Annotated in this window: 108 protein-coding genes and 1 pseudogene (2 of these 109 running past the window's edge); 29 read left to right on the top strand and 80 right to left on the bottom strand. The window is 55.5% G+C overall.

Annotation, left to right across the window (positions count from 1 at the left end; genetic code table 11):
• The 5 genes from KW840_RS22580 to KW840_RS22560 form a co-directional block, all read right to left on the bottom strand.
• On the bottom strand, nt 1-15 hold the 5' portion of the coding sequence (locus KW840_RS22580) for a PaaI family thioesterase (RefSeq protein WP_056723243.1). 456 nt of this gene lie to the left of the window's left edge; 15 of the gene's 471 nt are visible here — the first part of the coding sequence; the start codon lies at nt 13-15; its stop codon lies off the left edge, out of view.
• Nucleotides 16-26: 11 nt separating this feature from the next.
• Nucleotides 27-1,016, bottom strand: coding sequence for a fumarylacetoacetate hydrolase family protein (locus KW840_RS22575; RefSeq protein ID WP_056723245.1), 990 nt, complete (start codon nt 1,014-1,016; stop codon nt 27-29).
• A 13-nt stretch (nt 1,017-1,029) separates the two neighbouring features.
• Nucleotides 1,030-1,875: an ABC transporter substrate-binding protein gene (locus KW840_RS22570; protein WP_056723247.1), complete on the bottom strand. Its 846-nt coding sequence runs from the start codon at nt 1,873-1,875 to the stop codon at nt 1,030-1,032.
• A 97-nt stretch (nt 1,876-1,972) separates the two neighbouring features.
• Nucleotides 1,973-2,932 (bottom strand): PDR/VanB family oxidoreductase, encoded by a 960-nt coding sequence (locus KW840_RS22565; RefSeq protein ID WP_056723249.1) that lies wholly within the window; start codon nt 2,930-2,932, stop codon nt 1,973-1,975.
• Between the two features lie 77 nt (nt 2,933-3,009).
• Nucleotides 3,010-4,257, bottom strand: a complete 1,248-nt coding sequence (locus tag KW840_RS22560) for a Rieske 2Fe-2S domain-containing protein (protein ID WP_090454420.1) — start codon at nt 4,255-4,257, stop codon at nt 3,010-3,012.
• A gap of 281 nt (nt 4,258-4,538) precedes the next feature.
• Between KW840_RS22560 and KW840_RS22555 the strand changes: the two genes are divergently transcribed.
• Nucleotides 4,539-5,102, top strand: coding sequence for a MarR family winged helix-turn-helix transcriptional regulator (locus tag KW840_RS22555; RefSeq protein ID WP_056723253.1), 564 nt, complete (start codon nt 4,539-4,541; stop codon nt 5,100-5,102).
• 59 nt (nt 5,103-5,161) lie between these two features.
• Here the strand turns inward: KW840_RS22555 and hpaR (KW840_RS22550) are convergent, their stop codons facing one another.
• Complete coding sequence (hpaR, locus tag KW840_RS22550) at nt 5,162-5,584, bottom strand: homoprotocatechuate degradation operon regulator HpaR (RefSeq protein ID WP_056723258.1); 423 nt, start codon at nt 5,582-5,584, stop codon at nt 5,162-5,164.
• Nucleotides 5,585-5,709: 125 nt separating this feature from the next.
• A complete protein-coding gene (gene hpaA / locus KW840_RS22545; protein ID WP_056723260.1) occupies nt 5,710-6,612 on the bottom strand; it encodes a 4-hydroxyphenylacetate catabolism regulatory protein HpaA in 903 nt (300 codons plus the stop codon).
• A gap of 177 nt (nt 6,613-6,789) precedes the next feature.
• Between hpaA and KW840_RS22540 the strand changes: the two genes are divergently transcribed.
• The 8 genes from KW840_RS22540 to hpaI all read left to right on the top strand — a co-directional run bounded on the left by KW840_RS22540 (nt 6,790) and on the right by hpaI (nt 14,101).
• Nucleotides 6,790-7,464 (top strand): fumarylacetoacetate hydrolase family protein, encoded by a 675-nt coding sequence (locus tag KW840_RS22540; protein ID WP_218497880.1) that lies wholly within the window; start codon nt 6,790-6,792, stop codon nt 7,462-7,464.
• A complete protein-coding gene (locus tag KW840_RS22535; RefSeq protein WP_056723264.1) occupies nt 7,461-8,231 on the top strand; it encodes a fumarylacetoacetate hydrolase family protein in 771 nt (256 codons plus the stop codon). Before KW840_RS22540 ends, KW840_RS22535 begins: the two co-directional genes overlap by 4 nt.
• Nucleotides 8,232-8,236: 5 nt before the next feature.
• On the top strand, nt 8,237-9,697 hold the full coding sequence (hpaE, locus tag KW840_RS22530) for a 5-carboxymethyl-2-hydroxymuconate semialdehyde dehydrogenase (RefSeq protein WP_056723266.1): 1,461 nt from the start codon (nt 8,237-8,239) through the stop codon (nt 9,695-9,697).
• Nucleotides 9,698-9,804: 107 nt separating this feature from the next.
• The gene (gene hpaD, locus KW840_RS22525; RefSeq protein WP_056723268.1) at nt 9,805-10,662 is read left to right on the top strand and encodes a 3,4-dihydroxyphenylacetate 2,3-dioxygenase; all 858 of its coding nucleotides are present in this window, start codon (nt 9,805-9,807) and stop codon (nt 10,660-10,662) included.
• 62 nt (nt 10,663-10,724) lie between these two features.
• Complete coding sequence (locus tag KW840_RS22520) at nt 10,725-11,117, top strand: 5-carboxymethyl-2-hydroxymuconate Delta-isomerase (protein WP_218497879.1); 393 nt, start codon at nt 10,725-10,727, stop codon at nt 11,115-11,117.
• 44 nt (nt 11,118-11,161) lie between these two features.
• The gene (locus KW840_RS22515; protein WP_056723273.1) at nt 11,162-12,466 is read left to right on the top strand and encodes an MFS transporter; all 1,305 of its coding nucleotides are present in this window, start codon (nt 11,162-11,164) and stop codon (nt 12,464-12,466) included.
• A gap of 12 nt (nt 12,467-12,478) precedes the next feature.
• Complete coding sequence (gene hpaH, locus KW840_RS22510; protein ID WP_056723274.1) at nt 12,479-13,282, top strand: 2-oxo-hept-4-ene-1,7-dioate hydratase; 804 nt, start codon at nt 12,479-12,481, stop codon at nt 13,280-13,282.
• An 18-nt stretch (nt 13,283-13,300) separates the two neighbouring features.
• The gene (hpaI, locus tag KW840_RS22505) at nt 13,301-14,101 is read left to right on the top strand and encodes a 4-hydroxy-2-oxoheptanedioate aldolase (protein WP_218497878.1); all 801 of its coding nucleotides are present in this window, start codon (nt 13,301-13,303) and stop codon (nt 14,099-14,101) included.
• 63 nt (nt 14,102-14,164) lie between these two features.
• Here hpaI and hpaR (KW840_RS22500) read toward each other — a convergent pair whose 3' ends face one another.
• The 3 genes from hpaR (KW840_RS22500) to KW840_RS22490 form a co-directional block, all read right to left on the bottom strand.
• Nucleotides 14,165-14,587 (bottom strand): homoprotocatechuate degradation operon regulator HpaR, encoded by a 423-nt coding sequence (hpaR, locus tag KW840_RS22500; RefSeq protein WP_056723279.1) that lies wholly within the window; start codon nt 14,585-14,587, stop codon nt 14,165-14,167.
• A gap of 129 nt (nt 14,588-14,716) precedes the next feature.
• On the bottom strand, nt 14,717-15,667 hold the full coding sequence (locus KW840_RS22495; protein WP_090454399.1) for a p-hydroxyphenylacetate 3-hydroxylase reductase component: 951 nt from the start codon (nt 15,665-15,667) through the stop codon (nt 14,717-14,719).
• Nucleotides 15,668-15,744: 77 nt separating this feature from the next.
• Nucleotides 15,745-16,914: a p-hydroxyphenylacetate 3-hydroxylase oxygenase component gene (locus KW840_RS22490; protein WP_056723282.1), complete on the bottom strand. Its 1,170-nt coding sequence runs from the start codon at nt 16,912-16,914 to the stop codon at nt 15,745-15,747.
• Nucleotides 16,915-17,517: 603 nt separating this feature from the next.
• Here KW840_RS22490 and KW840_RS29055 point away from each other — a divergent pair.
• Complete coding sequence (locus KW840_RS29055) at nt 17,518-18,141, top strand: TetR/AcrR family transcriptional regulator (RefSeq protein ID WP_056723284.1); 624 nt, start codon at nt 17,518-17,520, stop codon at nt 18,139-18,141.
• Between the two features lie 122 nt (nt 18,142-18,263).
• On the opposite strand, the gene KW840_RS22480 is transcribed toward KW840_RS29055, so the two are convergent.
• The 7 genes from KW840_RS22480 to KW840_RS22450 all read right to left on the bottom strand — a co-directional run bounded on the left by KW840_RS22480 (nt 18,264) and on the right by KW840_RS22450 (nt 24,336).
• Nucleotides 18,264-19,562, bottom strand: a complete 1,299-nt coding sequence (locus KW840_RS22480; protein WP_218497877.1) for an NADH:flavin oxidoreductase — start codon at nt 19,560-19,562, stop codon at nt 18,264-18,266.
• A gap of 66 nt (nt 19,563-19,628) precedes the next feature.
• Entirely contained in the window at nt 19,629-20,402 is a 774-nt protein-coding gene (locus KW840_RS22475; RefSeq protein WP_056723287.1) for an SDR family NAD(P)-dependent oxidoreductase, read from the bottom strand.
• A gap of 43 nt (nt 20,403-20,445) precedes the next feature.
• Nucleotides 20,446-21,618, bottom strand: coding sequence for an MFS transporter (locus KW840_RS22470; protein WP_056723289.1), 1,173 nt, complete (start codon nt 21,616-21,618; stop codon nt 20,446-20,448).
• Nucleotides 21,615-21,959: a cytochrome c gene (locus tag KW840_RS22465; RefSeq protein WP_082562920.1), complete on the bottom strand. Its 345-nt coding sequence runs from the start codon at nt 21,957-21,959 to the stop codon at nt 21,615-21,617. Before KW840_RS22465 ends, KW840_RS22470 begins: the two co-directional genes overlap by 4 nt.
• The gene (locus KW840_RS22460) at nt 21,956-23,632 is read right to left on the bottom strand and encodes an FAD-binding oxidoreductase (protein ID WP_218497876.1); all 1,677 of its coding nucleotides are present in this window, start codon (nt 23,630-23,632) and stop codon (nt 21,956-21,958) included. The genes KW840_RS22465 and KW840_RS22460 overlap by 4 nt, the downstream gene beginning before the upstream one ends.
• Before the next feature lie 3 nt (nt 23,633-23,635).
• Nucleotides 23,636-24,091, bottom strand: coding sequence for a hypothetical protein (locus KW840_RS22455; RefSeq protein WP_218497875.1), 456 nt, complete (start codon nt 24,089-24,091; stop codon nt 23,636-23,638).
• A 2-nt stretch (nt 24,092-24,093) separates the two neighbouring features.
• On the bottom strand, nt 24,094-24,336 hold the full coding sequence (locus KW840_RS22450; RefSeq protein ID WP_218497874.1) for a hypothetical protein: 243 nt from the start codon (nt 24,334-24,336) through the stop codon (nt 24,094-24,096).
• Between the two features lie 333 nt (nt 24,337-24,669).
• Here KW840_RS22450 and KW840_RS22445 point away from each other — a divergent pair, with 333 nt between their 5' ends.
• Nucleotides 24,670-25,263 carry a TetR/AcrR family transcriptional regulator gene (locus KW840_RS22445; protein ID WP_056723297.1) on the top strand — a complete coding sequence of 198 codons (594 nt, stop codon included), beginning with the start codon at nt 24,670-24,672 and terminating at the stop codon, nt 25,261-25,263.
• 107 nt (nt 25,264-25,370) lie between these two features.
• Here the strand turns inward: KW840_RS22445 and KW840_RS22440 are convergent, their stop codons facing one another.
• The gene (locus KW840_RS22440; RefSeq protein WP_056723300.1) at nt 25,371-26,483 is read right to left on the bottom strand and encodes an FAD-dependent oxidoreductase; all 1,113 of its coding nucleotides are present in this window, start codon (nt 26,481-26,483) and stop codon (nt 25,371-25,373) included.
• Between the two features lie 500 nt (nt 26,484-26,983).
• Between KW840_RS22440 and KW840_RS22435 the strand changes: the two genes are divergently transcribed.
• From KW840_RS22435 to KW840_RS22425, 3 genes are read left to right on the top strand one after another with little or no spacing between them, the layout of a single operon-like run.
• Complete coding sequence (locus tag KW840_RS22435; RefSeq protein WP_056723302.1) at nt 26,984-27,988, top strand: ornithine cyclodeaminase family protein; 1,005 nt, start codon at nt 26,984-26,986, stop codon at nt 27,986-27,988.
• A 46-nt stretch (nt 27,989-28,034) separates the two neighbouring features.
• Nucleotides 28,035-29,045 carry a dihydrodipicolinate synthase family protein gene (locus KW840_RS22430; protein WP_056723304.1) on the top strand — a complete coding sequence of 337 codons (1,011 nt, stop codon included), beginning with the start codon at nt 28,035-28,037 and terminating at the stop codon, nt 29,043-29,045.
• Between the two features lie 28 nt (nt 29,046-29,073).
• Nucleotides 29,074-30,525, top strand: a complete 1,452-nt coding sequence (locus KW840_RS22425; protein WP_201783882.1) for an NAD-dependent succinate-semialdehyde dehydrogenase — start codon at nt 29,074-29,076, stop codon at nt 30,523-30,525.
• A gap of 235 nt (nt 30,526-30,760) precedes the next feature.
• On the opposite strand, the gene KW840_RS22420 is transcribed toward KW840_RS22425, so the two are convergent.
• Nucleotides 30,761-31,675, bottom strand: a complete 915-nt coding sequence (locus KW840_RS22420; protein WP_218497873.1) for a LysR substrate-binding domain-containing protein — start codon at nt 31,673-31,675, stop codon at nt 30,761-30,763.
• 207 nt (nt 31,676-31,882) lie between these two features.
• Here KW840_RS22420 and KW840_RS22415 point away from each other — a divergent pair, with 207 nt between their 5' ends.
• From KW840_RS22415 to KW840_RS22400, 4 genes are all read left to right on the top strand, one after another.
• Nucleotides 31,883-32,632 (top strand): SDR family NAD(P)-dependent oxidoreductase, encoded by a 750-nt coding sequence (locus tag KW840_RS22415; RefSeq protein WP_218497872.1) that lies wholly within the window; start codon nt 31,883-31,885, stop codon nt 32,630-32,632.
• A gap of 100 nt (nt 32,633-32,732) precedes the next feature.
• On the top strand, nt 32,733-34,031 hold the full coding sequence (locus tag KW840_RS22410; RefSeq protein ID WP_218497871.1) for an MFS transporter: 1,299 nt from the start codon (nt 32,733-32,735) through the stop codon (nt 34,029-34,031).
• 17 nt (nt 34,032-34,048) lie between these two features.
• On the top strand, nt 34,049-34,897 hold the full coding sequence (locus KW840_RS22405; RefSeq protein WP_056723310.1) for a transketolase: 849 nt from the start codon (nt 34,049-34,051) through the stop codon (nt 34,895-34,897).
• On the top strand, nt 34,894-35,916 hold the full coding sequence (locus KW840_RS22400; RefSeq protein WP_056723312.1) for a transketolase family protein: 1,023 nt from the start codon (nt 34,894-34,896) through the stop codon (nt 35,914-35,916). Before KW840_RS22405 ends, KW840_RS22400 begins: the two co-directional genes overlap by 4 nt.
• Nucleotides 35,917-36,040: 124 nt before the next feature.
• On the opposite strand, the gene KW840_RS22395 is transcribed toward KW840_RS22400, so the two are convergent.
• The 3 genes from KW840_RS22395 to KW840_RS22385 form a co-directional block, all read right to left on the bottom strand.
• Complete coding sequence (locus tag KW840_RS22395) at nt 36,041-36,784, bottom strand: alpha/beta hydrolase (protein WP_218497870.1); 744 nt, start codon at nt 36,782-36,784, stop codon at nt 36,041-36,043.
• A gap of 202 nt (nt 36,785-36,986) precedes the next feature.
• Nucleotides 36,987-37,943, bottom strand: a complete 957-nt coding sequence (locus tag KW840_RS22390) for a PDR/VanB family oxidoreductase (protein WP_056723315.1) — start codon at nt 37,941-37,943, stop codon at nt 36,987-36,989.
• Nucleotide 37,944: 1 nt separating this feature from the next.
• The gene (locus KW840_RS22385) at nt 37,945-38,997 is read right to left on the bottom strand and encodes an aromatic ring-hydroxylating dioxygenase subunit alpha (protein ID WP_218497869.1); all 1,053 of its coding nucleotides are present in this window, start codon (nt 38,995-38,997) and stop codon (nt 37,945-37,947) included.
• 102 nt (nt 38,998-39,099) lie between these two features.
• On the opposite strand from KW840_RS22385, the gene KW840_RS22380 reads away from it, so the two are divergent.
• Nucleotides 39,100-40,014 carry a LysR family transcriptional regulator gene (locus KW840_RS22380; RefSeq protein ID WP_218497868.1) on the top strand — a complete coding sequence of 305 codons (915 nt, stop codon included), beginning with the start codon at nt 39,100-39,102 and terminating at the stop codon, nt 40,012-40,014.
• A gap of 543 nt (nt 40,015-40,557) precedes the next feature.
• On the opposite strand, the gene KW840_RS22375 is transcribed toward KW840_RS22380, so the two are convergent.
• The 9 genes from KW840_RS22375 to KW840_RS22335 all read right to left on the bottom strand — a co-directional run bounded on the left by KW840_RS22375 (nt 40,558) and on the right by KW840_RS22335 (nt 49,539).
• Complete coding sequence (locus KW840_RS22375) at nt 40,558-41,763, bottom strand: CaiB/BaiF CoA-transferase family protein (RefSeq protein WP_218497867.1); 1,206 nt, start codon at nt 41,761-41,763, stop codon at nt 40,558-40,560.
• 142 nt (nt 41,764-41,905) lie between these two features.
• Nucleotides 41,906-42,703: an enoyl-CoA hydratase gene (locus KW840_RS22370; protein ID WP_218497866.1), complete on the bottom strand. Its 798-nt coding sequence runs from the start codon at nt 42,701-42,703 to the stop codon at nt 41,906-41,908.
• A gap of 65 nt (nt 42,704-42,768) precedes the next feature.
• Nucleotides 42,769-43,848: an ABC transporter ATP-binding protein gene (locus KW840_RS22365; protein WP_218497865.1), complete on the bottom strand. Its 1,080-nt coding sequence runs from the start codon at nt 43,846-43,848 to the stop codon at nt 42,769-42,771.
• Entirely contained in the window at nt 43,845-45,602 is a 1,758-nt protein-coding gene (locus KW840_RS22360; RefSeq protein WP_056723326.1) for an iron ABC transporter permease, read from the bottom strand. The genes KW840_RS22365 and KW840_RS22360 overlap by 4 nt, the downstream gene beginning before the upstream one ends.
• Before the next feature lie 58 nt (nt 45,603-45,660).
• A complete protein-coding gene (locus KW840_RS22355) occupies nt 45,661-46,698 on the bottom strand; it encodes an extracellular solute-binding protein (RefSeq protein WP_218497864.1) in 1,038 nt (345 codons plus the stop codon).
• Nucleotides 46,699-46,760: 62 nt separating this feature from the next.
• Entirely contained in the window at nt 46,761-47,510 is a 750-nt protein-coding gene (locus KW840_RS22350) for an SDR family oxidoreductase (protein ID WP_201783879.1), read from the bottom strand.
• The gene (locus KW840_RS22345) at nt 47,507-47,962 is read right to left on the bottom strand and encodes a MaoC/PaaZ C-terminal domain-containing protein (RefSeq protein WP_056723330.1); all 456 of its coding nucleotides are present in this window, start codon (nt 47,960-47,962) and stop codon (nt 47,507-47,509) included. Before KW840_RS22345 ends, KW840_RS22350 begins: the two co-directional genes overlap by 4 nt.
• On the bottom strand, nt 47,959-48,360 hold the full coding sequence (locus KW840_RS22340) for a Zn-ribbon domain-containing OB-fold protein (RefSeq protein WP_056723331.1): 402 nt from the start codon (nt 48,358-48,360) through the stop codon (nt 47,959-47,961). The genes KW840_RS22345 and KW840_RS22340 overlap by 4 nt, the downstream gene beginning before the upstream one ends.
• Nucleotides 48,361-48,372: 12 nt before the next feature.
• A complete protein-coding gene (locus tag KW840_RS22335) occupies nt 48,373-49,539 on the bottom strand; it encodes a hypothetical protein (RefSeq protein ID WP_056723426.1) in 1,167 nt (388 codons plus the stop codon).
• Between the two features lie 159 nt (nt 49,540-49,698).
• Here KW840_RS22335 and KW840_RS22330 point away from each other — a divergent pair, with 159 nt between their 5' ends.
• Together KW840_RS22330 and KW840_RS22325 are read left to right on the top strand one after the other, a co-directional pair.
• On the top strand, nt 49,699-50,640 hold the full coding sequence (locus tag KW840_RS22330; RefSeq protein WP_082562923.1) for a LysR family transcriptional regulator: 942 nt from the start codon (nt 49,699-49,701) through the stop codon (nt 50,638-50,640).
• A 30-nt stretch (nt 50,641-50,670) separates the two neighbouring features.
• Nucleotides 50,671-51,147 carry a thioesterase family protein gene (locus KW840_RS22325; protein ID WP_056723333.1) on the top strand — a complete coding sequence of 159 codons (477 nt, stop codon included), beginning with the start codon at nt 50,671-50,673 and terminating at the stop codon, nt 51,145-51,147.
• A gap of 558 nt (nt 51,148-51,705) precedes the next feature.
• On the opposite strand, the gene KW840_RS22315 is transcribed toward KW840_RS22325, so the two are convergent.
• The 3 genes from KW840_RS22315 to KW840_RS22305 all read right to left on the bottom strand — a co-directional run bounded on the left by KW840_RS22315 (nt 51,706) and on the right by KW840_RS22305 (nt 55,317).
• Entirely contained in the window at nt 51,706-52,191 is a 486-nt protein-coding gene (locus tag KW840_RS22315) for an ester cyclase (protein ID WP_056723429.1), read from the bottom strand.
• 66 nt (nt 52,192-52,257) lie between these two features.
• A complete protein-coding gene (locus KW840_RS22310; protein ID WP_056723338.1) occupies nt 52,258-53,736 on the bottom strand; it encodes an APC family permease in 1,479 nt (492 codons plus the stop codon).
• An 87-nt stretch (nt 53,737-53,823) separates the two neighbouring features.
• Nucleotides 53,824-55,317: an aldehyde dehydrogenase gene (locus tag KW840_RS22305; protein ID WP_056723341.1), complete on the bottom strand. Its 1,494-nt coding sequence runs from the start codon at nt 55,315-55,317 to the stop codon at nt 53,824-53,826.
• Between the two features lie 279 nt (nt 55,318-55,596).
• Here KW840_RS22305 and KW840_RS22300 point away from each other — a divergent pair, with 279 nt between their 5' ends.
• Together KW840_RS22300 and KW840_RS22295 are read left to right on the top strand one after the other, a co-directional pair.
• On the top strand, nt 55,597-56,328 hold the full coding sequence (locus tag KW840_RS22300; RefSeq protein WP_056723343.1) for a FadR/GntR family transcriptional regulator: 732 nt from the start codon (nt 55,597-55,599) through the stop codon (nt 56,326-56,328).
• Nucleotides 56,329-56,436: 108 nt separating this feature from the next.
• The gene (locus KW840_RS22295) at nt 56,437-57,180 is read left to right on the top strand and encodes a histidine kinase (protein ID WP_056723344.1); all 744 of its coding nucleotides are present in this window, start codon (nt 56,437-56,439) and stop codon (nt 57,178-57,180) included.
• Between the two features lie 725 nt (nt 57,181-57,905).
• Here the strand turns inward: KW840_RS22295 and KW840_RS22290 are convergent.
• The 4 genes from KW840_RS22290 to glaH all read right to left on the bottom strand — a co-directional run bounded on the left by KW840_RS22290 (nt 57,906) and on the right by glaH (nt 63,231).
• The gene (locus KW840_RS22290; RefSeq protein ID WP_056723346.1) at nt 57,906-59,327 is read right to left on the bottom strand and encodes an aspartate aminotransferase family protein; all 1,422 of its coding nucleotides are present in this window, start codon (nt 59,325-59,327) and stop codon (nt 57,906-57,908) included.
• A 100-nt stretch (nt 59,328-59,427) separates the two neighbouring features.
• Nucleotides 59,428-60,876, bottom strand: a complete 1,449-nt coding sequence (gabD, locus tag KW840_RS22285) for an NADP-dependent succinate-semialdehyde dehydrogenase (RefSeq protein WP_056723348.1) — start codon at nt 60,874-60,876, stop codon at nt 59,428-59,430.
• Between the two features lie 13 nt (nt 60,877-60,889).
• Entirely contained in the window at nt 60,890-62,158 is a 1,269-nt protein-coding gene (gene lhgO / locus KW840_RS22280; protein ID WP_218497927.1) for an L-2-hydroxyglutarate oxidase, read from the bottom strand.
• Between the two features lie 95 nt (nt 62,159-62,253).
• The gene (glaH, locus tag KW840_RS22275; RefSeq protein ID WP_056723351.1) at nt 62,254-63,231 is read right to left on the bottom strand and encodes a glutarate dioxygenase GlaH; all 978 of its coding nucleotides are present in this window, start codon (nt 63,229-63,231) and stop codon (nt 62,254-62,256) included.
• Between the two features lie 195 nt (nt 63,232-63,426).
• On the opposite strand from glaH, the gene csiR reads away from it, so the two are divergent.
• A complete protein-coding gene (gene csiR, locus KW840_RS22270; RefSeq protein ID WP_223531903.1) occupies nt 63,427-64,125 on the top strand; it encodes a DNA-binding transcriptional regulator CsiR in 699 nt (232 codons plus the stop codon).
• 379 nt (nt 64,126-64,504) lie between these two features.
• Here the strand turns inward: csiR and KW840_RS22265 are convergent, their stop codons facing one another.
• The 15 genes from KW840_RS22265 to KW840_RS22195 form a co-directional block, all read right to left on the bottom strand.
• Nucleotides 64,505-65,461 (bottom strand): cyclase family protein, encoded by a 957-nt coding sequence (locus KW840_RS22265; protein ID WP_218497862.1) that lies wholly within the window; start codon nt 65,459-65,461, stop codon nt 64,505-64,507.
• A gap of 173 nt (nt 65,462-65,634) precedes the next feature.
• A complete protein-coding gene (locus KW840_RS22260) occupies nt 65,635-66,879 on the bottom strand; it encodes an OprD family porin (protein WP_218497861.1) in 1,245 nt (414 codons plus the stop codon).
• Between the two features lie 184 nt (nt 66,880-67,063).
• Complete coding sequence (locus tag KW840_RS22255) at nt 67,064-68,218, bottom strand: iron-containing alcohol dehydrogenase (RefSeq protein ID WP_218497860.1); 1,155 nt, start codon at nt 68,216-68,218, stop codon at nt 67,064-67,066.
• 17 nt (nt 68,219-68,235) lie between these two features.
• A complete protein-coding gene (locus KW840_RS22250) occupies nt 68,236-69,390 on the bottom strand; it encodes an iron-containing alcohol dehydrogenase (RefSeq protein ID WP_218497859.1) in 1,155 nt (384 codons plus the stop codon).
• A gap of 9 nt (nt 69,391-69,399) precedes the next feature.
• On the bottom strand, nt 69,400-70,047 hold the full coding sequence (locus KW840_RS22245; protein WP_056723361.1) for an ATP-binding cassette domain-containing protein: 648 nt from the start codon (nt 70,045-70,047) through the stop codon (nt 69,400-69,402).
• Complete coding sequence (locus KW840_RS22240) at nt 70,044-70,826, bottom strand: ABC transporter ATP-binding protein (RefSeq protein WP_218497858.1); 783 nt, start codon at nt 70,824-70,826, stop codon at nt 70,044-70,046. The genes KW840_RS22245 and KW840_RS22240 overlap by 4 nt, the downstream gene beginning before the upstream one ends.
• Complete coding sequence (locus tag KW840_RS22235; protein WP_056723368.1) at nt 70,823-71,767, bottom strand: branched-chain amino acid ABC transporter permease; 945 nt, start codon at nt 71,765-71,767, stop codon at nt 70,823-70,825. The genes KW840_RS22240 and KW840_RS22235 overlap by 4 nt, the downstream gene beginning before the upstream one ends.
• Nucleotides 71,767-72,666, bottom strand: a complete 900-nt coding sequence (locus KW840_RS22230; RefSeq protein ID WP_123722561.1) for a branched-chain amino acid ABC transporter permease — start codon at nt 72,664-72,666, stop codon at nt 71,767-71,769. The genes KW840_RS22235 and KW840_RS22230 overlap by 1 nt, the downstream gene beginning before the upstream one ends.
• A 72-nt stretch (nt 72,667-72,738) precedes the next feature.
• Complete coding sequence (locus tag KW840_RS22225) at nt 72,739-74,058, bottom strand: ABC transporter substrate-binding protein (RefSeq protein ID WP_218497857.1); 1,320 nt, start codon at nt 74,056-74,058, stop codon at nt 72,739-72,741.
• 30 nt (nt 74,059-74,088) lie between these two features.
• Nucleotides 74,089-75,420, bottom strand: coding sequence for an ABC transporter substrate-binding protein (locus tag KW840_RS22220; RefSeq protein WP_218497856.1), 1,332 nt, complete (start codon nt 75,418-75,420; stop codon nt 74,089-74,091).
• A 286-nt stretch (nt 75,421-75,706) separates the two neighbouring features.
• A complete protein-coding gene (locus tag KW840_RS22215; protein ID WP_218497855.1) occupies nt 75,707-77,056 on the bottom strand; it encodes a sigma-54 dependent transcriptional regulator in 1,350 nt (449 codons plus the stop codon).
• Nucleotides 77,057-77,063: 7 nt separating this feature from the next.
• Nucleotides 77,064-78,779, bottom strand: a complete 1,716-nt coding sequence (locus tag KW840_RS22210; protein WP_218497854.1) for a PAS domain-containing sensor histidine kinase — start codon at nt 78,777-78,779, stop codon at nt 77,064-77,066.
• 361 nt (nt 78,780-79,140) lie between these two features.
• Nucleotides 79,141-80,583 carry a hypothetical protein gene (locus tag KW840_RS22205; RefSeq protein WP_218497853.1) on the bottom strand — a complete coding sequence of 481 codons (1,443 nt, stop codon included), beginning with the start codon at nt 80,581-80,583 and terminating at the stop codon, nt 79,141-79,143.
• Between the two features lie 76 nt (nt 80,584-80,659).
• Complete coding sequence (locus KW840_RS22200; protein ID WP_218497852.1) at nt 80,660-81,808, bottom strand: iron-containing alcohol dehydrogenase; 1,149 nt, start codon at nt 81,806-81,808, stop codon at nt 80,660-80,662.
• A gap of 182 nt (nt 81,809-81,990) precedes the next feature.
• A complete protein-coding gene (locus KW840_RS22195; protein ID WP_218497851.1) occupies nt 81,991-83,364 on the bottom strand; it encodes a sigma-54-dependent Fis family transcriptional regulator in 1,374 nt (457 codons plus the stop codon).
• Nucleotides 83,365-83,804: 440 nt separating this feature from the next.
• Between KW840_RS22195 and alr the strand changes: the two genes are divergently transcribed.
• Complete coding sequence (alr, locus tag KW840_RS22190) at nt 83,805-85,034, top strand: alanine racemase (protein ID WP_218497850.1); 1,230 nt, start codon at nt 83,805-83,807, stop codon at nt 85,032-85,034.
• Between the two features lie 168 nt (nt 85,035-85,202).
• Here alr and KW840_RS22185 read toward each other — a convergent pair whose 3' ends face one another.
• Complete coding sequence (locus KW840_RS22185) at nt 85,203-85,625, bottom strand: DoxX family protein (protein ID WP_024777155.1); 423 nt, start codon at nt 85,623-85,625, stop codon at nt 85,203-85,205.
• Nucleotides 85,626-85,735: 110 nt separating this feature from the next.
• Between KW840_RS22185 and KW840_RS22180 the strand changes: the two genes are divergently transcribed.
• Nucleotides 85,736-86,629 carry a LysR family transcriptional regulator gene (locus KW840_RS22180; protein WP_218497849.1) on the top strand — a complete coding sequence of 298 codons (894 nt, stop codon included), beginning with the start codon at nt 85,736-85,738 and terminating at the stop codon, nt 86,627-86,629.
• A 224-nt stretch (nt 86,630-86,853) separates the two neighbouring features.
• On the opposite strand, the gene KW840_RS22175 is transcribed toward KW840_RS22180, so the two are convergent.
• The 15 genes from KW840_RS22175 to KW840_RS22105 form a co-directional block, all read right to left on the bottom strand.
• Nucleotides 86,854-88,032 carry a M20 aminoacylase family protein gene (locus tag KW840_RS22175; protein WP_218497848.1) on the bottom strand — a complete coding sequence of 393 codons (1,179 nt, stop codon included), beginning with the start codon at nt 88,030-88,032 and terminating at the stop codon, nt 86,854-86,856.
• Between the two features lie 113 nt (nt 88,033-88,145).
• On the bottom strand, nt 88,146-88,289 hold the full coding sequence (locus tag KW840_RS29050) for a hypothetical protein (protein ID WP_371318483.1): 144 nt from the start codon (nt 88,287-88,289) through the stop codon (nt 88,146-88,148).
• Between the two features lie 413 nt (nt 88,290-88,702).
• Nucleotides 88,703-90,592 carry a methyl-accepting chemotaxis protein gene (locus tag KW840_RS22165; protein WP_218497846.1) on the bottom strand — a complete coding sequence of 630 codons (1,890 nt, stop codon included), beginning with the start codon at nt 90,590-90,592 and terminating at the stop codon, nt 88,703-88,705.
• Nucleotides 90,593-90,707: 115 nt separating this feature from the next.
• Nucleotides 90,708-91,205, bottom strand: a complete 498-nt coding sequence (locus KW840_RS22160; RefSeq protein WP_218497845.1) for an Lrp/AsnC family transcriptional regulator — start codon at nt 91,203-91,205, stop codon at nt 90,708-90,710.
• Nucleotides 91,206-91,217: 12 nt separating this feature from the next.
• Complete coding sequence (locus KW840_RS22155) at nt 91,218-91,979, bottom strand: ABC transporter ATP-binding protein (RefSeq protein WP_024777150.1); 762 nt, start codon at nt 91,977-91,979, stop codon at nt 91,218-91,220.
• Nucleotides 91,980-92,082: 103 nt separating this feature from the next.
• Nucleotides 92,083-92,793 carry an ABC transporter permease gene (locus tag KW840_RS22150; protein WP_218497844.1) on the bottom strand — a complete coding sequence of 237 codons (711 nt, stop codon included), beginning with the start codon at nt 92,791-92,793 and terminating at the stop codon, nt 92,083-92,085.
• Nucleotides 92,790-93,518: an ABC transporter permease gene (locus tag KW840_RS22145; protein ID WP_218497843.1), complete on the bottom strand. Its 729-nt coding sequence runs from the start codon at nt 93,516-93,518 to the stop codon at nt 92,790-92,792. Before KW840_RS22145 ends, KW840_RS22150 begins: the two co-directional genes overlap by 4 nt.
• Nucleotides 93,519-93,575: 57 nt before the next feature.
• Complete coding sequence (locus tag KW840_RS22140; protein WP_218497842.1) at nt 93,576-94,358, bottom strand: transporter substrate-binding domain-containing protein; 783 nt, start codon at nt 94,356-94,358, stop codon at nt 93,576-93,578.
• 444 nt (nt 94,359-94,802) lie between these two features.
• Complete coding sequence (locus KW840_RS22135) at nt 94,803-95,120, bottom strand: multidrug efflux SMR transporter (protein WP_218497841.1); 318 nt, start codon at nt 95,118-95,120, stop codon at nt 94,803-94,805.
• A gap of 209 nt (nt 95,121-95,329) precedes the next feature.
• Complete coding sequence (locus KW840_RS22130; protein ID WP_024777145.1) at nt 95,330-96,532, bottom strand: PLP-dependent aspartate aminotransferase family protein; 1,203 nt, start codon at nt 96,530-96,532, stop codon at nt 95,330-95,332.
• Between the two features lie 34 nt (nt 96,533-96,566).
• Nucleotides 96,567-98,105, bottom strand: coding sequence for an amino acid permease (locus tag KW840_RS22125; RefSeq protein WP_218497840.1), 1,539 nt, complete (start codon nt 98,103-98,105; stop codon nt 96,567-96,569).
• A 99-nt stretch (nt 98,106-98,204) separates the two neighbouring features.
• Complete coding sequence (locus tag KW840_RS22120) at nt 98,205-99,623, bottom strand: aldehyde dehydrogenase family protein (RefSeq protein WP_218497839.1); 1,419 nt, start codon at nt 99,621-99,623, stop codon at nt 98,205-98,207.
• Between the two features lie 2 nt (nt 99,624-99,625).
• On the bottom strand, nt 99,626-100,675 hold the full coding sequence (locus tag KW840_RS22115) for a homoserine dehydrogenase (protein WP_123722605.1): 1,050 nt from the start codon (nt 100,673-100,675) through the stop codon (nt 99,626-99,628).
• 131 nt (nt 100,676-100,806) lie between these two features.
• Nucleotides 100,807-101,244 (bottom strand): Lrp/AsnC family transcriptional regulator, encoded by a 438-nt coding sequence (locus KW840_RS22110; protein WP_218497838.1) that lies wholly within the window; start codon nt 101,242-101,244, stop codon nt 100,807-100,809.
• Nucleotides 101,245-101,258: 14 nt separating this feature from the next.
• Entirely contained in the window at nt 101,259-102,662 is a 1,404-nt protein-coding gene (locus tag KW840_RS22105; protein WP_218497837.1) for a pyridoxal-phosphate dependent enzyme, read from the bottom strand.
• 382 nt (nt 102,663-103,044) lie between these two features.
• Here KW840_RS22105 and KW840_RS22100 point away from each other — a divergent pair, with 382 nt between their 5' ends.
• Nucleotides 103,045-103,527: a DinB family protein gene (locus KW840_RS22100; RefSeq protein WP_024777140.1), complete on the top strand. Its 483-nt coding sequence runs from the start codon at nt 103,045-103,047 to the stop codon at nt 103,525-103,527.
• Nucleotides 103,528-103,885: 358 nt separating this feature from the next.
• Here the strand turns inward: KW840_RS22100 and KW840_RS22095 are convergent, their stop codons facing one another.
• The 3 genes from KW840_RS22095 to KW840_RS22085 all read right to left on the bottom strand — a co-directional run bounded on the left by KW840_RS22095 (nt 103,886) and on the right by KW840_RS22085 (nt 106,507).
• The gene (locus KW840_RS22095; RefSeq protein ID WP_090454472.1) at nt 103,886-104,524 is read right to left on the bottom strand and encodes an FMN-binding negative transcriptional regulator; all 639 of its coding nucleotides are present in this window, start codon (nt 104,522-104,524) and stop codon (nt 103,886-103,888) included.
• A 151-nt stretch (nt 104,525-104,675) separates the two neighbouring features.
• Nucleotides 104,676-105,569 carry a dihydrodipicolinate synthase family protein gene (locus tag KW840_RS22090; protein WP_095153003.1) on the bottom strand — a complete coding sequence of 298 codons (894 nt, stop codon included), beginning with the start codon at nt 105,567-105,569 and terminating at the stop codon, nt 104,676-104,678.
• Between the two features lie 242 nt (nt 105,570-105,811).
• Entirely contained in the window at nt 105,812-106,507 is a 696-nt protein-coding gene (locus KW840_RS22085; RefSeq protein ID WP_218497836.1) for a B3/4 domain-containing protein, read from the bottom strand.
• A gap of 45 nt (nt 106,508-106,552) precedes the next feature.
• On the opposite strand from KW840_RS22085, the gene KW840_RS22080 reads away from it, so the two are divergent.
• Both KW840_RS22080 and KW840_RS22075 read left to right on the top strand, forming a co-directional pair.
• Nucleotides 106,553-107,170 (top strand): helix-turn-helix domain-containing protein, encoded by a 618-nt coding sequence (locus KW840_RS22080; RefSeq protein ID WP_090454468.1) that lies wholly within the window; start codon nt 106,553-106,555, stop codon nt 107,168-107,170.
• Nucleotides 107,171-107,306: 136 nt separating this feature from the next.
• Complete coding sequence (locus tag KW840_RS22075) at nt 107,307-107,942, top strand: LysE family translocator (RefSeq protein ID WP_218497835.1); 636 nt, start codon at nt 107,307-107,309, stop codon at nt 107,940-107,942.
• 53 nt (nt 107,943-107,995) lie between these two features.
• Here the strand turns inward: KW840_RS22075 and KW840_RS22070 are convergent.
• The 8 genes and pseudogenes from KW840_RS22070 to KW840_RS22035 form a co-directional block, all read right to left on the bottom strand.
• Nucleotides 107,996-108,103: pseudogene (locus tag KW840_RS22070) on the bottom strand (LysR family transcriptional regulator); the annotation flags it as partial.
• 232 nt (nt 108,104-108,335) lie between these two features.
• Entirely contained in the window at nt 108,336-109,517 is a 1,182-nt protein-coding gene (locus tag KW840_RS22065) for a hypothetical protein (protein WP_095152368.1), read from the bottom strand.
• A 247-nt stretch (nt 109,518-109,764) separates the two neighbouring features.
• Complete coding sequence (locus KW840_RS22060) at nt 109,765-111,003, bottom strand: serine hydrolase (protein ID WP_218497834.1); 1,239 nt, start codon at nt 111,001-111,003, stop codon at nt 109,765-109,767.
• Nucleotides 111,004-111,009: 6 nt separating this feature from the next.
• Entirely contained in the window at nt 111,010-111,966 is a 957-nt protein-coding gene (locus tag KW840_RS22055) for an ABC transporter ATP-binding protein (RefSeq protein ID WP_218497833.1), read from the bottom strand.
• Nucleotides 111,967-111,990: 24 nt separating this feature from the next.
• On the bottom strand, nt 111,991-113,022 hold the full coding sequence (locus KW840_RS22050) for an ABC transporter ATP-binding protein (protein ID WP_218497832.1): 1,032 nt from the start codon (nt 113,020-113,022) through the stop codon (nt 111,991-111,993).
• Nucleotides 113,022-113,906, bottom strand: coding sequence for an ABC transporter permease (locus KW840_RS22045; protein WP_218497831.1), 885 nt, complete (start codon nt 113,904-113,906; stop codon nt 113,022-113,024). Before KW840_RS22045 ends, KW840_RS22050 begins: the two co-directional genes overlap by 1 nt.
• Nucleotides 113,903-114,919: an ABC transporter permease gene (locus tag KW840_RS22040; protein ID WP_095152373.1), complete on the bottom strand. Its 1,017-nt coding sequence runs from the start codon at nt 114,917-114,919 to the stop codon at nt 113,903-113,905. The genes KW840_RS22045 and KW840_RS22040 overlap by 4 nt, the downstream gene beginning before the upstream one ends.
• Nucleotides 114,920-115,096: 177 nt before the next feature.
• Nucleotides 115,097-115,343 carry the 3' portion of an ABC transporter substrate-binding protein gene (locus KW840_RS22035; protein ID WP_218497830.1) on the bottom strand. 1,298 nt of this gene lie beyond the right edge of the window, so only the last 247 of its 1,545 coding nucleotides appear in the window; the start codon falls outside the window, past its right edge; it ends in the stop codon at nt 115,097-115,099.

Raw genomic sequence — 115,343 nt, 5'->3', positions numbered from 1 at the left:
AATGATTTTTTGCACAAGACGTTACCTCAACCTGAATGACTGATGCAGTTCTGCCGTTGCGCACCCAGTCCGGCAATTGTGCCAACCATAATGTCGCCGTCGCGCAAGAAACGATTGTAATGAGTTCCATTACCTGCAGGGGAGCCTGTACAAATCACATCGCCGGGCAATAGCTTTGCGTACTTCGAGATGTATGCGATTTGTTGTTCAATCCCAAAAAGCATATCTGCCGTCGTCTCATCCTGCATTGTTTTGCCGGACACTGTCAGTTGCATCGAGAGGTTGTGGGGATCTTCAACGAACTGCTTGGGAACCAGATACGGACCAAGCGGAAGAAAGCCTGGCTGCCCTTTCGATCTGAGCCAGTCAGTACCGAGCATCTTGTAATCAGTGCGTGGAATGAGGTCGCGAGCCGAAATGTCATTGACGATTGTGTAACCGGCTACATAATCCATGGCATCTTCCACACGGATATTGTACCCCTCCTTGCCTATCACTACGGCCAACTCAAGCTCCCAGTCAGGCTTGCTGGTAGTGGGAGGAAGAACCAAGTCGTCATAGGCTCCCGAAATGGCAGAGACGGGCTTGGTGAATACATAGGGTTCTCCATTAGCGACCCTGTCATCCATCATGTCTTCAGCCCAAGTCCTCAATTCTTCCTTGCTTAGCCCTTCTGGACCGACATTTGAATCGACGGTCAAATCCACTACATGCTTTCGATAGTTTGCGCCTGTGCAGAACACTTGACGCGGCAGATCAACTGCAGGGCGAAACGTGAGTTGATTTTCATCATACCAGGACGACGTAATGACTTTATTGACAATCGATTCGAGCGCGGCGTAACTGGCATCCCAGTTTTCAAGTAGCGACAGCACACTTTTTTCTCGGAGAATATCAACTCCGAACTCCTCAGCCACGCGACTGACTGGGATAACCTTTGCGTCAATAACCAGGCCAGCAAAGCGTTGCTGTGGATTGGCTTTTAAAGAAAATGTACCGAGCGAGAACTTCTTCAAGTGTACCTCCGAATTATTGTAAGAATGAGCCGTCGACAATTTGCTCATAGGTAAAATCCGCGCCGGGCAACCCTAGCAAAGCCCTCTGCCCAATAAGAAGCTCAAGACCCTCGCGAGAAGGCATCAGCGTTTCAGGAAATGTATTCACCATTGCTTTTACTGCTTCGACAGGCATGCCAAGCAGCTCCAAAGCCTCTGTCAGCTTTACCGTGTCGCCAGGCATGGTCGTAAGTGTTGCGCTGAGGATGCGTACCCACGCTTTCAGTGCGTCATTCGCCTGACTCGCCGACTTCCTCACGACCAGTCCTTGACCAGGAAAATTGGTAAATACACCCTGAATCGTTGCAATAGTCTTGAGTCCCCGCTGAACCGCCATGGTGTCGAACGGAGGCCCGAGCAAGGTCGCATCACCCTCCCCCGCAACAAGAGCCGCAAACCGCTCACGCACCCCGCCAACGGGTGTCAGGCGATAATCGTCGGCGCGGAGCCCTGCTTCCTTGAGTAGCGCTCGAAGGGCAATGACAAAACCGTTCTCGGGGGCGTCCACCAGAATGTTGGCACCGCGCAAATCTGCAGGAGCGGATAGGGCCGAGGAACCGACCAGTTGTAACGGCGTGGTGGTTTCAATCTGAGCAATCACCACGAAGTCTTGTGGACCTTGCCGGCGGTTCCAGTGCAAAACGTTGTCGATTGACGTTACGACCGCGTCGACCTCTCCTGCACAGAGTGACGAGTACTGCTCATCAGACGATTGAGTCATCGAAGACTCGATACGCAAATCCGCCGGCGTTTGCCACGAGGCTGATACCGCAATAGCAGGAGGGACAAACCACATCACTCGAAGAGAGTCGTTGGACATTTTTTATTCTCGTTGAAATTACCCCATATATAAAACTATACGTACCGTATTGTCAACGAGGCGACCATCGCTTGATTAAGCCGTCAGAAGGGGGGTATTACAGGTCTAACACCATACGAGGTGTCTTGCTTCCCGAGCAGCAGACAAAGAGCGTCTTGCCTGCCTGCTTTTCCGCCTCGCTCAGAATTGAATCGCGATGGTCTGGCGTGCCCTCCAGCACCCGCACTTCACAAGCACCACAGATGCCTTCGCGACAGGAATGCATCATCTCAACACCGTTTTCAATCAGCGCATCGAGTATGCTTTTGCCCTGCTCCATCCTGAGAGTCTTCCCGGTCCTCGCCAGTACGATCTCATACCCACCCGACGTCGCGGCTTCCTGCAGCGGTATAAAGCTCTCGAAGTGAACCCTGCCATCAGAGATGGACAGCGCCTTTGCTTGCTCGGAATAGACCTGAATCATCCCAGCCGGCCCACAACAATAGTAATGTCGGGTTCCATCATCACCACGGAAAACCTCCTGAATGTGAGCGACGGTAGCCTCCACGTCGTACCCCAACAGCAACTGGACCTTGTCCTGGGTGATGTGGCCTTGCATCGCGTCGATCAACGCGGCGTGGTTAACACTACGAGCGAAGTAATGCAGCTCCCAGTCCATTTTTTTGCTATTCAAGTACTGCGCCATACACCAAAGCGGCGTAACCCCTATCCCACCCGCGATCAGCACAGAACGGTGCTCGCCTTCAGCAAGGGGGAACAGGTTTCTTGGCTCACTGACCTGCAACCTGTCCCCAGGACGCAAGCGTTCGTGAATCATGATCGATCCACCACGACTTTTAGGGTCTTTGGCTACCGCTATGACGTAACGATTTCTCTCGGAAGGATCGTTCAGCAAGGAGTAACTACGCAGAGGAATACCCTCTGCAATGACGTCAATGTGCGCCCCTGGAGTAAATGCAGGAAGCGTCACACCCTCCAGCCCTTTTAACTCATACGCCAGTACCCCATCTGCCTCATGGGTGACTGATTTGATGTACACCTGGAATGTGTTTGGCATTTCGCAACCTAGCCCGAACCATGGATTGTTAGTGGAGCGTTCGGCCGCCAGCTCATCGAGCTGACGGCCTGACGGGCTCAGAGATAAGTCATTCTGCGTTCTTGACGCTTCTGCTCCGTGTAGTCCTGAATGACGGTCCCAACAGGAATCATGTCAGCCAACGCTCTCAATGAACGGTAGTCGCTCGCCTGCGCCTGGACGCTGTCTTCATTGGCTTCCGATTGACGAATCCGCTCCATCAATTCACGCCGTAAACGGACAATTGCGAGATCCCCGCTACCCAGGAACTCTCGCGTCCGATCGACAATGGGAATGCTCTCGGCAACGGCGTAATCCTCAAAAATAACGCCCGGAACGCCTGTCCAGCTCCGACCGGCACGCATTGCTTCGCGATCTTGCCCATAGTTGAGAAGACCTTGGCGGGACGCTGCGAAGTTGTCGTCGGATTCATCAGTACCATCCAGCGCGAAATCCGGGAGGTTTTCATCGATAGGTTGGCGCGAATCCCAATAGACATACCACTGAAGACTGCGCGTATTGTTAACCGGCACTACGATGATCAGAAATCCCGCTTCTTGTTCGGTGGTACCAATGAACGCGCTCGCCGGTGCTACAAACTCGGTCACCCGAAGGTAGTCCTGCTCCTGACCCGTGGTGCGCAACGAATACGACCGTAAGCCATACGGCTTGCTCTCGAGCGTGTACTTGGGGGTGTCGTTGCCAGTGACGAGCTGGAGCCCGGCCTGGGGAAGCTCCGGGTTCGCCGTGGTGTCATGGTGCAGCAGTCCGATATGGGCCGAGTCCATTAACGTTTCGACGTTTTGCAACCAGTTCGCTTCGTTATAGGAAGCCCGCGGTCTGGCGTGCTTACGATCAAAATAGGTGAATGCATAATCAGTGAAGGCCGGCGCTTCGCCCTCACCCAAGTACACCCAGACAATACCGCCACCCTCTCGCACCTCGAACCCTTGCCCCTTTACCTTTTTGCAAAAAGCCTGGTCCTTCTCGGTTGGCATTTTGGTGCAGTTGCCCTGCGTGTCAAAACTCCAGCCGTGGAAGATGCAAGTCAGGCGGTTTCCTTCATTTCTACCGAGCGCGAGCGAAACGCCGCGATGGGGGCATGCCTCATGGAGGAATCCGACATGACCATCATCCGCGCGAAAGGCGACATATTTTTCGCATAGCAATTCGACACGTTGTGGCGTTCCTCCCGGCTCAAGCGCCTCACTGCGCAGCGCAGGAATCCATTGTCTTTTCCAATACCTGTGCAGAGGTGTGCCAGGGGAAACGTCCGTCAGCAGGCGGTTCTGTTCAGCGGTCAGCATAGCGAGCCCCGTTCTTGTTTTTTAGAAGAGCCGCAGCTAGGCGGCCAAAACTATCTTAATAACAAAGTATCTCAGTCTTTAAGATAGTTTTAGGCTATTCTCGCTTTTAGAGCTCGTCAAGAAAATTCGTTAGCATGTTAACGCTTTGCCGTGAGCGCTCCGTCGACTCCCGTGCACTGAGGTTCATCGCCTCAATGACAGCCCTGGCAGCGCCATAGCTGCAGGGCACACCCGGTTCACACTGAGGTATGATCACCTCAAAGCCACCTGATGGATTTTGCATGAGCGATTTATTGTTTCCTGCCGCCAGCCCTGAGGCCGTTGCGCAAGCATGGCGTAACGAACGTCCGGATCTGGATCACCATGGATTGGCGATTACACTCCGAATCCGAAGCCTCGCCATGTTGATCGATCACCACATAGAGGTAATCGCGGACGACCTTGAACTGGGGATGAAGGATCTCATGCTGCTGTTCGCTTTACGGCGAAGCGGCCCGCCTTACTGCATGCGCCCTACCGATGTCTTTCGTCTGCTGAAGGTGACGTCGGGCGCCGCCACCTATCGAGCGGACAAATTGGTAGAACGCGGCGTCGCCAACCGTATTCCCGATCCACGTGATCGCCGAGGCCAATTGATTCAATTGAGTGAGGAAGGAATGCGTTTGGTAGATGTCGCTATCACCCGTCTGGCGGAATCGAGTTCAAAATGCCTCGATTCGCTCGATAGCAAAGAAGGTGAGCTTGATCAGATTGGCCATCTGTTGCATTCGTTGGAGGCCGGGTGGATGGAGATTACCCCCCTTAGTGAAAACCCGCTCGCACGCTCTGACGATTCTGGTCTGTGATGAGCAGTCCAAAACGGTGGATGAGTGGATGTCGCCGATTGGAAAAGCAGACACCCCTTTCAGGGCTTGATCTTTTTAAGATCTTCGAGTAATTCGAGCAGTTTCTGCAATTTTTTCTCACCAAACTGCCGCTGGATCTCGAGGTAATTGCGCTCCATCCCTTCGCTCATCGACAAAAAGCATTCATACCCTTGCTCGGTCAGATTGAGGAAAATGCGGCGCTGATCTTCAGCCGATTTCCTGCGAATGACCAGTCCATCGCGCTCCAGGCGCTTGAGCACACCACTCATGCTGGGCTTTAGAATACAAGCCTGATGTGCCAACTGATGACTTTCCAGTTCGCCCTGTTGGCGAAGAATTCGAATGACTCGCCACTGCTGCTCGGTCAAGTCATGATCGTTCAGGCCAGGACGGAAAAACGTCATAACCGCTTCGCGAGCCTGGAGCAAAGTGAGTGTCAGGGAAGGTCTGGGATTGGGCATATTGAGTGGACTATGTGAACCAGCCAACAGCTTACGGTTGGTGCTTCAGTAGCGCAACCGGCTGGAGGTCGCCGCGCACCTGTCCCCAGAAACAACCCCGCTGCAGTCACCCGAAATACAGGTCATTAGCGAAACCCCGAATGTCGCAGGCGATACTCTCCTGGCGTTATTTGTGCGTTGCGTTGGAAAAAACGATTGAAATACGCCGGATCCCTGAAACCCAGCAGGTAGCAGATTTCATTTGCCGAGCTGCCCGTGAACAACAGCAAACGCTTGGCTTCCTGCATGACCCTTTCGAACACCAGGCGTTTGGACGGCAAATCGGCAATACGCCTACAGACATCGTTAAGCCGAGCTTCGGTAACGCCAATGGCCTGCGCATAACGGCCAAGCGCCCAGTGCTCCAGATAATGCTCTTCAATCAGTGCATTGAATCGATGAAAGATCTGCAAGTCTTCACGTCGCGTAGGCGTCGCTTCGAGAGGGTTTGCGCACAGCCTTAATACGCTGACCATGATCAGTCGAGTCAGGCTTAGCACCGCTGCGCTGTGACCGGCGGCCCCACTGTTCATCTCCCCTCGCAGCTCTTCGAATAAAAATGCCAGACGCCGCGATTCGCTTTGCTGCTCAGGCTTGAGGTGATCAAGCGCCACACAGGCTGCGGGAAGTTGCGGCCCCAATGCCAGCCCAGGATCGCTTTCGATCAATTGCCAGATCAACTGCTGGCGAACGGTGAGCACGTGGCCATCGCTGTCCGCCTCCGTCACGAAGGAATGGGGAATCGTCGGTGGGGTGAGAAAAAACATGGGGCCAGACTCGACGTACTGCTGATCATCGAGATAAACCCTCACCGTTCCGCTCTTGACGTAATGCACCTGAAAAAATCGATCGTGGCGGTGCACTGGCATGTTGCGACCAAAGAAACCCGCCAGGTTGCCGAGCTTGTCGTAATGCACTTCGCTATCGCTGTAACGCTGATCGTAGACCTGGCCGATGTTGATGTTAGGAATTGGATACCGATCGTTCATCACACATTTCTCATTTTTCTTGTCCCGACATCCCCCGCCCCCATGGTGCACTCGTTGCGAGTAAATCGCCATGAACGATAAGGCGCTTGACGATCATTAACATATTAATTATAACGATAACATGTTAACAATAATTAGGCCGGACACCTCCCGTCCCGCCACTGCCAGGAGAGAAGCATGAGCCATGCCTTGCATGACATCGCGACCGGCACCTTGCTCGGTGTAGCGCTGAACTACCAGGGATTGCTGCTGAAGCGCCTTTCTGAATTCGAGCAATCGCCGTACCAAAAGCTGCCCGTCAAACCGGTTCTGTTCATCAAGACGCCCAATACGCGCAACGTACATGGCGGCGCCGTGGTGCATCCTGGTGCAGGAATTTCATTGCAGCCTGGGCCGGCTCTGGGGGTGGTGATTGGCAAAGATGCGAGTCGAGTCAGCGCTGACGAGGCTCTGGATCATGTTGCTGGCTATACCATCGTCAACGAATTCAGCCTTCCGGAACAGAGTTACTACCGCCCTGCCGTGAAAGCAAAATGTCGCGATGGTTTCTGTGCCATCGGCCCGGAGTTCGTACCGCGTGAACAGCTTGCCAATCCGCACGACTTGTCCCTGCAACTACGAGTCAATGGCGAGCTTCGACAAGAAGACTCCACCGCAAACTTCGTACGCAAGATTCCTCAGTTAATCGCCGAAATCAGCGAGTTCATGACCTTGTATGCCGGAGATGTGTTGATCACCGGCACACCTTTGGGTCGTGTCGATGTCCTGCCTGGTGACCGCGTAGACGTAGAAATCCAAGGTCTGGGATGCCTGACCAATGTCATCGTTGCCGAGCAGGAGGGCACCGTATGAAACACGCTCGTATCCGATTCGAAAGTCAAATACATTCCGTCACGGTCGATGCAGACAACATCGTGCATCTGAGCGACGGCCGCTCCCTCGGCGAAGACCAGGTCGAGTGGCTGCCACCGGCCAATGGCACCATGTTTGCCCTCGGCCTGAACTATGCCGATCACGCTGCCGAACTCGCCTTCGCGCCGCCAACCGAACCGTTGGTGTTCGTTAAATCTACGGGCACCTATACCGGCCACAATCAGATCACCTGGAGACCTGACAACGTTGCCTACATGCACTACGAGTGCGAACTGGTTGCGGTCATCGGCAAGCCTGCGCGCAACGTCAAGCGTGAAGATGCGCTGAGCTATCTGGCGGGTTACACCGTATGCAACGACTACGCGATCCGCGATTTCCTGGAAAACTACTACCGCCCTAATTTGCGGGTAAAAAACCGTGACGCCACGACCCCGGTCGGTCCATGGATTGTCGATGTTGCAGATGTCCCCGAACCAGGCAATCTGAAACTGCGCACTTGGATCAATGGTGAGCTTCGCCAGGAAGGCTCGACCAAAGACATGATCTTCGATATCCCTTACCTGATCGAATACCTGTCCAGTTTCATGACCCTGCAGCCAGGCGACATGATCGCCACCGGTACGCCCGAAGGCCTTGCAGATGTAGTTCCGGGTGATGAGGTGATCGTGGAAGTCGAAGGCGTTGGACGCCTCGTCAATCGAATTGTCAGCGAAGCGGATTTTTTCTCCGCGCGTAAAGAGGCTTGAACATTATGATCAAACATTGGATCAATGGCCGTGAGGTCGAAAGCAAAGACACCTTCACCAACTATAATCCGGCCACCGGCGAAGCGATTGGTGAAGTGGCCAGTGGCGGTGCCGAAGAAGTCGCACAAGCGGTGGCGGCGGCCAAGGAAGCCTTTCCTAAATGGGCCAATACCCCAGCCAAAGAGCGTGCACGACTCATGCGCAAACTTGGCGAGCTGATTGAGCAAAACGTTCCTCATCTGGCCGAGCTGGAGACCTTGGACACGGGCCTGCCGATCCATCAGACCAAAAACGTGTTGATCCCCCGAGCTTCGCACAACTTCGATTTTTTCGCCGAAGTCTGCACCCGCATGGACGGCCACAGCTACCCGGTCGACGACCAGATGCTCAACTATACCTTGTACCAGCCGGTGGGCGTTTGCGGCCTGGTGTCCCCCTGGAACGTGCCGTTCATGACGGCGACCTGGAAGACCGCGCCGTGCCTGGCACTGGGCAACACTGCCGTGCTTAAAATGTCCGAGCTGTCGCCGCTGACGGCCAACGAGCTGGGTCGTCTGGCTGTCGAAGCCGGTATTCCGAACGGTGTGCTCAACGTCATACAGGGCTATGGTGCGACTGCCGGTGACGCGCTGGTTAGGCACCCGGACGTACGAGCGATCTCCTTCACCGGCGGCACCGCCACCGGCAAGAAAATCATGCAATCCGCCGGCCTGAAAAAGTATTCCATGGAGCTGGGCGGCAAGTCCCCGGTGCTGATCTTCGAAGATGCCGATCTAGAGCGTGCCCTCGACGCGGCGCTGTTCACCATCTTCTCGCTCAATGGCGAGCGCTGCACCGCCGGTAGCCGTATCTTCATTCAGGAAAGTGTTTACCCGCAGTTCGTGGCTGAGTTCGCGGCACGTGCCAAACGCTTGATCGTCGGGGATCCGCAAGACCCGAAAACCCAGGTCGGCTCGATGATCACCCAGGCCCACTACGACAAGGTCACCGGCTACATCAAGATCGGCATCGAAGAAGGCGCCACCCTCCTCGCCGGCGGCCTGGAGCGTCCAGCCAACCTGCCAGCCCACTTGAGCAAAGGTCAGTTTATCCAGCCGACTGTGTTCGCCGACGTGAACAATAAAATGCGAATTGCCCAGGAAGAAATCTTCGGTCCGGTGGTGTGCCTGATTCCGTTCAAGGATGAAGCCGAGGCCCTGCAATTGGCTAACGACACTGAATACGGACTAGCGTCCTACATCTGGACCCAGGACATCGGTAAGGCGCACCGAATAGCCTACGGCATCGAAGCCGGCATGGTATTCATCAACAGCCAGAATGTGCGCGATCTACGTCAGCCGTTCGGTGGAGTGAAAGGTTCCGGTACTGGGCGCGAAGGTGGCCAATACAGCTTCGAAGTGTTCGCCGAAATCAAGAACGTCTGCATTTCCATGGGCAATCATCACATCCCTCGCTGGGGACTCTGAGCAGCCGATAGCCGCTGCTGAAGACCGCGATGAGGCGCGCATCGGCTCATCGCAGTTTTCACTGGCCGCGTAATTGAACCGACAAAAATACTTTCAGGAGAATCATCATGGGCGAAGTCGTCCTGGCAGCAAAAGTCTGCCATGTGCCGTCGATGTACTTGTCCGAACTACCGGGCAAACACCACGGTTGTCGTGCTGCAGCTATCGAAGGCCATAAGGAAATAGGTCGGCGCGCGCGTGAGTTAGGTGCTGATACCGCCGTCGTCTTCGACGTGCACTGGCTGGTGAACAGCGGCTACCACGTGAACAACGGTGAGCATTTCAGCGGCGTTTACACAAGCAATGAACTTCCGCACTTCATCAAGGACATGGTTTACCACTACCCAGGCTGCCCGGAGCTCGGACAACTGATCGCCGAAGAAGCCAACGCGGCCGGTGTGCGCACGCTGTCGCATAACATCCCGAGTCTGGAACTGGAATACGGCACCCTGGTGCCCATGCGCTATATGCACATGGATGTACCTGCAGCCGAAAAACTCAAGGTGATTTCCATCGCGGCCTGGTGTGCCTGGCATCGTCTCGAAGACAGCTTCGCTTTCGGCGCCGCCGTACGCCGCGCAATCGAGAAGAGTGACCGCAAAGTCCTGGTGCTGGCCTCCGGCTCTCTTTCACACCGTTTCTCTGACGATCGCGAAGCGGAAGCCAATATCCACAACTGGACGCGCGAATTCGACAAGCAGGTCGACATGCACGTGGTCAAGCTGTGGCGCGAAGGTCGATTCAGAGAGTTCTGCGCGATGCTTCCTGACTACGCCGAGCACTGCTTCGGCGAGGGCAAAATGCACGACACTGCAATGCTCTTGGGCCTGCTGGGTGGGCCGGATTACAACAAGCCGGTCGAAGTTCTCACGGAGCCCTTTGGCAGCTCCGGGACCGGCCAGATCAACGCCATTTTCCCGCTCTGAATTTCGCTCAAGCGGCAGGGGCTCGCCCGCCGCTCGGCACAACGACCTACCAGGAGGGCACGATGCCGCATTTTATTGCCGAGTACACCGACAACATCGAGCAACAGGCCGACCTGCCGGGCCTTTTTGAAAAAGTCCACACGACACTGGGGGCCAGCGGTGTGTTTCCGCTGGGAGGTATCCGTAGCCGCGGCGTTCGACTGGATACGTGGCGTATGGCCGACGGCAAACACAATTACGCCTTTGTCCACATGACGCTGAAGGTTGGCCACGGCCGCGACCTGGCGACACGTCGACGGGTCGCTGAAAAACTGTTCGAAGTCATCACCGCCCACTTTGCACCGCTGCAGGCAGAACGTTTGCTGGCTCTGTCGTTTGAGATGATCGAGCTCCACCCCGAGCTTAATTTCAAGCTCAACAACGTGCATGCCTTCCTCAATCAGCAGGCGAACTAGAACCTTCCTCTTCCCTCGGCCACTCTCACAAAAAGTACAAAATCATGAGCATAGCCACTTCCGCTGCACAGCCTTTGAGCGATGCCGCAACATCGACCCACCGTACAGTGACCTTGCGGCTGATGCCACTGCTGCTGGTGTGCTACCTGTTTGCCCATCTTGATCGGATAAACATCGGTTTCGCGAAGATGCAGATGGGCGCCGACCTGCAATTCAGCGATACCGTCTACGGTTTCGGTGCAGGCTTGTTCTTTGTTGCCTACGCGATGTTCGGAGTACCCAGCAACATCGCCCTGGATCGCATTGGGCCACGACGCTGGATCGCTTTGTTGATGGTTGTCTGGGGGACTCTGTCGACCAGCATGCTATTGATCGAAAACGCTGAAGGTTTCTACGCGTTGCGCTTCTTGCTCGGCGTCGCCGAGGCCGGATTTTTCCCGGGCATTCTGGTCTATCTGAACCGCTGGTATCCGGCCAGCAGGCGCGCCCAGGTTACCGCGTTGTTTGCCATTGCCGTGCCGCTGGCCGGGGTTGTCGGTGGCCCTCTATCGGGCGGTATCCTGCAAGGCTTTCATGATGTTGGGGGCCTGCGTGGGTGGCAGTGGATGTTCCTGATTGAAGGCGCGCCAGTCGTACTACTCGGTTTGCTGGTACTCAAGGTGTTGCCTGACAACTTCGAGTCAGTCAGTTGGCTGAGCAGTGAGCAGAAAGAGCAACTGCGCAAGCAACTGGCTAGCGAAGAACAACGCAAACCCATCATTTCGTTTGGCGGAATACTGCGAGATCCTCAGGTCTGGCTGCTGGTGGGCATCTATTGCGCAGTCATGCTGGCGGTCAATACGCTTGCTTTCTGGATGCCTACCCTGATTCACAGCTCCGGGATTGGCAGCGATGGCAAGGTCGGCCTGCTCAGTGCCCTGCCCTACCTGGCCGGCTGCGGCTTCATGATCGCCTGCGGACGGTCATCGGATCGTCGCCGTGAACGTCGGTGGCACTTGAGTGTGCCATTGCTCATGTCGGCCCTCGGTATCGCCGTAGCCGGCCTTTTGCCTGACGACCCCTTCATGGTAATCGGCGGATTGGTGATTGCGGGTATGGGCGCGAGCGCCGCACTGCCGATGTTTTGGCAGCTACCACCCGCATTCCTGTCAAACAGCACCCAGGCGGCGGGCATCGCCCTGATCAGTTCTCTGGGAAGCATTGCCTCGTTTCTGACACCCAATCTGATTGGCTGGATGCGTGACACGACCCACAGCGCCAGTCTTGCCCTCTACGTCCTCGCGGCATTGATCGTCGCAGGCGCCTTCCTGGTGCTGCGCACGCCCGCCGCCATCGTCAATCCTCATTAAGAGATCCAAGTCATGCTCGATCAAGAATTCATCCAGCAAGCCGCTGCACAACTGGACAACGCCGAACGCTCCCGTAAGCAAGTCGGGCAGTTCTCCCTCGCGCATCCACAGATCACCATCGAAGATGCCTATGCCATTCAGCGAGCCTGGGTGGCACAGAAAATAAAGAACGGTCGTAAGCTGGTGGGGCACAAGATTGGCCTGACCTCTCGGGCCATGCAGGTCTCATCTAACATTACAGAACCGGATTACGGGGCGTTGCTTGACGACATGCTGTTCGACGAAGGCACCGACATCCCCTTCAACCGTTTTATCGTGCCGCGCGTCGAAGTGGAGTTGGCATTCATCCTCGGCAAGCCGCTCAAAGGCCCGAATGTCACTATTTTCGATGTGCTGGAGGCTACCGAATGGGTGATCCCGGCCCTGGAAATCATTGACGCGCGTATCCAGCAGATCGATCCGGAGACCAAAGCCACGCGCAAGGTCTTCGACACCATTTCCGACAATGCGGCGAACGCAGGGGTGGTAATGGGCGGCCGTGCTGTGCGCCCTCACGAGGTCGACCTGCGCAAGGTGCCCGCTGTCTTGTACCGCAATGGCGTGATCGAGGAATCAGGGGTCTCTGCCGCCGTGCTCAATCACCCGGCGAAAGGTGTCGCCTGGCTGGCGAACAAGCTCGCCCCATACGATGTCACGTTGCAACCGGGGCAAATTATTCTGGGCGGGTCGTTTACCCGTCCGGTGGCTGCGAACCCAGGCGATACCTTCCATGTCGACTACGACATGCTGGGTTCCATCTCCTGCCGCTTCGTCTGATTTCTTGAGGACCGTTTCATGGATATGCCAATCAACACATTCAAACAACGCCTGAAAAGTGGCAAGGCTCAAATCGGCCTTTGGCTCGGTCTGGCCAACCCTTACTGCGCAGAGCTGGCAGCCAATGCCGACTTTGATTGGCTATTGATCGACGGCGAGCATGCGCCCAATGATATACGCAGCATGCTTGGCCAATTGCAGGCGATAGCGCCCTACACCAGTCATCCAGTGATCCGCCCTGTCGCTGGCGACACAACGTTGATCAAACAGATTTTGGACATCGGCACCCAGACCTTACTGGTGCCGATGGTCGAAAGCGCCGAACAAGCGCGAGAGCTGGTGCGTGCCGTGCACTATCCGCCCAGTGGCGTGCGCGGTGTAGGCAGCGCGTTGGCGCGGGCGTCGCGCTGGAACAGCGTGCCCGGCTACCTGGACAAGGCTGACGAGCAAATATGCCTGCTGGTGCAGATTGAAAGCCTGAAAGGCCTGGAGAATCTGGATGCCATCGTCAACGTCGAAGGCGTTGACGGGGTGTTTATCGGCCCTGCCGACCTCAGCGCTGCGATGGGCCATCGCGGTAACCCGGGCCATCCCGAAGTTCAAGCAGTAATTGAAGACACCATCATACGAATCCGCGATGCCGGCAAAGCGCCCGGCATTCTCAGCGCCGACGAAAGATTGGCCAGACGCTACATCGAGCTCGGCGCGGCATTCGTAGCGGTCGGCGTCGACACCTCCGTACTGATGCAAGGCCTGCAAGCACTGACAAGCAAGTTCAGAAATACCCCGGCCACGATCAGTACCGGCGGTGTTTACTGATTTCAGGTTAATTGCAAATGCTCGCCGCTGGCAGACATCAATGCCAGCGGTGACCATTCCGCCTCAACGCTTCAGTGTCTTCAACTCATTGAGCAACACCAACAACGTCTGCAACTTCTCCGCGCCGTAGCGCTCCTGCAAGCGCTCATAGTTCTCTTCCATGCGCCCGCTCATACTTTCAAAGCAACGCTCTCCGGCAGCGGTCAGTTTCACCAGCACTCGGCGCTGGTCGTGTTCTGAGCGCCGTCGTTCGACCAACTCTGCGGTCTCCATCCGCGCCAGTACGCCAGTCATGCTGGGCTTGAGAATACATGCCAAGTCCGCCAAGCGATTGATCTCCAGTTCGCCCTGCTGACTGAGAATCCGCACTACCCGCCATTGTTGCTCAGTGAGGCCTATATCTTTCAGAGAAGGCCGGAAAAAGCTCATGGCCACTTCCCGGGCCTGGAGCAGGTTGAGTGTCAGAGACTGTCGGTGCTTGGGCATTTAGAAACGGCTCAAAAATCAGTTAGCATGTTAATTATCTTATCACGCCGAAATAGCGATGACGTTTCTAGCGTCCATAAAAAAACGGCGCATTTAGGCGCCGTCCATTTAATCGCTAACCAGAGCACGTCAGAGCCTGATAACCGCTTTCAACACAGTCTTGAAGGTTTCCAATTGATCGTCACTGAATTGACTGAAGACTTTTTCCTGCTGTTCTCGGGCTATTGTCCATAATCCTTCTGTTTCATCGATACCTTTAACGGTCAGACGCAAGCGCTTATCTTCTTCACAGACCAGCCCCTTACGAGTGAGATTGGCGACGGCCTCTTCGATTTCCCGCTCGGGCATCGCCACCTCCCGTTGCAGATCCGTGAGGCTCAACCCTGCATCGTTCTCCAGCACCATCAACATACGCGCCTCACTTGTCCGCAAACCTGTCGACAATTGCCGCGGCTGATAGCTTGCCTGATACGCGCGCAATGCTTGGGTCATGAGGTAGTACAAATTGTGGCTCAGCCTTCCTTGGAAGTGGCTGCTAGGCGGCTGACCTTCAGCACTTTTTGTCATGCGCGTGTGGGGCAACACCATGGAGTATGCGCCCTGGTGGTACAGCAACGGCGAACGACCAAAATCATCGAAAGCCACTACCTTACCGATCATGATCCAATGATCACCACCGTCCACCTGCTGATATTTTTCGCACTGAAAACGCGCGGAGCAATCAGCAAGAATGGGCGCCCCTCCGTGACCTGACTCGTATTCGATGCCAGCAAAACGATCGTCTTTCGGACGAGCGAAATTGTTCGACAAATCAATTTGATCTGCAGCAAGCACATTCACGGCAAAGTGGGTAGCGGCAGCAAATACATCATGACTGGTTGATCGCTTATCGATACTCCAGAGAATCAACGGCGGATCGAGCGACACCGAGTTGAAGCTATTGGCCGTCACCCCCACTTTTCGGCCATCGTGATCGGCGGCTGTCACCACTGTCACACCGGTGGCGAAGTTACCTAAGGCGCGGCGAAATGCACGCGAATCGAAGGCAGAAGAAGCTGCAATTTCATTAATATCGGACATGCAAGACTCCCGAGCACGCCCCCTGGGCGCGCTCTGATTATTTTTATGAGGGGCTTGTGGCTTGAGGGCGAACGGCCTTAGGCCATTGAGGGATCGGGCTCAAGACCCATCAGTTCGCGACCAAGTATCTGTGCACAAACGTCATAGTCGGTATAGGCGTGCGCCCCCGTAAGATGTGCGTCGCGGAAAAGGCGTTGCAACTCGTTGGTTTCAAACCAGGCGCCGCCGCCGGCCGCTTCCATCAGACGGTCCACAGCCTGGATACACATTTTCGTGGCATAGCCTTGATTGGTACGCCAGAACGTGAGCGTGGTGCGGCTAGGGTACTCGTGGCGCTCGCTGTATTCGGCAATCTCCTCCCAGCTTTTTTCCAGCAACGCTCGGGCAGCCGCAACTTGATGCGTGGATTCGGCCAGGCGCATCAATGCCGGGGTGGCTGCGCCGACAGCGGCACCGGTGTAGGCACGGACGCGGTTGCGGGTTTTCTCGCGAAAGACATCCAGCATGCGCTCGGCAATACCCAGGCTGACAGTCGAAAAACCGCTGGCGAAATAAGGCCGATAAGGGGCGAAGAAAATCTTGCTGTCCGGATACAAACCAAAGCCCGCCGACTTGCCTTCGATCATGTCCTTGGCTTTCTGGATTCGGTGCTCGGGCACGAAAGCATTCTTGACGATCAGGGTTTTGCTACCGCTGCCACGCATACCAACGGCAAACCAGTCATCACGAATTTCGTAGTCACTGCTTGGCAGCACCGCGAAACAATAATCCCGAGTGCCTTCGGCATTCTCACGAAAGAACCCCATGATGGCCCATTCGGCATGATCACAGCCTGAACTCCATCCCATCTCACCACTGAAAGTGACGCCTCCCTCCACCTCCTCGGTGCGCCCAAAAGGCGCGATGCTGCTACTGGCAGTAGCATCGGGGTCATTTCCCCACATCTCATCCTGCAGCTTGCTGGAAAACATTGCGATTTGATGACTGTGAGTACATAGAAGGCTCATGGCCCAGGCCGTGCTGGCACAGGAACCGGCCAACAATGCGATGCAGTCGGCAAACTGAGGCAGAGAGATCTCCATGCCGCCGTACTTTTTCGGCTGCAACGCATGGTGCATACCAATACCTTTGAGCAAAGCGATATTTTCGGCGGGAACACAACGCGCGCGTTCGGCCTCGAAGGCATTAGCCGCGATAGTAGGCAGAACACCTTTCAGGTCTTCCAGCAGCGGGTTTGGAGTTTTCATGGGCGGTCTCTTTATTATTGGATAGTGGCGCTCCGCTTGGCAGACGCTTGCGAACATCGCCAGAAGGCACCGTACGCTAGATGGCAAGCGGGTAAGCGCGTCAGCACCCGGTCAGTATGAGGTGCTGGGGCACTACGAAAAATGCACGTTACAAATAGAAGATTGCACTTTTCATAGAGTCTTTAAGCAACGAACAAAACGCGAAGAAGAATGGACCTGAAAGTGATGTTCATCGCTGACTGTTTAAAGATGGCCGCTGCCCTTCCCTCCTGACTTGCCCCCCGCGCCGCCGACTTACCGACAACAGATCCGAGCGAAAAACCTCATATAAACGAAACGCAATGACTTGTAGAGTGTCGACCAAGCGAAGCAATTTTCACTGCAACAAAGCCTTCTGCTTGAGCACCCTAGCCCGCGCTAAAAACAACAAAACAAGCTTATTACGAGCGAACATTTTCCTGCTGGATTGAGCACAGCCAAGGTAGAATTTTTCACGCACAGGCAATATACTGAACACTGCGTATACTAATTATTTCCTTGACGAGAGCCATCCTGGGCTTTTGTTTTTTAGAAACAAATGCACCTGGGTAAGGGATCTTGAAAATGTCGACTAACAAACCTGTATCGACCACCAAATCGATAGTGGGTCGCCCACGAAGCGAAGCTACACGCCGTCAGATCCTGGATGCCACCATCAGGCTGCTGCAGGAAAAATCCATTCAAGCCATCTCAATCGAGGCGATAGCACGAGAAGCTGGCGTTAGTAAATCAACCATATACCGGTGGTGGGACTCCAAAGCGTTAGTCGTTATCGACGCGTTCATAGAGAACCAAATGTTGAAGACAGCCTTGCCACGAGAACTGGGTCCGAGAGAGGCAATTGCTCAGCACTTCCGCTCCCTCGTAGACCAATACTCTGGTTGGGCCGGTCGACTGGTCGCACAAATACTCGCGGAAGGTCAGTCAGATCCCTCTACTTTGAGAGATTTTCGAGAGCGGTTTCATTATGGAAGGCGCGCGATAATTCGAGAAACGCTAGAGGAATGGAGGGTGAGCGGCGAGATATCTCCCGATACGGATATCGAGATACTGATGGACTTGATTTACGGGGCCGTTTACATGCGACTCATGATTGGACACGCCCCACTTAACCAAGCGTTTGCCGAGTCGCACATAAACTTTGTGTACCACTTACTGGGTGTCAAGAGCACTGACCCCGAGGCCTAGTCGTTATTGGTCAAGTTCAGTGCGCAGGCGTTGAGTTGATCGGATACCGACGTCGAGCCATTGGAAACGAACACCCCGCTCATCTCGCTATAAGACTGATCGAAATGCTCGCCCCAATTGGGTCATTTCTTTTGCGTAGCGCGGACGAGCTTATCGGCAACGCCCATCAGCACATTGTTACCGGCTACCCAGACGCCCAGGTTCTGAACCGGACTGGAACGTTTGGCTTTCGGATCCTCGCGTCCCATCTCCGGGTTTTTATGACAGGCAACCGGCGCGTTGAGTACCAGCCTGCGTAAACAGGAATTGGCATGGTCGCACCACACGATCTCAGCCTCACGACCTTCGATTACCTTCAACGCATAATCAGGGTCGGCCAGCATCTGTCGTGCCAGCATGCTTGCATCGACATCGCCGTCCCAAATAGCCGCCGCCGCTTGCCGGGGATCTGGAGTACTGGAAAGGAACAGGAGCACCCCGCTACCCAGTGCCTTGCGGAAGGCCTGCGGCTCCCCGTGGTTCAGCATGTTGCCGGAAGTACTCGGCACATTGTCACGCATCGACTCGTAGTTGCCCTCGCTTAGCGAGATGAAGTCTAGGCCGACCTCGGCGATGTGCACTGCGACCTCAGCGTAACCCTCCGGCCCCTGGCCGTCGGGCATATGGTCATTCACACTCATACGCACCCCCACCGGATAATCCGGGCCGACTTCGGCGCGCACTGCTGCAACCACATCGCGCAAGGCTCTAGCGCGATTCGCAACCGAACCACCGTATTCATCGGTGCGTTGATTGGCCAGCGGGGACAAAAAGGACGAGTAGAAGTAGCACATGTGTGCGCCAATCTCGACGCCATCGAAACCACTAGCCTTGGCCCGGCGTGCACCGGCGACGACGCTCGCCTCGATGTCCTTGATCTCCTGGATGCTGGCCTCGTGTGGCACTGGTGTTATTCGGCCACCGGGGATAAAGAGATGGTTGGGCAAGCCGCCAGCCCCCAGGTTCACCGGCTTCGGGCTGGCCGCCAAAATCCACTGACCGTTGCGCGGCACGCCCATGCGGCCGAAGCTCGGAAACAGCTGCGCGAACACTGCTGCACCACATTCATGTACAGCATCGGACACACGCTTGAGGTCATCGACGAAAGCGTCTTTGTCAAAGCGAAGGTTTGGCGAAAACGGCGACTCATTCCAGGCTCGTTCGCTGCATACCGATCCACCAACGATGACCAGGCCCACCCCGCCCTGCGCACGACGCTTGAGGAACGCGATGGTCTGCTCACTTGGGCGGCCGTCCTCGGTCGGGCGAAGTACCGCCATCGGCCCAAGGATAATGCGGTTTTTAATCTGCAATCCATTGATCTGCAGCGGGCTTGCCAGCACCTTGGCTGCATTGCTTGTATTCATCGAAATGTTGGTCATGGTCAAAACTACTCTTGCCTGTATAGGGTCGGCTTGCCGGGTTCAATCAACTGAATCCGAATCGACTTACATGATTGAGCTGGCGCCACCGTCCACGGGAATATTGATCCCAGTGACCCATTTAGACTCATCAGAGGTCAGGTAAAGGCCTGCCCAAGCGACAGCGATCGGCTCGCCCGGCTTACCCGTCAGGGTGCGCTCCACGATCGGGGCCACGGGTGCCTTGTCGCCAAACTCCCGATACATCGCCTGAACCGGCGGGGTGTTCATTACACCAGGGCTGACCGAGTTAACCCGTACACCAACAGCGACGCCTTCTGCGGCCAGTTGGCGCGTCAAGGCAAGGACCGCCCCCTTCGCCGCGGCATGCGCAGCCTGCGGCAACGTTCTCGCTCCCTGCATGCCAGCACCGGAGCCGATGTTGACGATGGCACCTTTGGACTTCACCAGATATGGCCAGGCAAGCTGGCAAGCACGCCAGACGAGATCGAGCTCATTCTGAATAGTGAAGACATAATCGGCGTCGCTCTGCATCGCAAAAGGCGCAAAACGCGGCAGGCTGGCATTATTGTAAAGCGCGTCAATGCGGCCATGCCGAGCAGCAGCACCATCGATCCAACGCGCTACATCGTCGCGGTCGCTGAGGTCAACAGGAGCAACCACATCGATGGAATGACCATCGCTTTCTACCAGTTTTGCGGTTTCTGCGGCCGTCTGCGGATTGATGTCACAGCCGACAACGATTGCGCCTTCACTGGCGAACAGTCGAGCTGTCTCGCGCCCCATCCCACTGCCAATGCCGGTCAGTAAAACCACCTTGTCCTGCAATCGCTTGCTCATACCAACCCTCTCGTAAGGGACTTCATATTTTTGTTGTTTTACATCACGCCTTACGGGTACCTAGACGAAAGCAGAGGGCGGACAAAAGCCCCAACGCCAATGCCGCCCAGCCCAAGCTGCCATAGCCAACATGCAGGGCGAGCACGCCCCCCAGGAGTGGGCCAGTAGCCGAACCCGCCATGACCATCACCGGAGTGGCTGCGACCACGCGACCGGACGGATCCAGTCGCGCAAGTACCCCGAATGCGAACACATGGGTGAATGTGACGACGGCGATGAGAACTGAGGTCGCTACGATGTAAACCCCGTAACCACTAAACTGGGTCACAGCAACTGCTGCAGTGGCTTGTATCAGAGGTCCCGCCATGACTACGCCCGAGGCCGGCAAGCGGCGTTCAAGGAGATTGGAAAGGGCGACAGGTACGAGATTCACGACGCCACTGATGACAAGCACCGTGGTGATCTGCGCCGCGCTGAATCCGTGCCAGCCTCCTACACGCTCGATGAATCCGAAGACCATCGAATGGCTCACCATCAATAGACTCACGCCAGTGATGCCGAACCATACTCGCGTAGGCAACTTGGCGAGCTTGGATCGATCGTGCTGGATCGCACGGGCGACCTTCGGAAAAGCCAGCAGTGCGGCGAGTGCGGCAGCAAACATGATGCCCGACATTGTGTAGAAGAATATGTTCGGGCCGTTCTTGCCCACTAGCGGAGGCAGCGTCGCCATCACCAGGATGGACAGTAGGCTCAGCGAGCTAAATGCCATTGCCGCTGTGCGGTGCGGATTAGCAGTGCCACCCATCGTCCCGTGAACGATCGACAGGCCGCAGCCGACCGCCAGACCTGCCACGACATGCGCCGAAGCCAAAAGGGTATAGCTACCACTTACGCTTGGCATGCTGGCGAAGGCCATACCCGCCACGGCATAAGCCGCCGACGTTATGCGCTTGCGGTTGAGTCGGGATAGTTTTGGTGCAATACACAGGCTGCTGAGCACGACCGACCCGAGGAACAGAGTCAGAAGGAACCCGGCACGCTGCGGATCAAGTGCCAGTTGCCCGATCAGGACGATTCCAACCCAGATCGGCAAAGTGGTGATATCCATCAGGCCAGCGCAATGCCCGATGACGAGCGCCGCGGTACCGTAGCGGGCTTCCTTCCGGTTGCCAGCAGCCTTCGTCAGAGAGTCAGAAACAGAATGTGAGCTCATTGGTCTTTAGCCTTTAGGTAGTCGACAAGCAATTCAAGGTCGGCGTCGGTTATTTCGGTTTTACGAAATGCCGGCATGATCAGTACGCCGTTGCGAACGAAATACTTGATGAAGGCCGGGGGCATGTCAGTGCGCTCTTCCAATGCAGCCGGTAAGCTGCGGCCATACTTGGCCGCCAGCGAAGCTGTGCCAGGCATGCGTGAAGCTGCGGCGTGACAGATCGCACACCACTGATCGAAAACCTGCTTGCCACGCTGACCCGGTTCGACGTCCCTGGCCGGTTCGGAGGCGACTGCCAGACCTGCCAGCATCATCAGCACGATGAAACTGTTCGTTTTCATTTGGTGCCCTTCCTCAAATGCTTGGGCCAGATGCCGTAGCGGCCCGGCGAAAGAGTTCCGTTAGGATCGATGGCGTCCTTGATGACCTCGTTCAAGCGCAGCAGGCTGTTGTTGTTGTACGAATACAGGCCCATGGCCTGGTCCTGGAATTCCGGGTGGCAACGATATTCGCCCCAGCCATGCTGTGCGCCAATATCGAGCAGCGTCCGATACGCCTTGATGGAGGCTTTGTTCATCGCCGTATCATCGGTAATCGGGAAGCCCACGATGAAAAGGAAAGCGCGCTCGAAAAACGGCGCAGGCAACGCAAAAGGCCTGAGGTTCCAGATCGGCACATTCTGCAGCGCAGGCATGGTGCGGTGCGCTTCTTCGAAGACACGGTTGGCTTCGAGGATGCCTTGCGCAGTCTGTGGAATGACTGGAGAGAACCACATATGGCCGCGCATTGGGTGCGGGTTGCCTCCGGCACGCGTGCCCATACCGAAGAAGTCCATGTTTGGTACACCCACATCCTGTGGGTAAACCGTCCACTCAGCGGAAGCCTTGCGCGGATCGGTCTGAATCTGGCCAGCCTGAAAGCGCACTCCCTTGATCGACTTTGCGGCCAGCTCCTGTACCGCCTCCCACTGGGCCTGGATCACCTTCGGTGGTCCGTAGAACTTCAGGTTAAGCACCCAGTAAGGAATGTTGTTGTCCTGTCCATACTTCTGCAACTCTGCCGAAAAGCCGACGCTGGCTTTCGCAACCAGCTCGGCATGCGGCTTCTGCAACTGCGGCGGGCCATCATAAAATGCGTCGACAAGGTGTTTCGTGTAATTGCTGACACCCAGCAGCGGGCTACCCATTTCCGGAGCACCAGGGGCTAACCCAGTGTTCTCGACGTACTTGAGCAATTCCACTACCGCGTGCAGGTCGTCATAACGCGCGGCCATCACCATGCCATGCATGAAGGCTTCTGGTGCCGGCATCAACCAAATGCCCATCTTGGTGACAACGCCGAAATTGGACTGGGAAAAAATGCCATCCAGGATCGGCCCCATGCCCATCTTGAATTGCCCCCACGTCTGGGAACCGGGAAGCGCTCCCATTCCTGTTCGAACCACCTCCCCATTTGCCAGCACCACCTCCATTCCGCAGTGCGAATCGAAATGGTTGCGAAAGCGCGACAGCGTGTGACCTACTCCATGGTCAAGCGCATTGCCAACCACACTGCCCCAGCCGGGGTCGGCGACATCCAACCACACTTTCAGGCCACGTTCCTGGATGTAGTTATACAGATCGAAATAGCTGACGCCGGGCTCCACGATTGCGTAGCCATTGCTTTCGTTGACCTCAATGATGCGGTTCATCCGCTTCAGATCCAGCACAACACTGCCGCCATGATTGGGCGCTGAACCGCCGTAGCCGAGGTTTTTGCCGGTGGAAATCGTATAAAGCGGTATGCGGTGCTTATCGGCAATGCGCACGACCGCCTGCACCTCTTCAACCGAACCGGGCGCCACGGCAGCTGATGCGCTTCGATCCTCGGGCGTGTCGCGCAGCGGGGAATAAGAATCACGGTAGGGAAACAGATCCTCGTCCTCAACGAAGACCCATTCTTTTCCGACTACACCAGCAAACGCCTGTAGCGCGACGGAAAAAACTTCGGGGGAAACATTCGGGGGTGTTCTCATAATTCACGCGATGATCCATGAAACCAAAGGATTGGGTTGGCTCGCCGGTACGTCGTACTGATGCAGCACAACAGTACGGCGCGACTGGCTGCGTGCTTGTTCTGCAAGGCAATGCCAAACCTCGCGCGTGGTGAGTCCGGCGACAGCGCCACCTTGCTCACGCCAAAACGGTACGAGCGATTCCTGCCAAAGCCTCGTGAGTCCATTCGTGACTTCAAGCCGCGCACTGCCTTTTTTGGCATGCTCAATGGCGAAAGCCAGGCTTTGCGGCAATCGGCGGTCCGTCACGACAAAGCGAACGTCAAACTGACTGGGGTCGAATGGTTCTCGAGCGATCTCTCCGGATGGCTTCGCGAGCACCGGTAGCGCCCCCAGCATGGCGAGCGTCGCGGCACTTGCGGTGGACACGAGAAACTGGCGCCGCCCAAATCCGAGATTGGAAATATTGGGGATCGACATGCTCACTCCCCGAAAATGTTGAGGAATGTAGCGGAGCTCTGAACCCCGATTAAGAGACTGAGATCGGCGTCGAGGATCGAGCCGTTGGTATCGCGCGTCGAAGCAGCGTTGACGGGGAAGTTTTGGAAATCAGCGGACGCGAATTGCTTGTCGCGTTCAGCCACCTGTTCACTGGTCGAGTGCCAGATGCGGCCCACAATGGTAACGGTCGCAACATCGCCTTTCAGGCTCGAACCCTGATGCATGTTTGTTTCCTCCGCGCGTTCTTGTTGTTGTGCCCGTGACAGGCTTCATATGCGCGAAACAAAAATATACGATCCGTACCGTTTTGTGCAAGCTTACTTTTTTCGGTTTCGTCAGCTGGCAGCCTTCACCTGCCTACGGAGTCAGCCCTCATGGGCCTTCCACACTCGCCAAGCCAAGCCCAAAGCGTTTTTTTACATTGCTTCTTGAGTGGTCTGTTGGCTACGATCAGAAACGCCTCAGCTTGATTTCAGCAGGCAGCCGCCCACGCCGCAGAGTGAGCACATGCAGCTTTACGCTCCTGTTAAAATTAGTCATTTATTAAGGAATACTTTATGCAGGAGAAGTCTTTAGGACGACCACGCAGCGAAGCTACTCGACTGCAAATACTGAATTCGACCATCAAGTTGCTACACGAGAACTCTATTCAGGCCATCTCGATTGAGGCAATTGCAAAGGAAGCCGGTGTCAGCAAAGCAACGATCTACAGATGGTGGGACTCTAAAGCATTGCTCGTGATTGACGCATTCATTGAAAACCATCTTCTCAAGACCCCACTGCCAATTGAACTCGGTCCCAAAAAGGCCATCGCTGCTCATTTCCGCACACTGGTAGAGCAGTTTTCTGGTTGGCCAGGCCGAATACTTGCTCAAATCATAGCCGAGGGACAATCTGACCCTTCAGTATTACGAGCCTTTCGAGAGAGATTCCACTATGGGCGACGCGCGATAGTTAAAGAAACACTTGAAGAATGGAAACGCAGCGGCGAGATCCCAAGCGACACCGATGTCGAGTCGCTTATGGACATCATCTACTCAGCAGTCTACATGCGCTTGTTGGTTGGCCACGCCCCATTGAACGAGGAGTTTGCCAAGTCGCATATCGACTACATATACCACTTGCTGGGAGTAACGAACTCAGAAAACTGAACAGCACTGTTTGGCTGCTGATCGTTATAAAGTATGAGTTGACTCAGTCCCGATTCACCCTGAGAGGTGAATCGGGACTTTTTGACAGATAACGTCAACCTGGTGCTTTAGATAGGCTGCCCCAAGTATTGATAGGTTTTCAGCAATAGAGCCGCCGACTGCTCTCTATTTTTCAGTGGGTCTTCCTGCTCATAGCGACAAAGTTGTAATGAAGCTTCGCAAATGATTTTGCACCGTTCAAATCGGCGCTCGCTATACATCGCCAATGCCTCGTTAACAGATTGGGTCTTGGATATGCAGTCTGCAAGCACGACGGCATCTTCGATGGCCATGCCACCTCCAGACGTCATATGCGGTGTTGGTGAATGTGCAGCATCGCCGATGAGCACTACGCGGCCGCGGTACCAAGGTGCCGGCACCAGCGTGATATCCAGCGGACGGAAGATAACCTGCCTGGCATCGGTCACCTGCTCAAGAGCTTCCAATACAGCGGGCGCGGTATATTCGGCAAGGCGTTCGCGAATCATCGCGCTCGCTTGATCCTCTGGTACCCGCAGAGGCTCCACACTGTTCTCGAGATAAAACAGGTAGCAGCTGTTCTCCGATGTCGGGAAAGAACCCACCGTTTTCCCTGTCGGGCTGCGGTACAGACAGAACCCATCAATCTGAGCCGGACGCGGCGCGTTGAAACGCCAGACACTCTGACCTGCAAAATGCGGCCTGCACTCAGTACCGAAAACCTGATCGCGGAGCTTGGAGTAGGCTCCATCCGCAGCCACTACCAAGTCATAGGTAGCCTCGCGACCATCCGAGAATTTAACTTCGACGCAGTCCCCACGGTCGTCGAGATGTTCGATCGTCAACCCTTTATCCAGAACCGCCCCAGCCCCTTGCGCTGCCGACTCCAGGATTCGAGCAAGTTCTGGCCGACGGATGCCACAGCTGGGGGGTGCAGGGTCCGATCGCAGGAGTTGACCTGAGGAATCGAATTGCCGAAACGCGTCGAATCGCATACCACTGTCGAGACAAGGCTCCGCCAATCCGATCATGTCCAATGCTCGGACCGTGTTGTGTAACAGGCAAATGCCAGACCCTGCCGAGGGAATCCCCGGCTTGATATCAATACAGTGGACGTCCACTCCCGCCCTGCGCAGTGCATAAGCTGCGGTGGCACCGCCGATTCCGCTGCCTACAATCAAAACGCGTTTAACTTGACTCATTCTTGTCTCCTCTCCGCTTCTATGGCGGGTGGTAGCTGCTACTCAATTACACAGCTTGTTTGCCAATTCCGGTACATCGAAGTACGCCTCGGCAAGAGACATCCGCGACCGGGTATAGCCCTCGTATAGTCATCTGCGGCAAGCCTTCAGGCGTCGCGCAGTACTGCTTCAATTGCAGCGACGAGCAAATCCACTGGGCAGGACTGTCCAAGCCTTCAACTACCCTCGCATCCCGCGCTTCATGCCGCTCACCAGACATCGGCGTTGCTAAGAACAAACCAAATCTATACGTTCCGTTTTGTTTCCGCAACCATGCCGAGTAAAACCTAGATTTACGCAATAGAGCCATTGACAACGCCAATCTCAGACAACAATACTTTGTATACGCATCGTTTTGTTAGTGCTACCTTCAATTAGATAGCTATTCATAGCCGGAGCGCGGCTTACGTAGGCCGCCTCGCGTTTACTTCAACTCTCTCTGCCGTTTCGGAGCTCGACGCATGACCGCTAATTCCCAGTCTCCCGTGTTCGTTTCAAGCGCTGCCGCGCAGGCCGTTTTCCGTTGGAAAGATGCGATTGCCGCGCTTCAGGCCGCTTATGGGCAACATTTGCCAGCCAGGGCTACCCCGCCTCGTACCGTTGCAAGTCTTGAAAAAACCTGGCTTCGCACCTTGCCGGCAATTCCGGCAAGTGGACGCTACTTCGGCGCCAAGCTGATGGGGTCGAACATGGGCGATGCGCCACCGGGGATCGAATACGTCATCGTTCTGTTTGACCGAACGACCAATCGCATTGCCGCTTTCATTGACGCAAATCTGATGACTGGATTCCGGACTGCTGCTACGTCGGCAGCAGCCCTTGACCGCCTCGCCCCACAGAAACCTGTTCGTCTAGCCGTCATTGGAAGTGGGTTGGAAGCCTCGATGCACACCCGTGCCTTCGCAAGTGTCCGCGAACTGACCGAAATAACCGTCTACAGCCCGACGCCTGAACGGCGCGAAGCGTTTGCCACAGCGGCGACGCGAGATCTCGGTGTACCCGCTCGCGGAGTTGGTTCGGCACAAGAGGCCGTGGAAGGCGCCGACATCGTGCTGACTGCCGCACGCTCACGCGATGAAAAGCCGATTTTGTTCGGCGAGTGGTTGAAGCCGGACGCCATTGTCGTTTCGATCGGTTCGACCATCCCGGAGCAGCGTGAAATAGACATTTCCGTCGTAGAGCGCAGTGACTTGATCATCTGCGACACCCTGGAAGAAGTGCTGGAAGAGACAGGAGACATGCTTGCTGCCCATACCGCCGGGATCGAATTTCGACACAAAGCCTTCAGCCTGTCTGACCTGATGAGTGGCGCCTGCAGTGAACAGTTGAAGCAAGCCAAGGCCCCGATGTTTAAGTCAGTCGGCGGTGGTCTTCAAGACATTGTGGTAGCGGAACTCATCCTGACCAAGGCACTTGAAGCAGGGCTCGCAACACCACTGCCAATCGATTTTGAAACAAAGCGCTGAGCGAACAGCGACGACTATCACCAACCCTGACTAACAGGAGCCTTACATGGCCAATTACAATAAGAAAGACGCTCGAGACTGGGCACGCGAAAAACTCGTTGGGGTCGCCAACGTTACGATTCCAACAATGACCTCCGACTTCAAACGCATCAATGAGAAAGCCGTTCGCCACGACGTAGAACTGGCAATCAAGCATGGCTTCGTCGGTTCGCTGTCCTGCTCGGAGGTAGCCATCACCCAAGAGCAGTACGGTGAGTTCTGTCAAATCATGGCCGATCAAGCAGCCGGCCGTCTCGTGATCGTTCACCACGCGGTGTTCAACACGCTGGAAGATAACATTGAGGCCGTGAAGCGAGCCGAAGCTGCCGGCGCCGACCTTGTACTGCTTGGCTATCCTCCGTTCTTCTATCCGAAGTCCTATGACGAAGTATTCGAGTACACCAAGGCGATCTGCGACGCGACGAACCTGGGCGTAATCATCTTCCCGCTGCCCGCCTGGGGTTTCAGCCGCTTGCACCCTGCCGATATTCCGCTGGCGGTGCTGCGTCGCATGGTCGACGAGATCCCCAACGTCGTTGCAATCAAAGCCGAAGGCGGACTGCCTTACATCATGTCGGCGATCGAAGTTCACCGCGAATTCCATGAAGAAGTCGTTATCTCATCTCCGCTTGAGTATGAGTACGTGCCTTTGGCACAAGTGATGGACATCCCATTCTGCGGAACCAACTACTCCTCTTACTACGGCCCATTGCTACCACAGATCCACAAGTTGATCCGTGCGGGCAACTACGATGAGGCAACTCAGCTCTGGTACAAAATGGATCCGGCACGTAAAGCGTTTGCAAGCCTCCCAATGGCGGCAAACGGGCTTCTCAATCGCATGATGTGGAAATACCAAGGCTGGTTGCAGGGTTACAACGGTGGTCCTATGCCGCACCCGACCCAACGTGTGTACCAGCGCGACATGGCTGTGCTACGTAAAGGGCTGGAAGCTGCTGGACTGAACCCGACCACCGACCTCGATGAAGCCTTCTTCATCGGTCGTAACTCCATTTGAGGTCTGCCCGATGAATAGCACCGCAACCTTGAATCTGAAAGACCCCGACCTGCTGCGTCAGGCAATGTTGATCGACGGCGAATGGGTCCAGGCAGACAGTGGCCAGACAATCGAGATCCGCAATCCAGCCACTGGTGAATGGGTAGCGCGCGTACCAAACGGTGGAGAGTCCGAGACTCGCCGCGCAATCGCAGCGGCCGAACGCGCCATGCAGGGATGGCGCAAGACGCTGCCAAAGGAGCGTGCAAAGGTCCTGCGCAAGCTCTATGAGCTAATGCTTGAAAACATCGAGGACCTGGCGGTCATCCTGACGGCCGAACAGGGTAAGCCCTTGGTGGAATCCCGTGGCGAAATCCTTTACGCCGCAAGCTTCATCGAATGGTTCGGGGAAGAGGCGAAGCGCGTGAATGGCGACATCATTCCGCAGAATGTAGACGGTCGGCGCATTCTCGTGCAGAAAGCCCCTATCGGTGTTTTTGCAGCCATCACACCGTGGAACTTCCCCTCCGCGATGATTACACGCAAAGCCGGTCCGGGCTGGGCGGTTGGTTGCGCTGGAGTTATCAAGCCGGCCAGTCAGACCCCCCTTTCGGCACTGGCTTTGGCCGTACTCGCCGAGCGCGCCGGTCTGCCGCCTGGTGTGTGCAACGTCGTCACGGGCTCGGCCCGCGCAATCGGCGGGGAGCTCACCGCAAACCCGGTCGTTCGGAAGTTGTCTTTCACAGGTTCGACCGAAGTTGGATCGCTGCTGCTGGCCCAGTGCGCTCCGACCATCAAAAAGGCGAGTATGGAACTGGGCGGCAACGCGCCGTTCATCGTCTTTGACGATGCTGATATCGATGCCGCAGTGAAAGGTGCAATTGCCGCCAAGTACCGCAACACAGGTCAAGCCTGCGTTGCCGCCAACCGCATGCTCGTTCAATCGGGTGTTTACGATCAGTTTGCGAAGAAGCTCGCGGATGCAGCCGCTGCGCTCAGGGTTGGTAATGGCATGGATGACGGTGTGGTACTGGGTCCGCTCATCAATGGGGATGCAGTGCAAAAGGTCGAAGAGCACATTGCCGATGCGGTGAAAAAAGGTGCACGCATTGCTACCGGAGGCAAGCGTCACCCCTTGGGCGGTAGTTACTTCGAGCCAACAGTGCTCACCGATGTGTCACGCGATGCACTGATCTTCAATGATGAAACCTTCGGCCCTGTCGCTCCCCTCTTCCGTTTCGAGACTGAGGACGAGGCAATTGCGATGGCCAACGACACACCTTTTGGCTTGGCAGCCTATGTGTACGCACGTGACGTCGGTCTGATCTTCCGTGTCGTCGACAATCTTGAGTTCGGCATGGTGGGCGTCAACGAGGGGATGATCTCCACAGAAGTTGCACCCTTCGGCGGCGTGAAGACCTCCGGACTTGGCCGGGAAGGCTCAAAATACGGGATCGACGACTACCTGGAAATCAAGTACGTCGCACTGGGCGGCTTGTAAGCCGGCGATAGTGGGTGAGGTGGTGTATGTCTATAAAACATGCGCCCTCACCTACACGCATTCATCACGGCGCTGTAAATTTTGCTCAATGGCCTCACTGATAAGACGTATCAGTGGGGCTCCAAACCCTCGTCTCGCTCTACGAGATCGACACAAGTTACGCATCTGATACCACGGCCAAAAGCAGACACTCACTAGGCAATCTGATGAGATGCGGCGTGTAATGACATCCAGTTCAATAATTGAAGTCATGCCCCAACTCCGCCTGCATCCACTCCAGAAATCTTCTGACCCTTGGGAAGTTGGAATGCGCTTTCGGGAAAACCAGGTGGTGTGCAGTGATTGCCGCACTCAACTGCGGCACTACCTCGACCAACGTTCCACGCGCTAGATAATCCTGCGCAAGCAGTGTGCTTTCCAGGGCAAATCCAAGCCCGTGGCTGGCTGCCTCCAGCGTCATGTAGGAACGGTCAAAACTCAGTGTGTAAGGCTTTTCAGGGCGCGATAAACCATGTTGTGCAAACAACTGTGGCCACTTGATCAGCGTCGCCTCCGACAGAATCAGGTTGCAGTCCAGCAAATCCGCAATGGCATGAATGGGTCGTTTTTCCAGGAGTTTGGGAGAAGCCATGACCGCGATTTTTTCATTGCGCACCGTGCGCACTTCGAAACTGGGCCAGTTGGGCATTCCGTGGCGGATGTCCACGTCGATCTTGTCCCGGCTGAAGTGCAGTGACTCATAGGAACACGAAAGGTTGAGCTGGATGTCAGGATGACTCTGGCGGAATTGCTCCAGACGCGGCATCAGCCACAGCAGTCCGAAACTGGGCGATGAGTGCAAGCGCAGGCAATCGAGGCTGAAGTCACTGGTCGCGCGCTCGGTCGCCACGGCAAGGCTGTGCAGGATGCCGGACACCTCGGTCAGGTACTGCTCGCCCACCGGCGTCAGGGTCACGCCTCTGGTGGTTCGGAAAAACAGCTGTCGCCCGATCATCGCCTCAAGCTTGGCCAATTGGTGGCTGACCGCCGAAGGCGTTAAGTCCAGCAATTCGGCAGCGCGGGCGACATTGCCAAAGCGCGCTGTCTGCTCAAAGGCCTGAATGGCTTTCAGGGGTGGCAGTGTCGGGGGTACTTCGCCGGTTGAACGCATGGTGATGGTTTTTCCGCTGTAAACAGCCTGAGCCGGGCATCGAGCCATTCAACCATCCAACTGCAAAAATGACGAGTGCTGAATTTTTTTCAGTACCCAGTGAAGTTCGCGTTATTGCTCAGGAACGGGGTGGAGCACAAGCTGAGTCATCGATTCGCTACGGATCGACCCAATAGCACTCTCCAATAAGAACAATGAGGTACTCCCATGCTTCTCCAAGGCAAAGTCGCGATCATCACCGGTGCAGCCTCCGCACGTGGCATTGGCCGCGCGACAGCGACCACCTTCGCGCAACAGGGCGCACAGGTTGTGATCCTCGACTTGGATGAATCCACCGCCCGCGATGCCGCCGCCTCCCTGGGCGAAGGCCATCTGGGTCTGGCCGCCAACGTCGCTGATGAATCACAGGTTCAGCAGGCCGTCGCGAAAATCATCGAGCATTTCGGTCGCATCGACATTCTGGTCAACAATGCTGGCATCACCCAGCCTCTCAAAACCCTGGATATTCGCCCTTCGGACTACGACAAGGTGCTGGACGTAAGCCTGCGCGGCACCCTGCTCATGTCCCAGGCAGTGATTCCGCTGATGCGCCAGCAGTCCGGCGGCAGCATCGTCTGCATGTCGTCGGTCTCCGCTCAACGCGGCGGCGGCATTTTCGGTGGCCCGCATTACAGCGCCGCCAAGGCCGGCGTGCTGGGCCTGGCCAAGGCCATGGCGCGGGAACTGGGGCCGGACAAGGTTCGCGTCAACTCCATCGCCCCCGGTTTGATCCACACCGACATCACCGGTGGCCTGATGCAGGACGAACGCCGTCACGCGATCATCGACGGCATCCCGTTGGGACGCCTGGGCGAGGCGCAGGATGTGGCCAATGCGGCGCTATTTCTGGCCAGCGACCTATCCTCCTACCTGACCGGCATCACCCTGGATGTGAACGGCGGCATGCTGATTCACTGAATACACCTGGGCGGGCCTGCCCGGCCCGTGCGGTTCTGGATCGACGATGCAGCCGGGCCTCGGGCCCTGGCGGTCAATAAAAACAAGAGATCGAACCATCATGACAACCCTGTCGCTCGAAGCGGTTTCGACCGTGCGCTCCTCCGCCTACCGTAAAACGGCCTGGCGCCTGATGCCGTTCCTGATGCTGTGCTATCTGTGCGCGTATCTGGACCGGGTCAACGTCGGCTTCGCCAAGCTGCAAATGATGAACGACCTGGCCCTCAGCGAAACAGTCTATGGACTGGGCGCGGGCATGTTCTTCATCGGTTACTTCCTCTGCGAGGTGCCGAGCAACATCATCCTGCACAAGGTCGGCGCTCGGGTCTGGATCGCCCGCATCATGATCACCTGGGGCATCGTCTCGGCCCTGTTCGCCTTCGTCGAAACTGCCTGGCAATTCTATGCCTTGCGCTTTTTGCTTGGCATTGCCGAAGCGGGTCTTGCGCCGGGTCTGCTGCTGTACCTGACCTACTGGTTTCCGTCCTATCGGCGTGCGCGCATGACCGTGTTGTGGTTTATCGCCATTCCGCTGTCGGGCATGGTCGGTGGCCCGATCTCCGGCTGGATCATGAATCACTTCGCCGGCATGCATGGCTGGGCCGGCTGGCAGTGGATGTTCGTGCTCGAAGCTGTGCCCACCGTTCTTATCGGCTTGCTGGTACTGAGCTATCTCAAGGATGGCGTACACCAGGCCAATTGGCTGGATGACGACGAAAAAGCACTGATCCGCCGCGAGCTGGCCGAGGATGACCAGCAGAAAATCACCCATGCGTCGGTGGGCGAGTTTATTCGCGACCGTCGTCTGTGGTTGCTCGCAGGCATCTACTTCTGCGTTGTAATGGGCCAGTACGCGATCACCTTCTGGCTACCGACACTGGTACGCAACGCCGGGGTTTCCGATCCGCTGCACATCGGCTTTCTGACCAGCCTGCCCTACCTCTGCGCCATCGTGGCAATGCTGCTGGTCGGTCGCAGTGGCGACAAACACCGCGAGCGACGCTGGCACCTGATCGCCCCGATGATTGCCGGCGCACTCGGCCTGACCCTCGCCGCATTGCTGGGCGGCAATATCGTCCTGTCCATCCTGAGCCTGTGCCTGGCGGCGTCCGGCATTCTGTCGGCGACGTCGCTGTTCTGGATGCTGCCCACCACATTGCTCGGGGGCGTTTCCGCCGCCGCGGGCATTGCGGCAATCAACAGCTTCGCCAACCTCGCCGGGTTCTGCTCGCCTTACCTGATCGGCTGGATCACCACACAGACCGGCTCCAGCGCCATCGGCATGTACCTGATCACCGGTGTGCTGGTGAGCGGCGCCCTGCTGGTCCTGCGCATTCCCGCCGCCCTGGTCAATCGTTGAGTTAACGGAGTTTCATCATGACAACCCAGTCTTCACACGCTTCAAGCAAGAGTCTGGCGCAGCGCGCCCACAATATTCGTCGTCACTCGCTGCGCATGGGGCAAGTCCAGGGCCAGGGTTATGTCGGCCAGGCCCTCGGGGCGGCCGACCTGCTGGCCGTGTCCTACTTCCATGCGTTGAATCTTAAGCCTGAGGACCCGGAATGGGAGGAACGTGATCGCTTCTACCTCTCCATCGGTCACTACGCCATTGCGCTGTATGCCGCCCTGATCGAAGCCAAAATCATCCCGCTCGATGAACTGGAAACCTACGGTTCGGACGACAGCCGCCTGCCGATGTCGGGCATGGCCGCCTACACCCCGGGCATGGAAATCACCGGGGGCTCGCTGGGTCAGGGCCTGGGCATCGCTGTCGGTGCCTGCCTGGGTCTCAAGCGCAAAGGCTCGGCCTCCTTCGTCTACAACCTGCTGTCGGACGGCGAGCTGAATGAAGGCTCGACCTGGGAAGCCGTGATGTCGGCGGCGCACTGGAAGCTCGACAACCTGATCGCCATCGTCGACGTCAACAATCAGCAAGCCGATGGCTATTCGAGCGAAATCCTGTCGTTCGAACCCATTGTCGATCGCTGGCAAGCGTTCGGCTGGTTCACCCAGCGCGTCGATGGCAACGACATCGATGCACTGGTCGCGGCATTCGATGCCGCTCGCCATCATCCCGGCGCCCAGCCACGAGTGATCATCTGCGACACCAAAATGGGCAAGGGCGTGCCCTTCCTGGAAACCCGCGAGAAGACGCACTTCATTCGCGTGGAAGAGCACGAATGGGATCTGGCACTGAACAATCTTGAAGAAGGAAAAAACCAATGAGCAATGCCGCAAACACTCCGACTTCGACTGCCGAGCCGATCAAGAAGCGTCTGACTACCTCGGCGATGATCGCCTCCATTGCTTCGGAAGGCCAAGCCACCAAGTCGGCGCCTTTCGGACATGCATTAGCCGCGCTTGCCGATCAGCGTCAGGACATCGTCGGGCTGTCCGCCGATCTGTCCAAGTACACCGACCTGCACATCTTCGCCAAGGCCCATCCCGACCGTTTCTATCAAATGGGCATGGCCGAGCAATTGCTGATGAGCGCGGCCGCCGGCATGGCCCGAGAAGGCTTCGTGCCGTTTGCCACCACCTACGCGGTGTTCGCTTCGCGCCGTGCCTATGACTTCATCTGCATGGCCATCGCCGAGGAAAACCTCAACGTCAAGATCGTCTGCGGCCTGCCCGGCCTAACCACCGGTTACGGCCCAAGCCACCAGGCTACGGACGACCTGGCGATCTTCCGCGCCATGCCTAACTTGATGATCGTCGATCCGTGCGATGCACTCGAAATCGAACAGGCCGTGCCCGCCATCGCCGCGCATCAGGGGCCGGTGTACATGCGTTTGCTGCGCGGCAATGTGCCGCTGGTGCTGGACGAGTACGGCTACAAGTTCGAGATCGGCAAAGCCAAGACCCTGCGCACCGGTAACGACGTTCTGATCATCTCCACCGGCCTGATGACCATGCGCGCACTGGAAGCCGCCAAGGCACTGCAAACCGACGGCGTCGATGTCGCCGTGCTGCACGTACCGACGATCAAACCCCTGGATGTGCAAACCATTCTTGCCGAGGCAAGGAAGCCAGGTCGGCTGGTGGTCACAGCAGAAAACAGTTCGATCATTGGCGGTCTTGGCGAGGCCGTTGCAGGGGTGCTGCTGCGTAACGGAGTGACGCCAACTTTCAGGCAGATTGCTTTGCCCGACGCGTTCCTTGACGCAGGTGCCCTGCCGACGTTGCATGATCGTTACGGAATCTCAACTCAAGCCGTTTGCGCACAGATTAAAGGTTGGCTGTAACCGCACTCCAAAGGCACCTGCCCCCAGGTGCCGTTCAACTCGATGCAAGTTAGTAAACTTCCTCAGCCTCTAACGTCATGACTATGAAACCAGACGGGCTTCCTGATTCGGTAGCTCAAAGCAATCACCTGCAACGAGAGTCAACCGCCAACGCCCCTTGCCGTACCAGCACCCCGTTTATGAAATTGACGGCAGCGGCGAGCGCCTCACGCCCCTCGGAGAGCACCGGCGCATATGCCTGCCAGACATGAAACATACCGGGCCATACCTCCAGCCTGGTGTCCACGCCCGCTGATCCAGCGTTTCTCGCCAGACGTACTGCATCATCAAGAAGGATTTCACACTCCCCCACTTGAATCATCATTGGCGGCACCCCCTGCAGGTCAGCCTCCAAGATAGCAGTCTCGACCTGATCTCCCAGGTAGGCGTCAGCACTGGCTTGCAACTTCTGAGGTGTAAGAAAGCAGTCCACTGCAATCTTGGTATGGATGCTTTCTCCGGTAAGAGCCAGATCCAGCCAAGGAGAAAACAGCACCACGCAACCTGGCATTTCCATTCCCATGGTCCTGGCGTGAATCAGGGCGGCCATGATCAAATGGCCTCCCGCCGAATCCCCCACCAATGCAATATCGTTTGCTCCTTCGCAATTAGCGAGTAACGCCGCATACGCAGTCAGAACATCTTGCTGTGCAGCAGGGTATGCATGTTCAGGTGTCAGTCGATAATCAACCACGTAAGCCGTGGAAGATGTACCGGCAGCAAGCGTGCCGGCGATTCCCTCAAAACCTTCAGCGCTGCCCACCATGAAACCACCACCGTGGACATAGAGCAAAGAGCGCTGGGAATCCACACAGGTTAACTTCCGCACAGGAACTCCACCGAGTGTCGACGCCGTGGAGCTGCAATCAGGCGGAGGCGAAAAACGCTTGCACAAGTGGTCAAAACCTATACGAGCCTGCTGCAGCGACCCAGGAGGATTTTCTCTTCGAGAGAGCAGTTCATTACGAATAGCATTCAGTTCACAACTACTCATTCTTGCCTACCAATCAAAGAGTGACGTGGAGTGTCAGTCAGATATCAAGCACCAGCCTTGATGACTTGGCACGTGAAACACACTGCAGAATGACCGCATTGGAAGCACGCTCCTCATCGCTGAGGACATAGTCCCTATGATCAACTTCACCCGCTAGCACCCGGCACTCACAGGTACGGCAAAGGCCCTCCCGGCAGGAATAAGGCACCATTATCCCCACCTCTTCGAGTGCATCTAGAAGGCTGGTATCAGCTGGCACGGTTAACTCCATGCCACTGCGAGCAAGTTCCACTACGAAGCTTTTGTTCTGTTCCTTTTCAGGTGCATTCGACTCAGGTGCACTAAACAACTCGAAATGCACCTGGCCGGAAGGCAGGTAAGCCTGTGCGGCATCCCGTACCGCATTCATGAGCGGTGACGGCCCACAGCAATAGAGGTGGTCCGTTGCCTTTGCTTGTCGAGTAAACGCCTGCAGATCGGGACGACCGGCCATTTCGTCATCCGAGTGAAATACTAATTTTCCGCCACGAGGAAGATGCTCGATGTAAGCAGCCCGGGACCGGGATCGGACGCAATAGAGAAGTTGCCATGGTTTGTCATTCGCATCGCACCAACGAATCATGCTAAGAATCGGCGTAATGCCGATACCGCCGGCGATAAATAAATAGGTGCTTGCGTCGTGTGCCAGCGGAAAGTTATTGCGAACCGCGCTAATTTCGAGCAGGTCGCCAACTCGCAGATGTGCATGAATGAACGCTGAGCCACCCCGTGACGGCTCAGACAATCCGACCCCAATTGAGTAGCTTCCGTCCGAAGGATCGTACCGGTGAACGGAGTACTGCCTGATCAGACCATTTGGCAGGCGAACATCAATGTGCGAGCCCGCGTCGGCCACAGGAAGAGGTTGACAGTCCAAGGCCAGCAAGCGGATATCCATAATGGCGTCAGCAGCTTTCACGATCGCCATCACTCGAACGCGGTTCCAGTCGCTCATCTCAGACCTCCTGGATCTTGACGGGATTGCTTATCGCCTGCTCAGCCTTATAAGCATTCGCCACCAGCCACCTGAAATACGAAAGAGCAGCATCAGCTCCGATCGGAATCATTTTGAAATCGGAAGTCAACTTCAACATGCGATCTTGCGCATGAATCATATCGCTGTCCTCCTGGAACGCTGTGACGACCTGGTTGTGGATTGCCAGCGTCACCTCGGGGTCATCAATGGCGAAATTATGAGGCTGCGAAAAGAAGTAGTGCGTGGATTCGTCCGTTTCCGGAGTCAGTGCCTGAGTGCTACGGAACTCTGCCGCATTGACGCGATTTCCCGCCTTGGCATTTTGCCCACTGGGCTGCATTCCCGAATCCATCAGGAAGATGCTCGGCAGCAGGAAGTCATAGATATTCCAACGATCGACAGACCCCGGATAATTTTTGACTTTCTGCACAAAAGGTGCGGGCTTGATTCCTTCACCCCAACGCGTTACTCGCACGCCGTTTTCCAGCTTTTCGACCGTAGGTATGCAGGCCGCATACGCCTCGTCACCGCCCAGCGTGTTCGGATGAACGTAGGGCAAATGTGCGAGGTCAAGCAGGTTGTCAGCGATCAGCAGGTAGTTGGTGGTGTAATAGGTGTAACCCTCCAGGCTTCGCCACTCGGGGTCATCCAGCCAATGTGTATCAGGGATCAGGGACGGATCCGCCAGGCTGGCATCACCCACCCAGATCCAGATCCACTTGTGCTTCTCTACAATTGGGAATGTGCGCACCTTAGCCTGCGGAGGAATGCGCTCTTGTCCGGGTATTTCGACGCAGCGCCCCACCGTATCAAATAGGAGACCATGGTACATGCACCGAAGCTGATCGCCTTCTAGGCGCCCTTTCGACAGTGGAGCGCCTCGGTGACAGCAACGGTCTTCGAAAGCCACCACTTTTCCGTTGGTATCACGCCATAGCACCACTGGCACGTTGAGAATCGTTCTTGCGAGAAGTTTATCGACCGGGATCTCACTCGACCAAGCAGCTACATACCAAGCGTTACGAAGGAGCATGACGTCGACCTCATTTCTTGTTTTTGGTGTTGAAATTATCTTGCTGACGCCATGCTAGCGGTGGATCATCTATGCGCATAGATCATGGAGCTAATACAGAATATGCGCAGTACTCATGGTAAAAAATTCGATTTGAATCTCTTGCTAGCGTTCGATGCGCTTCTGAAAGAGCGCAATGTATCTCGAGCAGGAGAGCATCTTGGTTTGACGCAGAGCGCCATGAGCCATGCACTACGACGTCTCCGGGAGTTTTATGAAGACCCCCTCTTCGTCCGTATTGGCGATGCGATGAAGCCGACGCCTTTCGCAGAGGAGATGGGGGATTCAGTTCTGGAGATCGTATCCGCCGTACAGCACAGGCTGTTGGCGCAGGCCAGTTTCAGCCCTATGTCTTCCACCAGGGTCTTCAGCCTTTGTATGACGGATATGGGCGAGTTGGTATTTTTGCCCCGGCTGATTTCAGAACTTCAGAAGGTGGCCCCTCATTGCCGAATACGAACATCGCAACTACCCACCGAGCATATAGCTAACTCACTGGAGAGAGGTGATACAGACCTGGCTATAGGGTCACACTACATCCAGGACCCTAACCTTTTTCAACAAGAACTGTTTAAACACTCTTTTTGCTCTATCGTCAGTACCATGTACCCTGGTAACGAAGTAGACCTTGAACAATTCCTGAGCATGAAACATGTTTCCGTCGTTCTGTCAGACAGTAGTACACGCTACGACCAGTTTATCGACGAATTGGGGCATCAACGAGAAATTTACCTTACAACCCCACACTTTATAACGGTCCCGATGATACTGGAGAAAAACCCGAATCTAATCGCAACCGTGCCCGGTGACCTGGGGCAAACATTCCGACGCTACAATGCGGTCAAGGTAATTAAAACCCCGATCAAGTCCCCCAGCTTGCACCTGCGACAGTATTGGCACCCGCGCCATCATCATGACCCCGGAAATATATGGCTTCGCCAGTTGGTCAAGCTTCTTTTCGACAAGTATATGAGTTGATGGGCGTGATATTGGCGCAACCTAATCATTCCCTCACTTCAATGATTGCGGCAATTTACGAGGATAAACCTACGCTTATTGAATAAGGGAAATGATGAAATTTCACCGCTATGATATTAGAATTTATCGCTATCCAAATATGTGAATAGCGATCGTAAACGCTTCCCCTTAGCTAGAAACAGAGCGTCCACTCAGCTTTTTGGTGGTGTGTGCTTTCTTTAGGATTCGGCGTGCAGAGGAAGCATAAGACATTAAATATGCCGCCGGCCGTTGCGTGGGAACGCGCGATGAAAAATCGCTTGCCCCCCGAAAAAATTTCCGAAGAATATCTGGATATATTATGCCGAGGCGTTACCGAAGCATGTACAAGTTCAGCGGATTGATCGGTCGCACGCGATCGCCCTTAGCATAGACCTAACGAGACTTGATTCTGTCTTTTCCAGCGTACGTGGCGACAGCGACGTCGCCACCTTCATGGGATCAACCAACTCGTGCAATTCCACAGCATCTCGGACGTCAGAGTTGTGCGGCTCCCCTTAAAGATCAGATCACTCCTCTAGCTTTGAATGCCGAGATCTGTCCATCTGAATAGCCCAGTTCCTGCAAAACACTGACACTGTGCTCCCCCAAACCCGGCGAGGGTTTTTCTTCGACCATTTCGGTGTAGGGCATATGCACCGGATGCTTGACGTAGCAGTTTCCCGATTGGGCCGGCACCTCGACAATCATGCCGCGATGTTGCACCTGCGGATCGGCGATTGCCTCGGCGACCGTGTTGATCGGGCTGCAGGGTACGTCGGCCTCCTGAAGCGACTTCATCCAGTACTCACGGCCGCGCTCTTGTAATCTCGAAGTCATCAAGGACTCCAGATGAGCGTGATTCTGCGCGCGCAGCGGACCGTCACGCAGCAGCTGATCATCTATCCACTCAGGTCGCTGCATCGCGATGCACATCCGTTGCCACTGCTCTTCGGTATCAACACAGATGGCAATCGGTTCGTCGGCGGTAGCGAAAGCCTGGAACGGCGCGATCAGCGCGTGGCGACTGCCCAGACGGCGCGGAAGATCACCCACCTGCAGGAAGCGTGCAACAGCGTTTTCCATCATTGCCAGCTGGCAATCGAGCATCGAAATATCGATAAACGCCCCCTTTCCGCCCTCCTGCCCCCTGCCCACCAGCGCTGCCAGCACACCGACGGTGGTGAATAAGCCAGACCCGATATCGCCTAGCGAAATGCCCACGCGTGCAGGTGGTCCGAACTCTTCACCGGTAATGCTCATCATGCCGGACATCGCCTGTGCGACCACGTCAAAAGATGGCAAATGTTTATAAGGGCCATCCTGCCCAAAACCTGAAATTGCGGCGTAAACCAATTGCGGGTTCAACTCACTCACGGCTTCATAACCGAACCCCAATCGTTCCATCGCCCCCGCCCGGTTGTTTTCAATGAACACGTCAGCCGTCGTCAGTAACTGGCGAAGAACAGCTTTGCCCTCCTCCTCTTTCAAGTTCAGCGCGACGCTGCGTTTGTTCCGGTTGACGCTATTGAAGTAGATACTTTCCTCGTCTTTGAACGGCGCAACGCTGCGGGTGTAGTCCCCGCCTTGCGGCCGCTCAATCTTGATGACATCAGCCCCGAGCATCGCGAGCAGCCAAGTTGAATAAGGCCCTGCCAACATATGAGTCGCATCAATTACACGTATACCGCTTAGAGGCCCTTTGTTGGGTATTTCAGATTTAATCGACATGACTTCACCCTGCCCGGCAACTGAGGTTGCCAGCGAACAAATAATATTTAAATTCGAGAAAGCGTCTGTTCATCCAAGCGTCAGAGCTTTCTATTCTCGGAAACGCGACAACATCAGTGTTTCATTACACCGCAAAGTTGTTCTAAAGCCCTTTCCACGCTGGTGGACGTTTTTGCTGAAACGCTGCAACGCCTTCACGAAAATCAGCAGAGTGATAGCAACGCAACAACACATCCTCATCCTCGACACTTGCTACTTGCGCGTCTCGAAGTCGCCGCAACGTAGTTTTGGTGGCCCATAGCGTCAGTGGCGCAAGCTGCACCAAATGCTCCGATACGCGCTCGGCCGCAGCTTCCAACGCGTCTTCGTCCACCAACTCCCTGAACGCCCCGCTTGCCATAAGCGCCGAGGCGTCCAGCAGACGTGCGCTGAACACCATTTCTTTTGTCATTGCTGTGCCGAACAAATCGACAAGACGCTGATAGTTCAGGGCGCTGAGGCAGTTGCCAACCGTTCGTGCAATGGGAAATCCAAATCTGGCTGAACGGCTGATGATGCGCACGTCACAAGCTGCCGCGATAAGTGCCCCCCCACCCACACACGGACCCGCGATGGCGGCAACGGTTGGAAATGTCAGCGCTTCAAGAGAATGGATGAGCGTTTCACTGTGACCTTCGAGTTCAAGAAACTCAGCTGTCGTTTTCGCATCCTCCAGAGCGCCGAAATCTGCCCCCGCCATGAAGGAGGGGCGCGCGCCCGTTGCGCCGGTCAGAACCAGCGCCTTGACTGATGCATCGAGTGTCAGCTCTTGAAAAATCCCGGTCAACGCCTCTTCCATTCCAGGCGACATCGCGTTCAAGGCGTGAGGTCGATTGAAGATGACCCATTCAACACTCCCTCGTCGTAACCGAAAAATTTCGGCGCTCTCTTCGATTTTCATAGTTGAATCCTGTCTGGCCATTTAATAAGTGCTCACAGTTCGACGACCGCTGCCGCCATGCTGGTTTAACTGTTAACCCGTTCCCCGGATTGCAGCAGGTGGCAATCCTGTTCTGGCAGATGCAGCAGTACGACCTGCCCCACCCGATAGTCGACCGTGGGGGGCGTAAAGGCGCGCATCGAAAGGCCAGCGCCGATGTCTACCAATACGTCGCAGTACTCTCCGAGGTACGCGGTGCGCAGCACCGTACCGGGCAGCACATTGGTCACGCCTGAATTTGGCCCAACGATCCGCACTTTGGACGGACGGATACACAGGGTGATCTCTGCACCAGGACCAGCACCACTGCGGTCCATCCCCACCAGTGATTGCTCTCCAAAGCGCAATGTGCCGGCCCCCGTTAACACGCCCTTGATCACGTTATTGCTGCCAATGAACGCAGCGACGAACGCGTTGGCCGGCAGCTCGAAAATCTCTCTCGGCGAACCCAGTTGTTGCACACTGCCTCCATTCATGACCGCCACCTGATTGGCCGTCACCAATGCCTCTCCCTGATCGTGAGTGACGTAGACAGTCGTCAGTCCAAGCAAGTCATGCACTCGACGGATTTCGAAGCGCATTTCTTCCCGAAGGTGGGCATCAAGGTTCGACAGCGGTTCGTCGAGCAATAGAATGCTCGGCTCGACAATAAGAGCTCGCGCCAGCGCCACCCGTTGCTGTTGCCCACCCGACAACTCGGAGGGATAGCGGTCAGCCAAGTGGTCAAGGTGCACAGTCTTCAGGGTTTTAGTGAGCTTTTCTTCCAGCAAAGCACGCGGCACCTTGCGTATCTGCAAGCCAAACGCCACGTTCTCCGCCACGGTTTTGTGCGGCCACACCGCATAGTTTTGAAAGACCAGCGATATATCCCGGCGCTCCGGAGGCACCACGCCCTGCGAGCTGGAAATGACCCGGTCATTGACGCGGATTTCGCCTGCGGTCGGTGCTTCGAAACCGGCTAGCAACTGCAGTGTGGTTGACTTGCCACATCCGGATGGACCAAGCAACGCCAGCAATGTTCCATCCTCCACAGTCAGGTCAATACCTTTTAGCGCCTGGAACTGGCCGAAGCTTTTTTGCAAATTACGGATCTGGATCTGGCTCATTGGGCGACTCCGAGTTCAACACTGGCACGTTTATGTTTCGCCAACTTCACGCTGAGCGTCTGAGCGATCGCCACCACCACCATGGTGACAACCAAAAGTAATACGCTAGCGGCAGCCACCGCCTCGTAATTTCCGCCATCCTTGTAGTTGTAAATCAACGTCGTCATGACGTTAGTGCTGGGTGTTATCAAGAACACCGCAGCTGATAGTTCGCGCATCACTGGGATAAACACCAACAGCCATCCTGAAATCAGTCCGGATCTCATCAGCGGAGCTGTGATACTGATGAATGTCTTCGACTCACTGGCACCCAGGATCCGGGCGACCCGCTCCAGGTCCGGACTGATACCCTTGAGCATTGCCCCGCCATGCGAATAGGCGATAGGCAGGAACGTCGCGACGAACGCCGCAATGATGATCGCCGAGGTCCCGTAAAGACTTAGGGGTGGCTGGGTATAGGCTGCGAAGAAGCCCACCGACAATACAATTCCGGGAATGATGATCGGTAGATTGGTCAACGCCGCAATGATGGTCGTTCCCGCAACCAAGCGGCGCTCGACGATGTAAGCGATCAAAGTGCCGAGCAGTACGCAAAGACTGGCGCCGATGGCGCCATAGGCCAATGAGTTGATAATCGCCGCCTGAGTTTCAGCGTTCTCCAGGACTGCCCATCGATACCAGTGAAACGTCAGATTGCTCAGCGATGGCCCCTGACCCCAGGCTTTGCAGAGAGAAACGACGATCAAGGCGAAGTAAGGCAGGATCACCGCCGTCACCGGGACAATCAGCGCGAACAACAACCCGGCCCAGCGCCACCCTTTCAGATCAATGCTGCGGCCCGCCCGGCTCTTGCCACCGATCATTACAAAACGTCTGCGGCCAAGAATTTTTTTGCGTACCCAGAACAACCCACCGGTGAGCAAAAGGAGCGGCATGCAATACGCTGCCGCCATGTACAACTCGGGCGGGAACAACTGATAGAACTCGGCCAGTTTGGTGGTGACAACCGATGTTCCTGAGGGCGTGAGCAGAAAGGCGGGAACGCCGAACAGGGTCATCCCCTGAATGAAGGACAAAATGAAACCCACGATGACCGAAGGCATCACCATCGGAATGGTCACGCTGAACATTGTGCGTAGTACGCTGGCGCCGAGCGTCGTCGCCGCGTCTTCAAGCTCGACCGCCATTTCATCGAGGGCGCTGGCGACAATGGTGAAGGTATACGGGACGGTATAGATGGCGCAGACAAAGATCGCGCCACCCATCGAGTAGATGTTGAACAGAGCCAAATCGCTGCCCGACATTTGTCGATAGAACGTATTCAGCCAGCCGGCATTAGGTGCCGCAAGTAGAATCCAGCCCAGTGCACCGATGAACGACGGGGTCACGAAAGCCCCCAACGTGAGCATCCTGATGAGTCCCCGGCCGGGCATGTTGGTACGCGCCACCAACCAGGCCAGCGGAACACCCAGCAGCGTTGAGATCGCTGCGGTTGAAAACGCCAGAATAATCGAATTGATAATCGGCTGGAGCATGCCTTTGGCAGTCACCAGACGCACGTAATTGTTCAGCGTCCATTGTTGCGTGGTGTCATCGTGCATGCTGTTGAACAGAATCCAGCCGACCGGTTGCGCAACCAACAAGAACAGCGCCGCCAGAACCACGCTCACTACGGTCCAACGCACCCAAGGTCGGTGTCGTCGAATCTCGGCGCCAACGGTCGCCGAGGAAGTGCCTATCGCAAAAACGCCCATAAAGGGGTCACTCCTGAGTCTGCCGTCGCCAGGCCGCCAGGGCCTGGCGGGTATTGTTTCAACCAATGATGTCCTTCCACTTGGCGATACCTTCAGCGACTTCGGCCGCCAGGTCTTCAGGTGGATTGCGGTACCAGGTTATCTGGGACAGGCTGCGGTCCTCGGCCCATGGAACATCAGTGCGCAATGTCGGCCAGAAATTGGCCGCCAGGATTTGCGAGACTTCAGGGTCATACAAAAAGTCGGAGAACAGCTTCGCCGCGTTCGGGTGCGGAGCTTTCAGTGGAATGGCACTCAAGCCCAGGTTGAGGATGGTGCCGTCGGTTGGGGTAACCACGTTTATCGGGTTGCCAGCCGCTTTCTGCGTCAGCGAATAACTGAATGGCGCACCCAGACCCACGAGGCGCTCGCCTGAAAGAATGTCGGTAACAGTATCCACGTTCGATTGGCCGACCTTGGGGTTCAGCTTTGCCAGTTCTTTGAGGTAATGGTCGCCGTACTTTTTACGGATCGCCACCACCCAGGAAGCAACATCACCGGAGAAGGACGGGCTGCCGACCGTCAGCTTGTTGGCCCATTGAGCGTCCAGTGCAGCCTCCCATGAAGCAGGTGCTGTGGTGACTTTGTCTGACTGATAATTTAGGCTGGTCAGGCTAATGGCGCCGACCTGGAAGGTGTCGTCCTTGTCCAGCCCCTGGAATTCCTGCGGCAGAAACGCCGTACCCGCCGGTTTGTAGGGCATCAATGCGCCGATCTTTTTCAGCTCCAGGTAGTGAAGTATGTTGGTACTGCCCAGCGAGTCGCAGTTGGGCGCATTATTCTGCAGCTCGAGACGTAATCGGGTGTAGATGGTTTGCGATGCCTGACGCAGCAGGTTGACCTTGATCCCAGGGTAGCGACGGGTGAACGCGTCGCGGATGGCTTCGATGGTCCTTTGTTCATAGGACCCCCAGTAAAGGTTGAGTGCACCTTCTTTCTGCGCAGCTGCGTACAGCGATTCGTCGGCAGCGAACGAGGGACGAATCAATCCCGCTGCTAAACCTGCACCCGCGATGCCACTCGCTTGCAAAAATCTGCGCCGTGTAAATTCGACCATATCGCTGCCCCTTCGCCTGTTGCTGCTTGATTATTGTGAGTGGAAAGCAGTGTTTCAGTGGTTCAGTAATCGCCTGTCGTTGCGCCGCCATCGACAATGAGAACTTGCCCGCTCATGTAACTGGCGTCGTCGGAGGCGAGGAACGCCACCACGGAGGCAATTTCTGCAGGTTGTGCGGGCCGGCCCAGTGGCATTCTTGCGATCCAGCGCGCCCTGATCTCCTCTGGAACACTCGCGAGAATAGATGTCTCTACGATCCCGGGGGCTACGGCGTTGACCAATACACCGTGGCGCGCCGCTTCCAGGGCGACGGTGTGAGTCAATCCCACCACGCCCGCCTTCGCCGATGAATAATTCGATTGACCGTAGGTGCCCAGGATCGCAGTGGAAGCGATATTGATGATCCTGCCCCAACCGCGCCCAACCATGGCCGCCAACCCGAATTGACACCCCATCCAGGAGCCACGCAGGTTGACGTCAATCACGGTTTCCCAGTCTTCATCAGTCATCTTCATCAAGGTTCTATCACGCACGATGCCTGCCACGTTCACCAGAATGTCGACGGCTTTGAAGGCTGGCGGCAGATCAACCATGACCGCGGTCCAACTAGCGCGGCTCGAAACGTCGAGAGTGACCGCTGCCGCCTGATAACCCTGGGAGGTCAGTGAGCAAGCCAGTTCGACTGCACCGGGGCCGAGGTCGGCAATGATGACCGCTGCGCCCTCTTGCGCCAGGCGCTGACAGATAGCCGAGCCAATGCCGCCCGCACCGCCCGTGATCAACGCGACATGCCCGTCCAAGCGAGTGTTCATGATTCGCTCCCTGTGCGGCATGCGACCGCAAATACGTCTTCGCCTTCCTGCACCACTTCACCGCTCTGATTGAGCAGGCGCAGCCTGACTCTGACAATGCCCCGCGAAGGGTTTGAATTGCTTTTGCGCAAGTCTTCGATTTCAGCCACGTAATGCAGCGTGTCACCCGCGAAAACCGGTGCGACGAATCGGCGATGGGTCTCAAGAAAGGCAATGATTGCCCAGTCATCAACACTCGAGCGCAGCCCGGTACTCATGGAGTGAGCCAACATGCCATGGGCGATTCGCCGCCCGAAGGGGCCTCGACGCGCAGATTCCTCATCCATATGAATCGGGTTGAAATCCCCAGACAATCCTGCAAACAGGACGATGTGCGCTTCTGTCAGTGTGATGCGCGACGACACCAACGACTGTGTGGCTACCAGGTCGTCAAAGTATTGAGTGGAACTCATGGGTGGCTCCTTGGGCGGAAAACCGGCAACGAGGTGGATGAATCCGTTTCGATGAACGCAACCGAAACGTCCATACCGATGGTGATCTCGTCGAACGCAATGCCGTGAAGTTGCGACAGCATCAGCGGACCTTCTGCTAGCTCGACGAGGGCGCACACATAAGGTGTCTCCAGCCGTGAGTGCCCACGATGGATAACCGAATAGGTAAACAGCGTGCCGCGCCCGCTGACTTGCACCCATTCGGGCTTTATCGCCAGATCGTCCAGGCAATGGTCCCGTGGGTACCACTGCCATGCACCGGACACAGGGTTGCGTTGAACGAGCAAGCGTCCTTCCCGAAGAGCGGCCCACCAGGGTGCCGACATGGCGTCGGTGACAACAGGACTCAAAGTGGTCATATCGCTGGCTCCTCAGACGGTCAAAATGACAGTGGCTGCGGCACAGAACGTTCCGCCCAACCCATGAACCAACGCGACCTCCGCGTCTTTCACCTGCACCCCTGGCCCTTCACCGCGCAACTGCCGGACGCCCTCAATCAAAGCCAGCAGACCGCGCTTGCCCGGATGGTTCGACGCCAGTCCACCACCGTCGGTGTTGCAGGGCAGAGAGCCACTGATGCTCAAATGGCCGTCCGCCACGAACCGCCCGCTTTCGCCCCGAGGACAGAATCCAAGGTCCTCAAGCGCCAACATCGGCGTGATCGTAAAGGCATCGTAGAGCTGCACCACGTCGACATCACCAGGCGTCAACCCGGCCATTTCAAATGCTCGGGGACCAGTACGAGCAGCAGGCGTGATGAGTTCGCGGGACATCTGGCTGATTTGAGTGCGCTGTGTGGCCATGCCAAAGCCGCTCACGCAGACCGGCCGGGCTCGGCAATCAAGGGCTCGTTCCCGGCTGGTCATCACGATAGCGCCGCCGCCGTCCGTCACGACGCAGCAATCGAGCCGGTGCAAAGGTGAAGCGATCATCGAGGAATTGAGCACGTCTTCGACGGTAATCGATTTTCGGCCCAGAAAGGCATCCGGATTTTCAGCCGCGTGTTGCCGGAATGTCACCGCCACCTGAGCTAGCTGCTCTACCGTGGTGCCATAGAGGTGCATATGACGCTGGGCGTACATCGCATACGTAGAAATGAGCGTCGGTGCGAAGGGCAACTCGAATTGACCAGGCCCCGCCGGAAGGACGAAAGGGTCGAATGACGGAGTCTTCAACGGCCACCAGCGCGGTGAGGCGGCGTAACTGATAACCACGACATCCGCCAGCCCGGCAGCAATCGCCACCGCCGCCTGTGCGGTATGCACCAGATAGGAACAACCCCCCACGTCGGTGCTGTCGAACCAGCGCGGCTCAATGCCCAGGTACTCGGCCATTTCGGTAACGCTGTTGACACCGCCCCCCTCGGCCCAGTCGCCGGAAGCCACACATAAGCCGTCTACGTCTCCGAGCGTCAGCCCGGCCTGGGCCAGCGCTGCCTGGATGCATTCCACCTGGATCGCGAAAGGATGGACATTGGGCGCATCCCTTCGTGGTGACTCATAGGCGCCGACAATGGCGGCGCGTTCGGAAACGTTCAAGGCATACTCCTGAAAAGATCGAAAGCCGTGGCCCACAAATTCCATCATCGGGAGGCATGCGAACAAGCAGTTAGAAAACGCCAAATTGGTGCATTTAATGCACCCATTCTTTGGCATAAGACTTGCGTTTGTCGTTAACTCTCGACGCCTGGAGTACCTATGAATAGACGACTGCCGCCGCTACTCGCTGTACGCGCCTTCGAAGGATTCAGTCGTTGTGGAAGCGTGCGGCAGTGCGCCGAAGAACTATCGGTTTCGCATACCGTTATCTCCCGACATATACAGAATCTGGAAGTCGCCGTTGGTACAAAACTGGTCAAGAAATCAGGTCGCGGACTTGAGATGACGCGTGAAGGCCAGCGCTACGCGGCACAGCTTCGACGGGCGCTGGACATCATCGCTGACGCCAGCAGCGATCTGCGTCAAGGCGAAGACGCGCTGCACGTCTGCTGTATGGCTGGCCTCGCGTCCAGGCGGTTGCTGGGAAGACTGGGCGAATTGGAAGAAGCACTCAATGGTCGTGAGCTGACACTTGAACCGACCAGTACACGCCCCGACTTCAGTCGCAATGAAGCGGATGCCGAGATTGTCTATCTGGAGGAGCTCAATCTCGGCGAGGAACTGTGCGCAGAGCTTTTCGCCCGGCCCTTGATTCGTGCAGTGGCCAGCCCCGCGTTTTGCAACCGCTTCGCCGAAGTGACCTGTGCCGAAGATTTGCTGGGTTTGCCATTGATCCATGAGCGTAACACCCAGCGCTGGTCGCAATGGTTCAGCATTGCCGGTGTTACAGATATTCCCAGGTTGCGCGGGCCTCGACTGTGGCACGGTCACCTCACGCTCGAAGCGGCCTGTATGGGCCAGGGTGTGGCACTGGTCAGCGAGCTGCTGGCCGACGAAAAAATTGCCGCTGGCGAGCTCATCGATGTGATGCCGATGACGATTCGTCTAGGCGGGTATTACTTCATCGCCCCCACTCGAAAATGGAACGATCAAGCCATTGTCCGGCTGCGGCAATGGCTGCATTCCGTGTTCCCCGGCGAACTGGAAAAAGGCGACATTTATGCACCAGTCAGGATCCCAACTTCCGCTTCTGCACCGTAATAGTACTTTTCATAAATGAGGAGCCAGGCAATGAACATCCCCCTACCGAATGGCAGACCTTACGAGAAAGCGCTGGTCAAAAGCGAATGGATTGACCTCTATGGCCATATGAATATGGCGTATTACGTCATGCTTCTCGATGATCTGGGCCATCGCATTCTGGAACAGTTCGGGCTGGGTAAAGGGTACACACTTGAGCTTAATTGCGGGCTCTTTACCGTTGAGGCCAATCTGAAATACCTCAGGGAGGTCTGCGCGGGAGATCCACTGCGCGTGGAACTGACGCCCCTGAGCTTCGACGAAAAACGCTTGGTCACTCAGGTGGAGCTTTACCATGACGAACAAAACTATCTCAGTGCGACCATGCGGCAGACGGCGGTGCATGTGAATCTCGACACCCGTAAAGTATGCCCATTTGGCGACGAAGGTCGGCAACGACTGCAAAGGATGATGGACGCATACACCTCCAAAGACTTCGACCTGTCGAGCCGGGTGTCTTCGGATTAGATACCCTGCACGTCTTAGCAAACCAGTGGAATGCATGTATCTTTAACACTGATATTTTACGACAAACCAGCCTGCTCAAGTCAGGCGTAACTGTTCGTTGAAATCAGCTTCAGTTGCATCATCCAGGGAGTCGTGAAACGCATCATGACGCACCCAATCTCGGAAAAGTCGGCGAGTTTTTGGCGTGCTATGGCGAATACGCCACTTAGCTTCGAAAAAACGCGAGATAGGTTTTTTCGTTCCCGCCCAGGCCAGCGAGGAACATTGCTTGAAAGCGAATTTCTCGGCGGCGTAAGGGAACTGGCTTCCTAAGGAGAAGCCTCGACCACTTCGTCAAAATGGCTGTTGGAACATCATCTCCAACAGGAATAAGCAGATCGTGCCGTAAACTCTGTGAATCATCAGATGAACATGGTCAAACTCCCCATGCATCGTGCATCTGGTATAAATCGCGCCACTAAATACAAGTACGGATCGCTAGCATCGAACAGCACCCTGCCCAGGGTGACCTCACTGCGTAATCAGGCCTCCCCTGGTACTGCAAATTGTAATAAGCCGTTACCAGCCCAGTTGCTTGTTAAAACCAAGGGCATCGTAGTAGTCATGCTGCGTGAGAATTTTGCCGTTCTTGAGGTGTATGAAACTAACACCCTTAAAGCTGAGGGGGCGCTGAGTAGCTGGGGTCTCGGCACTCCAGGGGCCGGTATTGGTGCCCTTGAACTCCCATTCAAAGGCAATGCTCTCGCCATTGACAATCGGCTCACCGAACATTTTCCATTCCAAATCCGGCACCGCCTGCATGAACACCTGAATTACTTGGGACTTGGCGTTTTCGCGGCCAACTTGAGGGGTGCCCACCGAGGCATCGAGAAACTCAACGTTATCAGAAAAGTACTCGGCCGCCGCATCCGCATTGTGGGCATTCCAAGCCTTCATATAGTCATGGATCACGCCGAGGGTATCGTTTTGGCCTGCCGCAAAACTTGCATGACTGGCCAGAACCAGAAACAGCCCGAACAGTAGTGAGTGGATTCGAGACGTCATAGCCTTCAACCTTATTGTCAGAAGATCGGTTTGCCTGCCGCGCTTAGTGGCAGGCATTGATGTCAATTAACGGTTTTTCCAGGCATCCGAAGCTGGGGCCTTGCCCTTTTCATAGGGACGAAACAGGGTCATGTATAGGACACCGACAAGGATGACGATGGCACCGACAAGTGCGATGCCGTAGTTCAAATACCAAGGCGCATCCGGGGTACGCGGCCAGGACATATTGATGATCGCGAACATGCCGTAGCAGAGGGCAGCAATGTTCACGATCCAACCCCAACGTCCCATGGTGAACTGGCCCTTGGGTTTCCACCCACGGATACGGGCATACAGCGCACCGCCAACAATCATCTGGAACGCCAGGTAGATACCGATGGCGGCAAAGCTCACCACCAGAGCAATAGCGTTCTGAAGGTAGAAGCCCACACACACAATGATCGCAGGCAGCACGCCACACACCACCAGAGCTGCGGTCGGGACGTGTGTCGTAGGCGAGAGTTTTTTCAGCATATTACTGCCCATGAGCATTTCGTCTCGAGCATAGGCATAGAGCAGACGACTGGCGGATGCCTGCAAACTCAGCACGCAGGAAACGAACGAAACCGTAATGACCGCCATAACTACCCGAGAGCCCACAGGACCGAACGCGCTGCCGAATATGGTCGACATCGGGTCTTTGTCTTGCCCGGAAATGACCGCAGCCATATCTGGAACTGCAAGGATCAACGCCAGGGCCGCAAAGATCGAGGCGGCGCCGCCGATCCAGATAGTCATCCGCATCGCCTTTGGAACCTGGCGGCTAGGATTTGGGGTTTCCTCGGCAACATCGCCGCAAGCTTCAAAGCCGTAGTAGAGAAACATCCCCGCCAATGAGGCCGTGAGAAACGCAGGCCAATAGGCCCCATCAATGGAAATATCAAAAGTATTGAACAATACGCTCAAAGGCTGGTGGCGCTCGAAGATCAGCAGGTATCCACCGATAAACAAAGCCCCGACTAGTTCGCAGAGAAAACCGAACATCGCCACCCGCGCCAATAGTTTGGTACCACTGAGATTCAAGACCGTCGCCACCGCCGTCAAAAATAGCGCGACCAACGTGTTAGTTACCGGCGACGACTCGAAACCTAGAAGGTTTGCGATGTAGGGGCCAGCCCCCAGCGCGACGGCGGCAATGGTGACACATAGGGAGATGGCATAAATCCACCCGACCATCCATGCCCACTTCTTGCCAACCAGACGACGGGCCCAAGGATAGACGCCGCCGGAAATCGGGTACTGAGATACCACTTCGCAAAAAATCAGACACACCAGCATCTGGCCGAACCCCACCAGCAGGTAGGACCAGAACATCGGTGGCCCGCCGGCGGCCAAGCACAGGCCGAACAAGGTGTAGACCCCTACTACCGGGGACAGATAGGTGAATCCAAGGGCAAAGTTCTGCCACAGACTCATACTACGTTCGAAATTTGAGGTGTACCCAAGGGCACGGAGTTGCTCCGCGTCTTGATCTACAGCTACCTTGGAGCTAATTGAGCTGTTCATTGCAACATCCTTCAAAAAGGAATTTGTTTTAATAGGCGTTGATCGGACGGTGCCATCCCATCCGTTGCGCGATTAACCATAGTTGACTCAGAGTTGTATCCAGGTGGCCTTAATCTCCGTGTACTTATCAAAGGCATGCAGAGATTTGTCACGACCATTACCGGACTGTTTAAAGCCGCCGAACGGCGCCATCATGTCACCGCCGTCATAAAGATTGACCCAAACACTGCCTGCACGAAGTGCGCGGGAAATGTTGTGGGCTCGAGACAGGTCAGACGTCCAGACAGCTGCGGCCAGACCGTAAGGGGTGTCATTGGCGATGCGTACAGCATCTTCTGCTTCGTCGAATTCGATGACTGACAGTACGGGACCGAATATTTCTTCCCGGGCGATTTTCATCGAGTTGCTGACGTTGTCGAACAGGGTTGGCTCTACATAACTGCCACCGGCCTCTACCCGTGCAACGCGCCCCCCGAGCAAGAGCCGCGCACCTTGCGCTTGACCTTCTTCGATGTACTGCATCACCCCATCCAGATGACGGCCATCAACCATTGCGCCGACGTTGGTATCAGGGTCGAGAGGATGCCCCGGCTTCCAGCCCTTCATGGCCTCGACAACCATCGGTACAAAACGCTCTTTGATCGATGCCTGCACCAGCAAACGTGAACCGGCAGTGCAAACCTCACCTTGGTTGAAGGCGATGGCTGCCGCTGCTGCTTCGGCCGCCACCTGCAGATCGGGAGCATCAGCAAATACTATGTTGGGACTTTTGCCGCCGGCCTCGAGCCAGACCCGCTTCATATTCGACTCACCCGCATAAACCAGTAGTTGCTTGGCCACTTGGGTCGACCCGGTAAACGCCAAAGTATCAACATCACCGTGCAGGGCCAACGCCTTGCCCACGGTGTGGCCATAGCCCGGCAGAACATTGAGCACACCCGCTGGAAGACCCGCCTCCAGAGCAAGCTGTGCGATGCGGATAGCCGTCAGCGGAGAACGCTCCGAGGGTTTGAGGACAACTGAGTTACCGGCAGCCAGCGCCGGCCCCAACTTCCAAGACGCCATCATCAGTGGGAAATTCCACGGCACGATAGTCGCAACCACCCCAACCGGCTCCCGGGTAACCAGCCCGAGCTGATCAACCGAGGTCGCTGCCACCTCATCGTAGATTTTGTCTATTGCCTCACCGCACCAACGGATACTGTCAATGCTCCCCGGAAGGTCGACCGAAAGCGAATCGGAAATCGGCTTGCCCATGTCCAATGTTTCCAGCAGAGCCAGCTCTTCGGAATGGGCCTGCAACAATTCGGAAAAACGCACCATCACTGCCTTGCGCATTGCAGGTGCTTGGCGTGACCAGACACCAGACTCGAACGCAGACCGGGCACTGGCTACCGCCAAATTCGCATCCGCCGCATCGCAACTGGCGACCAAGGCAAGCACACGCCCGTCGATAGGACTAATGCACTCAAAGGTTGCACCTGAGCTGGCCGACACATATTTGCCATTGATGAAGGCTCGCCCCTCGATGCTCAGCGCCTTGGCTCTGGCTTCCCACTCTGATCGGGTCAACTGACTCATGGTTAAAACTGCTCCTGGGTTCGGATGGATGCGATCTCAAATCGCCTTAAACATATGGAACCATATCTTTTAACCCTTGAGAACCCCGGAAAAGCTAATGCGATGTGATTTTTTTGACTTTTTATGCGTTAAAACTCTAGAATCCCCCCACAAACACGTACAAAAATAATATTAAATATGAAATAGAATTTTAAAAGAAACACACATCCGGACGCGCTTGACGCTATATCGGACTATTGCCACAGGCGTAAAACGGCGCCGCCCATGAATGAATCAACCATGAGCCCTACTTCAAGCCTCATACGCCTTAACCAAGAAGGTAAAACGGAGTCTGTTACCCGTCGCCTGATAGAAATGATCGATCTGGGGTTGTTCACAGAAGGCGAACAGCTCCCCAATGAAAGTGCCCTGGCCACCCAACTCGGCGTTGCCACGGTTACGCTGAGGGACGCGCTGGCGGGCTTGCGAGAGCGCGGGGTTATCGAAACCCGGCGTGGACGCAGCGGAGGGAGCTTCATCTGCGCCGCGCCGCAAACCTCAGATCAGTCACTGTTCGATCAACTACGTGAATTCAGCACGCTTGAACTCCGTGACCTCGCCGATGAACACGCTGCCATTTCAGGCGCCGCCGCCCGACTGGCGGCTCAGCGCACTGGACCTGAGCAACATGCAAGACTGAGCAGCCTTGTCGACGCCCTAGCCAACGCTCAAGAGCGGCGAGAGCGACGCCGAGCAGACGCCAGATTCCATATCGAAATAGCCGTGGCAGCACAGTCTGTGCGCCTGACTCACAGCGAAGCGCGTCTGCAGGCGGAGCTTGGGGAACTGCTATGGCTGCCGTTTGCCGGCCAACCAGACCCTCAGGCCATCGAGCGGGAGCATAGAGCTATCCTGGAAGCCATCGTAGCGAACGATGCCAATCTGGCCGGCGCACTGGCAGAAGCACATGTAACACGAGGCGTTCGCCGCCTAAGCACCTTACGACTACAACAAATGGCAGAAGGCGACTAATGAATGGAACGAAACTTGCTGAATTATTCGCTCGCTATGCAGCTCGGTGTCGCATACCCCGTCGACTGCAGGCACCGAATTGTCTTCTCTGAGTCATGAGGTAGAGCCATGGCTAACGAAATGTCAGCAAACGAGCTGTCCCAATGTGCCACGTTAATCAATGCTTCCGTAAGTAACGTATTCAAGGGGCTCAACGATATGAGCGCCGCGGTATTGAGCATTTGGGAGCATACGTGTAGCAAAAAGGAGCGCCCCTGCCAAGGCGACCTGAAGCCATTGCTGCCGATTATTCGACAAATCCTGAACTCGGAAAACCTCAAGTTTCATGGTGCCGGCGTGGTATTCGCTCCTGGTGAGCTGGAAGGCCGCGAAATGCATCTGGAATGGTGGTGCCGAACCCAAAAAGAAGAAATTAAGCCTCTGACGCTGAACTTTAATAGCCGTAGCGAACGTTTTTACGATTACCTGCACATGCCTTGGTACACCCTCCCCCAGCAAACCCGGCAGCCCTCCATAGACGGCCCGTTTGTGGATTTGTACGGCACGGAGCAGTACATCATTGCGTTCTCGGTTCCTATTTTTTTCGCAGATCGCTTCATTGGTGTAGCTGCTGCCGATATTTCTCTGCACTCCTTGGAGCCCTTGCTCGTGCGCAGCCTTATGCGAGTCAGTAATGAGGCGTTGTTACTCAACGCCGAAGGTAGGGTGCTGGCGGCTAACACACCGAGTTGGCTGGCCGGTGATTTGATCCGAGGCACCCTGAGTCTGGACAAAGAACAGGGTCGCGTCCTGAGCCTTATCGACACATCGTCATATTGGAGAGTCGTAGAGCGGCCTGTCCCAAGGTTTTGATCAAGACTCCATCTTGGTTTGAGAAACCAAATCTAAACCCAGGCGCATCAGGAAAAGTCCTATCGAATGAAAGCTCCTGCCATGGATGGCTGGAGGTCGCCATGCACTCCGCTACCGAAAGTGGCCCCCATTCTAGCCGCCTATTCCATCAGGCAATTGCACAAAAATCATCTCAACCGAGTTGACGAAGCTGTGCACTCTCACCGCGACACTGGAAGATCACAACCTTTAGAAGGAGCCGCAGTGGGTCGCACAGCCACTGGGTTCTTCACGAAGTCCGTGAACGACTGAAACAAGTACTTTGACGCCTCATTCCACACGTTTCCTGCCTGTCGAGCCCGACTAAAACCCGCGTTGCGGTCAGATCACTTTTCGAAATTTGGAGCTAGAGGGGACGCACTCAAATAGAGGCGGCTGTAGTGGAAATGAATACAGCTTTTGACCTGGAGGTTAGCCAGCACCCGGAACAACAGGCCGACCTAGAGACATTGTGAGCCGGATTCGTTGGTCAACTCAAACCGATTAATTAAAAAGATATAAATCATGGTTATCAAACAGAGGGTGTACGGCTACCGGGACAGCGAGCTCTTTTTCATGAAGATCAAGCGCGCCTTTCCCGGTAATCCGTGAAGAATCATTTTTACTCACGAAACTAAAATGGTGGCGCGACCAGTACTCGGGCCGCGCCGATGATCGATACACCTTCATGACACCGAGACGCGCTATCAGGAGTTGTGTGTGTAGCCCTCCCACTGATGCCACATGCTTTGGTTGACACCCAGACCAAACCAACGGTCAGTGTCGTCGAGTGCACGGCTGAATGTATCAACCACAAACTGTATTTCTTCTGTCGTGGATATCAGTGGTGGACAGAATGCGATCGAGTCTCCCATCGCCCTTGTGATCATGCCGTACTCCTGCGCACGTCCCGCCAGGTAGCGCCCCAGCTTCCCAACCGTATCCAGCGGCTCCTTTGTCCGACGATCCGCAACGAGCTCCACAGCGGCGATCAGTCCACAGCCCCTGACCTCCCCTACCAACGGATGATCAGCAAATTGAGCCAGTCCGGCCTGAAGTTGTTCGCCCAACTCGCAGGCGCGCTCGATAAGCCGATCTTCCTGGATGATTTTTATGTTTTCCAGCGCAACTGCAGTCGCAACCGGGTGGCCGCTGCCGGTGAAGCCATGGCCCAGAGTACCGAAGGTGTGGCTCTGATCGGCGATCCCCTCGAAGACCTTATCGTTGATCAGGACTGCCGCGATCGGTTGATACGAAGAAGATAGTTGCTTGGAAACCACCATGACATCCGGCTTGATGCCGAAGGTTTCGCAGCCAAACATTTTACCGGTACGACCAAAGCCGCAAATCACTTCATCCGCAACGACCAGCACGTCATATTTGCGGCACACCGCTTGAACCTTGTCCCAATACGTGCGCGGAGGCACGATCACGCCGCCCGCCCCCATCAGCGGTTCGCCGTAAAAAGCGGCTACGGTTTCCGGGCCCTCCCGGAGAATGACATCTTCGAGTTCGGTTGCCAGGCGATCAGCAAATTGTTCCTCGGTCTCGCCAGGTTTGGCATTGCGATAGTGGTGCGGACAGGCAACGTGAAAGAAGCCCGGCAGCGGCACGTCAAAACCACGTTGGTTCACCTGCAGCCCGGTTAAACTGGCGCTGACAGCAGTAATGCCGTGATACGCATTATGACGGCTGATGAACTTCTTTTTGCCAGGCTTGCCGATGGCATTGTTGCGATACCAGATCATCTTGACGACGGTGTCGTTGGCTTCAGAGCCTGAGTTAGTGAAGAAGACTTTGCTCATCGGCACCGGGGCGAGTTCGATCAGCTTCTCGGCCAATTCGATACTGGGTGTGTGAGCCTTGTGGCTGAAGAGGTGATAAAAGGGCAGTTTGCGTAGCTGTTGCTCTGCCGCCTTGATCAGACGCTCATTACTGAAACCCAGCGCCACACTCCAAAGACCCGACATCGCTTCAAGATAACGCTTGCCCTGATTGTCATAGACGTAAACGCCTTCGCCACGCTCGATAATCAGCGGGCCTACTTCCTGGTGCAGTCGCGCATCCGTGTAGGGGTGCAGTTGATGCTGAACATCCTTTTCGGCGAGCGAAAGATTCGAGCGATTCATGTTAAGGAACTCCGGGGAATGACAGCCATATGGCATTGTTACAGGCTTTGGTGGGTGTTCATTTCCACCACACTTGACGCTTGATGAATGTCCGCCGTAATTACACGCCGATACAGAGGTATTTGATTTCCAAGTAGTCCTCAATGCCGTACTTGGAGCCTTCACGGCCCAGCCCCGAAGCCTTGATGCCACCGAACGGCGCGACTTCGTTGGAGATGATCCCGGTGTTGACGCCGACAATGCCGTATTCCAGTGCTTCGCCCACACGGAACACCCGGCTCAAGTCGCGAGCATAGAAGTAGGACGCCAGACCGAATTCGGTATCGTTGGCCATGGCGATCACATCGGCTTCATCCTTGAAGCGGAACAGCGGTGCCAGCGGACCGAAAGTTTCTTCCTTGGCAACGGCGGCGTTGCGCGGAACATCAACCAGCACGGTCGGCTCGAAGAAGGTCCCGCCCAGGGCATGCGGCTTGCCGCCGGCAACCACGCGAGCGCCTTTGCTCACAGCGTCTTCAATTTGCTCCTGAACCTTGGCCATGGCTTTGGCATCGATCAGGGGGCCAGTGGTGATGCCGCTTTCCAGGCCATTACCGATGTTCAGCTTGGCCACCGCCGCGGTGAGTTTTTCGACGAAGGCGTCGTAGATGCCGTCCTGGATATACAGACGGTTGGCGCAGACGCAGGTCTGGCCGTTGTTGCGGTACTTCGAGATCAACGCCCCCTCGATAGCGGCGTCCAGGTCGGCGTCATCGAAGACGATGAAGGGTGCATTGCCGCCCAGTTCCAGCGACACCTTCTTGATGTCCTTGGCGCACTCGATCATCAGCTGGCGACCGATTTCGGTGGAGCCGGTGAAGGTCAGCTTGCGCACGAGCGGGTTACCGGTCAGCTCGCTGCCGACTTCGCCGGCACTGCCGGTGACCACGCTGAACACGCCTTTCGGAATGCCGGCGCGCTCGGCCAGCTCGGCCAAGGCCAGGGCCGAGTAAGGCGTTTGCGAGGCCGGCTTGAGGACCATGGTGCAGCCGGCGGCCAGGGCCGGACCGGCCTTGCGGGTGATCATCGCCGAAGGGAAGTTCCACGGAGTGATGGCGGCGGTGACACCGATCGGCTGCTTGAGCACCATCAGGCGCTTGTCGACCTGGTGACCGGGGATCATGTCGCCATATACGCGCTTGGCCTCTTCGCCGAACCACTCCAGAAAGGAAGCGGCATAAGCGATTTCGCCACGGGACTCGGTTAGTGGCTTGCCTTGCTCCAGGGTCATCAGGCGGGCCAGGTCTTCCTGGTTGGCCATCATCAGGTCGAACCACTTGCGAAGCTTGTTGGCGCGCTCCTTGGCGGTCAGGGCGCGCCAGGCCGGTAGCGCCTTGTCAGCGGCTTCAATGGCACGACAGGTTTCGGTCGCCCCCATCTTCGGCACGCTGCCAATGATTTCACCAGTGGCCGGGTTGTTGACCATGAGGGTCTGGCCATTGTCAGCATCTGCCCAGGCACCGTCGATATAGGCTTGCTGGCGAAACAGTTTCTGATCGTTGAGTTGCACGCGAAATTCCTCATTAGCGGGTTGCGCCGGAAGCCGCCATCGGGGCGGTCCGAGTGGAGTTGGCGGGTTTGACAAAACTGACACCGGCACTTGCTAGTTGCTCACGGACCTTGTCGACGATGTATGCGCCGATCGGGATGGCGGAGGTCGCTGCAGGCGACGGGGCGTTGCAGACGCTGACGCTACGGGCAGTGTTGACGAACAGGAAATCGTCGATCAACTTGCCGTCAAGCGAGACCGCCTGTGCGCGCACACCGGCCGGGTAGGCGGTGAGGTCGCTCTTGTTGATGCTCGGGCAGTACTTCTGCACTTCCTTCAGGTAGCCGCCCTTGAACAGTGAGTTTTTCATCTCGATCAGACCGGGACGCAGGTTCTTCATCAGCACCTTCAGAATGCCCGGGGTGGTCAGGGTTTCGAACATGTCCGACAGCGAAAAGTCGGTCTTGCGATAGCCTTCGCGCTTCATCGCCAGCACTGCGTTGGGGCCGACAGTGACGGTGCCGTCGATCATGCGGGTCAGGTGCACGCCGAGAAATGGCATGGACGGATCCGGGATCGGATAGATCAGGTGGTTGACGATCTGATTATGCTGTTTGGGCAGCAGGTAATACTCGCCGCGGAACGGGCAGATGATGAAGTTGGGCTTGATCCCGAGCATGCGCACCACGCGGTCAGCCATCAGGCCCGAGCAGGTGATCAGGAAGCGCCCGTGGTGCTCCAGCGTGTCGGTGCGAACCACGACTTCATCGGGACGCTCGTCGATGGCGACGACTTCGCTGTTGTAGCGGATCTCACCACCGGCGGCTTCGAATTCTCGGCCCATGGCCGCGGTGACTTCGGCGTAGTTCACAATGCCGCTCGACGGCACAAAGATACCGCCCAGGCCGACGATGTTCGGCTCGCGCTCGCGCAGCTCGGCGGCCGACAGCCATCCACGCCTCAGCCCATTGGCTTCGGTACGGTCCCACAACGCGCTCATGCGCTGCATTTCCAGCTCATTGGTGGCCACCAGCAGCTTGCCGCACTCGTCGTAACGGATGCCGTGCTTGTCGCAGAAGGCCTTGGTGGCCTTGTTGCCCTCCAGGCAGAAGCGCGCCTTCAGGCTGCCCGGGGTGTAGTAGACGCCGGCATGGATTACGCCACTGTTGTGGCCGGTCTGGTGCTTGGCCGGGCCGGACTCTTTCTCCAGCAGGAGGATTTTTGCGTCCGGGTAAACCTGGGCCAGTTGCATGGCCGTGGACATACCCACAATGCCGCCACCGATGATGATGAAGTCGTACACAGCCATTAGCTTGCACCCACCTGTATTACGTTTTTGTTAGAAGCGCGATAAGGGCCACATGAGGTGGCCCTCGTCACTTCAGCGTTTGCCAAACCTTACTGGCCGCGCTGGTACATGGTTTTTTGGTAGCTGATGTAGCCGCGCTGACGCATCAGCTCACGACGCAGGCCCGGGTGGGCGGTGAAGCGGTCACGGCCGTGCAGCCAGAACATGTTGTTGACGAGCACGAAGCTTCCGACCGGCACCGGTACCGAAACCTTCTCCTGACTGCCTTCCAGGGATTCGCTCATGGCGGTCAGCCAAATGCCTTCCTCGAAGTCCTTGGGCTGCACGAACTGGTCGATGTAGCGCATTGTCGGGCGGCCTTCGGCGTCGTTGTCGAACACCGCATGGAACACGTCTTCACGCACGTTCTTGCTCGGTGGCGCGGTGAAGCGCATTTCACGGCGGGCCAGCGGATGCGTGTAGTAGTGGTTCAGGTCTCCCCAATCGTCCAGGTGCAGCAGCAGGGTGTTGCCACCCTCCATGTTCTGCTCGTCGATCTTCATCATCAGCACATAGTCAGTGCGCTCCTGAACAAATGTGCCGTCGTTGTGCAGTTCCATGACCCGGTGTGGCTGGCGCAGGTAGCTGTCGGAGTTGTCGGTGTTGACCACTGCAAAGCGCGCGTAGAACTGGCCGCTCATGGCATCGAAGTTGGAGCGACCGATCAAGTGCGCGACGGCCGAGGAAAACTTGACCATGTCATCGGCCTGGGACACTTCGTTCAACCCCTCCGGCGTGATCAGCATGCCGCCGGTGGCGCGGTCGAGAATGGTGTTGATCAACACCGGGCGCAGGGTGCCTTCGCACAGCTCGTCAAGTATCTGGCCAACCCGGAAGCGCAGGAACGATTTGTACTCCAGAGCCTGGACCGGCCATTGCGTCACCGCCTTTATGAACGCGTCGACGGTTTGCTTGGCAAATTTCAGCTCAAGCAGGCGCGGTGACTGGCTGGAAGGGGTGAGAGTGAAACCCTTGCACTCCGATGGCAGTGGCATCACAAGGTCCTGAATTTGCGTAAAGGCGTTCATGGCAGTTCCTGGGCAGAAGGTAGGGATTGGCCCCTCCAGCATTGATGCGGATCAGGCTCAGAGCAAAAATATCGCCATAAATTTAAAATGTCTACATTTTTATTTATAGTCGATAAAACACCGTTTCGTCTTATGTTTTTCGTATGACAGATGTTTAGGTATGATTGGACCTTGTCGTTTTCAGGAGCAGTACCTTTGGATAGCCTCACCCCCAAGCAGAACTCTGCATTCAGCGGGTATGAGCGACTCAAACAGGACATCATTCGCGGGGTCTTCAAGCCCGGAGAGAAGCTCCTCATGAGCGGGCTCAAGGAGCGTTATGACTTGGGGGTTGGCCCGCTGCGAGAGGCGCTTTCGCAATTGGTGGCCGAACATCTGGTGGTGGTGATCAGCCAGAAGGGCTACCGGGTCGCGCCCATGTCGTTGAAAGAAATGCAGGACATCTACGATGCCCGCGCCAACCTCGAGGCGATGATCGTAGGCTTGGCCATTGAGCGCGGTGACGACGCTTGGGAGGCGCAGATCCTTGCCCAGTCCCATACCCTCTCGAAAGTTATGGATGTCAAAACCCGAGAGCAGGTCTTGGATGTCTGGGACGAACGGCACAAGGCCTTCCACACGGCTATTGCCACCGGTTGTGGTTCAAAACACCTGTTACAGGCACGTGGCTATCTATTTGATCAGGCCGAACGCTACCGCCACCTTTGGCTGACCCAGACGGTTTTCTCCGAAGAAGCCCTGGCGTTGAAGCGCAAGGAACATGCTGCGCTGGTTGAAGCTATTCTGGCGCGCGATGCGCCACGGGCCAGCACCATGATGCGCACTCACCTGATGACGCCGGTACCGATCATCGCCGAGATTATGTTGGTGCAAGGAATGGGCAGTGCCGCGTGAGTTTGGGGTTGAACGGGGCGGCTAAAGCGAGCATATCCGCCCACTCTAGTGTCCTGAGCAGTTAATTCATTGATCTACCGGTAACGATATACTGTGCGTTTAAGTACATAAGGCGAAGCCGAGCGTTATTAACATTGAATTAATTGATTAACAGCTCAGCTCACTAACTAAGCTGTGCGCTTATAAGCATATTCGCGAATCTGTATCAGGCACTTGGCAAAAAACAATGGAGGCAGACACTCACAAAGAAGCCATAGAGTTCGCCCAGCTACAGATTGATTATCTCTATCACTGAGCCAGCAAATGTACTAGATTGAGACAGAAATCGGCGACTTTCACTTATGCTGAGGCAGGAGTAACCCTGCCCCAGCATAAACGACTATTTGATCACTACCGGATTGACCGGTGATCCGGCAGCGCGATGTACTTTTAGCGGGGCTGCCACATAAAGGAAAGTATACTGCCTGTCTTTAGCGCAACTTTCGGCTAGTTTTTCCAGGTCGCAGATCTCCGTAAAGGCGATACCAAGATTACGCATCAAAGCGCAGTGTAGTGGCAGAGCCACACCTGATACTGGATCTGTCGTGACCTCATTGGCGATGGTATCGGTGACAAGGTTTGGAATTTCCTTGTCATGGAACCATCGAACAAGCTCCTCCGAATATGTAAGGCCTGGCTCGCAGAATCCGTCGTAAAACGCCTCGCCCTGCTCATAGAAAGCTTGAAGGAAGTTAGTCCTGATAATCAGGATATCGTGGGGCTCGATCGTATGGCCCTGAGCCTCTGCGCACGCCATAAGATCCATGTGAGTGAATGTCTCACCTTTATCCAGCATACGCTTGCCACGATGCCGTGCCATATCCAGTAATACGCCGCGCCCGACCACTCCTCGCTCGCCGATAGGTGCGACACTGGCCTTGTCGAGGCCACCCACAGTTGTTCGCGCGTCGTAGCCGTTCCATATTTTCCCGCTGTACCAGAGGTGGCCAAGCGCATCATATTGCGTGGAGCCTTGCAGGAACGCGTCGATCTTGTCATCAGCGTAGTGCAACCCGCCGGGATAACATGGGCCATGATCATTGTCCCAGCTTGACTCATCGAGAACCATAGTACGTTCCGCCGGGGTACGGCCTGGCCAAACCGGATCGCCTGCGGGATCACCGATCATACGCTGTAAAGTAAATACGCTTCCCGTCTTAATATGCGCAACCCCGCGCATGACTTCTTGCGTGGTCAGGTAATTCAGAGAGCCAACTTCATCTTCCGCGCCCCACTTGCCCCAGTTAGAAGGAGCGTCCTTCAAAAAATCATCCATCTTAGGAACTGCAGCAGTCATGATGTTTTCCTTTTCAGTCACGGTGGTTATTGAAGCGCACGACTAATGCGCCTTGCGTCCTTACCGCTCAGGACATACAAAATATTGAAATGAAAGTGCTCGCTTAATGACAAACGAGCGGCGGCTACAAAAGTCTGTAGCCGCTGGCGTAGCGTGCGATCTGTTTAGCGGTATTAAAGTGCCGAGAAGGGGTAGTTGATAATCAGACGGTTCTCGTCGAACTCCAGGCTGCTGTAATCGCGACGCAGGGTGCTGTTGCGCCATTTCAGCGACAGGTTTTTCAGGCTGCCACTCTGGATCACATAGGCCAACTCACTCTCCCGGCCCCACTCCTTGCCGTCACTCACAGTCGCGGTGTGTACGTCTTCACCGCTGATGTAGCGGTTCATCAGGGTCAACCCGGGAATGCCCACACCAACGAAGTTGAAGTCGTGACGCAACTGCCAGGACCGCTCCTTGGCATTGTCATAACTGGAGTTGTAGCTGTCGTTGGCCAGGGTGCCGCCGCTGGTGCCATTGACCCGCATCCAGGCGTTGTCGCCGCTGATTTTCTGCAAGCCCAGGTAAAAGGTGCTGCTGCCATACTTGGCCGAGAACATGGCGGAGGCGGTTTTGTTGTCCAGCTCCCCTGCCCGCTCGCTGCCGCTCTCCTTGCCGATGAAGTAGCCAAGATTGGCGCCCAATACCCAGCTACCCACTGTTTGGCTGTGCACCAGGTTGATGAACTGCTGGTTGTAGATGTCCTTGAGCTCGGCATTCCACAGGCCAATCATGGTTTGCTTGCTGTTGAAGCTGTACTCGCCCCCGGCAAAGTTGAAGCGATCGGAGGTAACCCCGCCCCTCCCGGTCATCGACATATCGTCCATGCTCGCGTCGTTGCGTGGACTGTTGCCGCGGAACTGCCCACCGTACAGGGTCAAACCGTCGATATCCTGGGAAGTCACCTGGCCCCCGCGGAAGGTTTGCGGCAGGGCGCGGCCGTCATCGGAACGCAGGATCGGCAGTACCGGCATCCATTCGCCGACCTTCAGCTCAGTTTTTGCCAGCCGAGCCTTCAACGCCACGCCCAGTCGCCCGAAATCATCGGCTGGACGGCCATTGTCATGCACTGGCAGCAACTGGGTGTTGGCGGTACCGCGACCACCATCGAGTTTGAGCGCATACAGCCCCAGCACGTCCACACCAAAACCCACGGTGCCCTGGGTGAAGCCGGACTTGGCGTCGAGGATAAAACTCTGAGTCCACTCCTCGGCCTTGCTCTGCGGGTAAGCCGGGTTGGTAAAGTTGCGGTTGATGTAGAAGTTGCGCGAGGTAAGGTTCGCCTTGGCGTTTTCGAGAAAGCCCTCGGCAACGGCCGGAAAGGCAGACGCGGCCAGCGCCAGCCCTAAGACATAGGTACCGACGACAGGTGCCAACATGCGGCTGTTTTTATTGCAGCAGTTCATTATTTTTATACTCATTGTTAAAAAAGCACACAAAACCCTCCCCTCCGCGTTGGCAGACGAGGTGAATAAAGGGAGGGACAAATGGATACACACTGTCGAATCAGAGCGCGTATCCCTTCGGCGCACCGCACGCTAATGGGCGATGCGCGTCAGTCGGTTAGAAGATGCTGCGGTAGAGGGCTTCTACGTCCTGCTCGGTCATGTCCCTGGGATTGCTGTCGATCAGGCGACGCAGGTTCACCACCACCGAGTTGGCCATTTCGGTGAGGGCGGGTTCGTCCACTCCCAGTTTCGACAGCCGGGTTTCCAGGCCACTGTCGGCCACCAGCACTTCAATTGCCTGAACAAAGGCTTCGGCGGCCTCGGCTTCGTGCTCGAAATGGCGGCCCGGCAACAGGTACGTCGCGAGCTCCGCATATTGGCTTTGCGCCGCGCTTAGGTTGAAACGCAGTACCGGCGCCATCACCAGGGCATTGGCGTGGCCGTGGGGAATGTGAAAGCGTGCCCCTAGCGGATAGGCCAACCCATGAATCGCCGCCACCGAGGCGTTGACGAAGGCCATGCCCGCCATCAGCGAGCCTTGCAGCATCGCCGTACGCGCCACCACGTCCTGACCGTTGGCCAATACTTTGCGCAGGTTGGCGCTCAGCAATCCCAAGGCGGTGGTGGCCAAGCCATCGGCAATCGGGTTCTTGCGTGTGCGACTGGTGTAGGCCTCGACTGCATGCACCATGGCATCCAAACCGGTGGCGGCGGTGACCCTGGCCGGCAGTCCGAGTGTCAGTTGCGGGTCGAGCACCGCCACGTCCGGCATCAGTTGCGACGAATACACCGCTTGCTTGCGCTGTTGCTCGTCAGTGATGACGGAGACCCAAGTCACTTCAGAGCCGGTGCCTGCCGTGGTCGGCACCAACACCAGCGGCACCCGCTGCCCCAGGGCTTTGTCGGTTCCATACAACTCCTCCAAAGGCTGTTCGCTGTTGATCAGCAACGCCACCAGTTTGGCGGCGTCCAAGGAACTGCCGCCGCCGAGGCCCAGCACGCCATCGGCCTTGAATTGTCGGGCCTGCTCGGCGGCCTCTTTGACCACGGCGGACGAAGGGTCGGGAACCACTTGGTCGAACACTGTGACTGCGCAGCCAGCCACCTCAAGCGAGGCCTGGGCCTTAACTGCAAAACCCAGGCTGACAATGCCAGGATCGCACACCAGCATCACCCGTTGCGCACCGAGATCCTTGAACACCTTACCCACGCTGTGCAACGCGCCCGCTTCGCAGACTATGCGCGGCACGCTTCTGAATTCATAATTCATCGGTCAGTCCTTTTTGTTTACAGCACCGAGGCATAGATGGCGCGGGCATCTTGGCGTGTTACCGGGCGCGGATTATTGATAAGCAGGCGCTCGACCTTCATCGCGTCATCGGTCAGGCGATCCAGGTCGTCGGCAGTCACGCCCACATCCCGTAGCCGCTGGGCAAACGGCATGCGTCCCACCAACCGGGTCATGAACTCAACAAAGGCATCGCAGGCCAACGCCTCGCTGGCAAAGCGCTGCCCTGGCAGCACTGCCGCCGCCAGTTGCGCATACAGCGCCTCGGCTGCCGGACGATTGAAGTTCAGCACCGGCACTAGCACCAAGGCGTTGCTCAAGCCGTGGGGCACATGGAAGTGGCCGCCCAATGGGTACGCCAGGGCATGCACCGCCGCCACCGGCGAGTTGGCAAAGGCCATGCCCGCTAGCATCGAGCCGAGAAGCATGTCGGAGCGAGCCGGTAAATCCCCAGGCGTCGCCAGGACCCGATCCAGATTACCCGCCAGCAGGCGCAACGCCTGCATTGCCAGGCCATCGGACAGCACATTCTTCTTGTGCACGCTGGTGTAAGCCTCGATGGCATGGACCATGGCATCGATACCGGTCATGGCACTGACAGCTGCAGGCAGGCCGACGGTCAGTCGGGCGTCCAGCAGCGCGATATCCGGATACAGCAATGGGCTGACAACGCCCTTTTTCTCATGGCTGGGAGTGGTGACAATTGCTACCGCCGTCACTTCCGAGCCCGTCCCTGCCGTGGTCGGCACCTGGATCAATGGCAAACGCGGGCCTTGGGCCAGGTTGATACCGTAGATCGACTCCAGCGCCTGCTCGCGACCACAGAGCAAGGCTACCAACTTCGCGGTGTCCAGGGAGCTGCCACCGCCCAGGCCGATCACTGCTTGGGCACGGCAGTTACGGGCGGCATCCACCGCGTGCTGTACCGATTCCGACGGTGGATCGGCCTGAACATCGCTGTACAGTGTCGCTTCGACCCCGGCTTCGTGCAGGGCTCGCAAGGGTGCATCGAGCAAACCGGCGCGCAACAACCCCGGATCGCTGACCAGCAATACCCGCTCGGCCTTTAGCTCGCGGCATAAGCTGCCCAGGCGCAACGCGCCATCGATCTCACAGATCACACGTGGCGTGGTTTCAAAGTTAAATGTCGACATACATCTGCCCTACCCTGCTGTCACGCTGCCGCGCTCGATGCGAAACAACGCATCGACCAGGTCGGCAGAATGTGTGTCATCGGATTCAGAGATCAACACGCACAGGCCTTCCTGGCCCAGCTTGGCAATCACCTCGCTTAAACGCCGGGACAGGACCGGCGCTACGCCCTCGAAAGGTTCGTCCAGAATCAACAGTTGATTGCCCGGCATCAGTGCCCGGGCCATGGCCACCAGCTTCTGCTGACCACCGGACAACTGCATCGCCTTGCGGTCACGGAACTGGGCGATCTCTGGAATCAGGCTATAGACCCAGTCCAAACGCTGTTTGCTGTCGGCCAGTTTGTTGGCCCACACTGGCAGCATGATGTTCTCTTCCACGGTCAGGGACGGAATCAGGCGTCTGTCTTCGGGCAAGTAGCTGATACCCGCTGCTGCGCGAGTAAAAGCCGGCTGCGCGCGCAGGTCCTGTCCGCCAAAAAACATCTCGCCGCGGTCCGTGGGCAACAAACCCATGATGGCGCGAATCAAGGTGGTCTTACCGGCACCGTTGTGGCCGATCAGACCGACCATTTGCCCGGGGGCGATGGACAGCGAGACGTCATTGAGGATCGGTATACCTTCAATCGATACATTGAGATTGCGAATTTCCAGGCTCATTTCACGGCACTCCTTTGCGCCTTGTCGTGGGCTTTGGCGCCGCCAGTGACGAACTCCTGCACCCGGGCATTGGCCAAGACGTCTTCCGGGGCGCCGTCGGCCAGGACTTCACCGCTGTAGAACGCGAGAATGCGCGACACATAGCGACGTACCACGTCCATGTCATGCTCGACGAACAGCACGGTTACTTGATGCTCGGCAACGACGCGCATCACGGTGTCCATCAGCGCGGTTTTCTCTTCGGCGCTAACGCCGCTGGTGGGTTCGTCGAGCAGCAACATCTGCGGATCACCAATCAACGCCATGGCAATATCGATGAGTTTGCGCACCCCCTGCGGTACCGCGGTGACCAGAGTGTCACGCCATTGCGGTATGCCGAACTCGACAAGAATGGCGTCGGCACGGGCAATCCGTGAGGCGCTGCGCATAGGCACAAGCAGCGCTGGAAACGGGCTTTCGGCCGCCGCCACCGCAATCAGCAGGTTGTCTAGCACGCTCAATTGCGGAAACAGTTGGGCGACCTGGAACGAGCGGGCCATGCCCGAGCGGGTAATCGCTCGAGGCGTGCGACCAATGATCGACTGGTTATTGAACAGGATCTCGCCCCGACTCGGCTTCAAGTAACCTGTGACCATATTGATAAAAGTGGTCTTGCCGGCACCATTGGAGCCGATCACACCGACCACTTCCCCTTTGTTGATCCGCACATTGACGTCCTTGGCTGCAGTGACGGCGCCGAACTCCTTGCACAGACCCTGGGTTTCGAGAATGCAGGTCATGCTTTAGCCCTCCTAGCGTTACCGGTAAACAGGCTCCACAAGCCCTTGGGTAGGAACACGATGATCGCCAGTAAGGTGAAGCCCAGAATCATCTGCCAGCTATGGGGCACCAGTTCGATGGCGTAAGTGCGCACCACGGCAAACACGATGGCGGCGATAAAGGGTGCCGCCACGTGGGCGGTGCCGCCGAGTAAGGCGATGAACACGAACTCACCGGAGGTGATCCAGTAGGCCATTTCCGGATCGATATGCCCGGCGGACAAGGCCATGAAACCACCGCCCAATGCCGAAACGGCTGCGGCGGCTACGTAGTTCATGTACAGCACCCAGCGTGGGGACTGCCCGAGGTATTCGACACGCACTTCGTTTTCACGAATTGCTTCACACATCATCCCGGCATTGCTGCGGCTATAGCGATGCAGCAACACAGCCAGCACCGTCGAACTGGCAACAATGATCATGAACAAAACCAGCGGTCCTTGCCCTGCGGCTGGCGACCAGCCAAACAGGGTCCAGGCCTTGACGTTGAAGCCGTCAGTACTGCCCAGGGCCGAGCTTTTCACCAGCACGCCATAGAGGATCATCGAGAACGCCAACGACAGCATGGCGAAGAAAATCTCCCGATAGCGGGTCATCAGCAGGCCTAGAATCATCGCCAATAAAACCGCGACGCCAACGCCGATCACTAGCAACACGACTAGGTCGGTGATATTTAGGAAATGCCCACTCATGCCCACGGCATAGCCGCCAACGCAGAAGAACAAGCCCTGGCCAAAGGTCACCAGACCGGCGCGCATCTGCATCACCACGCCTTGCACTACCATGGCCTTGGCCAACGCCATGGTCAGCAAAAACACCAGCCATTGCGGAGCAATCCAGCCACCGGCGGCCAGCAGCGCTGCAACCGCCAGCAGAATCAGTTCTGTTTTATCCATGCGCATCAGATTTTCCTCGCTAACACGCGGCCGAACAGGCCTTGCGGACGTACCGCCAGAACCAGCGCCATGACGCCGTAAATCACAAAGAGTTCGAATTCCGGCGCATAGTGCACCGCCGCCGCACGGCTCAGCCCTACTAGCAAGGCGCCTACCGCTGCTCCTTCGATACTGCCCATGCCACCAATCACCACCACGGCGAAGGCCAGGACGATAATTTCCACGCCGATACCCGGCGCTACGGAAATAGCCGGAGCGGTCAAGGCACCGGCCAAGGTGCCGAGCATGGTGCCCAACACAAAGACCAGGGTGAACATGCGCTTGACGTTGACGCCCATGGCCATAGCCACTTCACGGTCGTGGATCACAGCCCGCAGGACCTTGCCCTGGTTGGTGCGTTCCAGCCACAGGTACAAGCCGAGTCCAAGCACCAGCGAAACGCCTACCAGCATCAGGTCGTAATTGGAAACCTTCAGCCCGGCCAAGGCGCTACGGCCCATTTCGGCATAGGGTTGATAGGCGAAATAGGGGTTCACGCCCCAGATCATTTTCATGGTGTCTTCCAACACCAGCAGCAGCGCGTAGGTGATGATCACCATCAGCACTTCGTCTCGGCCGTACATAAACTTGAGCAGCCCGCGCTCGATAATCAGGCCAACGATCAGCCCAGCAACCAGGGCACAGCCAAGCATCAGTAGGTAACCGGCCCAGACCGGGCCAATACCGTTATTGAAATACCAGCCCACCAGCGAAGCTGCGGTGTAGGCGCCAATGGCATAAAAACTGCCATGGGCCATGTTCAGGATCCGCATGACCCCGTAGATCACCGTCAACCCTGCCGCGACCAAAAACAGCCACGAGGCATAGATGGTGCCGTCAATCAGCACCGCGAAAAGACTCATCATAGAGGTCCTACCTTGGCATAAAGGTGGCGACGCCGAACGGGCCGCCACTTCGGAACAATCAAGCGAGATTGATCAGTTGCACTGGGCACCGGGGAAGCCAGCCTTGATCCATTCCAGGGCGGGAGTGCCGTCTGGTGGAGTCACGCATTCGCCGGAGAAGGCGATGACGTTTTGCACGCTGCCTGTCTTGCTCGCCTTGTCGAATTGGTACTCGCCATAGGAAATGCCCTGCATCGCCTGATGCCCCCCGGCGCGAGCCATTTGCACCGTGCCGGACACCGACTCAAAGGTCGCGCCCTTGAACGCCTTGGCGATCTCCTGCGGCGCGGGGATCTTGCCCTGTTCAACCTTGGCGCTTTCCGCTGCGTGCTTGAGGCCGAGAATGGCTTGGGCCATTTTGCTCGCCGGGTAAGTTGGCGCGGAGTTGTACGCGGTTTGGTACTTGTCCTTGAACCAGCGATTGAGTTCGTTATCTGGCGCGAACGCACCAAACGGGCCACGGCCACCTATGACCATGCCGTTGGGAGCCTGGTCCTTGTAGCGGTCCAGGGCGGACTCGCCGCAGGTCAGGACCGCGGTGGCGTCTTCCAACAATCCACGGGCATTGGCTTGCAACACAAGCGCTTCCATGTCGCCGCCCCAGAAGCTGGAGTGGATGATGTCTGGGCGCTTGACCGACAGAGCGGAAATCTCGGCGCCGTATTGACCCTGGAAGACCTTGGGCATCTGCGACTCGACCACCTTGGCCTTGGGCATCAACTGCTCCATGGAGTGGGTGAAGTCTTTCCAGCTGTCTTGTCCAAAGGCGTAGTTCTGCTGGATGCCGGCAACTTTCTGCGCGTCGGGGCGGGTCTTGGTCAGGTAACGGGCGGCACCGATATTGTCCACGACCGCATCAAGGCCGGTGCGGAACACAAACTGCGGTGTCTTGTCTTCATTGAACAGCTGAGAAGTGCCGCAATCGTAAAACACGGTCATGGCCCCCAGCTCTTCGGCCACAGGCGCAATGGCCAGGCAGTCACCGGAAGAAATGTAGCCCACCACTGCATCGACCTTCTGGCGCTGCACCAGGTTACGGAACTCTTCGACCTGTTTAGCCGCGCCTCCCGCTTCGTCGATGATCACCACCTCGATTTCGGCACCGTTGATACCAATGGTGTTGTAAGGCGCCGGGAGCTTGCCTTGGTTTAGCCCTTCCACCAGCAATTTGGCGGCGTTCGCGGACGGCTCACCGAACGGCCCGGCTGCTGGGCCCGATAGGAAAGTCACCACGCCGATACGAAACTTACCGTTCTCGGCAGCCATGGCCGAGGAGCCCATGGACAGGGCCACGCCAGCGGTAATAGCGAGGGTCAAACGGTGCTTCAGTATGTTTTTCTTATAATTGTTCATCTGTGCTTCCACTTTCGATTGATGAATTGACTAGGGACTCTCGGGACGACTCTTTTTCGAGTTAGGGCTTTCAGCGTTCATTCGACGCTTGATGGTTGCGCTGTTCTGCTGCAGTTCCTGGGCGGAATACACCACCCAATTACCCAGCATCACCTTGGCGGGCGGGTAATCGTTGTTGAGCACCGGAGTGCCAATTGCCTGGGTCTGCTGGATTTGGTGGGTTAGCGGATCGATCCTTGAGACGAACCCGGGCGGATCTTCTGGCAAGGCAATTTCCAAGCCTTCCAAGGCATGTATCAACTCCTGGGAGTCGACACTGCCCAGCGCTTTTTCATAGGCTTTGGCTAACACCATGACACCGGTGTAGGCACCTTCGGCAGCGTAGGTCGGGTAGCGACCGTTGATGGCCTGGAAGCGCTCGACAAAGGAACGATTGCGCGGCGTATCCGGCCAGTTGTTATGGTGCCGTGCCGAGAGGATCAGCCCCGGAAGCGCCTGGTCGCCCAGGGACACCAGGAAATCGTAGTTACCACCGGTGTCGAAATTGGCGAGGCGCGAGGTGGCGAACAACCGGGTGCTTGCTGCCTGCTTGACGAAGGCCTGGAAGTCACCGCCCCACAGGGCCGAGACAATGATGTCGGGTTTAGCTTGTTCCAGAGCAGCGATATAGGCGGAGTAGTCAGGCTCATACAGGCGTGGCCAGAGTTCGGTGACGTCCTCGAACTTGACACCCAGTTGGGCAAAGGCCTCGTGCAAGTCATCGCGGGACACGTGGCCGTATTCGTAATCCGGGCCTATGAACGCCAGGCGTTTCCATCCGGTTTGTTGTTGCAGGGCTTGCAGGTAGCGGGCACCGGCGGCCATCGAGGTCCAAGTGTCATTGGTGACTCGGAAATAGTACGGGTGGCCGTTTTCCAGGGTCATGCGCGAGGACGCATGGTCGGTGCCGATCATCAGTACTTTCTCGCGCTTGGCCAACTGACTGACCGCCAGCCCCACGCCGGACGAGACCATACCGCACAGCACTTGCACACCGTCCTGATGAATGAAGTTTTTCGCCAGGCCTACGCCATAGGAAGCCTTGGACTGATCGTCATCGATGATCACGCGCAGACGTGGCACTTGCTGGCCAGCCTCGCGCTGCGCCTGCAACTCACCTAGGGCAATCTGGATCCCGGCGATGCTGTCCTGGCCGTAGATCGCTGCGCGCTCGGTCATCGGGTAAAGGCAGCCCATCGTCAGGTCCGCCTGAGAGGCGGCAGCGCCCAACTCCACGCGGCCGACCTGAGCTGAAGCAACAACGCTCAGCAAAAGACTGCACACTGTGAACGAGCAATAAAACCATGGACGTGGCAGTGACATAAGTATCCTTTAGGGCGTTGGCAACGCCTCTTGTTAGTTCGCCAGAGGGATAGAGCAAAGGGTGTGCCAGAAAGGCTGAAAAGCTTGTAGGAGTTGCCTAGGCAAGTGGCTGCGATCGGACGCATAGCGGCCGCCAGCTTGGAAATGCAGTCTGCCAGGCATACCTGGGCGCCCGGGGTGAGCGCACTTGAAATTGATCGCAGCCACGTGCCTCGGCAGCGGCTACTGAGATTTGCGACGATTGCATTGAGCGCTTAGCGCTCAACCTGCGCGCATTGTTGAGCGGTTACCGCTCGGTCGAGCGATCCAGTCCCAGGCGATGCAGACGGCGCTTGAGCGCGTGCCGGGAAATCCCCAACAGGCTTGCTGCCAGGCCCTTATGGCCCGATGCGCGGCTCAGAGCATCGGTGACCAGATCACGCTCGGCGAGTTCGAGCTGCTCGCCCAGTACCAGTGGCTCGATCTGCAGGCCTTGCAACGCTGAAGGCAACATCGCCACGCTAATCGCCTGCCCTGGTGACAGTATGGTCAAGCGCTCTACCAGGTTTTTAAGCTCGCGTACATTCCCCGGCCAGCGGTGACGGGCCAATGCCTGGGCACTGTCCGGCGGGAAGCGGATCGGTTCGACCCCTTCCTCCACAGCCTGGCGCCGGGCGAAATGCTCGGCCAGCAACAGCACGTCTTCACCGCGCTCGCGCAGTGAAGGAATATCCAGTGTGATCACGTTCAGGCGATAGAACAGGTCCTCACGAAACCGTCCCGATTGCACGTCATCGGCCAGATCCCGATTGGTCGCCGCCACCACCCGCACATCCGCGCTACTCGCGGCATTGGCGCCCACGGCTCGGTAGCTGCCGTTCTCAAGAAAATGCAAGAGCTTGGCTTGAAGTGCCAGCGGCAATTCGCCGATCTCATCGAGAAACAGCGTGCCGCCATTTGCCTGACTGACCAGCCCGGCACGCTTTTGGTGAGCGCCGGTATACGCGCCTTTTTCCGAACCAAACAACTCTGCCTCGATCAACTGCTCCGGCAATGCCGCACAGTTGACCTCGATAAACGGTTGCCCGCCCCGCCCGCTATGGTTGTGCAGGGCTTGGGCGACCAAAGTCTTCCCTGTGCCGGATTCTCCAAGCAACAAAATCCGCGTTGCGGAACTACGGGCAATGCGCCCCACCGCTGCGTGCAAGGTGCTCATCGCCGGGCTATGGCCAAGCAGGCCAGCGGCCAGTTCATCACTCACCGCCACTGCGGGTTCTTCGCATCTGGCCAATGGCAAGGTGCTGGTGATGGTCGCCAGCAGGTCGTCGAGTTCAAAAGGTTTTGTAAGGTAGTCAGTGGCGCCGCTTTTCACTGCCTGTACGGCGGCGCGGGTATCACCGTGAGCGGAAATCATGATCACCGGCAGTCGTGCGTGAAGCTGGCGTATACCGTCCAACGTGGCTAGGCCATCGATGCCCGGTAAACCGAGGTCGAGCAGCACGATATCGATGCCGGTGGTCTCCTCCGCCAACAGCTCCAGTGCTGCCTCACCACTGCCGGCCGTGCTGATGCGCATTCCTTCACCGCGCAGGGCATAGCTGAGGGAGCGCACCAGCGCCTCTTCGTCATCTACTATCAAAACGTGAATGTCAGACATCGGTGGTTTACTTCGCCTCGTTCCCTGGGGGCGCGGGAAAGTCCAGGATCACCTGAGTCCCTACGCCAAGCGTACTGATAATGTCCATGCGCGCACCGTTGGCATCCAGCAGTTGCTGACTGATGCTCAGCCCCAGCCCGGTACCCCGCGCCTTGGAGGTAAAAAACGGTTGGCGGATGCGCTGCAAGTCCGCCTCGGAGATACCGCATCCCTGGTCAATGACCATGACTCGCACCTGCCCGCCCCATACTTGGGCGCACAGGCGCACAGGGTTCTGGTTGTCGCAGGCCTGGAAGGCATTCAAACAAAGGTTGACCAGGATCTGCCGGATCTGGTCCGGGTCGACGTAAAGCTGCAAGCCTGGTTCTGTTTCGCACAGCAATTGCGGGTCGTCCGGCCCTGCCAGCCGGACGATCTGCTCGAACAACGACGCGACGGCAACCACCTCGGGTTGAGCCGGGTGAGGCCTCCCATATTCCAACAGATCGCTGGTGACATGGGATAAGCGGTCGATTTCCTTGCCCAGGTCGGTCAGCAAGTGGCGTCGCTCGGGTTCTTCTTCTCGGCGCAGCAAGGCTTGCACTGTAGTTTTCATGGTTGTTAGGGGATTGCGCACCTCATGGGCCACGCCCGTGGCAAAGGCCCCCAGTACCGCGAGATTTTCTGTCCGCACAGTGTTTTCCAACATGTCCGCCAAGCGCGCGGCCATTACATTGAACGCCCGCGCTACATGGTTGATTTCGTCGTCACGGGGCTGTTCAGCCAGGCGATAACTGAGGTCGCCCATGGACAACTGATGAGCGCCCTGTAACAAGGTGCTGACCCGCGAGCGCAACTGTCGCGACAGAGTAAAAAAAACTATGAGGATAAACACGATAAAACCAGCAGCTATCCAGTACAACCACCAGCGTGCATCGTTCAACGGCTTAAGGATGGCCCCAGGCTGCACTCTGAACACCAGTTGCCAACCGGGAATTATCTGGGGGCCGTCACGCCACTGATTCGGCGCCTCGACCGCGCGCCCGGTGGGGTCGATAAAGGCACCGCCTGGCACCCGCAGCAACGGCGCAACCACCCCGCTCATCCCGGCACTGACGAGCAACTCGGTGAGTGATGCAAGGCGCAGGTGCAAGGCGATGCGCACACGGTGATCGGTGCGACCATTGCGGATGGTCTTGCGGATCAAGAAGCCACCCGAGCGCCCGGGTTCAGCCAGCAATGGCCCGATCACTTCGATATCACCTACCCACTGGATCGGCAGTCCGGCGATAGACCAATGAGTGTTGGTCCAATAGGGCTCACCAGAGGCGGCTTGCCCCGGCAGCACGTTGACCAAATGATCCTGTTCATCGAAAAACAGCACGCCATACAGGAACGGAAAATCCGCTTCGATCTTGAGCAAAGACTCCACGTCACTGCCGGGCGCGGACTGATCGGCAATAAACCCCGGCATGTTCGGGTGATTGGACAATGCCGAGACCTGGTAAAAGCGATCATCGAGAAATGAAGACAAGCGGTTCGCCGTGGACAAGGCCTGGGCGTCCAGACGTTCACCAGTCAAGCGATTGAGCAAATCTTTGGCCAATTGCTCATAGAGCACTGCCAGCATAATGAGGGCGATGCTCATCACAAAGACGGACAGCAAGGTATAGCGTGCCACCAGGCTGCCGTGCGGCCGGGCGAGCCACTTGCGCAGCAAGCAGAAGTAAGCAGTACGGTTCATGGCTTTTTTTGATTGTTTTTATAAAGTCGCTGCCAGCATAGAGACGACAGCTTGTATCTGTCTATTCGTCTCGGTGGAAGTACGACTGCGAATTGTCGGAGATACCCTCCTCCCCGCATATTCTGCGACACACTTGACGCTAACAGCTTCACGATCGCAGAAACCCGACCACCATCGCTAACCTGGAAGGTATCGCTCGCATGGCGAAGGCAAGGCGAACTTTCTTTCGTGGGGCATGGCTGGAGTTAGCCCGTGGCTCCTCCCACAAATGGATGAGTGTTGATCACAGATGACGTGATCAATACAAAACCTGTGGGAGGAAGCTCACCGCAATAGTGTCAGATTGAGCGACTCAGGCCTGTCAGTCAGCCATAGCCTCTTCTGCTACCTTCTTAGTAGTCTTGGGCGACTCAGCACCTTTGGCCGGCTTGGTATCCGCCGCCTTCAGATCCTTGGCAAATGTCCCATCCACCTCGCCTTTGAAGAAGTTTTTGCCGTAGATCAGCAAACACAACACAACGCCAATCCCGAATGCCCAGCTCGCACCCTTGATCGCCAGTACCGCGCCGATCACGCCCGCGATACCCAAGTCGCGCTGGCTACGAGCTTCAAGGATGCCCAGACGCACACTCACATAACCCTGGATCAGCAACGTCAGCGACAGGGCAACACCGAGAATAGGCTGTACCAGAGTCACTACCGGCAACAACAGCAGACCGGTGTTGGTCCCCCAACGGAACGACCCGACACCGCCGATGATCGATTTCATCGCCTTCGGCCCACCTTTAAAACGCTCGATCACCACCACCAGCATCGCCGCCCATTTTGGGCCGCACATGGCGACATCCGGGCCAAAGATACTCATGAACGCATTACGCGCGCCGAAGATCAGGTGAGAGCGATCGGCGTTGTAGTCGACGACTTCATCAGTGCGGACAGTTTCTGCCTCATCGAGGAGCGATTTCGCACTGAGCACATCGCCGAAGACAATGATGTACACCGCCAGCATGGTCGGCAGCGCGGAGATGAACATCGACAGTGGCGGCATGCCCAGACCGAACACAGTGTAGTTGCTCCACAGCCCGGCGAAATCCGGTTTGCTGATGCCCCACTGAATGGTTGGCCATGGCGCCTCACCGAACAGCGGCGCAATCACCACTGCCAACAGAATGATCGGCAAGATGCCGAGCTTGGCGAAGTTCCACCAGAAGCGGTTGCGCTGTTTCAGTTCGTTGAAGTGCTGGGAGAAGATCAGATAGAAGGCGATGCCGACCGCAATGGAAATGGTCCAGGGCAGCACATTGAATTTACCGCCAACCTGGAACACCGCGATCACCGCACTCAAGCCGGCACCGACGATAATCCCGGATTTGATCGCCGAGGGCACATATTCCACAACCTTCTTCGCCATCCCGGTCGCCCCTAGGGCAATTGAAAAAACCCCCAACATCAACTGGAAGGCAATCAAGGCGTGGACACGCTCCGGGCCCACTGGAAATTGAGCACAGTAAGCCATCAACAGGGGTACCGCCGGGGTGATCCAGCCAGGTACGGTCGGGTCACCGAGCAAATGGTGCACGAGGTAAAGCAAGCCGTTGAGCATCACGACGGCCAGTGCGACCTCAAATGGCATGCCGAGCAGTTCGGTCATCAGCGGAATGGCGGCCAGATCCACGGCACACATCAGCAAGCCTTGAAGGTAGTCCGGAAGCTCGATTTTGTAGTGAACAAACGGCAACCGAACCTTGAAAGGACCCAGCGGGATGTACGGGCTTTCGCTCCGTTGCGCAGTAGTGTTGGACATTGAGTGCACCTGTTTTATTGGTCTTGTAATGGCAGACGCCCGAACCGGCAGGCTGGGGCGTCGCGGCTTTTCGGGATCAGTAGGCTGCGCGGTAGATTTTCTCAATATCGGTGGCGGTCAACTTGCGCGGGTTGTTGCGCATCAAGCGGTCGATCTTACTGGCCTCTTCGGCCATCGCCGGGATGGCATCCTCAGGCACGTTGAAACTGCGCATACCGATTGGGATATCCACCGCGGCACATAGATCCGCCATGGCTTTGACAGCCTGATCCGCCGCATCCTTGTCGTTCAGGTCGGCGACACGCACGCCCATGGCTTCGGCAATGTCACGGAAGCGCTCGACGCAGGCCATCTTGTTCCACTCCATCACGTACGGCAGCAGCAGGGCATTGCTGACACCATGGGCGATGTTGAACCGGCCGCCCAACGGGTACGCCAGCGCATGCACTGCGCCTACCCCTGCGTTACCGAAGGCCATGCCGGCCATCAGGCTGGCGGTGGCCATGTCTTCCCGGGCTTGGAGGTTGGACGGATTGGCATAAGTCTTGGGCAGCGCCTTGGCGATCAGCTTGATCGCACCCAGCGCAATGGCATCAGTGATGGGCGAAGCATTCACCGAAAGATAGGACTCGACCGCATGCACCAGCGCGTCGACACCGCTGGCCGCCGTCACACTGCGTGGACAAGTCAGGGTCATGATCGGGCTGACCAACGCTACGTCAGGCAGCAGGTAGTCGCTGACAATGCCTTTCTTCAGCTTCGCTTGCTTATCAGAAAAGATGGCCACGTTGGTCACTTCCGAACCGGTGCCAGCGGTCGTCGGAATGGCAATCAGCACGGGGCCTTTGCGTTTCACCTGATCGACACCGAACAGTTCGGCCAGCGGGCCTTCATGTCCGGCAAACGCCGCGACGCCTTTGGCGATGTCGATTGCACTGCCGCCACCCACAGCAATCAACCCGTCGTGACTGCCCTCGCGATAGGTGCGGGTACAGTCCTCAACAATGGCAATTTCAGGTTCCGGTTTGACCTGATCGAAAATGCCGTAACAGCGCCCCCCCAACTGTGCCAGCGCCAAGTCCACAGTGCCGGACTGGACCAGAACGGCGTCTGTCACGATCAGCGGGTTTTTGACATTGAGGCGATTCAGTTCAGTGGCAAGCTGCTCGATAGCAGCCGGTCCAGTGATCAGTTTGTTGGCGATTTTGAAAGCAGAGATGTTCATAGTGCTCGTCCAGTGGATGTTGTTTTATTGGAAGACGTGCCATATGAGATAGCGAAAGACGTGCCAATACCCGCAAAGCCCTGTGGCGTGGGCCTTTGCGCGATTCACACGAAAAAAGAGGGTTTTTTACCGGTCAGTCCCGATTAGTTTTCTGATCGATTAATTCGGGGCTGATTAAAATCCTAATCAGAATGTTCCCAGCGTTTCATTTTCTGCACCACAGTCGCCTGACTCACGCCCAACGCCTTGGCCGCCAGGCGCGTGGTCTTGTGCACACGCAGCGCGGCACGAATCGCACTGCGCTCGGCGTTTTCCAACACCTTGCGCAGCGGTAAGCGGCTGTCATCGGTATTCAGCGGGTTGAGGTTGAGGATCTCCTCAGGCATGTCCAGCGCCTCAATAGTCCCGGTTTGATTGGTCACCACCAACCGTTCGACGATGTTGATCAACTCACGGATGTTGCCAGGCCAGGTGTAGTCGCACATCAGGTCGAGGGTTTCGAGACTCCATTGAACCTGGCGTTCATAACGGACATTGAATCTATCGAGGTAGTAGTTTAGAAGCGGCAGAATCTCCTCACGACGCTCGCGCAGTGCTGGAATGTTGATCGGCACCACGTTGAGCCGGTAATACAGATCAGCCCGAAAACGACCGTCTGCCACCAGACGCTTGAGGTCGTGGTGGGTGGCACTAATGATGCGCACATCGACCTCCTTCAACTCCAGGCCGCCGACAGGAATGAAGCGATTTTCTTCGATAACCTTGAGTAACTTGACCTGCACCGGCAGTGGCAAATCACCAATTTCGTCGAGAAACAATGTTCCGTGATGCGCCAATTCCAACAGGCCGCGCTTGCCTTTGGGGCCTGCGCCTGTGAACGCTCCAGGCGCATAACCAAACAGCTCGGCTTCAATCAGATTCTCGGGCAGTGCACCGCAGTTGAGCGCGAGAAATGGTTCACTGGCCCGTGGACTGGCGTTGTGGATGAATTGCGCTACAAGGGTCTTTCCGACGCCGGTTTCTCCCTGAAGCAGAACCTTCACCGAGCTACTGGCAACCTGCCGGGCCAGCGAGAAGACGCGGCCTGAAACCTCCTGATCGGCCATAAGCGGAGAACGCAAAAGATTGTCTCGTTGGCCAGCATGAAGTTTGGCGGTGCTGTTGCGCAGTTGTTTAAGCTGTTGCAACTCATCGCGCTCGTGTTTCATGCGCAGCAGTTCGGTCATGTCGCGTACGGTACTGACAACATATGAAATCCGGTTATCAGCGTCGAGAATCGGCGTGGCGCTGACTAGCAATTTCTTGCCCTGACTCAGGCTCTGCATCACCGACACCGGCCGACCTTCATGCAATACACGCAGTGTGGCCGATTGCGAGAGGACGCCCTCCTTCACCAGCTCCTGCATGGATCGGCCGATGAGATCAGCACCACTGAGCCCGGTCTGGCGCTCATAGGCTTGATTGACCTTCAGCGTCTTGCCGTCGCCATCAGTGATGTAGACGCCGTCATGCAAAGCGTTGAGCAGTTCTTCGAAACTGGCGTCGTTGACGTTCACCGGGGAGATTCCTTCGAGAGTACGGAGCCGTTAAGTGTAAACGTTGTGTTGAGGGATGGAGAGTGACGGGAAGACAAGAGAGCAATTGAAGCCTTGAAGTGGTCCCATGCAGCCAAGGGCATGGGGCCTAATCCAATAGAAGCGTGTGACGCCGGCGTTGACTCAAGGGCTGGCTGGAACAGGTCACCGTCCGACAAGTGAAAAGAGTCATCACTTACCTCCCCTCTCACGAACTGCTCCCACACCACCCGCCCACCTGGAAGAACAGCAAAGACACTAACTTCAGAACAACCCGCACGAGCAGTTAGCTTGCTACAACAAGCAAAACGCTCAATGCAACAAGCCATTTGCCAACTGGCACCTGTGCATTGAAGGTGTAGCATTGAGCGAATAACACGAAACCAACTTCCCCTGCAAAAAAGCATTCAAAGGATGAAATAATGAAAACAACATTTTCTCACTTTGCCGCAGTAGGTTTCATTGCACTTGGCACTCAGGCTGTCGCTGCACCGCTGCTACAGGAGTACAACTTCAAGCAGGACGTAAATGCAACAATATCCCAAACAAACGCCTGGTTAGAGATCAGTAAATCTGCTTTCAAGCAAAATATAGAATTCGTAAAAAGCAGATTATCGAAAGGCAGTAGCTTGTGCGCCGTGATGAAAGCAGATGCTTATGGCCACGGCATCGCATTATTGATTCCGACGATCATGGAAGCGGGCATTAATTGCATCGGCATTGCGAGTAATGAAGAAGCGCGAATTGCCAGAAAAGAGGGCTACACAGGAAAAATAATTCGCGTTCGGCAAGCCACGGAGGGAGAAATCGTCAGCGCATTGCCTTATGACATTGAAGAGCTTATCGGCAATGCACAGGTAGCCCAAGCCATCAGCACGCTGGCAGAACACAATGGCAAGCCCATCAAAATTCATCTCGTTACCAATGCGGGCGCCATGAGTAGGAATGGCTTGGAGCTTGCCACCGAGCAGGGCAAAAAAGACGTGCTGGAAATCACCTCAATGAAGGGACTGAAGGTCACCGGGATCATGACGCACTTCGCCGTCGAGGATAAGGCCTTCGTCATGGAGGCCTATGACAAGTTCATGTCGGAGCAGGACTGGATCATCAAGACAGCACACTTGAACCGTGACGAAATTACCGTTCATTGTGCCAACTCGTTCGCAACGCTTGACGTCCCGGCAACCCACTTGGACATGGTGCGCGTGGGCGGAGCACTTTACGGCGATTTGATCGGCCGCGCCGAGCTGAAACGCGTCATGTCACTTAAAAGCAAGGTTGCTGCGGTCAACACCTATCCTGCCGGAAACACAGTGGGTTATGACCGCACGCTCACACTGACTCGAGACTCCAGGCTCGCCAACATCCCAGTAGGTTACTCAGATGGCTACCGCCGAGTGTTTACCAACAAGTCTTTTGTCGTTATCAATGGCGTGAAAGTGCCCACGGTCGGAAAAATCTCGATGAACACAGTTATGGTAGATGTGACCGACATAAAAAACGTCAAGCCCGGCGATACCGTAACGCTCTATGGCAAACAAGGCGATGCCGAGATTACACAAGCTGAATTGGAAGACATCAATAACGGTGCACTGCTCGCCGATGTTTACACCATGTGGGGCACCTCAAACATTCGAATACTGGTCGACTAAAGCAAGAGGCCCATAGCATGTGATGAAAAGCCACCTCATCAGGGTGGCTTTTCATTGCGCAGTTGCACTGATCCGCCAGTTGGCCAAAAACCGCACCAGAGTTCAGTTGGCAACGGAGCTTCGGCCTGGGCAGCGGTCATGGTTTTTTCAGGACGTCTGTTCCGTCTTTCAGCTGGCGGCATTTTTATCCGATGCACGCTGCGGCGTTAGGGCATAAGCACCATCGCCACACAGCGCGATAGCAATCAGCACCGCCGTCCAGAATGCCGGGTACTCCCAGCCCCCGCCGGTACTGCTGAACAGCCAGCCATTACCCGAGTGCGCCCAGGTGGCACCCAATAAAACAGGAATGGCCGCCAAGGCCGCATAGCGAGTTTTAAAGCCCAGCACCAGCATTGCACCCGTGGTGACCTCAACTCCGAGAACCAGCCACGCCAACACACCCGGCAAGCCAATCGACTCAAAAAAACTTGAAGTACCTGACATTGTAAAAACGAAAACCTTTAAATACAGAGAGTGCGCAAGCAACGCAATACCAGCTGTCAGGCGAAGCAATAAAACACCATAGGATATACCTTTAAAATCGTCCATACAACTTCCAAAATAACACTGACAGCGCACGTTGCGCTGCCTTCCGAATATATTGTTGCGAGTAATCAGCAACCCTACAATCTGCAATTTAGCTATTACGGACTGCATATATGCACACTTGGGACTGGGACGATCTGCGCCTGATACTTGCCGTTGCCGAACACAAGTCTTTTGCCGCCGCCGGACGCGCACTTCATCTTAATCACACCACCGTGCTGAGGCGTATCAATGCCTTCGAAAAACTTCATGCATTTCGACTATTTGATCGCCTCTCGACCGGCTACACAATGACTGACGCCGGAGAAGAATTACTGCAGACAGCACAAATCATGAATATCGCCGTCAGCGAACTGTCCCGCAAACTCGAAGGCAAGGATCTGCGATTGGAGGGCATACTCCGCATTACCACCTGCGATACTTTAATGGCATCCATTTTACCGGAGGCACTTGGAGGATTCAGTGAACTCCATCCCGAGATATCACTTGAAGTCACCACCGGCAATTTCATCAGCGATCTGGCCCAACGGCATGCAGATGTAGCAATACGAACCAGTGACAGTCCTCCCGACGCATTGATCGGTAGGCGTATCGCCGATGTCGGGTTTGCCGTTTACGCTGCCAGGGGATTTTCTCAGCGTCATGGGAGCGTTGATCCAGCGCACTTCAATCGATGGCTTGCCCCGGATCTCGCACTTGGTCAAATGGATATTGCAAAATGGCTGCGTGCCAGCGTTCCTGCAACGTCCATTGTTTTCAAGGCCGACTCTTTGGTCACCCTTAGGCAAGCAGCGCTGGGGGGCTTGGGAATAGCCGCACTTCCCTGCTATTTGGGCGATTCAACCCCCGGGCTAGAGCGGGTCCCGTTCGTAGGACTCAACGCCCTCAAAACGGGACTGTGGGTCCTCACCCATCAGGACCTGAGACATACCGCTCGGGTGCAAGCCTTCACCCGCTTTTTGAATGAAGCACTTCAACGTTCCTGGCCTGGACCGACAACCACATGACCGTTGAGCAGAGTGACGTATTTCAGATGGAACGTAACCTTGCGTACCGTTCAATTGCGATTTTTTCCGGACAGTTACTTTCTTTATTCATGGGGGGCTTGCCGGGGAGGCAATCCCTGGTTTTCACCAGTGCCGCGATCATTGCGCTGGTGACTGTGCTGCTCCTGTCTCTCACTCACAAATGCTACTGGATCGGGTAAGTACTGCACCTGATCTCAACCAGCTCAAACCAGAAATTGTTCAACTAACCGAACCCAGTAACTAGCCCCCGTCCCCAGGCAGTCATCGTTGAAGTCGTACCCAGGGTTATGCACCATGCACCCCCCTTCCCCATCACCATTACCGATAAAGAGATAGCTGCCAGGACAATGCTCAAGCATCACTGCAAAATCTTCACTGGCAGCAATAGGTGCCATGTCTTGAATCACCCCCTCTTCACCCAACCAATCAACAGCGACCTGTCGGGCAAACGCAGTAAGCTGAGGATCATTGATCAAGGGTGGCAATGATTCTTCCCTATCAACCTCCACACTGACACTGGCACCGAAGCTAAGCGCTTGAGCTTGGGCAACCTGGACAATCCGCTTGAGAAGGTCGGCACGAACGTTAGGCTTCAAGGCGCGCACACATAGTTGGAGTACTGCATGCCCCGGAATGACATTGGGCGCCTCACCAGAATGAAAGGAGCCCACAGTGATCACCGCCGTCTCCAGAGGATCCGTATTGCGCGACACAATACTCTGCAGTGCCATGACAATTGCCCCTCCAGTAAGTATGGGGTCAATGGCTTTATGTGGCATTCCGCCATGCCCGCCCGTACCATCAATTCGAATTTCAACCGTATCGGTGGAGGCCATGAACGGTCCGGCCCGAAAACCCAACTTCCCTACTGGCAACCCAGGCATGTTGTGCATACCGAACAACGCATTACAGGGAAATCGCTCCAGGAGACCATCATCCAGCATTTTCTGCGCGCCCCCATCGCTTTCTTCGGCGGGCTGAAAGATGACCACCAGCGTACCGTCGAACTGCCGGCTGTTGGCTAGGTGCTGCGCGGCAGCCAGCAGCATTGCAGTATGGCCGTCATGACCACAGGCATGCATGGCGCCTGGATGCTGGCTCGCATAAGGCAATCCGGTCTGCTCCTGAATCGGCAGTGCATCCATATCTGCCCGAATACCAATGACCTTACTTCCACAACCTTGCTGAAAACGCCCTACAACACCAGTCCCCCCAAAACCACGATGCACCTCAAACCCCCACGACTCGAGCTTGGCAGCAACCAGATCTGAGGTTTTGAACTCCTTAAGGCTGAGCTCCGGATAAGCATGAAGCTGACGGCGCAACTCAATCATTTCAGCTTCAATGGCACGGATACCCGGCAGCATGGGTCGAACGGTCATGGACTTCACCTGTTTCATGTAAGGGAGGCTCGCCTGCAAAGTGCGAGGATATAAAGCTCATCAACGTTAAGTGCTGCAAACTCTGCTCAATCACTGGCAGGCAGCTGTATTGTCTAGCGAGTCGTGAAACGCATCATGACGCGCCCACCTCGAGCGAGTTTGTAGCGCACAATGGCAAATACCTGAGCCGTCGCTGGTTGATCTGGGAGGTACGTTTCGCGCCTGCTATACACGGCCAAGAATGTTTCTTGTAGCAAGTCCTCGATATCACTTGGTTGACACTGAAGTCTATTACGCAGAAATTCACGCGCATGAACACTTAGCTCCGACAAAAACGTGAGATAGGCTTTTCGTTTCCGCCCAGGCCTGCGAGGAACGATGCTTGTAGGTGAATCACCCGATTGAGAAAGGCAGCATTATGTGTAGTTCGTTCCATCGTTAACCCGGGTCACGTAAAGGTCGGATATTGTTGATCGAGTGATTGAATTTTAATGCCTCGAAGTAGTTCGATTTGCTCATAGCTTTTTGAGTTGGCCTCGTTTAAGGCAAGGAGATACATCCGAAACGCGATGCGATTCAGTTTGCTCAATGGGCCCTCAGTATCAAGAACTCGGGGTTCCCACTGAGCAGGAAAAACTATTAATAATCAACAGCGTTCGATGTATTCAACTTAAGTACGGAAGCTATCCACCAGATGTTTGAGTCGGCTGGCTTGTTGCTCAAGGTCATCACAGGCGAGCAAGGTGGCCTGGAGATTCTCCACGCCTTCTTGGTTGAGGGATTTGATCTCGGTGATGTCCATATTCAACGAGTCGATTACAGCGGTCTGCTCTTCAGTAGCAGTGGCTACAGACTGATTTATGCCATCAATTTCGCCAATACGCTGAGTAACGCTCCCTAGTCGCTCGCCAGCCTGGTTGGCGATAACCACACCTTCATGGCTATAGCGCTCGCTTTCGCTCATGGTGCAAACCGCCTCACGAGCGCCGACCTGAAGCTCCTCAATCATCGTATGAATTTCTTGTGCCGATATCTGAGTGCGGTAGGCAAGACTGCGTACTTCATCCGCCACCACAGCGAAACCGCGACCTGCCTCGCCCGCCCGCGCAGCCTCGATAGCGGCGTTGAGCGCTAGTAGGTTGGTCTGTTCGGAAATGCCCTTGATCACTTCAAGGATCCGACCAATGCTCACCGTCTTACCATTAAGCGTCTCTATGTTGCTGCAGGATGCACGAATTTTTCCTGACAACTCGTTCATGGCGTTGATCGTCTGAGCTACCACTTGCCGGCCACCCTCAGCCTGAAGGCGTGCATCTGACGCCTGAAGTGAGGCATCACCGGCATTACACGCGATTTCCTGAGCGGCTGCACCCAGCTCGTTGATCGCTGCTGCAATGCTGTTGGTGCGATTGGCCTGTTCGTCGGAATTTGCTATGGATGAGCTGGAGGCAAACATCACTCGCTTTGCCACTTCGTTGACTTGTTCGGTCGCTGATGAGACTTCGCGTATTGAATGTTGGATTCGCTCCACGAAAAGGTTGAAGTCGCTGGCCAATTCTCCAAACTCATCTTGAGAATGCACGGCCAAACGTCGGGTCAGGTCCCCCTCCCCCTGGGCTATATCGCGCATGGCTTTGCCCATTAACCTCAGAGGTTGCATCAGTACGCGGATTAGCATGCCCAGTAGAAGCAACGTGATTAGCACGGCAATCAGAGTGGCGAAAATAGCTGAAGCACGGAAATCGCCTAACGCCTGGTAGGCTTTTTTCTTGTCGATGGACAAACCGATATACCAGTTGACCGAGGGCAGCCCCTTGATCGGCGAGAACATCAGAATATAAGGAACACCCGCCTGCTCAGTCTCACTGAAATGGGTGCTGATAGCGGGTGTGTCTTGCGGATAGATATCGATAAGATTTTTCATCACCAAGTCTTTATCCGGGTGAGCAAGTATCTTGCCGTCGGCACTGACCAGGAAGGCATAACCGATGCCGCCCAGATCGAGCGAACTGACAATTTTCGCCAGGGTATCCAAAGTCAGGTCACCACCGACCACACCGAGAGGTTGGTTTCCATGGTGAACCGGAGTAGCGATGGTCATCATCAACTGGCCAGTGGATGCATCCAGGTACGGCTCAGTCAAAGTCGTACCACCAGCTGCCATCGCATCCTTGTACCAAGGCCGGGTACGCGGGTCATAATCGGCGGGCAATTCGTCTTTTGGTCGCATCGCAAAGCTGCCGTCGATACCCCCAAGATAGGTGAAGTTAAATGTTGAAAGCAGCGTCTTCTGTTCCAGCAGGCGCACCACACTGTCCGGCGTATTGTCGCTGGCAACAGTCTGAGCGACGGTGTCTATCAGCAAAACACGTCCAGACAGCCAAGCTTGGACATTGCTTGCAGCAATTTTGCTCATCCCCTCAAGGTGGCTTTCGAGGTTTGTATGTATAGCGTCACGCTGAAAATAATCGTTGTACAGTGTGAATAATGAGAATGCTGCAATGACTACGAGCGATGCGGCGAGCAGAACTTTGTGGCTGAACCTTAAGTGGACAGTCATTGGAAATTTACCCGAGATTAAAAATTTCTGTTTTTATTATTTAACTCCAACCGCAGGCCATTAAGACCTGCGCCAGTTCATCTCATGCGTAGCCCGTATCTTTTACACTACACCGCTAGTCGTGGTGTGTGGACGAATGTTTAACAACAGCCAATTCAGGGTAGGCAACCAGTTTTTCGATACACAGGTCCTCATTCTCCAACCAAACTTCCGTAAGCGCACGATAGTGCTTCATATCTGTACAGTGCATACGCAGGCTGTAGTCGAACGGACCACTGATAAGATGGCATTCCAAGACCTGAGAACAGCTATCTACACATGCTTCGAAGGCTTTTTGTGCAGTGCGCCGATTCTGGCTCGATATAGCGACCAATACCTGTAGTGACAATCCCGGTGAGACCTTTTGCACATCGATGAACGCACCATAACCGCGAATCACCCCTAGCCTCTCCAACTTGCGTACGCGTTCCTGGCAAGGGCTTGCGGTCAGGTGCACAAGTGTTGCTAGTTTCTGGTACGTGATGCGCCCGTCATGGCGTAATACGTCAATGATAGCCTCATCAATACGCCCCAATGTTCGTGAAAAATCGGGATTTTTTTCCTTCCTTTTCATTGTTAACTCTATTCACTTCAGTCCATTAGACAGAAATTGTTGAAGGCGCTCGCTGCGCGGGTTATCCAGAATCTCTGCCCCACCCTGCTCCTCGACTCGGCCTTGATGCAGAAACAGTAACTGGCTCGACACCTTGCGGGCAAAGCTCATTTCGTGGGTCACCATGATCATGGTCCGGCCTTCTTCGGCCAGGCCCTGAATCACCTTTAGTACTTCGCCCACCAGTTCAGGATCCAGCGCCGACGTCGGTTCGTCGAACAGCAGAACTTCCGGCTCCATCGCTAATGCTCGTGCAATCGCCACTCGCTGTTGCTGACCGCCAGAGAGAAATGCTGGAAACTGCTCCGCAACGCGCGCTGGCAGCCCCACCTTGTCCAGATAACGTCGGGCACGATCTTCGGCATCTTTTTTGCTGACACCCAGCACCCGGCGCGGGGCCATCGTGATGTTTTCCAGAACGGTCATGTGGCCCCACAGATTGAAGTGCTGGAAGACCATGGCTAGACGGGTGCGCAGCCTTTGCAACTCAGCGGCATCGGCCACCTGCATGCCATGATGGTTTTTGACCATGCGAATCTGCTTGCCGTCCAGGCTCATGGCTCCGTCATTGGGTGTTTCGAGAAAGTTGATGCAGCGCAGGAAGGTACTTTTGCCTGACCCACTGGCGCCGATCAAACTGATCACATCACCAGTTTTGGCTTTCAGAGATACGCCCTTGAGTACTTCGTGGTTACCGTAACTCTTGTGCAGTTCTTCAACAGTCAATTTGTACATGTGCGCAATCATCCTCTAAGGGAAAATGTGGCGTCGCTGTGCAGCTGTGACAGCCGGCGACAAAGCCCGAGGCCTAATGAGCGGCCATATGGAGTACCAAGCCCTAATGAGCCGGACCAAGGAAAGCCAACCAACGGCGCTCGGCGATGCGGAATAGTCCGACAAGCGCGAAGGTAACCACCAAGTAAATCAGCGCAGTAATACCGAACGAATGAAAGGTCAGAAAGGTCGCCGAGTTGGCGTCGCGAGCAACTTTCAGAATGTCCGGGACGGTTGCAGTGAAGGCCACGGTGGTCGAATGCAGCATCAGAATTACTTCGTTGCTGTAGTACGGCAACGAGCGACGTAGCGCCGATGGCATGATCACGTAGGCATAGAGCTTCCAACCTGTCAGGCCATAGGCCTTCGCAGCTTCGACTTCGCCATGGGCCATGTTGCGAATTGCTCCGGCGAAAATCTCCGTGGTGTAAGCGCAGGTGTTCAGCGCAAACGCAAGGATGGTGCAGTTCATCGCGTCGCGAAAAAATGCATCGAGCACCGGTTGTGCACGAACTGCAGCCAGGCTGTAGATCCCGGTGTAGCAAATCAGCAACTGGATATAGAGCGGCGTTCCCCGAAACAGGTAGGTGTAGAACTGTACGGGCCAGCGTAGGTAACACTTGGATGAAACCCGGGCAATGGATAACGGGACCGACACCAAAAATCCGATGAAGATTGAGGCACTGAGCAACCACAAAGTCATGGCTAGCCCCGTGATCTGGTGGCCGTCGCTATAGAGAAAAGGCTTCCAGTAATCCTGCAAGAGTTCGATCATCGTACAGCCTCCCGGGAACCTGCCGCATAACGCCGTTCCAACCAACGCAAGACATAGTTTGAAGTACTGGTAATCACCAAATAAATAAGCGCTGCCAAGACCAGAAAATAGAACAATTGATAGGTGCTTTTACCAGCGTCCTGGGCTGCCTTTACCAAGTCAGCAAGGCCTATGATCGACACCAGTGCAGTGGCTTTGAGGATGACCATCCAGTTATTACCAATACCCGGTAAAGCAAAACGCATCATTTGCGGGAAGACCACAAAGCGAAAGCGCTGAGTGCGACTTAAGCCATAGGCGGTGGCCGCTTCCACCTGTCCACGGGGCACGGCTAGCATCGCCCCGCGAAAAGTCTCAGTGAAATAGGCCCCGTAGATAAACCCCAGCGTGATGATCCCGGCAACAAACGGATTGATCTCTATGTATTCCCAATCCAGTGCCTGCGTGATCCCGGTCAACCAGGTTTGCAGGCTGTAAAAGATCAGTAGCATCAGCACTAGGTCCGGCACCCCGCGAATCAGGGTAGTGTAGAGCTGTGCTGGGATTCGCAGGAGTTTGACACTGGAAAGTTTGGCACTGGCCCCGATAAGACCAAGCAGCACGCTCAACAGCAGCGAGAGTATTGACAACTTGACGGTCATCCAGGCGCCCTCCAGCAACAGAGGACCGAACCCTTTCATGCTGTATATGGAGAGCCCGAGGGCCTGCAACAGTATTTCGAACATAATTCAGGAACCTATCGCGATAATAAAGCGCCCGCCCCAAGGACGGGCACCCGGGCCTTACTTGCCGCTATAGAGATTCAGATCACCGAAGTGTTTTTTCTGGATTAAGTCATAGGTACCGTCATCGTGTAACGCTTGGATGCCCTTATCCAAAAAGGCCTTGAGGTCTTTGTTACCTTTAGAGATACCAATAGCTGTTTTGGCTGGCAGTAACTCGCTGTCAACGGGCTTGCTGACTTCATAACCAGTGCCTTGGGGGGAATTCAAAAAACCCAGCTGAGCTTGCAGCATGTCCTGGATCGCCGCATCGAGGCGACCGGAAACCAGGTCGTAGTAAACCTGATCCTGGTTCTGATAGGCCTGAGTTTTGACACCAGCCTTATCCAGAACCGCTTTGGCATAGGCTTCCTGGATACTTCCTTGCAAATAGCCTACGGTCTTGCCCTTAAGGGAAGTAACCTCTTCGCTCAGACCAGAGTTTTTCTTGAACACATAAGAGGTTGCGCCGGAGAACAGCTCATTTGAGAAGTCAATGACTTTCTCGCGGGCTGGGGTCACCGTCATGGAAGAGAGAATGCCATCGAATTTGTTGGCCTTCAGGCCAGGAATCGTGCCGTCGAAATCGCTCTCGACCCACGTACATTTGACCTTCAATTTGGCACAGATTGCATTACCCAGATCGATATCAAACCCCGTAAGACTACCATCTGCGGCTTTAGATTCGAATGGTGCGTAAGAAGCATCAACGCCAAAACGCAGTTCTTTGTACTCCTTGGCCAGAGCGACATTTGCGCAAAGTGGGAAAAGTGCTAACACGAAGAGCTTTCGAAGCGAAATCATATGAGAATCCCTAGATGTTGTAGTTTGATTAAGGGCAGTGAACGATTTGACGACTTTAACGATTCTTCTTTCGGCAACTACATTTCGGATATAAACCCCCGCAATAGTTGCATTACTGCACACCCATTTAAGAGCTGTGGCAAGCGTTACGCAATCAACGGCAATAGAAATTTAGCTATACACCTCCTAAGCAATTTTATATTCACTCATAATCAAGACCTCATGTCCTGGTACTGGACACTGATAGTACGCCGATGGCTCGCTCATCCAAATATGGCAAACAGATCAATGTTATGAGCAAACCGCTCGTAACAGAGAGCAATCTGCTTGACTGAAAACCTGCTTTGCAAAGGTAAACAAAAAATCAGCGCATGAACCCCCTCAGGAAATGCTGAGGCGTCACTCCAACTCTTATCATTTATTTTCTAACCGAAACAGAAAAAATCAAGCTGAAGCCAGCTTCATCATTAGAAGACCGCTGACAATTAAGACAGCTGCGACAACTCGCATAAGGCTGGCAGGTTCCCCTAGAAAGATGATACCCACTGCAAACGCGCCAACAGCACCAATGCCAGTCCAAATTGTATAAGCAGTACCAAGCGGTAGACTTCTCATGGAAAATGATAGGAGCGCAAAACTTGCCATTAGCATGACCAAGGTAACAACAGACGGCCCAAGCTTGGTCATACCTTCAGATTGCTTCATGGAGAAAGCCCAAACAACTTCAAGTACCCCTGCAAATATTAAACATATCCAAGCCATGATAAGCCTCCATTGAAAGATCCGTCACGACCAAGACGAATACAACCTACAAGTATTGGGGCCGCGCCCCTGAAAATAAAAACAATGGATCGGGCTCTTAAAAAAGCCCCCGCTGGTACGGGGGCAAAGGAGGGTTACCGACCAGACCATATTTTGAGCAATGCCGTACATCCAACGCTAAAGGTGCCACCAATTTTTTTGCGTTCAGATCATTTGAATGTCTCGTCCAAGGCCAGGGAAATATCTTTGATCAAATCGTCCGGATCTTCGAGCCCCACCGAAAACCGAAGGTGACCGTAGGTACGGAACTCTTCAGGGTACTTGTCAAAGCCGCCTCGGCCTTCCGCACCCACATGAACGATGAGGGACTCATCGTGCCCGAGGGATACTGCAGAAGTGATGATGCGCAGATTCGAAACGAACCGATTCTGAGTATCCGGATCGCCCTTTACTGCAAAAGCCATCATCGCCCCATATCCCTTGCCTGCAAATTGCCGACGGGCTAGTTCATGCTGCGGGTGGGACGGAAGCCCCGGATAGTAGATATAGGCTATACGATCATCCGAATTGAGAAACTCAGCCAATTTTTCAGCCGTATTTAGAAGTTGTTTCAGTCGCAGAGGCAGCGTGACTGAACCGCGCATTATCATCCAGGCGTTAAATGGAGAGATGGTCGCGCCGAGGTCAACAAGAGCGTCATTCTTGATCTTGGTAATCATCTGAGTGGAACCGATAACCACCCCGCCCATGGCATCACCATGGCCATTGATATACTTCGTCAGAGAGTGGACGACCAGGTCGACCCCGTGCTGACTGGCACGGAAAAACGGAGGTGGAGTGAAAGTAGCATCGACGGAAATCAGTGCCCCGTGTGCATGGGCAATTTCAGCCAGCGCAGCGATATCTGCAACCTTAGTGGTTGGATTAGCAATCGTCTCGGTATGGATCAGTTTGGTATTAGGGCGGATCGCTTGGCGAACAGCCTCTAGGTCACCTACGTCGACAAATGTGGCTTCAATGCCATAACGCTCAGGCAAAAGCTCCGCGAAAAGACGCCATACAGCCTGATACGTAATATCACTGACAATGACGTGGTCACCGCTTTTCAAGAAAGAGAAAAACACTGAATGCAAAGCGGCTACGCCGGTAGCAAATACAACCGCAGCCTCGCAGCCTTCGAGTGCAGCAAGTTTCTTTTCAAGGCATACCTGGTTATGCCCCTGGTTCCGCGTGTACACAAGGCCGTCTGGGCTAGACCAGTCCATCGTGGCCGGATCTTCAGGCAAGAGATAAGAGTTAGCCATTACCAGCGGAGTGCGAACAGCACCAGTAGTGGTGTCGGTTACGTTACCACCATGAACTGCGAGTGTAGCCGCCGAAAGTGTGGACAGATTCTTTTTGTCAGGACGCATGTCTATTTCCTCCAAAGTTATTTTTTGTTGGGTGTCATTGATTCTGAAGGTGAGTGAAAGAAGGACGGTTGGTCTGATCTGCTCGGACCAATTCTTGATTTTCGTCAAAGACTAATTCACCACTCTCAATTGCACGAACACGGCCACGAACCATGTACCAACCAACAACAAGGGCGGTGGCATAAAACGGCAGCGAAGCAATCGAGTACGTACCTACGGGATAATCGAATGCGATAAGAACCAGAACCAAACCGAAGAACCCCAAAGTCGCGTAACCACTGTAAGGCGCAAACGGCATTCGAAACCCCGGACGCTCCAGATCACCTTGCTGGGAGTATTTGAAGAGCTTGATCTGACACAGGACGATTGTTGACCACGAACCGATCAACATAACGGCAGTGAGTGTCAGCGCGATTTCAAAGGCTTCCCCCGGAACAATGGCGTTAAGTACGACACCAATTAGTGAAGCAACGGTCGTCAGCATGATGCCAGCGAACGGAACACCTTGACGGTTCATCTTGGCCAGGAAGCTAGGGGCTGATCCGTTGATTGCCAGCGAGCGAAGCACCCGGCCAGTGGAGTAAATGCCAGCGTTCAGAGAAGACACGGCCGCGGTAATCAAGACCATGTTCATAATCGCGTCTGCACCCTTGATCCCCAGCGAGCCGAAGAAAGTCACAAACGGGCTTACCCCCGCCGAGTACGCTGTGTGGGGGAGCAGCATTGCCAACAGCAATACAGAACCAACGTAAAAAACAATAATGCGGAAAACAACTGCCCGAATGGCTTTCGGCATGACTGTAGCGACGTCTTGGGCTTCGCCAGCTGCAGTACCAACCAACTCCACACTGCCATACGCAAATATCACCCCCTGGATCATGATTACGGCGGGCAAGAGGCCTGATGGGAACCAACCGCCATTGTCAGAAATCAGTTTGAATCCGACCTCATGGCCTGGCAGCGGAGTGCCGAACAGCACCATGTAAATGCCGATCCCAAGGAAGGTCGTTAATGCAGCCACCTTGATCAGGGCAAACCAGAATTCGAGTTCACCAAAAATTTTTACCGAGACAAGGTTAATCGCAGTAACAAAACCCAATGCTCCCAGTGCCAAGGACCATTGAGGGATGTCGCCCATGAAAGGGACATAGGCTTTGAAGAAATTCAGGTAGAGCGCTGTCGCTGTGAGATCTGCAATGGCAACCATTACCCAGTCAGTCCAGTACATCCATCCCACGGCAAAAGCCCATTTCTCACCGTAGAACTCTCGAGCATAGGAGACGAACGAGCCCGAGGATGGGCGATACATCACCAGTTCGCCCATAGCCCGAATGATGAACCACGCAAAAAAGCCACAGATTGCATAGACAAACACAAGCGAGGGTCCGGCTTCGGCGAGTCGTGCGCCTGCGCCCATGAATAGACCACTTCCGATTGCCCCCCCTATGGCAATCATCTGAACCTGGCGAGGCTTGAGCACCTTTTGATAGCCCGCATCTTCTGCGCTGAAGTCTCTCTTTCGAGTTACACCAGACGATGGCACGCGTGTGGGATTAAGATCATTCACACTCATTTTGTTACCTTTTATTGTTGTATTGGGCAAGGCTCTACCGACCAGAAGAGCCTTGCCGAGGACCCGATTTAATCCTAGGGATTCACATCGATCCTTTAATCAACTTCCGCCAACACCGTTTAAGCAGATCACTTTTGGTTGCGTCATATCTTCATACGCGAAACGCACACCTTCACGCCCCATGCTGCCGTATTTTGAACCACCAAATGGCATTGCATCAAAACGATAGTCAGATGAGTCATTAATCATGACGCCGCCGGCTTCGAGTCGTTTAGCTGCTTTCATGGCGACATTCAAATTGCTGGTGAAAATACCCGCATGCAAACTGTATTCTGGTTCATTAGCCAGTGTCAGCGCCTCATCAAGCGAGGCCACGCGTTGAAGAATGACAACCGGACTAAATACTTCCTCACACCAAACTTTACAGCTTTGGCTAACATTCTCCAGGACCGTCGGAGAGTAAAGCGAGCCTTGGCGTATATTACCAAATAACAGGTTAGCCCCTTTATCCATTGCCTCGATAACTACTTCTTCAGTGCGTTTTGCAGCAGCTTCAGTAATCATTGGCCCAACATCCGTGCTTTCGTCAGCAGGATTTCCCACGACTAAAGCACTTGTCTTCACAACGAATTTCTTTTTGAACTCCTCATATATTGTCTCTTCAACAAGAATTCGTTGGGTACCGATACAATTTTGCCCGGCCGCCCAAAAAGCGCCTGATACACAGGACTCAACGGCTTCATTCAGATCACAATCGCCCATGACGATAACCGGGGCATTGCCCCCCAAATCCATCGCCAGTTTTTTAAGGCCTGCATTGCGAGAGATCTGCTCACCGGTAACAAAACCGCCCGTGAAGGAAACCATACGTACCGCTCGATGAGCGACCAGTGCCTTGCCCAGCGCAGCCCCCCCAGTTGCAATGGACACGACCGCAGGAGGGAGACCCGCAGCGTTCAGGCAAGCCACCAGCTTAATGGCAGATAACGGAGAGAGCTCAGAGGGTTTGAGTACAACAGCATTACCGCCAGCGATCGCAGGCCCCAACTTGTGAGCGACCAAGTTGAGTGGGTCGTTGTATGGGGTAATTGCAACAATTACCCCCAAAGGCTCCCGAGTAAACCATCCCTGACGGGACTCAGATCCTACATAGGAGTCAAACGGAATCACTTCGCCAGCATTACGCTTGGCCTCCTCAGCGGACAGTTTCAGCGTATTGACGCAGCGTAAAACCTCCTTTCTCGCCTGCTTGATCGTTTTTCCCGACTCGGCAACAATCAGACTGGCAAACGCCTCCTTGTCGCTCTCAACCAAAGCAGCGGTTTTTTCCAGTATGCGAGCACGTTCGTGCCTTGGAAGTTCTTTGGCAATCAGCGCACCAAGCTTCGCCGTATCAATGATCGCAGTGGCAAATGAAGCGGGTATGTCCGTCACCTCTCCAACTGCAGCGCCATCATACGGACTCAAAACTGTTATGGTTTTATAATCAACAGCGAGCGAAAGACTCAAGCTATTCATGATCACTTACCTATCTTAGTTTTGTTCTTGTGAATGCTGACGATATCCGAGAGTAAGGCGAATGCTGTTTCAAACCGACCTGCACCCGCTCCGACAACCGTTACCGGGCCCAGAACATTTGTATTAAATGTAATTGCATTCGTTGCACCACTCACACCGGCCAGTGCGTCCCCCTGAGGCAACAATTGAGGACTAACAGATGCAGTGATGGAGCCATTGCTCATTTTTTCCGCGCTGCCAATTAGTTTCCACCGGGCATTGGCTTTCGTTGCTTCGGCGATATCTTTTGACGTGATCCCCGAGATGCCTTTGCAAAGGACATCGCTCGGAGTCAACTTCGCCCCCAGAAGCTCATTCGCCAAAATGACTACTTTAAGACGAACATCATGCCCTTCCACGTCTGCAGTGGGGTCAGCTTCTGCGTAACCGAGTTCCTGAGCCTTGGCGACTGCATCAGAGAAGTCGAGACCTTCTTCCATGCTAGAAAGTACGAAATTGGACGTACCATTCAAGATGCCCTTAAACCCGCTGATTTCCGAGCCGGCCAGCGACTCTTTAGCCAGACGAATGACGGGGGTGCCGCTCATTACCGAGCCTTCAAACTCGAATTGGGCACCGGTGCTTCTGGCCAATGCTTTCAGGCTTTCAGCGTGCAACGCCACCGGCCCTTTGTTGGTGGTGACCACACTGATACCTTTTTCCAGAGCCCAGCGACAGAAAGTCGTAGCTGGCTCTCCGTCTACAGGGTTGGTGAACGTCGCCTCGGCGATAAGATCGGCCCCCGAGAAACGGATAACCGTCTCATTTGCAGGCTCAGCACTGCCCGCTGGCAATGTTCTAAACCCCCCTTTTACAGCAGGAACTGCGGCCAATTCGTGGGCATCCAACCCGTTCTTGTTGATGATGGAGCCAAAGTAAAGATCACTGACACCAACAATTTTTAGCTTAAAACCAAATTCATTAGCCCAGTGCTCGTTCTTATCTGCAATGAGCTGCGTCAACGCACGGTTTACACCACCAAAACCAAGCAAAGCAATTTTATATTCAGTCACGACATGGGCCTCATTGTTATGTTTTCGGTACTGAAATACTAAACTGCAGCAGTGCTCATACGAATATGGCAAACCGATCATTGTTGCGAGCAAAATGCTCGCAGGAGAGAGCGTTTTGATTTCCTAGCAACCTACTTCGTGCAAGACAATACAAAAGACGTAACCGTATTCAGAACTCCTGGCAACGTGGATATGTCGCTCCAGACCCGATGAATACAATCCGAACTTGCCGCTTCAACTGTCACTACGATATCCAGGTCACCACTCATTACATTGCAGGACACGACCTCAGGCATTGAGACAATTGAACGCACTACTTCAGCACCACGCATTCGGTCTTTTCGATACACAAAAATAAGGGCATTAATTGGCGCAACCTCGGAAGGTGGCCCACCTTTGATTATGGTATAACCCCTGATATATCCGTCCCGCTCCAACCGTTCAATCCTGAGCCTGACAGCATTCCTAGACAAATTAACTTTCATGGCAATGTCGTTATGCGCAAGTCGAGCATTACGAGTAAGCTCTTCCAGTATTTTTTCATCCGTCTTATCTAAAACGCGCTTCATCTCTAACTCCAGGATTATAGCGAGCGAGACTTCGTGTCTTGGGATATCGTCTTGATGAGTTCCGTAAGGATGCCAACATCATTGGAAATTGAAATGCATTCGTCATTAGAGAAGGGGTGAGCACTCACCACACTCATTGGAGATTGAACATCGGCTTCAGCCAGAACTGAGGCAGAGCTTGAAGGATGCGTCGTGGCCAAGCAGATCATTGGTGTCAGTAAGCTACGCCTGTTAATTCGCGCAGCTCGTAATCCAATCGCGGTATTAGGACTGATCAAGTAACCACTTTTAACAAAGACTTCATGAATACAGGAAAATGCCTCTGCATCCTCTACCGCCAAAGAATCAAATAGCTTTCGCGCCTCTAACCACTCATCCTGTTCCAGTTGAATTTGGCCATCCGTCTCTAGTAGCTCCATATTTCTAGCCACTTTATCACTGCACCTATTGAGAATGCTCCATTGCAGCCGCTCGAAATTAGAGGCTAACGACACATTCATGCAAGGCGTGTTGGTAATACGAATCTCATTACGCCTATAGAGGTTAGACTGAAGAAAGTCATGCAAACCCGCATTGGTATTCGTTGCTACAATTAGCTGCCTGATGGGCAACCCCATTTCCCTTGCAATATAGCCTGCATAGAGAGCACCAAAATTTCCGGTAGGCACACTGAACGCCACCTCTCTTTTAGGCGCACCTAATTGAAGCGACGAGTAGAAGTAGAAGGACAGATGCGCCAGCACCCTCACCCAACTCACCGAATTGAAAGATATTAATTGTTGACCTGTTTCGTTAATGCCTCTGTGAAATTTTTCGCACAGCTGATGACAATCGGCGTAATCACCCTCAACCAAGATATTTACAACATTTTCTTCGGCAGCGCCTAATAAGCGACGCCGATGTTCATCTGTTATTCCTCTGGAAGGATGCAGAACAATCACAGTCACACCTTCCATGCCATTGAAGGCTTTGATGGCCGCGACACCGGTGTCTCCACCAGTGCAGCCAACGACAAGCGCTTTCTTTCCGGACTTTAGTAAAGAGTATTCAACCAGACGAGACATCAATTGGAGACCGAAGTCTTGATAGACCCCTGCCGGACCATGGAATAGTTCTAATACCCACTCATTGGTAGCCGTCTGATAGAGCGGCGCAACGGCGTTACTTTTAAAACGGTCAAATGTCTCCTCAAGAATTCGAGACAGTTCATTTTGAGGGATATAGTCACCTAGGAACGGCTCGATCACATGACGTGCCAGTTCGTGAAATGGTAGCCATTCAAGCTTCAGGAGATCATCGCTTTTGAAGCGAGGAACCTTGCTAGGAACGAAAAGCCCACCATCCGGTGCGTACGCCCCCATGAGGACCTCGCTGAACTCGAATTCTTTACCAGGCGTCCGTGTGCTGACGTACTTCATGATTTGAGACACCCTCTCGCCTTTTCTGAGCCTTCCACCCGTAAGGCGGCGCCCTGCTGAAATTCAGTGCTGCAGTGAGCCTTTCCTGTGAAATGTGAGGCCTTCTTCTGAAGCGTTGAGCGAGATCATCGTCATCTGCAAACGCAGATGGTGAGGGGTCGCACATCACCCGCGCCAGGCCAATCACCCATCACTCAGCTACCACACGGCCACTTTCGTCGCTTGCCGTTCAAGCTACCAACTATTGACTAAAAAAGTCAATATAGTGACTATCCCATCTATCCGACCGTGCACGGCTATCCCCCCTGCGGGAAGGAGCCCTATCCGCATTCCCATCAGAAGGTCCAGGGCAGCCAGAAAATTAGAAATCCAGGAGAACGCCATGAGTGCCACGAACCTTCTTCATTCGCTTTACAAATACAAGGCATGGTCTGAGGAGGAACTGTTCAAGTGCTTGAAAGCCCCCGCGGCAAAAAAATTTCCAACCGAAATGGAGGAAGCACTCTACTGGCTAGCCCATATCAATATTGTTGACCAACTGTTCATTGCCAGACTGCAGGGAAAACCGGATGAATTTGACTCCATCCTGACCGAACAGAAACAAGACCTAGGTCGACTGGAAGAGTGCTTTTCTTCAGCGAATCAATGGTTTGTGAACTACACCCAGTCGATCACTGCAATCGAACTGTCTGATCCGGTTGCGTTTATTTTCAAGGATGGAAAACCAGGCAACATGACGAAAGAGCAGGTTCTTGCACACGTGCTATCACACGGATTGCAGCATCGAGGAAGTGTGGCGACTATCTTGCCTCGTGAGCTCCTGCTGGATCACAAGGACCATTTCACAACGTTTTTGAAGCTCTAGGCACTGATGGGCCGGCCCATGTATGGCGATGATACGTAATAGGAAATCTTTCGATGTTCTGCATACCCGATCAAGCACCAGTTGCCCCCAATATGACGAGCGCTGGATGCATAAAAGGAACCTGAGACAATTCCGCTCAAATGTCGAACGAGGCTTCGGTGTGATTCAAACTGAGTAAGCCGGCCTGCCGGCCCGAAGCAGCGATCTCAAAAAAATGCCTCAGCAAGCCACCTTCTGCTGAGGCGTCCTCACTGCAAAGAAAATTCATAAGTGCCTACGATTTTTATGAGGAGCGTGTCACGAATAGAAATGCTCCTTTATTTCAGTAGGCGCCTTTTTGTAAGTGGGAAGGAAGATGCTAAATGTCTTTATTATCAGCGCACTCAAGCATGGCTAATCCAATTCCTCGCTCATTACGCGAGACCAAAGCATCGCCAGCACCTCGGATATCACGGGCTTCCTCATCCTGACCGAGCTTGAATTTCCCCACCAGCCTCGTGATTTCGATCTCGACCCCTACAATTTTTTTCAGCATGGCATCTATGTACTCCTTGGGACTATCGGTCATTTTCCAAGGTGTGGGCTGAGTTGCTTCATGAGACTTGGTCAGCTTTGCTACGACACGACGCACGTACTGTGCATCATCGTGAAACGTCACACGACCAAATGCGTGCACGACCCGGTAGTTCCAAGTGGGGACTTGCTGATGGAAATCCTGTTTGCTCGGATACCATTGCGGCGATATATACGCATCTTGAGCTCGAAATATCACCAACACCTCACTGCCCTGGGCGACTTCATGCCATAGGGGGTTATTCCGCGCCACATGCGCCTGCAGCACCCCAAGCGCTCCGCTGCGGAGTACAAGTTCAAAAGGTAGGTGATTGGCGTCAATCCCATCACCCGAACAAGTGACAAGTGACCCAAGCGGATTTCGCATAATGACTTCTTGCAAAACGCCAACACGAGACTCTTCAAACTGAGGGGGGATGTACATTTACTTTGCTCCTATAACTGATCTGCTCGCTCAACATTAGGGCCACTGCGCCGGTCAAAGCCGACTAAACATCGGCCCTACCGCGCCTGCTGAGCTGTATCATTGTAAAGATGCAGCTTGGCGTTTCGGATGCATTCGCAGCACTTACTGCTCAGCTCAGTTCGAGCTCGTCGATCACCGCAGCAATTTGCTGACGCCCTGCTCCACTGATGGTTCTGAGTGGCAATGGCAAGCTCGGAGAGTGGGTGAATCCACGAAGCTCGGCCGCCGTTGCAACAACGCGCAAGCTTCCCCCAAATTGTGTAAAGAGGGCCCATAGAGGCTTCAAAGATTCGGAAAGGCGAGTCGCTTCTTTGGCGTTACCCGACAACGCAGCACGCGTGATTGCCAGGGCTGTTTTCGGGAACAAGCCCCCAATGACGGAGTACCAGACCTGACAGCCTGCGTTCAATCCAGTAGCAGCAAATACATCCCCGCTTACCCCGATCGTTACGTGCTCCGGAATCAGTGCCCGAAGGCGATCGACTCGTGCCTTGGCCTGATCTGGTGCTTCAGGAACGCCAGGGATCTTGATCGAGTGCACATTCGGCAGGTGGGCAATGCGCCCGTGAAGCTCATCAGTAAATTCGAAATGGGTGGTGCCGGGGTTGTCATAGACGCATAGCGGGACGGAGATATTGGCGGTGACCGTTTCGTACAGGGAAAAAACATCTTCAGCTGTTAGCTTCTGATAGGAAACGGGTGGCAGCAACAATGCCTTGACTCCCACCTTCTGCGCATCCTCTGCCAGCAACAGCACATCACGCGTCCGCAGCGACCCAATACTTACCATGACGGGAACATTCCCGGCTGCCTCTACTGCCAACTGCGTAACTCGTGAGCGTTCAATCCGAGAAAGGTACGCATAGCTTCCTGTAGATCCGAGCGCACCGATAGAATCCACTTTTGCAGCCACCAGTTGCTCCACAAGGCGAGCAAATGCTCCTTCATCCACACCCTGCTCATTCATTGGCGTCAAAGGAAATGCACTAAGACCGGTAAACATAGTTCAGGACTCCATTGTGCGATTCTGCAATTAGATCACCACAGGACGGACGGACTCCGAAGCATACATCGCTCAATAATCGACACCATGCGCCATGGAGATTTCTTCGATTCAGCTGCAGGCTTTTTCAAGGTGATGTGGGGGGGCATGAATGCCACCGATAAAAAGGCTGCGTGCGAGGCGAAATTGGACATAACCCCGTATGCATCCACACAAGCAGCCCGTACCCTCTCGCTTATGTACTAATTGGCACCTGGACCGATAAGCACACTCTCAATCTGAGCGCCTGGCATCATCAGTTGCAGGCCTTCTATCAGCTTGTCACCCGCTTCAGTCAATGCCTCGAGCGGCATTGTCGGCAGACTTTCCAGAATGAACCACATGTGCTTCGCGTCTGCACTGAGCCGTGTTCTGACACCCTGTCGCCAATTCCAACGACGGCAAGTCACCCCTTTATCGTCCCGCCAAACAACCTCGCCAGAATCAGGATATTCGTGGGCTGGAGCGCCTTCTTTCATGGTGTCGAAAGGTTCCGATCCATCAGCAACAGCGAGTCGCGGCGAGCCCACATAGGCTTCGACGTTCTCACCGCCGACCGGAACTGCGTATTCAATGCTGATGGCGTTATAGAGATCAACCACTGGATCGATACTCGGCAGACTGCCGTCACGCAGGACCCGTTTGCGAAGAGCTTCAGCTGAGCAAGGGGTGCGCTGCGGCTTGGCACCGAATTTTCGGAAGAGATCCGCCCAAGCGGTCAGGTGAGCGTCTGCCCACAGTGCACCACCCGCCGTGACTGATTGACAGGCTCGAGCCAAAGCGTCCTTGCCAATATCTGGATTGGCGATTGGTGCAGCTTCGACCACAATGCTGAGCGCTCTGAACTCAGGTGCCAAATTGATTACGTCTTGGTCGATTGACGGCAGTACGGACAGCATCAGAGAATCCCTTTAATCCTAAATTTCACTTCATACTAGCGATCAATGACCAAAATAGTCAATATACCGACCAACACCGGGGCCGACGTTCAAACCGTTAGCGAGGCAGTTTCCCGTAGGCTCAAACAGGAACGGAAGAAGCGGAAAATCACTCTCGACGAGCTTTCCCGTCGCTCCGGTGTCAGCAAGGGCATGGTGGTCGAGATAGAGAAATGCACGGCTAACCCAAGCATCGCGATCCTGTGCAAAATCGCTGCTGCTTTGGGCCTTTCAGTTGCTGATGTCGTAAACGTGTCCGACGCCCCATCTGCCCACCTCATCGAGAGCAAGGATATTCCCACACTCTGGACAGGAAACATGGGAGGGACGGCTCGGCTCCTGGCTGGAACCAGTGGTCCGAACATGATTGAGCTTTGGCGCTGGGAAATGTTTCCCGGCGAAAACTTTGCCTCCTCAGGGCACCCTCACGGCACAACTGAGCTACTTCACGTGGAGAAAGGGACACTCCACTTCATAGTAGGAGATACCGAACTGAGCGTTTCTGCGGGTTGCTCAGCCGTAGCAAAAACAGATGTACCTCATGTCTACTCGAATAAAGGCAAATCAAAACTGATATTCACCATGTCTGTAACGGAGATCCACCAATCCGGGCGTGAAATTTAACGTTCAGACAGCATCGCGCTGAAGCTTACAGAGGAGTCCGCCGGGTTGGCTCTTATGGTCGGCCATCATCGCCCCGTCATAGGGCTCCTAATAACGGAGCCGCTGACTGGCATAGAACTTCGTTAAGGGGCTTTTAATGTCATTTGATTACCACCATCTCTTCCTCGTATTCACGGCCTATATTGTTGGAGCGGCGAGTCCTGGACCGAGCAACATGCGAATAATGGGCGTCGCGATGCACCAAGGCAGGCAGCCTGCGCTCCTGCTAGCGGCAGGTGTGATCAGTGGTTCGATTTTCTGGGGATCGATGGCAGCCACGGGCGTCTCAGCCGTCCTGGCGCAGTATGCGCAGGCGCTGGGTGTCTTAAAAACGGTTGGCGGTGCTTACCTGCTCTTCCTTGCCATCAAAGCAGGCCGCTCTGCTCTAACGTCCAATGAGCGACTCGTGAAAGAGATAGCTGCCGCGCCAAAAGTCTCGGGCTTCAGTCTTTATCAGCGCGGCTTGTTCATGCATCTCACAAACCCTAAGGCGCTGCTCGGCTGGATCGCTACCATGACCCTTGGCTTGGGTCCGCACGCTTCGCCAAAAACGGTCGGGATTATTCTGGCCGGTTGCGCCGTGCTTAGCGTCACTATCTTCTGTGGCTATGCGATCATCTTCTCCACCGCGCCCATGATTCGGGGATATCGCCGAGCACGCCGATGGATCGAAGGTACCCTTGCGCTAGTTTTCGGAGCGGCTGGAGTAAAGCTGATGTTCTCCCACTCCTAGCCCGGATCTGGGCTGTTTATGCATGTAGAGTCTATTGATTGTGTAAGCCACTTGACCGCGCCTTGGGTAACGTTCAGACCCAGCGCCGACTGGCTGAAACTGCGATTCCGTGCGACTTCTTCAAAGACTCGCAGCATGTTGAGCGAGGGCATTTGACGCATGAAAGGATGACTCCGCACCAGCCTCAGTTGTTACGTGGGGCAGGTTTATTGTTTTTCTTGGGGTAGTGATTGTTCTGTAGGGCCTATCTGACTATCAGTGGATGGGCTGATGCACGTGTTGTTTGGACTGACGAATTAGCGAGCGGGCTCGCTCCCACAGATTATGCGCTAAACCTGTGGGAGCGAGCCCGCTCGCGAAAAGGACATTAGGGCTGTTGCCAAAAAATCCGGATCAGAAGTAATACCCGATGTTCATGTACAACTGGTTTTCCCACTGGTTACTACCACCAGCCCCCAGACTCTGGGTGAGGCTGCCGCCACCGATGACCGGATCATTCTTGCCGTACAACCATTCCGTGGCGATCCATAGTTTGCTGAGGGAGAACGAGGTGCCGAAAATCATCCGTTGCGAGGTCTTGAAATCGTCCGCAGATTTATCGAAGGCGCTGTAGTTGGCGTACAGCTTCACACCGCTGATCTGATCGAACAGATACTTGCCGCTGACGTCATAGCTTACATCCGCCACGTACAAGTTGCCGCGACTGGCGACGTTGAAGGTGGCGTCGTAACTGCCGAAAGTCACCAGTTCATCGGTGCCGGGGTTGCGCGGGGACATCTGCTGTCGCGCGGCTTGCAGTTGCACGCCCCATGGGCCGTTCTTGCCGATGTAGTGCACCGCCATGGCATTGCGCCGGCCATCGTTGTTGGTGTCGCGGTTCTCCAGGGACGAGGTCAGGCCGGAGATCCCGACTTCGGACTTCCACGGTCCCAGGTCCAGCGCCTTGGCCACCCGAAGGACCACTGTGTTGCGTTCCTGGTTGTTGCTACCGTCGATGACATAGCTGTCCGCTTCGGAGACCACGGTGGAGTAGGTTTCACCATTGCTAGTGCCTTTACCCTGCCAAGCGGGGCGCAGGTAGTAACCGGCCTGAATATTCCAGTCGCCGCTTTGCTGGATGTACTTGGCGCCGACTTCTTCCACGTCTTCCAGTCCTATGACGCTGCCCAGGGTTTGGTAGAACGTGCTGCCGAAGTACGGCTGCAAACCGAACGGCAGCTGGTTCAGGCCGACTTGAACCTGCTGGTCGGGGTTGAACTTGTAGCCGATCCACGCCAATTCGGCGAACTGGACGTCACCGACATTCTCTGTGTACTCGTAAGGGTAGGCTCGACCGTAGAAACGGTATTGGGCCTCGCCGATCCAGGTATCTGAGTTGTACTTGGCGCTGAGGATCGCGGTGTCGAAGTTGAACTTCTGGATGTCGCGATCCGGGTCATAGTCCCAACGCGCCCGGACGGCACCGCCGAGATCGAGGTTGTCGGTGACCTGGATCGCCATCGCAGGGGTGGAAAGGGCCCCCAACAGCGCCAGCGGGGTCAATGAGCGCAAGGCCCGGGTGGTGTTCAAGTTCATGGTCGCTCCGTCTCTTGTTTATTTTATTGTTGGCAACACTCATCCCGGCCACGGCAAAAGCGCGGTCTGGATGAAAGGGGTAGGGCCCACCAGAACGAAGGCTGCAAACAGCGTCCAAGTGAGGGCCGGGGGGGTCAGCCGCCGGCGGCCAGCCGGGTCTGGGTGTAGCTATGCCGAGCCTGCACACCGCACCTCTTCACCAAGGCTGGGAGGTGCCTGACAAGCCGCGGTCATTCACACTCCCGCGTCAGCTGCGTTGCAGTTCTTCAACCACAGCGGCACAAGCACGGAAGGTATTCAACGTCCACTCTGCATTGATAAAGTCCGGCCAACTGGAAAGCTTTACGATTGTCACTTCAGAAGCCGGATCCCAATAGATACTCTGCCCAAATACTCCGCGCGCCGAATAGGTACCCTGTTCACTGTCCAGCACCCAGCACTGATTGCTATAGGCGGCGTCAGGAAAGTGTTTGACATAGAAGCCATAGAGGACTTCAAAAGCCGGTGTGGAACCACGGCCGCATGCACGCACAAACTCCTCTGGAACAATCTGTTGGCCGTTGAAATGTCCACCCTGCAGATACATCTGGGCAAAGCGCCCCAGATCACGCAGCGTGGCGCTCATCCCGCCATCGGCCAATGCAGTTCCAACGCAATCGAGGGTGATATTCGCGTCTTGTTCTGCCCCCAGTCTTGACCAGATTTCCCGGCTCAGTAAAACGGGAAGCCGTTCGCCGCAGGCCCGCTCACAGACCCAGGCCAACATATCGGTATCCACTGAGCGATACTCAAAGAACTGGCCATGTTCACGGTCTTTACTCAGCGACTTCAACAAACCATAAATGCTGTCAGGTGACTCTCGCTCTCCCCGTTCACGCCAACCCGAGGCGATATCCAACTGGATGAATTCAGCATCCGGATCGGTGTAGTCCTCCCTGAATCTCACTCCCGTGCGCATATCCAGAAGATCCTGTACCCGGGCGTCGCCATAACCGCTTGCCGAAAGCTCGGGCACATAGTCGCTGACACGCGCTTGGGGATCGATTCTGCCCTGGCCGATCAATCTGCCGACCAGGCTACCGACGACGGTCTTGGATACCGATTGCAACAGATGCAACGTGTGCGGTTGCATACCGTTGAAATACTGCTCCGAAACCACCTTGCCTTGATGAAGCACCAAAAAACCATCGGTGTAACTATCGGTCAAGAAGGTCGCCAGATCGGTTTGTCCGCCGTCGACCCGCTGGAAACGCACGTCGTCCAGTGAGCGTTCGTTGCGCTCAAGTTCGGTGACCGGCCCGGGACTGCGATGAATAGCGGCCACCGGAAACAACTGGCTCATGTGCTGGAACGACCAGCGGTTATAGGGCGGACTGTCCCAATTATGCAGGCCAACTTGCTTTTCCCGGGACGGCGGATAGCCCTGCATCAGCCTTAAGTCCTGATAACCAATGCCGGGAGCGGTCATGTCTTTTTTATTGTACATAGGGGTTCAGTTCTCATCGTTTAGAGGGTGGTGGCAAGAAAAGCGGTGGCCGTGATCCTGGGTCTCGGCTGGCACCTCTCGGCGACAACGCTCACTGGCCCGCGGACAACGGGGCGCGAAGTGGCACCCGGCAGGCCGGTTCAAGGGGCTGGGGATCTCGCCACTCAGGATTTGCAACTGGTCACGGCGTTCCGGGTCGATGGAGGGCACTGAATTGAGCAGCGCACGAGTGTAGGGATGACGCGGTCGGCCAAACACCTGCTCCACAGGCCCGGCCTCGACGATGCGCCCCAAGTACATCACCAGCACCTGCTGCGCCAGATACTCGACCGTCGCAAGGTCGTGGCTGATAAACAGGTAGCTCAGGCCATTGTCGGTCTGCAGCGTCTTGAGCAGTTGCAGCACCTGGGCCTGGACCGACACGTCGAGCGCCGCCGTAGGCTCATCGAGGATCAGCAGTTTTGACTCCAGCGCCAGCGCCCGGGCGATAGCGATACGCTGCAACTGGCCACCGGAGAATTCATGGGGATAGCGTTCCATGTGCTCCTCGCCCATCCCCACATTTCCCAACAGCGTGAGAATGCGCGCGTGCAAGGCGCTACCGCGCAGACCAAAGGCAACCTTCAGCGGCTCGGCAACAATCGCCTTGATCGTCATTTTCGGGTTCAGCGAGGCGTACGGGTTCTGGAACACCATACTCAAGCTCCTGCCCCGCGCCTTGGCATCAGTGGGCAGCGGCCGACCTTCGACCAGAATTTGCCCACTATCGGCTGGCAGCAGACCGAGCAAGGTCGCGGCCACCGTACTTTTGCCACAACCGGATTCCCCCACCAGCGCGACCGTCTCACCGACCTGCACCTCCAGGCTGATGTGGTCAATGGCCGTCACCAGGCCATCGCTGCTGGCGTAGGTCTTGTGCAACTGATTGACGCTCAACAGTGCGGGCTGTTTGTTGTTATTCATAGCCGTTTACCTTTCAAAGAAGCCTCACACCTTGACCAATATGTTGTGGCAAGCTGCCCAGTGCTCCTTGCCGATGACAACCCTCGGCGCAGCGTGATTGCAGCGTCCGGTGGCGCGTTCACAACGTGGGTTGAAGGCACAGCCAGCCGGGGGAGCCGCCATGTTCGGCACCTGCCCCGGGATGAAGCCCAGGGTCTGGGGCCCCTGCCCCAACTTGGGCACGGTGCCCATCAACTTCAGGGTGTAGGGGTGTGCAGGTCGCTTGAACACCTCGCCCACTGGACCGCTCTCCACCACTTCGCCGGCATACATCACCGCCACCCGGTCACAGAGCGAAGCCACTACCCCCAGGTTGTGGGTGATAAACAGAATCGCCAGGTCCTGCTCCCGTGCCAGCTTGCGCAGCAGAGCGATGATCTGCGCCTGCACGGTGACGTCCAGCGCCGTGGTCGGCTCATCGGCGATCAGCAGTTTTGGCCGACAGGCCAGCGCCATCGCAATCACCACTCGCTGCAACTGACCACCAGACATCTGGTGCGGATACTTGGCTAACGCCAGAGGGGGGTCGGGCATGCTCACCGCTTCCAGCGAGCTCAGCGCCTCGGCGCGGATTTGTGCCTTACTCAGTTGCCGATGGCAGCCGATGACATCGAACATCTGCCGCCCGACAGTGAAGAACGGGTTGAGCGCCTTCATCGGATTCTGGAAGACCATCGCCGCGCCACCGCCACGCAAAGCCGCCAGCTGCGATGCCGATGCGCCGTTGACCTGCTGTCCGGCGACCCTGACATTGCCTCCCAGTCGAGCGGCCTCAGGCATCAATCCAAGGCAGGACATGGCCGTCATAGACTTGCCCGAGCCCGACTCCCCCACCAACCCGAGGATCTCGCCGCGCCTTACCTTAAGGTCTATGCCGCGTACGGCCTTTACGGTCTTGAACAAACCAGGGAAGGACACCGTCAGCCCTTCCACTTCCAGCACCAGGTCTTGAGCTGCGTCGTTATTCGAAGCGGCTAGACTCTCGATAGCAGAATATTGCAAGGATTCGTCGATCATCAGCGCGTCCCCTTCTTTGGATCAAGCACATCGCGCAGCCCGTCACCTACCAGGTTGACAGCCAGCACCAGGACAAAAATCGCCACTCCGGGAAACAGCACCGCCCAGGGATTCTCAAGTAACTGCGAGCGCGACGCCGCGGCCATCAGTCCCCATTCGATCATGGGAGGCTTAGCCCCCAGCCCGATAAAGCTCAGCGAAGCAGCGGCGAGAATGGTGTAACCAAAGTCCATGGAGCCCTGCACGATCACAGGCGTGGTCGCATTGGGCAGTACATGGCGAAGCAAAATACGGCAGTGACTGACACCCATGGAACGGGCGGCATGGATATAGGTTTCTGACCGAACCCGTACTACCGCACCGCGCATGATCCTCGCGTACCAGGGAAACCAGGAGACAGCGAGCGCTAACATGGCGTTGGCCAATCCCGATCCCAGCGCAGCGGTGATAGCGATCGGCAACAACAGCGGCGGAAAGGCCAGAAACACATCTGATAAACGCATCAGCAGCGTATCAACTCGACCACCGAAGTAACCGGAAACAAGCCCAATCGGAATCCCGATCAGCATCGCAATCAGAGTCACGCTCACTCCGATGATCAGCGAGGTGCGTGCGCCATAAAGCACCCGTGAAAGAATGTCGCGACCAAACTCGTCGGTGCCCATCCAGTGTGCCCAGTTGGGTGCCAGCAATTTCTGGGAAAAGACAATCTTGTTCGGCTCATAAGGTGCAAGCCAGGGGGCGAAGACTGCCGCCAGGATGATCAGCAGCAATAACAGCGCGCCGAATACAAACAACTTGTTATCGCTGGCAAACGCCAGGGCCTTGATACGCCATGATGGGGCTCGCGAGGGCATGGACAGGGATACGTCTTGGATACTCATTGGACTCGCAACCTCGGATCAACAAGGTGATACAAGAGATCAACGATCAGGTTGATCGACAGATACGTCGTGGCCAGCACCAGGGTGGCGCCCATCACAGCGGGGAAATCATTCTGGGCAATCGAAAACACCACGAAGCCGCCCAGGCCAGGCCAATCGAAAATGAACTCAACGACTACCGCACCACCGAGCAGGTAACCGAAGGTCAGGCCCACCACTGTCAGGAGCGGAATCATTGTCGCCTTCAGGGCATAGGCGTAATGGATACGCCACTTGGGTACACCGTAAGAAACGGCCGTACGGATGTACTCCTCGGATAGCACCTCCACCATCATGTTTCGGGTGATCCGGGTGACAGTGGCCAAGGTCACGATGACCAGGGTGAGCACGGGTAGCGTCAGGTGTTTGATGGCGCTCCACAGTGCTACGAAATTACCGGCCAGCAGCGTGTCAATCAGGTAAAAGCCTGTTACACGCTCAAAAGGGCTATCGAGAAGAATGGAAGCATCGATACGTCCTTGTAGTGGCAGCCAGTTGAGCTTGCCGTAGAACAGTAACTGCAAGCCCATGGCCAGGATGAAAACTGGAAACGCCGTCCCGGCGATGGACCCCGCTCGTGCCGCATTGTCGACCACTGAGTTTTGCCGCGCCGCTGAGATGACACCGATCGGCACCCCTAGCACCACCACCCAGAACATCGCCAGGAATGTCAGTTCAAAAGTCGCACCAACCCGCCTGACCACTTCCTCCACCACCGGCCGCCCGGTGCGCAGACTAGTGCCAAAATCACCTCGGAGAAGATCACCGATGTAATTGAAGTATTGGATCGGCAGAGGCTTATCCAACCCCAGTTTTTCCCGTGCGACGGCAATCTGCTCCACCGTGGGGTGGTTTCCCAGCATCATTTCTACCGGGGAACCCGGAAGAGCTCGGCTCAGAACGAAGGTGATGGTCAACACTCCCAAAAGAATGAAGAACATCACTATCAATCGCTGAGCTATATACTTCGCCATTTGGAATACCCCTTGTGGCTAAAAAACTTGACCCTGACTTCTTACGCCCTACTAAAAACCCCAAAAGCGGATTAACCCTTGAGGGAATGACCAGGCAAATTAACTAACTGCCTGGTTATAGATTTACATGGCAAATCAGGTATTACACGTACCACTTCATCAAAGACGACTCAGCATTCAGCGATTCAGGTTGTAGTAGAGAATCGCCTCATAAGCAGGATTCAGGCTCTTTTCCATACCCTTGATGTCTTTGCGGGAGACACGTATCTGCTGCACGTCGGCGTACCAGATCGCAGGAGCGTCCTTGGCCAGTATCTGCTGGGCCTGCACGTACTTTTCAGTGGACTTGGCCCGATCACTGCCCTCAAACGCCGCCGCCTCTTCGATCAACTGATCAAAGTTTGGGTTGCTGTAGTGAGACAGA

This window comes from Pseudomonas sp. PDM30, from assembly GCF_019218985.1.
In the GTDB taxonomy this organism is placed as follows: Bacteria; Pseudomonadota; Gammaproteobacteria; order Pseudomonadales; family Pseudomonadaceae; genus Aquipseudomonas; species Aquipseudomonas jessenii.
Note: the sequence above shows the minus strand (reverse complement) of the source record. Positions and strands in the feature narration are given on the sequence as shown.

Bases quoted from the DNA above. Each gene is read 5' to 3' on its own strand.
- KW840_RS22135 (WP_218497841.1), bottom strand. From the start codon at position 95,120: ATGGCTTGGATATGTTTAATATTTGCAGGGGTACTTGAAGTTGTTTGG.
- KW840_RS22365 (WP_218497865.1), bottom strand. From the start codon at position 43,848: ATGAGCCAGATCCAGATCCGTAATTTGCAAAAAAGCTTCGGCCAGTTC.
- KW840_RS22075 (WP_218497835.1), top strand. From the start codon at position 107,307: ATGTCATTTGATTACCACCATCTCTTCCTCGTATTCACGGCCTATATT.
- KW840_RS22125 (WP_218497840.1), bottom strand. From the start codon at position 98,105: ATGAGTGTGAATGATCTTAATCCCACACGCGTGCCATCGTCTGGTGTA.
- KW840_RS22060 (WP_218497834.1), bottom strand. From the start codon at position 111,003: ATGTACAATAAAAAAGACATGACCGCTCCCGGCATTGGTTATCAGGAC.
- KW840_RS22165 (WP_218497846.1), bottom strand. From the start codon at position 90,592: ATGACTGTCCACTTAAGGTTCAGCCACAAAGTTCTGCTCGCCGCATCG.
- KW840_RS22265 (WP_218497862.1), bottom strand. From the start codon at position 65,461: ATGACTGCTGCAGTTCCTAAGATGGATGATTTTTTGAAGGACGCTCCT.
- KW840_RS22225 (WP_218497857.1), bottom strand. From the start codon at position 74,058: ATGAACAATTATAAGAAAAACATACTGAAGCACCGTTTGACCCTCGCT.
- KW840_RS22535 (WP_056723264.1), top strand. From the start codon at position 7,461: ATGAAACACGCTCGTATCCGATTCGAAAGTCAAATACATTCCGTCACG.
- hpaR (WP_056723279.1), bottom strand. From the start codon at position 14,587: ATGCCCAAGCACCGACAGTCTCTGACACTCAACCTGCTCCAGGCCCGG.
- KW840_RS22210 (WP_218497854.1), bottom strand. From the start codon at position 78,779: ATGAACCGTACTGCTTACTTCTGCTTGCTGCGCAAGTGGCTCGCCCGG.
- KW840_RS22515 (WP_056723273.1), top strand. From the start codon at position 11,162: ATGAGCATAGCCACTTCCGCTGCACAGCCTTTGAGCGATGCCGCAACA.
- KW840_RS22175 (WP_218497848.1), bottom strand. From the start codon at position 88,032: ATGACCGTTCGACCCATGCTGCCGGGTATCCGTGCCATTGAAGCTGAA.
- KW840_RS22560 (WP_090454420.1), bottom strand. From the start codon at position 4,257: ATGCTGACCGCTGAACAGAACCGCCTGCTGACGGACGTTTCCCCTGGC.
- KW840_RS22295 (WP_056723344.1), top strand. From the start codon at position 56,437: ATGGCTAACGAAATGTCAGCAAACGAGCTGTCCCAATGTGCCACGTTA.
- KW840_RS22380 (WP_218497868.1), top strand. From the start codon at position 39,100: ATGCGCAGTACTCATGGTAAAAAATTCGATTTGAATCTCTTGCTAGCG.
- hpaA (WP_056723260.1), bottom strand. From the start codon at position 6,612: ATGAACGATCGGTATCCAATTCCTAACATCAACATCGGCCAGGTCTAC.
- hpaR (WP_056723258.1), bottom strand. From the start codon at position 5,584: ATGCCCAATCCCAGACCTTCCCTGACACTCACTTTGCTCCAGGCTCGC.
- KW840_RS22360 (WP_056723326.1), bottom strand. From the start codon at position 45,602: ATGGGCGTTTTTGCGATAGGCACTTCCTCGGCGACCGTTGGCGCCGAG.
- KW840_RS22355 (WP_218497864.1), bottom strand. From the start codon at position 46,698: ATGGTCGAATTTACACGGCGCAGATTTTTGCAAGCGAGTGGCATCGCG.
- KW840_RS22310 (WP_056723338.1), bottom strand. From the start codon at position 53,736: ATGAACAGCTCAATTAGCTCCAAGGTAGCTGTAGATCAAGACGCGGAG.
- KW840_RS22100 (WP_024777140.1), top strand. From the start codon at position 103,045: ATGAGTGCCACGAACCTTCTTCATTCGCTTTACAAATACAAGGCATGG.
- KW840_RS22120 (WP_218497839.1), bottom strand. From the start codon at position 99,623: ATGAATAGCTTGAGTCTTTCGCTCGCTGTTGATTATAAAACCATAACA.
- KW840_RS22065 (WP_095152368.1), bottom strand. From the start codon at position 109,517: ATGAACTTGAACACCACCCGGGCCTTGCGCTCATTGACCCCGCTGGCG.
- KW840_RS22085 (WP_218497836.1), bottom strand. From the start codon at position 106,507: ATGCTGTCCGTACTGCCGTCAATCGACCAAGACGTAATCAATTTGGCA.
- KW840_RS22450 (WP_218497874.1), bottom strand. From the start codon at position 24,336: ATGCATCAGGGTTCGAGCCTGAAAGGCGATGTTGCGACCGTTACCATT.
- KW840_RS22050 (WP_218497832.1), bottom strand. From the start codon at position 113,022: ATGATCGACGAATCCTTGCAATATTCTGCTATCGAGAGTCTAGCCGCT.
- KW840_RS22180 (WP_218497849.1), top strand. From the start codon at position 85,736: ATGCACACTTGGGACTGGGACGATCTGCGCCTGATACTTGCCGTTGCC.
- KW840_RS22470 (WP_056723289.1), bottom strand. From the start codon at position 21,618: ATGAGCTCACATTCTGTTTCTGACTCTCTGACGAAGGCTGCTGGCAAC.
- KW840_RS22300 (WP_056723343.1), top strand. From the start codon at position 55,597: ATGAGCCCTACTTCAAGCCTCATACGCCTTAACCAAGAAGGTAAAACG.
- KW840_RS22240 (WP_218497858.1), bottom strand. From the start codon at position 70,826: ATGACCTGCATTCTCGAAACCCAGGGTCTGTGCAAGGAGTTCGGCGCC.
- KW840_RS22420 (WP_218497873.1), bottom strand. From the start codon at position 31,675: ATGCGTTCAACCGGCGAAGTACCCCCGACACTGCCACCCCTGAAAGCC.
- KW840_RS22370 (WP_218497866.1), bottom strand. From the start codon at position 42,703: ATGAAAATCGAAGAGAGCGCCGAAATTTTTCGGTTACGACGAGGGAGT.
- KW840_RS22160 (WP_218497845.1), bottom strand. From the start codon at position 91,205: ATGAAAAGGAAGGAAAAAAATCCCGATTTTTCACGAACATTGGGGCGT.
- KW840_RS22130 (WP_024777145.1), bottom strand. From the start codon at position 96,532: ATGCGTCCTGACAAAAAGAATCTGTCCACACTTTCGGCGGCTACACTC.
- KW840_RS22255 (WP_218497860.1), bottom strand. From the start codon at position 68,218: ATGAATTATGAATTCAGAAGCGTGCCGCGCATAGTCTGCGAAGCGGGC.
- KW840_RS22480 (WP_218497877.1), bottom strand. From the start codon at position 19,562: ATGACCAACATTTCGATGAATACAAGCAATGCAGCCAAGGTGCTGGCA.
- KW840_RS22110 (WP_218497838.1), bottom strand. From the start codon at position 101,244: ATGAAGCGCGTTTTAGATAAGACGGATGAAAAAATACTGGAAGAGCTT.
- hpaH (WP_056723274.1), top strand. From the start codon at position 12,479: ATGCTCGATCAAGAATTCATCCAGCAAGCCGCTGCACAACTGGACAAC.
- hpaD (WP_056723268.1), top strand. From the start codon at position 9,805: ATGGGCGAAGTCGTCCTGGCAGCAAAAGTCTGCCATGTGCCGTCGATG.
- KW840_RS22570 (WP_056723247.1), bottom strand. From the start codon at position 1,875: ATGTCCAACGACTCTCTTCGAGTGATGTGGTTTGTCCCTCCTGCTATT.
- KW840_RS22150 (WP_218497844.1), bottom strand. From the start codon at position 92,793: ATGATCGAACTCTTGCAGGATTACTGGAAGCCTTTTCTCTATAGCGAC.
- KW840_RS22405 (WP_056723310.1), top strand. From the start codon at position 34,049: ATGACAACCCAGTCTTCACACGCTTCAAGCAAGAGTCTGGCGCAGCGC.
- KW840_RS22430 (WP_056723304.1), top strand. From the start codon at position 28,035: ATGGCCAATTACAATAAGAAAGACGCTCGAGACTGGGCACGCGAAAAA.
- alr (WP_218497850.1), top strand. From the start codon at position 83,805: ATGAAAACAACATTTTCTCACTTTGCCGCAGTAGGTTTCATTGCACTT.
- KW840_RS22415 (WP_218497872.1), top strand. From the start codon at position 31,883: ATGCTTCTCCAAGGCAAAGTCGCGATCATCACCGGTGCAGCCTCCGCA.
- KW840_RS22330 (WP_082562923.1), top strand. From the start codon at position 49,699: ATGAATAGACGACTGCCGCCGCTACTCGCTGTACGCGCCTTCGAAGGA.
- KW840_RS22185 (WP_024777155.1), bottom strand. From the start codon at position 85,625: ATGGACGATTTTAAAGGTATATCCTATGGTGTTTTATTGCTTCGCCTG.
- KW840_RS22340 (WP_056723331.1), bottom strand. From the start codon at position 48,360: ATGACCACTTTGAGTCCTGTTGTCACCGACGCCATGTCGGCACCCTGG.
- KW840_RS22345 (WP_056723330.1), bottom strand. From the start codon at position 47,962: ATGAGTTCCACTCAATACTTTGACGACCTGGTAGCCACACAGTCGTTG.
- KW840_RS22290 (WP_056723346.1), bottom strand. From the start codon at position 59,327: ATGAATCGCTCGAATCTTTCGCTCGCCGAAAAGGATGTTCAGCATCAA.
- KW840_RS22250 (WP_218497859.1), bottom strand. From the start codon at position 69,390: ATGTCGACATTTAACTTTGAAACCACGCCACGTGTGATCTGTGAGATC.
- KW840_RS22220 (WP_218497856.1), bottom strand. From the start codon at position 75,420: ATGTCACTGCCACGTCCATGGTTTTATTGCTCGTTCACAGTGTGCAGT.
- KW840_RS22495 (WP_090454399.1), bottom strand. From the start codon at position 15,667: ATGTCCGATATTAATGAAATTGCAGCTTCTTCTGCCTTCGATTCGCGT.
- KW840_RS29055 (WP_056723284.1), top strand. From the start codon at position 17,518: ATGTCGACTAACAAACCTGTATCGACCACCAAATCGATAGTGGGTCGC.
- KW840_RS22555 (WP_056723253.1), top strand. From the start codon at position 4,539: ATGAGCGATTTATTGTTTCCTGCCGCCAGCCCTGAGGCCGTTGCGCAA.
- KW840_RS22155 (WP_024777150.1), bottom strand. From the start codon at position 91,979: ATGTACAAATTGACTGTTGAAGAACTGCACAAGAGTTACGGTAACCAC.
- KW840_RS22455 (WP_218497875.1), bottom strand. From the start codon at position 24,091: ATGTCGATCCCCAATATTTCCAATCTCGGATTTGGGCGGCGCCAGTTT.
- KW840_RS22435 (WP_056723302.1), top strand. From the start codon at position 26,984: ATGACCGCTAATTCCCAGTCTCCCGTGTTCGTTTCAAGCGCTGCCGCG.
- glaH (WP_056723351.1), bottom strand. From the start codon at position 63,231: ATGAACGCCTTTACGCAAATTCAGGACCTTGTGATGCCACTGCCATCG.
- KW840_RS22385 (WP_218497869.1), bottom strand. From the start codon at position 38,997: ATGCTCCTTCGTAACGCTTGGTATGTAGCTGCTTGGTCGAGTGAGATC.
- KW840_RS22080 (WP_090454468.1), top strand. From the start codon at position 106,553: ATGACCAAAATAGTCAATATACCGACCAACACCGGGGCCGACGTTCAA.
- KW840_RS22055 (WP_218497833.1), bottom strand. From the start codon at position 111,966: ATGAATAACAACAAACAGCCCGCACTGTTGAGCGTCAATCAGTTGCAC.
- KW840_RS22260 (WP_218497861.1), bottom strand. From the start codon at position 66,879: ATGTTGGCACCTGTCGTCGGTACCTATGTCTTAGGGCTGGCGCTGGCC.
- KW840_RS22095 (WP_090454472.1), bottom strand. From the start codon at position 104,524: ATGTACATCCCCCCTCAGTTTGAAGAGTCTCGTGTTGGCGTTTTGCAA.
- KW840_RS22205 (WP_218497853.1), bottom strand. From the start codon at position 80,583: ATGTCCAACACTACTGCGCAACGGAGCGAAAGCCCGTACATCCCGCTG.
- KW840_RS22235 (WP_056723368.1), bottom strand. From the start codon at position 71,767: ATGCGCATGGATAAAACAGAACTGATTCTGCTGGCGGTTGCAGCGCTG.
- KW840_RS22245 (WP_056723361.1), bottom strand. From the start codon at position 70,047: ATGAGCCTGGAAATTCGCAATCTCAATGTATCGATTGAAGGTATACCG.
- KW840_RS22520 (WP_218497879.1), top strand. From the start codon at position 10,725: ATGCCGCATTTTATTGCCGAGTACACCGACAACATCGAGCAACAGGCC.
- KW840_RS22350 (WP_201783879.1), bottom strand. From the start codon at position 47,510: ATGAACACTCGCTTGGACGGGCATGTCGCGTTGATCACGGGCGGTGCG.
- KW840_RS22540 (WP_218497880.1), top strand. From the start codon at position 6,790: ATGAGCCATGCCTTGCATGACATCGCGACCGGCACCTTGCTCGGTGTA.
- KW840_RS22215 (WP_218497855.1), bottom strand. From the start codon at position 77,056: ATGTCTGACATTCACGTTTTGATAGTAGATGACGAAGAGGCGCTGGTG.
- KW840_RS22465 (WP_082562920.1), bottom strand. From the start codon at position 21,959: ATGAAAACGAACAGTTTCATCGTGCTGATGATGCTGGCAGGTCTGGCA.
- hpaE (WP_056723266.1), top strand. From the start codon at position 8,237: ATGATCAAACATTGGATCAATGGCCGTGAGGTCGAAAGCAAAGACACC.
- KW840_RS22315 (WP_056723429.1), bottom strand. From the start codon at position 52,191: ATGACGTCTCGAATCCACTCACTACTGTTCGGGCTGTTTCTGGTTCTG.
- KW840_RS22445 (WP_056723297.1), top strand. From the start codon at position 24,670: ATGCAGGAGAAGTCTTTAGGACGACCACGCAGCGAAGCTACTCGACTG.
- KW840_RS22305 (WP_056723341.1), bottom strand. From the start codon at position 55,317: ATGAGTCAGTTGACCCGATCAGAGTGGGAAGCCAGAGCCAAGGCGCTG.
- KW840_RS22410 (WP_218497871.1), top strand. From the start codon at position 32,733: ATGACAACCCTGTCGCTCGAAGCGGTTTCGACCGTGCGCTCCTCCGCC.
- KW840_RS22475 (WP_056723287.1), bottom strand. From the start codon at position 20,402: ATGAGCAAGCGATTGCAGGACAAGGTGGTTTTACTGACCGGCATTGGC.
- KW840_RS22325 (WP_056723333.1), top strand. From the start codon at position 50,671: ATGAACATCCCCCTACCGAATGGCAGACCTTACGAGAAAGCGCTGGTC.
- KW840_RS22460 (WP_218497876.1), bottom strand. From the start codon at position 23,632: ATGAGAACACCCCCGAATGTTTCCCCCGAAGTTTTTTCCGTCGCGCTA.
- KW840_RS22440 (WP_056723300.1), bottom strand. From the start codon at position 26,483: ATGAGTCAAGTTAAACGCGTTTTGATTGTAGGCAGCGGAATCGGCGGT.
- KW840_RS22045 (WP_218497831.1), bottom strand. From the start codon at position 113,906: ATGAGTATCCAAGACGTATCCCTGTCCATGCCCTCGCGAGCCCCATCA.
- KW840_RS22490 (WP_056723282.1), bottom strand. From the start codon at position 16,914: ATGAAAACTCCAAACCCGCTGCTGGAAGACCTGAAAGGTGTTCTGCCT.
- KW840_RS22105 (WP_218497837.1), bottom strand. From the start codon at position 102,662: ATGAAGTACGTCAGCACACGGACGCCTGGTAAAGAATTCGAGTTCAGC.
- KW840_RS22375 (WP_218497867.1), bottom strand. From the start codon at position 41,763: ATGTCGATTAAATCTGAAATACCCAACAAAGGGCCTCTAAGCGGTATA.
- KW840_RS22400 (WP_056723312.1), top strand. From the start codon at position 34,894: ATGAGCAATGCCGCAAACACTCCGACTTCGACTGCCGAGCCGATCAAG.
- KW840_RS22230 (WP_123722561.1), bottom strand. From the start codon at position 72,666: ATGATGAGTCTTTTCGCGGTGCTGATTGACGGCACCATCTATGCCTCG.
- KW840_RS22565 (WP_056723249.1), bottom strand. From the start codon at position 2,932: ATGCCAAACACATTCCAGGTGTACATCAAATCAGTCACCCATGAGGCA.
- KW840_RS22040 (WP_095152373.1), bottom strand. From the start codon at position 114,919: ATGGCGAAGTATATAGCTCAGCGATTGATAGTGATGTTCTTCATTCTT.
- hpaI (WP_218497878.1), top strand. From the start codon at position 13,301: ATGGATATGCCAATCAACACATTCAAACAACGCCTGAAAAGTGGCAAG.
- KW840_RS22140 (WP_218497842.1), bottom strand. From the start codon at position 94,358: ATGATTTCGCTTCGAAAGCTCTTCGTGTTAGCACTTTTCCCACTTTGC.
- KW840_RS22090 (WP_095153003.1), bottom strand. From the start codon at position 105,569: ATGTTTACCGGTCTTAGTGCATTTCCTTTGACGCCAATGAATGAGCAG.
- KW840_RS22200 (WP_218497852.1), bottom strand. From the start codon at position 81,808: ATGAACATCTCTGCTTTCAAAATCGCCAACAAACTGATCACTGGACCG.
- KW840_RS22390 (WP_056723315.1), bottom strand. From the start codon at position 37,943: ATGAGCGACTGGAACCGCGTTCGAGTGATGGCGATCGTGAAAGCTGCT.
- KW840_RS22145 (WP_218497843.1), bottom strand. From the start codon at position 93,518: ATGTTCGAAATACTGTTGCAGGCCCTCGGGCTCTCCATATACAGCATG.